The organism is Chroococcidiopsis sp. [FACHB-1243] (assembly GCF_014696895.1).
In the GTDB taxonomy this organism is placed as follows: Bacteria; Cyanobacteriota; Cyanobacteriia; order Cyanobacteriales; family Chroococcidiopsidaceae; genus Chroococcidiopsis.
On sequence record NZ_JACJQX010000004.1, the window covers coordinates 56,765 to 172,107 of the forward strand.

Consider the following 115,343-nt stretch of genomic DNA (forward strand, 5'->3'; position numbering starts at 1 on the left):
CATGTTGTCCCAAATCTACTACATTGCGCGTTCTAAGTCTGATGGCAGCTATTTAGTTGCCCGGGTAAATCGCGATGTAGCTGAGAAAAACACAGGCTATTTGTTACTATTTAGCGAGCATTTTGAGGCATTGACTTATCTGAATACTCATGCTGCTGGTGTAGCCGACCAATTTGCAATTGAGTCGATTCCTGGTACTCAACTAGGAGCATTATTGAAGCGTTGGAATTTTATTGGTGTCGGAATCGTACGCGATCCATTATTACCAAAGATTGAATTTCTCGTCTGCGATTAGTATTAAATATATCTATCCTGATGTAGATGTAACTAAATCAAAGATTAGCGCTAAATAAAGAAGGTTGGTTCCGAATTTTGCTGAATTTCAGCGAAACGTAGCCATAAATTACAAGTTTGTTATTACAATTGTCGATCGCAGGAGAAACCAGTATGCGCTCTGTTCGATTCAATTTATCTGCGTTGCGCCCAGTTCGCATTTTATTTGCTATCTGTGTCAGCGCGTTGCTAGTATTCTCTCAAGCGCTTCCCGCTTTCAGCGCTCCTATCAATCCCAGTGGTAGCCCTACTGCTCCCCAGCAAGGTGAAGCCCAGCTAAGAGGCATTGAGAAAGAAGCTCAAGAAGCAGTCATCAAAGATCCTTACTCCCGTAAAGAAACGCAAACCAAAGCTCAAGAAGGTCTTAATGAAGTTCAAGGAGCTGCTGACTTAAACAAAATGAGTCGTCCAGAAAATGCTAAAGCAACTTCAGTTGAAGACAAGCTAAAGAATGCTTTGGAATCAGTGACTGGTAAAGACTAAAGCTTTTGATGCAGCTTAAGAATTGAAACATTAATATTGCTTGACGTGTGGGGATGATTCTGGCGGTGGTCATCCCTAATTGCTATCTTCTGCTCTCTGCCTTCCCATATTACAAACCAGCAAACTCTGCATCTGTAATCAGGCGGGGATTTTTTGTGTTGGGATAAATCCAACTGCTGTTACGAATGGCTGTTTTGTAGGCAGAATAAGTTTTGTAAGTCTTTGCCACTGAGACCAGGTTTGAGTTTGACCCCAGTTGTAGCCGTCAATTCCTATCCAATCTACATAATTGTGGAGATGTTATAGAGGTGTTGACAAAGATTAAATTGACAAGCCAAACTCGTAGCGGTTAATAAACAGCCCAATCACAATATCATGCATCAGAATCGTCTTGGAAAAACAAATACTTCGCGTCCGCCAAACGTTTAATTCGTGTTCGTAAGTTTAAGTGTTTATTCTCTATCTTTTGTATGTTCTGCTTACCCACTTTATGGTTTAATGCGTCTAAATGCCGTTCGTATGCTCCCCAGTCATCAGTGTAAAAGCGGCTAATTCCAAAGGGCATTAACAGTGCTTTCATCTGAAGAAAAACTTCATCTTTTCGTGTCCCAAACACATAAGCCAAAACTTTTCCACTTTGCCGTTCAATAGCTTACCATAGCCACCTTTGGTTCGCTTTGTTGCCAACAAAACTCCACATCTCGTCTAGCTCCGCTTCTAGTTCTGACGGCATTTTATCTGATTTAGCTAGACAAATATCAACGGCGATTGACTCACAATCCAGTTGCTTTAACGCTGCGAGATTCACTTGTTGCAGTTGCGGTTTTTTTAATTCTTTGATAACAGTGCTAGCACTAACATGCAAAACTCTTGCTGTATCTCGAATTCCACTACCATTAAGTGCCATGTCTACAATTTGCTCTTTTACCTTTTTGGATTGACCTGGGTAAGTATAATCGCGCATTGAATGTTCAACCATCACAGCAGGTTTCTCGACATTGATAGCGTTGCTTCCCTTGAGGAGTCTTCCCATTCTTAACTAGATCTATTCCCTGGTAGTAAGGACAATGCAGTATTTATGTAATCATGGCTACTTTTTGTACAGTTGATGCTGCTATCTTTTTAAGCAAAGGTTAGTACATCAATAATTCTACAACACCTCCATTTTTCGTACTATCTTCCGAGAAGAAAGCATCTACCCAGCGATTTTGACAATTCAAAACCCGCAGCACCGGAGTACTCGAAGCAAGATACTCTCCACCTTTGGCATCAACAGACCACACAGCGCCCGTAGTTGGGGCGGAAATTACTACAACTTTATTCAATCGGGTCTACTGGAGCAGTTTTGCTAGTTCTAGCTCGGTGATTCGCTCTTCTACGCGCATTTGGGCTGCTTGGCGTTGTAAGTCGGCAATTTCGGTATTAATTTCCCTTTGGCGAATCATCGGAATAGTTCAAAGTGCGGGAACCGTCAATTTGCAATCCGGCTTGAGCAGCTCTAAATCGCTGTTGTGCTTGAGCTAGAAGCGCCTGCGCTCCCAGCCTCTAACAACTCCTGGGCGCGCTCGGCATCAACTTTAGCAGTTTGAGTGGCAACAGTGACGCGATCGAGTTCGCTTTGGGCTGCTTCAGCAGGCTCCTCCACAGTAAAAGTATCGATTTCAGTTGCGGGACAAACAGCAACGAACCCGTACTATTACGGTGTGCATATAAGTTAATTCTGATTAGAGCGCTCGATGAGACGTGGTTTCGGCGTGTAGGGAGAAAAACCCACAATTCCCATCATTCCTCAATTAGAGGCTAACTATCGGCTTGGGGATTGCTAAATTCAGCGCGATCTCTAGATGAGGAATTTTTGACACAATCTTGTTCGTTAATTATGTAATCCAAAATACTTAATTGTAAAGAGAAAGAAAAATTCTTAAGTATTTCTTTGAGATTGGTAGTTGGTAATGGGTAATGGGTAATGGGTAATTGGTGGTTGTTGCACCTGAAGCTCACCTGCTCCCCTGCTCCCCTGCTCCCTACTCTCTGCTGCCTAATAACTGTCAACTGAATTTGTGGTTTCATGTCACAATATCTGTTGATGCGTGCTAAGCCTTTTGGTATATGCCGAACTATATAGTAGAATGCTACTCGTTCGATCGATATTGGGCTTGCCAGTGGTTATATGACTACGACACTCGTTCGCGGATCTGAGTACAGGCGATCGCGCCCCAAATAGTAGCTTAATATTTACGATCTGATTTTTTATTTATGATTTTTACGGAGCGACCGATTGAGTCATTGTCGCTTTCGGTGTCTGAAATTTTCGTGTGAGGAAGTGCGGTGAAACAACAGCATTTATTTCTAGTGCGTAACTTCTGTTCGAGTCTAGCTGTAGCACTCTTAGCAACCGAGCTAATTAAGATTGAACCAGCACCAGCGATCGCGAGCGAAACTCCATCTGTTGATAGTGCGATCGCGATGAAATCTGAACCTAGTAAAACTCAGTCAATTAAAGCTACCAAACAAGCTTACCTGCAAGCAAAAAGCTCGTTTCGTCACTCCCAAGCCTCGGTTCTCTTATCAAAACAGGAAATCGGGAGTCGGGAGTCGGTAGGAGCGGGTTTGGACACCCGCCCGTACGAGAGTCGGGATAGGAGCAGCAACCGTCAACCGTCAATAACCAATTACCAATTACCAACCACAGTCAGCCAACAACCAACAACCAAACCTAAACCAGCCCAGCCGCCTGCTAATTCTCAGTTAAACGATCGCAAGGCTCAAATACCTAGTTATCTCAATCCCGATGCCAATCCATTGCGATTTCCCACAAAACCAGAAGAAGTACAGGTTGTAGGCGCTCAACCAATTACTTTCCAGCAGGCGTTAGACCTAGCACAGCGCAATAGCACGCAGCTGCAAGAAGCAAGGCTGAACGTACAGCGGAGTCAAGCACAGCTGCGACAGGCTTTAGCAGCAGAATATCCACGCTTGGATCTGGGTGCGGGTGTCACTAATTCAGGGAACAATCTTTTCAGCGAAGAACCGGAACAAAATGAATTCGAGCAAATCTTTGGTGGAGGTCAAACCGATAACAACGATACTAGTGTGAGCGGCAATCTATCGCTCAGCTACGATTTATTCACTTCTGGTTTACGTCCTGCTAACATTCGCGCTGCTGAAGAACAGTTGCGTTTTAATCGGTTAGATTTAGAACGGACGCAAGAAGAACTGCGCCTCAACGTTGCTAATGATTATTACGAATTGCAACGAGCTGACGAACAAGTACGGATTCAGCGATCTTCTGTCAACAATGCTCAGGCAAGTTTACGCGATGCCCAAGCCTTAGAACAAGCTGGGGTAGGAACTCGCTTTGCCGTCCTCCAAGCTCAAGTACAGTTGGCGCAGGCTACCCAAAGATTAACCGATGCCCTAAGCCAGCAACGAATTGCCCGCCGTCAAATTGCAACGCGAATTAATTTAAACGACTCCATCGTGGTTACGGCTGCCGATCCGGTAGCAGTTGCTGGACAGTGGAACTTCTCTCTAGAAAACAGTATCGTACTGGCTTTTAGAAATCGTGCCGAACTAGAACAACAATTAGCACAGCGTAATATTAGCGAACAACAACGGCGTGCTGCTTTAGCTGAACTAGGACCGCGAATTAGTCTTGCTGCCCGCTACGGTCTCGAAGATACATTTGACGATGAAACGAATTTTGCAGATAGCTATTCTTTGCAGGGAAACTTAAACTTAAGTTTGTTTGATGGTGGAGCGGCAAGAGCAAGAGCTAGGCAGGAAGAGGCAGATATTGCGATCGCTGAAACCAATTTTGCCGGACAGCGTAACCAAATTCGCTTTGAAGTAGAACAAGCTTTCTCTCAGTTGCAGTCTAACTTAGAAAACATTCAAACGACTTCTGTTGCCTTAGAACAATCTCGGGAAGCGCTGCGATTGGCACGCCTCAGATTTCAAGCAGGTGTAGGGACGCAAACAGAAGTGATTGATGCTGAGGATGACTTAACTCAAGCAGAAGGCGATAGAGTCAATGCGATTCTAAACTACAACCGCGCCTTAGCTCAAATTCAACGCTCAATTAGCTCTGGTCAGCAACGCTGAACTAGGGGCGAGGAGTGAGGAGTGAGGGAAAGAGAGTAGTGCATGGTGCGTGAAGTGTGGGAGGTGTAGGAGGTATGGGAGAACACTCGAAGAATCTTCTCCCCGCTCTCCCTCATCTTCCTTGTCCCCCTTATCCTCTCCCTCACTCCTCGCTCCTCATTTAGGCTTTCCTTCTCCAGGGAGAGATTGCGGGTTAGAAAGAATAAACTTTTCTGGGTTTCTTAGGAAGGAATCGCAATTCTTATCGAGAGCAACGCAGATGTTACCTAAAGCGAGTTGATATTCTTCGATATTGCCTTGTTTGAGAAACAGTTTAGCGGCTGTTTGTAAATCTTCTACTGCTTCGCGATCGCTCTGTCCGCTATACTGAGTTAGCTCGTAGCGAACAATTCCCCGCTTGAGATAGGCTTCTGCTTCTTGGGAGTCAATACTAAGCGCTCGGTTAAAATCTGCAATTGCGGCTTTGTAGCCCGTACTCAATTCCCCTTTATACTGTGCTAGTTTGTAGTGAACGATGCCGCGCTTGACCAGTGCTTTGGCAGCACGGGGGTTGAGCCGCAAAGAGCGATCGAAGTCTTGAATTGCTTGCTGATATTCTTTTTCGGGATTTTTACTATACTGAGCAATTTCATAACGTACCATGCCGCGACTGAGATAGGCTTCGGCTTGGTTGGGTTTGAGTCCCAGAGTACGATTGAAGTCTTCAATCGCTTGGCGATAGGTACGGTCGGGGTCGCCGCTATGCTGGGCAACTTCGTAGAGAGCGTTACCTCGGTTTAAATAGACTTGAGCATCCTTGGGATTGAGCTTGATGGCGCGATCGTAATTATCAATAGCCCCTTCATAGTCTCCTACTTTGTAATAAGCATCGCCCTGCTTGTAGTAGGCAACAAAATTATTGCCGCTTTTTGCTGCTACTTTGCCGTTACTTGGTGGTTCGGGGATCGAGGTAACGCTAAAACGACTATCAAAGGGCAGTTGCACGTCACTTAACACCTGCATCAACAGGATCAAGCTCACAGCTCCTAGACTAAACGTGCCCATCATCATCAGGTTGAACTTTCTGCGGCTCAGCCTTCTATGACTTCTTGGCAGTGTTAAAAATAATGGTGCGTGTTTGCTGAGCGTGGCAGATGAATAATAAGCGGCAGAGCGATCGAGCGCTCGATACTGTCGATATACAGGAGGAGTACGCTTAGGTGGCAAAGGTTGGAGGTGTTTTTTCTGTCTGACTGCCTCCAAGGACGGAAACGGGTCGCGCCCGCCTAATTTTACTGCCCGCTCGCACCAAGGACAGCTTTGCAGGTGATCGCTGTAGCGATGCTGATTGTTAGCGCTACAGGTTGTCAAAGCGTTTTCTGCTTCTTTGAGGGCAGCTTGCCAGGTTTGGGCGTTGGGACGGAGATTGGGTTGAGAATGACCTGCATCAAAACACTTGACAAATAACTGCCTCAAACTGGGGTGTAAGATCTCCCAGTTTGGTGCAATCGGCGTAGGCTTGTACGGTACTGGCTTGCTGCCATAAGTGAAATGTCCTGCCGCTATCCGTGCTGCATAGGGTGGGGGATCGCCACTACCTTGATAAATTCCTGAAAAAGGGTGAGTCCCTTCCATCAGCAGTTGGAAGATCAGGACTGCTAGCCCGAATAAGTCGTGTTCTGGGGCGCGATCGATCTGTCCGAAATTCTTTCCTTGCAGTTCTGGCGGCGTAAATTCTGGCTTTCCGACACCGCAGCGATAAATAGCTGCTGTTTGCAGGTCGCGGACTTGAAACGAATCCGTATCTACCAGGGTAACTAGAGCAGTATCGCTGACTAAGATGTTAGATTCGTTCACATCTCCGACACAATACCCGCGTGCGTGCAGCGCTCCCATGGCAGCGGCAATATTACGGGCAGTGCGTTGGAGATAGAGATAATTAAAAAACGGGCATTTTTGTCGGCGCGTTTTGGGATTGTAAAAATCTAGTAGGGAGTGCATCCCTCTGACACGCGGCATCAGAAAGCCAACGACGCGATTGCTACCATCAGTTGACGTGAGCAATTCTTCGGGCCAAGCGATCGAGATATGTCCTTGCCCCGCCATAGGGTTATCTGGCGGGTTAGCAAGCATTGCCGTTAGCTTAGATGCCTGAATCTCTCTAGGCTTGTGATAAACCTTTGCTACTAGTGCCTCGTTGTGCGGTACAGTAAAGACACGGGCTTCTCCCCCATGTCCGAGACTAGAGTTGGGGTCCAACGTGATAATTTGGTTGTTGGAGCTTCGTTGCAACCGCATGGCAAAATTAACTCACAAGCGTCGCCAATAGTAAAGTCAAGTCGTCATCCGTCCGTTCCGTAATTCTTGGCGATCGCAAAAACGCCGCCAGTTGTTCTTTAGCTTCACTCTCATCCTCCACACCTGCCATAAATTGAAACAGGGGAGAAAAAAATGGTTTGTAGGGTGAACCATCGCCCATGTTCACAGCTAGCATCTGCAACCCATCTGAAAACACGGCAATATTTGTCGTCGTTCCCCGCCAAACGTTGACTTGGACTGTCTCCAAGGCTTGGGGGGAAACTAGAAAAGTTGTTTCATTAATATATTCTCCTTTTTGAGCGGCAGTCAGAGCAAAAATCTGACCGTCGCGATCGCTCGCTACTGCCAAGCCATCACCTACCTGCACGGCTGCAACTAATTCTGGGGTAGCAACTGCTAAAATCAATGTCGTCGCCAACTCCCGCGCCTGCTTGCCACAGACGGCTGCTTCTGCTTCTACAGCTGTCTTTGCTGCTGCCAGAGCTTGAGTCAGAATTCGCTGCCATCCCTGCTCGTCGTCAACCAAATGCAGTCTAGAGCCTTCAGCACAAATCGTCTCTACCGCCGTTTGCGCGGCGACAATTGCCCCGACTTTGCCTAAAGCTGCACTTCCTGCCCCGTCAGCTACTGCTGCTACCAAAACCCCCGTGGGCAACTTTTCCCAATGATGAGCGTCTTGACAAAGCTGTCCGACCTTTTCGTGGCTCGTACCTCGAACTGAGGCGGATGCGACTCGCCATTGCCGGATTCCAGCAGGAGCATCTAACTGTCCTGTTGTATATAGCTCATCGTGGGCATCGTTACGCATTCATCGTGATTCCTTACTGATTCCTAGCCTATCTTAGGTGAACGGACAATCAGAGCGATCGCATCGCTCGACAAATCCTCCTTTTGTATACGGTAATGTGTAGGGTTCCGTCAATTTACTCATTCATCTCTTTACACTTTCATTATGTACTTTTGGTAATTAGTCATCTGTCATTTGTCATTGGTTCTTTGTATTTTTTCTCCCTCAGCTCCCTAAGCTCTCTTATGTTCCCCATGTCCCCCATGTCCCCCATGTCTTCCTTGTCTCCCTTGTCCCCCCTGCTCCCTACTCCCTGCTCCCTGCCTAAGTTGCTCCCCACCCCACAGGTGGTAATGCTACTTGTTCGTCGAAACGAGAATGAGAAACGGCTGTGATGCTAGCAGACAACCAGAGAAACATTTCCGTAAACCTCAGCCCTTGAAGTCTGAGTGGAGTGCGGACAGATATGTACTTGAGCCGCTCCAGATTAGCATTTTCTACACCTACAGAGAAAAAAGCTACATGCTTGTTAACTTCATCTGTCTCAATTCGCTGCCTTGCCTGCTCGATTAATTGCTCTGATTCTCCTTGGGGTTCTCCATCTGTAATTAAAAATATCCAGGGACGATAATAAGCTACCCCGTGAGCGCGGTATGTAGCTTTGCGAGACTGGATCATGTCTAGGGCGCGATGAATTCCAGTTCCCATACAGGTTAAGCCTTGCGCTGTCAGTTCTGGTAGATCGAGTTGGTCGGGAGTGACAAAATCCTGTATAACTCTGACATCACTATCAAAAACCACGAGCGCCACCTCAACACGTCGGGAAGCGAGAGAGTTTTGTAATAAATCTGTTTGCAATGCACGCAGCCCTTCATTTAAAGCATCTATTGCTGCTCCTTGCATCGAACCTGAAGTATCTAGAAGTAATACGCAAGGACAGCGAGGTTCTGGATTTTCAGCAAACTCTACCGCTTCATCAAGTCTTAATTGGTCAGACATACTTAACAATTTAGGTGGGAGACTTAGCTACTTGACATATGTGGTAGCTTTTACTCACTAGTGGACTGAGTAGATGGGCTGCTGGCATTGACAACAATTTATCTATGATAGTTCAGCTTTGACTTTACTAGTTTTTTATCTCTGTAGTTTCAACTGCGTCAGTCCGATATTTTACTCACATTTATTTCACCAGGGAAAAATCAGTAGCAAATTCAGACAATTGGTGCAGTTAACTACGCATACAAGACCAAGGCGACAAATTACTTAACTTTCCCATAGATTGTTTTTCTATATGTCCAAATCCTTTGTCATACGCCAATAGCTAAAAACTGTAAACTGGATGGTTAATTTTTATAGATTGCGCTATAGTCAATAGAAACTGTTAGCCTTCCGTCAATTTTTTATGATTTGCAGGGGTTCTAGCGGTGTTAAGAGCAGATACAGCTTACAATATTTTAATAAACTTAACTAGGTTACCTCAATCCTCTTACCTCAATTGATTCAGACAAAAACACTCAAATTGCTCGAAATTAAGGCTTTGCTAAATAGGCATTGTCAGTTAAAGTATTCGCTCGCTTGGAAAAAGGTTTAAGTGCTAAATGGCTAGCTGTGGAACCTTTCAGAAGTTAAGTCCGCTGAGTTTATTAGCGCACTTGTCTAGTTGTTATGATAGTGCCTTGTTAAAGGTGACTAGCAGTGCTGTTACATGGTCGGTATATCTTGAAGAGGGAAAGATTACTTATGCTTCCCATTCAATTGCTGCCTTCGATCGCCTCGACTGTCATTTGCATCGCCTCAGTTATAAAGTACCGACGCTGACAAGTGAAACTAGAGCGCAATTAAGTTTGATTTTTGAAACTGAAGCAGAACAGCGGTCAGATACTAATCCCGAATATCAAGCAATTGGTTGGTTAGTTAACCATCAATATTTAAATGCCGAACAAGCAGCAGAATTAGTTGCAGAATTGGTTGGAGAAACGATCGAGTCGTTTTTATTAGTGAAATCGGGGCAGTACGACTTTAGCAGCAACTCAAACTTAGAGCAAATTTTTTGTCGGCTCGAACTACAGCCGATTGTCGATCTATGTCAAAAGCGCCTGCAAAAGTGGCAAGCTCTAGCACCAGAAATTTTCTCACCCTACCAGCGGCTTTATTTTTCTAACCGTCACAAATTAGAACAGCAAATTCCGTCGGAAATTCAGCAAAAGTTTAGTACGATTCTCAAAGGTTTCAGTTTTCGTCATCTGGCAATTCTATTAAATCAAGACGAACTTGAATTAGCGCAAAACCTACACCAGTATATTGCAGCAGGAACAATTTTGTTGCAAGACCCCTATGCGCCATTTGACCAATTACCAAGAACCTTTGAACAGACTGCATCGCCATCAACAACACCAATTGTCATACCGGAAAAAGTCCCCTTACCGCTAGATGATATCCGCGATCGCCACATTAGCGATCGCCGGCTGGCTGCAACTCCAAAAGCTTTCGAGCGCGAACCAGTCAGAGAGACGCAGTTCCCTACGACAAAGCAAGAATCTCTCCCCATACAGTCTCCGCAGCCACACTCAGAGCCAGTCAAGCATAGCTCTCAGCCACCAGTTAACTTCCCGATTACGCGGACAACACCCCCAGTTCCTCCCACGCATATAGAGACTCCCACATCCCCACCGACTGTTATTCCCGATGCTCCGGCTACGAGAAATAAGTATAAAATTGTTTGTGTGGACGATAGCCCAGCAATGTTACAGGAACTGAAAAAGTTTTTAGAAGACGACTTATTTTCAGTTTTTACAATTGATAATCCTGTTAAAGCTTTAATGCAGATTATTAAAGTCAAGCCAAATCTCATCTTATTAGATGTAAATATGGCAGGAATTGACGGTTATGAATTGTGTCGTTTGCTCCGCAATCATTCTCTATTTAAAGACACGCCGATTATTATGGTGACGGCAAATACAGGAATTATTAACCGAGTCAAAGCTAGAGTTGTCGGTGCTTCAGGTTACTTAACTAAGCCTTTCAGCCAGCCAGATATTCTCAAAATGGTATTTAGGCATTTAACATGAAAGTAAGGTAAGCCTACCAGTTGTAAATTAGTATCGTTGATGCGGAAAGAAAACTGTGTAGTATAGTGAAGGATCGACCCGATCTGTAAACCGAGGATATAAGTTGCGATCGCAAATAGAATTAGATTCCTGCGATTGGGATGAATTGTTCGGCTGTACTTCTTCAGCAGATTCGCCAAGCAAAATTTCTGGATATAGTAGATCTGCTAATTTTGACCAAGTAACAGAAAAAGGATTTTGTAAATATTTCTGTACGAGCGATCGCTTATCTTTTTCGTTTAAGTTGCCCGATCGCCCATCGTTTGTATGCTCTCTCATAAATGCATTCCTCGCGGCTATTTTGTGCGCTTGCTGGAGCGCTAAAGTTTATTAGCCACAATTGAGACGAGTTATGCACGGTTGTATGGTATGGAATGCTATCCATAATCTAATTGAGGAATTGAGCTAGGATAGAAGATAAAGCGATCGAATGAAATCTATACTTCAGTAAACTTCCTATTCATTGCTCAATTAAACAATTTTATCCCTTACCCAAGCTCGAAAAGATTTGAGTAAAGCTACTTCTCCCGGCATGGGAATCTGTTGCATAAAATTACTCATATCTTTAACAGATATAAGAGGAAAAGCAAGACTCACATCACGCTCTCTATACTCCTCTACTTCTAGTCAATAAAATTTTAATTCTTTTCCGTCGTATTTCCAAAGTTCAGGAACACCTAAAGCAGCATAAATACCAAGTTTATTTACAGAACTACTATTAACATCAATTTCAATTGCTAAGTCAGGCGGCAGATCGGTTCCTAAATCTAACTTTAGCTTGCCTCTAAGTGCTAACTCGTTTTGAATATAAAAACAACAATCTGGTTCTATACCGCGATTAGCTATTTAGCGTTTTAGAGTTGTTGAATCAGCACTTTTTATTTCAATCTTTAATTCTTCAGCTAAAACAACTATAAAGCGATCGAGCTGAATTTTATGGCTTTCGTGTTCGAGAAGTGGAGTCATAATCTCTAAAGTGCCACGGTCATAAGCAAAGCGAGAACCTCTGTTTTCACCTGTTTCTTTAAGCAAGGCTTCAAAGGTTTCCCAGCTAATGTTGTGTAGCACTACTCTAGACTCTGCTGGAGTTGAATAAGTAATCATATCCACTGGCTTTAGAGTCAATTGGGTGAGCTAAGCCCACCCTTTTACCTTAACCGAAGATACTATTAAAAAATTCTACCGCTTCCTTCAAAGCAATAATAAATATGTCAATCTCTTCACGGGTATTGTAAAAAGATAAACTTGCCCGTGCGGTAGACTGAGCGTGGATGTAACGATGTAAAGGCTGCGTACAGTGGTGTCCGGCGCGAATAGCAACCCCAGCTTGATCTAGTAGAGTAGATAAATCGTGAGGATGGACATCACCAACCGTAAATGAAGCTAATGCAGCTCTACCCACACCTGCTACTTTAGTTAATGGTCCGTAGGTGCGGACTTCAGAAATTTGAGCGAGTTGCTCAAACAGATATTGCGTTAATTCCGATTCGTAAGCATAAATTTTATCCATGCCGATCGCCCCTAAATAGTCTACAGCTGCACCGAGGGCGATCGCTTCTCCGATTGCTGGCGTACCTGCTTCAAATTTGTGCGGTAAATCGGCGTAGGTAGAACGGTCTAAATACACGTCGGCGATCATCTCACCACCACCCAAAAACGGTGGCATCGATCGCAACAATTCTAGTTTTCCATACAAAAATCCAATTCCCGTAGGAGCGCACATTTTATGACCGGAAGCTACTAACCAGTCGCAGTCCATTTGCTGTACGTTGACAGGCATATGTGGTACGCTTTGGCAAGCATCGATCAAAACTTTCGCACCGTGTTGATGGGCGATCGCAATTATTTCTTGTACTGGGTTAATGCATCCCAAAGTATTAGAGACGTGAACCACAGCCACAAGTTTTGTTTTGTCGGAAATTAAAGACTTATATTGCTCTAAATTAAACTCTTCTTCTGGAGTTAGTTCGACAAACTTCAACACTGCACCCGTTCTTTGTGCTAGGAGTTGCCAAGGTACTAGGTTGCTGTGGTGTTCCATCACGGAAAGGACAATTTCATCGCCCCGTTGAATATTGCTATTACCCCAACTATAAGCAACTAAGTTTATTGCTTCAGTAGCATTGCGGGTAAACACAATTTCTTCTCGCTGCGCCGCATTGACAAACGCAGCTACTTTATCCCGCGCCCCTTCATAAGCCTCGGTTGCTTTAGCCGCTAGGGTATGCACGCCGCGATGGACGTTGGAGTTATATTGCTCGTAATAATCCCGTAAGGTGTTGAGGACGAGTAAAGGTTTTTGAGAGGTGGCGGCGTTGTCGAGGTACACCAATGGTTTGCCATTGACTTCTTGATGCAGGATTGGGAAGTCAGCGCGGACGATATCGGCGAGGGTTCTTGCTTGGGTAAAAGTCATGATTAGATGGAGAGTAGGAATATAAACCCCTGATTTTCATTGTGGGGTACTTACGACTTACGACTTATGACTTAGCATGACGGCTTTGAGCAGAGTTCGTTGTAAAGAGGGAATTGGTAGTTGGTTAATAATCTCAGCAGCAAAGGCGTTAACTAACAAATTTTGAGCGTCAGCAGCGTTAATTCCACGACTTTGCAGGTAGAAAATCTCATCGTCTTCCAACTGGCTGACAGTAGCACCGTGACTGCACTTGACGTTATCAGCGATAATTTCCAGTTGAGGCTTGGTGTCTACTCTAGCTTTGGAAGAGAGGAGTAAGTTGCGGTTCAGTTGTCCTGCATCCGTAAGTTGAGCGGCTTGAGCAACAAACACTCTACCATTAAATACAGTGTGGGCTTTATCGGCAACAATGCATTTATGGAGTTGACGACTCATACCATAAGGATAATTGAGAGCGATCGCGCTATGGGTATCGGCTGTTTGTTGCCCTGCTATTATAGTTAAGCCGTTGAGAATTGTTTCTGTCTGTTCCCCTGTCTGGAAAATTTCTAAATTGTGGCGCGACAGTTTTGCCCCTAAAGTAATCGCATTGCAGGTGTAACGGCTATCTCGTGCTTGAGTAATCGCAGTTTTACCAATATGGAATGCTTCTACGCTTTCCCGTTCAACTCTAGTATGACTAACTTGGGCATTTTCTCCCAGCCAGATTTCCGTAACAGCGTTGGTAAAGTATACCGTCTCTCCAACTTCGGCTTCGCCTTCTTCAGGATCTTCAATATTAAATTGATTTAAGTAGTCTTCCACCAGCGTGACGCTACTACCAGTTTCCGCTACTACCAAGCAGCGCGGCTGCTGAATCGTTGGCGTGCGGAAGGAATTAGCGATAAATAGTAGGTGGATGGGAGTTTCTACGACAACATTCTTAGGAATCCAGACGACAGCAACATCTGTAATTGCAGCCGTGTTGAGGGCGGTAAATACTTCTTGTCCTCCCTCAGATTTTGCCAGGTAGTTGTTCAGGCGATCGCGGTATTCTGCTGGTAATCCTGATAAATTGCTAACTACTACGCCTTTCGGTAAATCACCGATTGCAGAATGTTCTGACGCATACACCCCGTTGATAAATACCAAACGGCTATTTGCTGCTTCTGAGAAAGTAAGTGGTGTCACCAGTGCTGCTGGTAATCCGGTGGGAGCCGCTACTTGAAAGTTAAACTGTTTTAAAGCAGATAAATCAGTAAACCGCCACTCTTCAATTTTGGTAGTAGGGAGAGTAGATTGACGAATTATATCAGAGGCGCGATCGCGAATTTCTTTTAGAGAGGCGATTGAATCTCGCGATTGACACTGTTGCAATAATTCTAACAAGTAGTTATCCCCACCCAACACATGAGCATGACTGCCATTCGTAACTGTCGGAGAAACTTGAATACTCATTACACTCCTACCTCAGTTGCAGCTTCCAACACCCAATCGTAGCCACGGGATTCTAATTCAAGCGCCAATTCCTTACCACCACTCTTAATAATCCGTCCCCCAGCCATAACATGGACGTAATCTGGGACGATGTAGTTGAGCAATCGTTGGTAGTGGGTAATTAGAATTGTGGCATTCTCAGGGCTGGCTAATTGATTCACGCCATTAGCAACAATCTTCAGCGCGTCAATATCCAAACCAGAATCTGTTTCATCCAAAATTGCAATTTTTGGTTCCAACAGTGCCATTTGCAAAATTTCGTTCCGCTTCTTCTCGCCGCCCGAAAACCCTTCATTCACGCTGCGATTTAAGAAAGCCGCATCCATCTTGACAACATCCAATTTTTCTTGGATCAAATCGTCAAAATCAAATGCATCCAATTCTTCTAAACCTTGCTCTTTTCGGCGAGAATTGTAGGCAACTCGTAAAAAATCTAAATTACTTACGCCAGGGATTTCTAAGGGATACTGAAATGCCAGAAAAACTCCAGTTCTAGCTCGTTCTTCCGGTTCCATCTCCAGCAAATCTTTACCTTGAAAAATTGCTTCACCCCCCGTCACTTCATAAGCTGGATGTCCTGCTAAGGCTTTAGAAAAAGTGCTTTTACCAGAGCCATTCGGTCCCATGATCGCATGGATTTCTCCAGCGCGGACTGCTAAATTTACTCCCTTTAAAATTGGATTCCCATCAACTTCAGCTGTCAGGTCTTTCACCGACAGCAAAATTTCACTATTTTCAATAATCATTACTCTCTACGTCCTCTGCGCTCTCTCTATTCACTTGCGAATCGCTTGATTGAGGGTGAGCATTGCCCACCCTACTTTATTAACCCACACTACCTTCCAGTTTCAGACTCAGCAGGCGATCGGCTTCTACAGCAAATTCCATTGGCAGTTGGTTAAATACGTCCTTACAGAAACCGCTAATCATCATCGAGATTGCATCTTCTGAAGAAATACCTCGTTGTGCGAAGTAGAATAACTGATCTTCACCAATCTTAGAAGTCGAAGCTTCATGCTCGATCTTGGCAGTGTTATTCTGTACCTGAATGTAGGGGAATGTATTCGCCCGCGCATTATCTCCAATCAACATTGAATCGCACTGAGAATAATTCCGCGCTCCTTGTGCTTTCGGGTTAACTTTCACCAAACCACGGTAGCTGTTGCTAGAGTTCCCGGCAGAAATTCCCTTGGAAATAATCGTGCTGCGAGTATTCTTACCAACATGGATCATCTTCGTTCCTGTATCGGCTTGCTGCATATTATTCGTCAGCGCCACAGAATAAAACTCACCGACAGAGTTATCGCCGACTAACACGCAACTAGGATACTTCCAAGTAATCGCCGAACCCGTTTCTACCTGCGTCCAAGAAATTTTAGAATTAACTCCTTGGCACAAACCGCGCTTGGTGACGAAGTTGTAAATCCCACCTTTACCCTTCTCGTCGCCAGCGTACCAGTTTTGCACGGTAGAGTATTTAATCTCAGCATTGTCTAAAGCGACAAGTTCCACCACCGCCGCGTGTAGCTGGTTAGTGTCGTACATCGGTGCGGTACAGCCTTCTAGGTATGAAACGTAGCTCCCTTCCTCGGCTACAATCAAAGTCCGCTCGAACTGTCCTGTATCGCCGCTGTTGATGCGGAAGTATGTAGACAGTTCCATCGGGCATTTGGTGTTTTTGGGGATATAAACGAAGGAACCGTCACTAAATACAGCGGAATTGAGTGCCGCGAAGTAATTATCTGCTGTTGGGACGACACTACCCAGATATTTCTGTACCAACTCTGGATATTCCCGTAAAGCTTCGGAAATCGAGCAGAAAATTACACCTTCTTTGGCTAGCTTTTCCTTGAAGGTAGTCGCTACAGAAACGCTGTCAAAAATGGCATCTACTGCGACATTAGATAGACGCTTCTGTTCTGATATGGGAATACCAAGCTTTTCAAAAGTTTCCAACAGCGCCGGATCGACTTCTTCCAAGCTATTCAGTTGCTTTGGTTTCTTTTTCGGCGCGGAATAGTAGATAATATCTTGATAGTTGATAGGAGGATACTGGACACTGTGCCAAGTAGGTTCTGTCATCTTCAGCCATTGACGATAGGCTCTCAGACGAAATTCCAACATGAACTCTGGTTCTTCTTTCTTAGCAGAGATCAGGCGGATAACGTCTTCACTCAGACCGCGAGGAATGATATCTGCCTCGATGTCGGTAATAAAGCCGTACTTGTAAGGCTGGTTGACGATGGTTTTGACAGTTGCACTCATTGGTAGTGTTCTCTCGGTTGGGCTGAAATGCTCGAAGTAGCTCTTTAAGGATGAAAGACGGGTGGTCTAACCCCTTCCCACCTTCCTCGTTGTAAAAATCGTAACTAAAACAACACGCTTGTTGTTTAACCTTTCTCCATTTTACGCTACATTAACAACAGGTATGTTGTCAAAGTAAAATTTTCAGATGAAAACTTTGGAATGACAATGGTGACAACGCAGCAGCCCTCGACCAAGCAGGATATTCTGCAATATTTGATGAAGCAGGGGCAAGCCACGGCACAGGAGCTAGCCACAGAGCTTGATGTCAGTCCACAAGCGATTCGTCGCCATTTAAAGGATCTAGAAGCAGAGGAACTACTCTTATATCAAGCAGTTCACCTGGGAATGGGGCGACCGCAACACGTATATAAACTAAGCGATCGCGGGCGCGATCGCCTGCGTCGTACAATTAATGACGGAGGGGGAGACAGCCACGGACAATTTGCCGTTTCCCTACTCGACACCCTCGCCCAAACAGTGGGGCGAGAACAAATGGGGACGATTTTACGAATGCAATGGGAGCGTAAAGCTCTAGAATACCGCGATCGCGTTGGAGATGGTTCGCTGCAAGAGCGAGTCGCCAACTTGGTAGAATTGAGGAAAGCTGAAGGTTACATGGCAGAATGGTATTTTGTCAACGAAGAGAATTCAGCTAGAGGATTTATCATTACCGAACATAATTGCGCCATTGCCAACGTTGCTGAATCCTTCCCTGTAGTCTGCGGACACGAATTAGAAATGTTTGCCACAGTTTTACCTGATTGTCAAGTTGAGCGTACCCACTGGATTATTGACGGCGAACATCGTTGTGGTTATTTAGTCAGAGCTAGGGGTTAGGGGTTAGAGGTAAGTCGTACGGGCGGGTTTAGCTAAAATCTTCGTCGGCATCAGAGTTGTCTGGTGAATCCGCCCGTACAAAAGTTAAAAGCCAAAAATAGAAATCAACCAACTACCTATGACCAATTACCCATTACCAAACTAGTTTTATGAATCTAGACCAACAACCTTCAATGCAATTTCTTTCGGCGGAAGAGTCAGCCAGGGTTGATGCAGCCTTGCTATCTTCTCCAGAAAAGTTTTTAACTAGGCTAACGGTTTCATCCCTGCGGCTATTGAAACATATAGCTGAAGATTACGGGGTAAAGATGGAAGATTTAACAGCAGAGCAAGTGGTAGCCTGGTTTGAGAAGGATGGCAAGATTAGACGCGAACAAGGACTTGAGGCAGCTTTTCTGAAATGGTAAAGTGGGCATCGCCCACCCTACTACCCTTGAGAAACTGCGATCGCATTGACATCTATGTTGCGATCGAATATGATTCGCGGTCGGAATAGAATTTTCAAAATCAGCAAAATCGATTTAAATTCCCCTGGCGTGTTGTGGCGCTTCCATTGTCCAGGGCGACAAAATAATATTTCTACTAAGCGGCGATGGTGACTGAGACTGAGTTGCTGAAACACAACCCTGACTGTAGGAAATTCATTTTGAAATCCAGTCCGAATCACTTGACCAGTTAATTCTACTCCTTCCTCCATAATTTCTAACGTGACTGGCTGCATTTCTGCTGCTGAAATTATTGCTTTTTGTGTCAAAGCAATTTCCGCTCCAACTTCAGAAATCATCGTCGTGACTCCCCAATAATTTTCCCCTTGAATATTGCACCTTACTGTTCGCCGGAGAGCAAACCAATCGTAAACATCTGGTTTGGGAGCGTCGAGCAGAATTAAAATTGCAATACCCAACATAATTAAGTTGTAGCCACTCCACAGCCAACCCAAACCAATACCTCGAATTTGTTGAGCAATTTCTAATGGTACTGTTGTTGCCCACTCTGCTTTCGCCATAGACATTCCTAAGTTGCGCCACAGACTGATAGCTGTGATCGCAAACACAATAATTAAAGGTGAAGCTAGTTTCCAATTAAATGAAAAGCGATCGCGTTGTTGTCCTTTTGGAGTGACTTTAAATCCTTTGGCAAACGGTCTTAACATGACTTGAATTACTGTCAAAGCCAAGGGAAAACATAGAACTAAAGAGTATATATCTGATAGTAAAGCCGAGCGAGAGCGGTGATTCAACCAAGCAAATACTGAGAGTTGAACTAAATAGTAAGGCAAAAAGAAATATAACAATTCGGTTGCTGTTGCCCTGAGTGGAATTACTCCTAGAAATGAATAGGCAAGCGGCATAAATAAAAATCCAACCCGGGAAATACTAGTGAACCAATGCAATAATCCTTCTAAATGCGCAATTCTTTGTAAAGGTCGCAATCCTTTGATAGTTAAAGGGTTGGCATCGATAAAAAATGCTTGTAACGTCCCTTGCGCCCATCTGATCCTTTGCGTAGCATGAGCGGCGATGTTTTCGGCTGCTAAACCAGCACTGAGTTTTTCATCTAAATAAACTAGTCGATAACCCTGCGCCGATAAACGAATTCCAGTAAAGTAATCTTCGCTCAAAGAATCTGTCACAAAACCGCCAGCAGCTTGTAATGCTTTACGTCTGACAACAAAAGAAGTACCAGCGCAAATGACGCTATCAGCTCCATCTCTAATGGGCTGAATTTGACGATAAAAAACTTCTTCTTCGGGAGTAACTGCATCTTCCAACCCTAAATTACGGGCGATTGGATCGGCGTTATAAAAACTTTGAGGTGTTTGAACTAAAGCAATTTTTTCGTTTTGGAAAAAGCCAACAGTTCGAGTGAGAAAATTTTTAGTTGGGACAAAATCGGCATCAAAGACAACGATTAACTCGCCTTGTGTTTTGGCGATCGCGTGATTTAAGTTACCTGCTTTGGCGTGCTTGTTGTCGGAGCGAGTTAAATATTGACAGCCTAATTCTGTAGCTAGGTCTTTAACTTCTGCTCGGCGCGTGTCGTCAAGCAAGTAAACTTTTTTATGTGGATACTCTAGTGCTTGGCAACCGATAATAGTCCGTTTGAGGATAAAAGTAGGCTCGTTATAAGTAGGAATTAAAATATCAACAGTTGGAGTAAAATTACCATCAAGCACGGCTACAGCAAAGCGGTCGGCTTCGCGGCTGCGGTCTTTGACATTCAACATTAAAAATAGTTGAATCGTACCGCTAGTTAATACAAGGAATTCTAAAAACAATAATCCCAGACTAAATACACCATTGAGGGGAGTAGCAAGATTGAGTGTAGTTAGCGATCGCCAAATAATATAACGAATAGTCAAAAGCAGTAATATTGCTACTACAATTTGCCGCGACCATCGTTTCGGTTTGGGAGAAATTCGCATGACTAGCATCACAATTAGTAGTAAAACAATTGTGGGAGCTAGTAAATATCCTCCTGATAGCATTGGTACTTCTAACCAGAAAGGAGGATTGTTTTGAAAATTTTGTAATTGTAAAAAAATCGAAATAATTCTGCCTTCTCCGGCAAACCATCCCCCAACTATCAGACTAGAAAATGCCACAATACTTAGCATAACTAGCGTAGCGAGACGCGATCGCCTCACGCGCCTGAGTTCTCTCTGCTCTATCCCCTGACTTTTAATCTGAGAAACTGTCATTCCTACTACCCAATAATTTTCCTAACAAATACACTGGATTGTTGTTAGCAATCCATGTTAGGTGACACAATTGTAAAATAATTATAATTTTTATTATCGTTTATTATGTCAACTTTTAGCTAGTAGTTGAAATTTTGTTTGCTCCTAACTGTCCCAATAAAAATCTGCTAGCAATAACGCGATGTATTGCCATAGAAGAAGACTAAAACAGATATTCAGATAGTTCTATGACCGTAGAGCAATAGCTGAAGTTCCCCCATGGGTAGTTTATATTGTCCAATTGCCCCTAGATGCCCTATCGCAACAACAGTAGCAAATTACGCTGTATCAAGAATCATCTCAAACTCGATCGCGATCGAGGATTGGCTGATAGCAGTTTTCAATTGGGTAAAATACACGCTCTCTCTGGAGCGCACAGAGAAAGCGCCCCTACAAATGTCACGCACGCAATTGAGAATTGCTACAAGATTAATTTTCCTACTGGCAACCCCGACTACAAGCTAGTACACGGACGAGGTTGTGGCGATCGATACTGAGAAAATGACTGTCACCTTAAACTTGGTTAACGGTTTCAGTTTCGGTCGTCCGGTTTGGTATGTTTCAATGGATTCCAGCGATCCAACGGTAGCCGCAATCGAAGGTGCAACTTCTGCCCCTGCTTTGCAGAACATAGAAGTAGGTGGCGACGATAGTTTTAGCAGTGCTGTCGAGCGGATTTTTATTGCTATAAATGGACCGCAGCAAAATGGTTGTAAGAATCCACAACGTCAAGGGTTGTATGCAGCTTTAACTGACGGTTATCGCCCTAATAACGTTTTAGGAGGTATCCCGACGATCGCGAATGACTATAGCCCACTTTGGGATATCAACCTTTATGAGTGGACGCAGGATGCAGTAAACAACGGCGATCGCACCCAGCTACGCGAAGAATTTCACATCTTAGGTCTAGTTGAATCTGGTTTCCTCACTGGTCCTAATGGTTCCGAGTTTGGCTCGACAGGCATCATTAGCAACTGCACGATCGTATTTCGCCTATTGTAATCTCTCGACGCACGAACTCAAAGCCGAATTACGAGCAAATTCTTACGTTTTTCTCAGGAAAAACTCATAAATTCATCAGTCGTAACTTAGGTAAGCGATAGATGCTGAAATTGTCGAATTGTTGTTTATTCTCAAATTCTTAGGAGTGAATCAAGTGAAACTTACGTCTGTTTTAGCGGGCTTTGCTTTAGTCGGGTTAGTGACGGTTACAGATGTACCACTGAGAGCGATCGATCCTCAGTCAGGTCAAGCATCTGCCCAAGAGATGCAAACGAAAGGTCCGACTGATATACCGCTACAAAAGAAAATTGAATTGATTACCGCGCACAAGGGTCAGCTAGGTGGTGGTGACGAACTGCGGCGCTATTTCTTTGGCGATCTGCTGCCAGTAGCGGTGCAGCCTGGTGGTGCGGGTATGGTCGTACTGCTGTACAACAAAGCTAACGATTATACATTTGCTTACTGTGCTACCTACGATGTGGTCGTGGCATTGAGAAAAGGCAGAGTGACGAAGTTTGAGTCGAGTGAAGTGAAGTAATAGTCAAGCCATTTTAGTCGCGATCGCATGAGGAAAAGCTTTGTTACAGATTGGGATATGCCGATTATTACCTTTTAAAGTTAAGCCACAGATTTATCTATGGCTAGCTATTTCTATTTTTGGTGCAGCTAACTCAGTCACGCGCAAGCTGACCGAAATTGGTGCGAGACATTTTCAGAACGATCGCAATCCCATTTCTCTGTGCAATGTTTTATTTGTTGGCAATCTCTGCGCTTTGTTGGTACTGCTAATTATTTATCAACGGCAAATACAACCAGCTATGTTAAAGCGACTTTCTCGACGAGAGTGGTTGGGATTGATAGTCGTATCAACTTTAGCAGGAGCGATCGCGCCGAGTTTAATTTTTCAGGCACTAGCTGTTACTAATGTCAATACTGTAGTGTTTTTGGGAAGATTAGAGCCACCCTTAACTTTGCTATTGTCTGTCTGGCTATTGTCTGAAAGAGTTAATTTTTGGGAAATTTTGGGTGCATCTATTGCCTTTACGGGAGTAATTTTGATTATTTTTTTGTTTCCAATTCTACAAGGAGTAAATAATATAAGCTTAATGCTAGGCATGGGTGAAATTTTCACTATTGCTGCTGCCGTAGCTTTAGCAACAGCCACAATTCTTGCTAAGCTAACTCTCTCTCGGGTTTCTTTAGGAATTTACAGCATTTTTCGCACCGCTTGGGGAACAGTTATTTTCTTTGTCGCTGCTTTAATACTCTACGGCAGGGGACATTTTATGGATGTATTTTCTTCTTTCTTGTGGGAATGGATGTTAGTTTATGGTTCTATTATTGTCGTACTCGGTCAGACTTTCTGGATTACTGGTTTAAGAGCTACCTCTATATCTGAAGCTTCTTTAGTTAGCTCTTTTACTCCCATTGCAGGGATTCTCGCAGCTTATTTTATTTTAGGAGAAGTTCCAACACTAGCGCAGTATATGGGTGGCAGTGTCATAGTTATTGGAGTTTTTCTGAGTCAAATCGGCATCCGGCAAAAAGCATCAATTCGTGCTGCTACACGGAACGCTTCGATTCAAAAACAGCAAGCAATCGAAAGTAATATGGGATTTAAAGGGATATAAGTCAATGCTGGCTGAGAACGTCGGAATTCTTGAAGCGATCGCATAATTGAGGGGGTGGTAATTAGCAACCATCTGCGTACTTCTGATTTAGAGAAGGTTGTTGTAAATTTAACTCATTGCCTGTTTGCCACCAGCATCCAGATAAATTGAAATTTACGTAATTTAGTGGACTAGCAGATTAAACCCATTATTGTTGCAGAGGTTATGTATGGTAGACTTACTCGATGCTTGGAGACTTTTGCATCCCGCGATCGCTGTTACCTTCATCTTTCCTTTAATTGGGATCGTGGCTAACTTCGCATGGCAGACGCGCCAGCGCCGATTGCAAGCTAAAGGGGGTGATAAAAGTAAAATTCCCCCGACAGTTGGTGTGGAACATAATAAATTTGGCAAGTGGTTGGCTGGAGGTGTAGTAGGATTAGCACTTGTAGGGCTTGCCCGTCCTCTTTTTTACCACATTGCAACTAACCAAGTCTGGAGTAAAAACTCTTTTCAAGTTATCTTCATCGCCCTGATTTTTGGCGCAACCGTTGCCTCTTTAGTGTTTCTTTACCGCGCTAAACAGAAACTTTGGCGAGGAGTGTTTGCCACTTTGACAGGAATGGGTTTAGTGATTCTGGGTTTCCAAGAAGGTGTCTTCCGTCGCGATAACGAATGGTTTGTATCTCATTTCTATATCGGATTGACGGCAGCAATGCTGATGATTTTTTCCTTAGCGATTATGCAAGATATCTATCAGGATCGCTCCCATCGCTGGCGGCTCGTCCATGCTATTTTAAATTCGATCGCCCTATTACTCTTTATTGGACAGGGGGTGACTGGGGTACGGGACTTACTAGAAATTCCCTTACACTGGCAGGAACCATTCATCTACAAGTGTGATTTTAATCAAAAGACTTGTCCTACCCCAACTTCTATGACTGGTGAGTGGCGGATCGCAAGAGAGTAGAGAATAGGTTGACGTATTATTCAGTTGTAGCGCCATCGAGAGCGTGTTGCCTGAGTTCGCTCAGAGAAACGTATTCTAGTGCCGATGCGTGAGTTGACTGTAAAATTATTGGCGGTGCGACACCAGCGTCTAGAGCTTCTTTCCAACGAGAAGCGCACAAGCACCAGCGATCGCCTGGTTTTAAGCCAGGGAAGTTAAACTCAGGTACGGGCGTGCTGAGATCGTTTCCCCGCGACTTAGTAAAATTCAAGAACTCTGCCGTCAGTTCTGCACAAACGACATGCGCTCCATAATCGCCTGCACCAGTATTACATTTACCGTCGCGGTAATACCCTGTCATAGGAGCGCTGCAACAAGTTTTTAGTTCGCTACCGAGAACATTTCTAGCCTGTGCCACGATTGTCATCTCTCCAAAAGTTTCTCTATATTTACTTTATAAAGATCTTCTATGTTAAGACAAATGCTCGATCGTTCTTTTTCAGAATCTACACGCACGCAACAACTTCTTGATAGCTACCCGATTTCACGACTCGACCTTTTTCAATCGAGTAGACGCGATCGCAATGTTCGAGAGTAGAAAGACGGTGAGCTATAATAATCATGGTTTTAGTACCGCTGAGAGAGCGAATAGCTTCGCTGACAAGACTTTCAGTTTCGTTATCTAAAGCAGCAGTAGCTTCATCTAGCACCAAAATTTCCCGTTCGTGATAGAGAACGCGAGCAATTCCGATTCGCTGGCGTTGTCCTCCCGAGAGGCGTACTCCCCGTTCGCCAACGACTGTATTGATTCCATCGGGAAGTTGCTCGATCAATTCCTCTAACTGAGCTGACTGAATGGCTTTCTCTAATCTTGGCTTGTCAATCAGATCGTCTGGAACACCAAAAGTAATATTTTTCTCAATTGTGTCGTCTATCAGAAAAATAGACTGCGGAATGTAGCCAATTAAATTTTGCCAGGAGCGCAGATCGTTGTAAATTGTTTTACCATCAACTCTAATATTTCCTGTTTCCGGTGCTAAAAGTCCCAAGATGACATCAATTAATGTTGTCTTACCTGCTCCAGATTTACCAATTATCCCAATAGACTGACCTTTCTTGATGTGTAAAGAAATTTCTTTGAGATTGGTTTCTGTGGCGCTAGGATAGCGATAAGTAATTTTGTCTAAAATAATTTCTTGCTCGAATGGCAGACAGCATTTGCTATAGCTTTTTGAATCAAATAACTTACGTAAGCTTCGCTCGTCTAGTATTTTTTGACCCCGCTCGACTTCTAGATTTTCTATTTCTTTTAAATCGTAATAAACTTTATCAACTGAATAAGTACTATTTCTCATGATGCCAAAAGCATAGATTGTATTACTTACTGATGGCAGCAGGCGAATTGAAGCCATTGCAAACACACCCAAAACAGAAGTTAAGTTTTCTGCATTCTGATTAGATAGTAAAAATATAATTGTAAATCCAACTAAAAAAGTTACTAGAATAGCTTCTAGTAAGATGCGCGGTAAAATTGAGAATGCTTGAAAGGAGCTAAGTGCAAAAGCAAATTTATCAATCTGGGCTTTCATTTGATTCTCAAAATAAGATTCACAGCCAATAATGCGTGTCTCTTTCAGTCCTCCTAGTCCATGATTGATAATCCGAATCATTTCTGTATTAGATTCCGAAGCTTCTTGCCCCCATTGCGAAATTTTATATCTGAAAAAGTAAATTAACCCAAAGGCTGGTAAAAGAATTGCTGCTACGCTTAGTGTTGCTATTAAGTTTGTTTTTGATAGCAAAAAAATCAAAGCCAATATCACAGTGATATTGGCTAAAGATGTAAGGAAAGGTAGCATAAAATGAGTGCAGAATTTATCGGTTTCATTAACAACATTCTGAATTAATAATGCTGAATTGCGATTCAAATGAAAAGTGTAGGGTGCTGCTAAATAGGAGTGGAGTAACTTGGCTGAGAGTTCACCTTGCTGCTTGAAGGAAAATTTGAACACATACTTCTGACCGTAAAAGCTTAGGACAGACTTGAAGTATAAAATTCCGATAGTTGCTGCACTCAGTAAATATAAAAATTGTTTGTCGTTTTGAAATCCAGACCGAGTATAAAACCAATGCAGCCAGGAATTTTGATAGATTGCCTGCGGATTACTTGCCAAGGCAATAAATGGTCCAACTAGTCCAATTCCTATTGCTTCCATCAGAGAAGTCAAGAGAAAGAAGAATATTAGGAAAAATAGTTGTCTTCTCTTGCCTGCAAGGATATAAAAAAACTTAGATAAGTAGCCGATCATGTAGAGATAAGTTAGCTATAGTCAGCCACAATCGTAGTTTAAGTAAGTTAAAAAGGCTACTCAACAATTTGTAATTTTACTCAATCTTTAAATTTTGTTTGGTTTATGTAAAAATAGCGTTTTTACGTAAAAACACTTAAATAGATAAACAAGTAAATATACTAAATATACTGAGACTTTAGGCGATCGCCACCTACACTCGACAGCAGTTTGTGGGATAAGACATGAAAGACGCGATCGCTCGACAGTCAACCATTTGCCGTTTCTGCCGCTGGTAATAGCAATTCTCGATTGCATGGGTAACATTTGTAGGGGCGCACAGCTGTGCGCCCCTACAGATCGTGTGTTTTCCTCAATTGAAAACCGCTATAACTCCGGTTGTAGCAAATCTGTCAAGTTGGCATAAGTAGGAAAAACAGACCGCAGAGAGAGGAAATAAAACAGAGAATCCGATAAGTTTATAGCTTTGTGCTTAAATTTTTCTCTAATTCACTATGGCTTTCGATTATGACTTGTTTATTATTGGTGCTGGTCCTGGGGGAGTAGCCGCTGCAAGACAAGCTAAAGCTTACGGTGTCCGCGTTGGAATTGCCGAACGAGAGGCAGTTGGTGGTACCTGTGTCAATCGTGGTTGTATCCCTAAAAAGTTTATCGTCTACGCTGCTGATTTTGCCTTACACGATCGCGCAGCTGCAAGTTACGGCTGGAGTAAATGCGATCGTCAGTTTGACTGGTCGTATTTTATCGCCTCCGTCCATCAACAAATCGAACAGCGTCGCCAGTCTTTTCTAAACAAGTTTCAACAGGCAGGAATTGATGTCATTCGAGGTCAAGCAACTTTTATCGATCCACACACCGTAAAAATCGACGGACGCAAAGTCACGGCTGACAAAATTATCGTTGCCGTGGGTGGCAAATCCATTAAACCATCAAAAATTCTAGGGATCGAATATGCAATTACATCCCGTCAAATGTTTGAACTTCCTCAACTACCACAACGTTTAGCAATTGTTGGTGGCGGCTACATTGGCGTGGAGTTCTCTAGCATGATGAATGCCTTCGGCGTTGAAGTGATATTAATGGATCGCGATGAAACAATTTTATCGGGATTTGATGACGATGTTCGTACTGCCGTACAGCAGGGGTTGAGTCAAAGAGGAATTCAATTTCTCGGCAACACAACGGCAAAAGAAATCAAACAAGATGCTACAGGATTGCAGGTTGTTTTAGAAGGCAACGATCCTCAGATCGTCACAGCCGACACCGTACTCTTTGCCACAGGCAGAAGCCCCAATACTGAAAACCTGGGTTTAGAAAACGCTGGGGTAGAATTGAATGAAAAAGGCGCGATCGCGGTTGATGCTTATAGTCGCACGAACCAAGCGCATATCTTTGCTGTCGGTGATTGTACCAATCGTAAGCAATTGACTCCAGTTGCCCGAACAGAAGGTCGGGCGGTAGCGCGAACGATTTTTGACCAGCAATCGCCACAAATTGATTACACTCTCGTTCCTACCGCTGTCGTTGCCCGTCCTGAAGCTGCTGCTGTAGGATTGACAGAAGCGCAAGCACGGGAAAAATTCGGCGATGCCATGCAATGCTACCGCACCCAATTTGAACCCCTGTTTTACAGCATGACAGATCGCTCCGAGCAGGCGATGATGAAATTAGTAGTAGATCGGCGCAGCGATCGCGTGTTAGGCGCTCATATGGTAGGCGAAAATGCTGCTGAGATTATTCAAAGTCTGGCAGTGGCGATCCAAAAAGGCATTGCTAAACAAGATATTGACGCAAACCTTGGCATCCATCCAACCACCGGAGAAGAATTCTTCTTGTTAGATTAAATTTAAACCCGTACAGTACGCCTGTTAAATCCCCTCCTATTCCAACATATCTCACCACAAACTTGAAGATCGCGACCAAATCAGTTGATAGGTGATAGATAATTTTTCTACCAACTACCAACTACCAACTACCATAGGAACATATTGACTCATGACATTCGACTACGATTTATTTGTTATTGGCGCTGGATCTGGAGGGCTAGCAGCTTCTAAACGGGCAGCTAGCTACGGTGCAAAAGTAGCGATCGCAGAAGAAAGTCTCGTTGGTGGTACTTGTGTCGTCCGAGGCTGTATTCCGAAAAAACTCATGGTTTACGGTTCTCGCTTTCCGACTTTGTTTCACGATGCTGCGGGTTATGGCTGGCACGTTGGCGAGACGAGTTTAGATTGGCAACACTTCATCACTGTTATTGATAACGAAGTGAACCGTCTTTCTCAGTTGCATATCAACTTTTTAGCAAAAGCTGGAGTCGAGTTAATTCCCAGTCGCGCCGCTTTGATAGATCCCCACACTATCGAAGTAGAGGGGCGCAAAGTCACGGCTGAAAAAATCTTAATTGCCGTTGGCGGTCGTCCGATTAAACCAGACATTCCAGGTATGGAACATGTCATTACCTCGAATGAAATGTTTCACCTGCCCGAAAAACCCAAACACATAGCGATTATTGGAGCTGGTTACATTGGGGTGGAGTTTGCCTGTATCATGCGCGGTTTGGGTTGCGAAGTTACCCAAATTATTCGCAAAGATTTAATTTTACGAGGATTCGATCGCGACATCCGTAATGAAATTCAGCAAGGCATGATTCATCACGGAATTCAAGTCATCACTGATAATATTGTCACGGCGATCGATCGCATTCCCGAAGGATTAAAGCTAACGCTCTCTGACCAAGATCGAGAACCAGTTGTTGCCGATGTCGTTTTAGCTGCAACTGGTCGTACTCCTTATGTTGAAGGACTTGGCTTAGAAAATGCCGGCATAGATTTAGTTCCCAGTTCCCTAGAAGGTCCAGGCTACAGTACCACTAAGGCGATCGCGGTGAACGAGTTTAGTCAAACTTCCCAGCCACACATCTTTGCTGTTGGTGACTGTACCGACCGCATCAATCTCACTCCCGTCGCCATTGGTGAAGGTCGTGCTTTTGCGGATACAGAATTTGGCAATCTGCGCCGTGCTTTTAACCACGAAATCGTCGCCTCAGCCGTATTTTCTAGCCCCGAAGCTGCTACTGTTGGGATGACAGAAGATGACGCGATCGCCCAATTCGGTGAAGATGGAGTCAAAATCTATCGCGCTCGTTTTCGTCCCCTCTTTCACAGCTTGACTGGTGCTGCTGATAAGACGCTGATGAAATTAGTTGTCGATGCTCAAACCGAACGAGTCTTAGGAGCGCATATGGTAGGAGAATACTCGGCGGAAATTATTCAAGGAGTGGCGATCGCCGTAACTATGGGCGCAACCAAAAAAGATTTCGATGCTACTGTTGGGATCCATCCCTCTACCGCTGAAGAATTCGTCACTATGCGTTAATGGTAAGACTACTCCCTGTTTCCGTCGAATTCATTTCTACTTTTATTCGTAGCTAGTCACATTACGGCTAGCTTGTTTTTTTTGCCATATTATTGTGGACAATCTGCGTAAGCTTGCCAAGTTCGATTGCAAATATCAATAATTTCACGGATATTTTCGACAACTACAGTTGTTATAAATGGCTTGTACTATTTTTAGATAAAAGTTTTAGCTCTTTTTATCTAGCAGCATTCATAGCAGTGAAGATGTAAGTAACATCACAGGACTTGGCAAGGGTGGGAATCAAATCGAGAATAGCCAATTATGGAAATTACCGGACAATTATTAGAATTTTCCTTACTAAATATTTTTCATTTCATCGAGCAATTTCACCAAACAGGCTTACTTTCGCTTGAGCTTGAACCAAGTGACGACTCTCAACTAGGAAAAAGCTGCTATCTCTGGTTTCAAGCAGGTGGTATTGTTGCAATAGTCGAGCAACTCGATAACCAGCACTTGCTCTCAATGATCGATAAGCGGGGCTGGATCGCGCCAGAATTACTCAATATCTTGTCTGAGCCAAATGGTATAGAACATCCTCTGGGAGTTGAGTTGAAAACCAACAGACAGTTGAATGCCGAACAATTACAGGTTTTGTTTCACGCTCAAGTCATTCAGCCTGTCTGCGCTTTATTTAAATTATCGCGGGGTCATTTTAGCTTTAATTCGCAAGCGACTTTACCGAAAATCGAAATGACTGGTTTGAGCTTGCCAGTGGCGGAGGCAACTTTATTAGGTTTGCGGGTATTACGAGACTGGAAGCCATTTACGGCAAAACTACCAAACCCATCTGACATTTTGAATAAGAATGTTGTTGCTAAGCCGCGATTCCAACTCGATGCCCAAGAAAGGCAAGTATGGGAACTCGTTAATGGTAAAACTTCAATTGAAGCGATCGCCAAGCAGTTGCAACAACCATTAGAATCCATCCAACAAATCGCTTTTCGGATGAAGGTCGTTGGGTTATTAGGCTTTGTCTCTACCTCTCTCATGTCTGGGGAGACAACTGAAGAAATAGTGACTGAGAGCGGTGTAGGAGCGAATGGTGCTGCGGTAGCTAATCCTTCGCTAGTCAAGAATTTAGTCAACTTACTCAATACTAAAATTGTCTGATGCTCGTTCAACATGCATTTGTCAAGATGAATTTGTTAACGTTAAAGCGTTAAATTTATGGGTAAGAAGATTCATGTTTTGTTAGTTATCTGCGAACAGCACAGTAACTGTCAACTGTCAACCGCTTGAACAACAAATTGACACTTGAGCAGCAAATTCATTTATTTACATGGTTTTGCCTCTAGCCCTCAGTCGGCTAAGGCTATCTATCTATGCGATCGCTTTGCTCAAATCGGTCTATCTTTATGCGTTCCCGATCTCAATCAGAGTGATTTTTCACATTTAACAATCACGCGGCAGTTACATCAAGTTGTTACTCTGTTACCACCACTTCCTACGTCTGTCACAGTTATTGGTTCTAGTTTAGGTGGGCTAACCGCAGCTTGGCTGGGGCAAAAATACCCGCAAATTCGACGATTAGTACTACTCGCACCTGCATTTGAATTTCTCACCCACTGGCTGCCGCGATTAGGCACGGCACAGCTTCAGCAATGGCAGACAGATAGGTATCTACAGACCTATCACTACGGCGAAAACTGCCTACTACCTCTAAGTTACAATTTCGTTCTCGATGCCACCCAGTATCGAGAAACAGAAATATCCCGCCCTCTCCCTACTCTCATTCTTCACGGAATTCACGATGAAGTGATTCCAGTTCAATCCAGCCGTGATTTTGCGCGTCACCGTCCTTGGGTACAATTAATTGAGCTAGATAGCGACCACGCTTTAGCTAATGTCCTGCCTGAGATTTGGGATATAATTAAAGCTTTCTGTCAGTTATCAGGCAAGTAATGCTGCCATTCATCCGCTCAGATCTGGCTCGGTTCACAGCTTACAAACCCCATCCCAATAGTCCATCTGGAAAAGCTGTTGAGTCGTCAATTGCGCTTGATCGCTTAGATACAAATGAAAGTCCGTTCGATCTACCCCAGGAGTTGAAAGAAAAGCTTGCCTGGATGTATCAGTACGCACTGGAGAGCAACCGCTATCCTGATGGGGGACACGCTCAGCTCAAAAGCGCGATCGCCCAATATGTCAATGAGTCAGCGGTACTAGCTGATGCTGATTTTACCAGTGCCAACATTTCTGTCGGTAATGGTTCGGACGAACTGATTCGTTCTTTGTTAATTGCGACTTGCTTGCAGGGAGAGGGAGCGATTTTAGTTGCCAATCCCACGTTTTCGATGTATGGAATTTTAGCTCAAACTTTGGGCATCCCCGCGATCGCTGTGGCACGAAACCCCGACAACTTCGAGATCGATCTAGCTGCGGCAAAATTGGCGATCGCGAACGAGCAAAATCCTCCCATCCGCGTTGTGTTTGTCGTCCATCCCAATTCACCTACAGCTAATGCTTTAACTACAGCGGAATTGGCGTGGTTGCGTAGCTTGCCACAGGAGATTTTAGTCGTGATTGACGAAGCTTATTTCGAGTTTAGTCAAACAACTGTTGCTAGCGAATTATTGCACCGCTCGAATTGGATTGTACTGCGGACATTTTCCAAAGCTTTTCGCTTGGCAGCACATCGGGTAGGCTATGCGATCGGGCATCCAGAATTAATTATGACTTTGGAAAAAATTCGTCTCCCTTACAATTTACCTACATATTCTCAAGCAGCAGCCGCGATCGCTCTTCAGTATCGGCACACCTTATTAAGCGCAATTCCCCAAATTTTATCTGAAAGAAGCAAGTTAATGCAGGCTTTAACCGCTTGCCCTCAGTGCAAAGTCTATCCAAGTATGGCTAATTTTATTTTTATTCAGTTACAGCAGGATGCGATCGCCCTAGAAAGCGACTCCCTTCACAAGTTACATCAACAGTTACAAGCTAGCGGTACGTTAGTCAGACAGATTAGCAACGGCTTGCGAATTACTATCGGCACACCAGAGGAAAATGCTCGTACTTTAGAGAGACTTTTATCAGTTCTGAGTGGCTGATGAAACCAGAATTGCTTCCTTGTCCCCCTTGTCTCCCTTGTCCCTTATCTTGTCTCAACCCCTCAACTCCGCATCCTAAATTCGGCGGCGCTCAATGCTACTCGGTCGGCGTACCATAGCAACAGTTTGGGGCAGAATGCCAACTAGCAAGGCAAAAGCCTCGTCTGAAACACGATTTACAGTTTCCGTGTCAAAATACTGTTCAAATTGTTCGAGAATTTTTTGCACTCGTTGCTGGGGAACTGTCTTCTCGGTAATTTGCTTCATTAACCGAATCCACTGTCGTCGAATTAAGTAAGCTTTCTGACAGTCCTCATGAGATTCAGGCGTAACTAAAGAAAGATTCCCGACTGGTATTGCTGCTTGACAATCGCGATCGTAAAAACCCCCCACTGCGGCTCCAGGTCCGGCAAATTCTGCATGAAAGCGCTTGATCACGATCAAGCCATTTCTGCGGCGACTGTTGACCATCAGTACTTGCCCGTTGTGCAGCAGCTGTAGAATTTCTGAAGCATTCTGACTTTCGTTAATATGTGTCATGCTGCTAGAACCACAGGAATCGGAAATGCCGATACTGCTACAAGGGGTTTGGGCTAGTAGTAGAGCAGGTTGGTAATACGATCGGATTCTACTATCCATTTTTCCTACTCAAGATAAGTTTTCTGTGGGTTTGTAAGTATAAAGAGTAGCTAGGAGTCAAATCCAACTGCTTTGCCTTCCCTTCGATCCAAAACATGACGATCGAGCAAACAAAAACGCGATTTTTGTCTTTGGTTACCCATTTTGCTTCATATTCTATTTGATCTAGCAAAGGCTAATATAAAGTAACTATGAGGTAAGTTTAAAGCCTTAATAAAGATTAAATTCATAAATCTTATAGGCTGAGAAGAGGCTAATATCTATTTAAGCAATAATTAATACCGTATTGCTTGAATATTTTAACGTTTACTTAATTATTTGGCAGCAGTTACAATTTGTATCCTTTTTGCTAGCGGTGGGATAGATAAAGCGATCTGAAAGGATAGACAGCTTTGCACCGCTCAATGTCAGAGATCGTCATTCCAGTGTCAAGTTTTCAATCTAGCTGTCAGTACCAAAATTGTATTCAATTACTATTGCTGGATTTGAGGTGCTTGTGTAATAGCATCTGCCGAGGTTGTTTAAATAGCCAATGGCTCCAACTCGTATCAATTCGTTCTAACTGATATCCCAATTTTAGATAGAGTTGTCGTGCTTGATGATTATTTTCTAAGACATGGAGAAATAGATCGTCAAAACCCCAAGATTTAGCAACTTGTTCGCAGCTAAGCAGTAATTTCCCAGCTATTCCTTGGCGGCGACGAGTTGTATGAACCGCTAGATTTGAAAGATAGGGATATTGATAGCCTTGGCGATAGGAAGTAAAGCTACAAGTGGTTCCAAGCGGGATTGTACGTAATGCCAGTTCTACTGTTCCAGCTATACCCAACGTACTGTCATAGGAATACATACCTGTATTTTCGTTTTGTGCAGTTTTTTCCACTGCGACTAGACAGACGTGATGGGGGGCAGTAGCATGAATGCGATGGCGAATGTCTTCATAAATACCCACTCTCAACAACGGGTAAGTCCAACCAAAAAATCCTTCGCGAGAGTGAAAACTGTCTGCTAGAACTTCTGCCACACTCGACACATCTTCCAGTCTGGCAGGACGAACTTGCCAGTGGAAGTTGCGATCGCCAGGATACGGTGTTGGTACTTGAAAATTAGATGGAGTCAAAGAGGAAGATTTTGAAACATATAAGCTGCCCACTGCCAAATATCCTAAACGATCGCTACAGCTAAGACCAGAATAGCTTATGGAAGACCGATCGGCAGCCAGAAGTCAGCACAAAAAGTCGCGATCGCTGAGTAAGTGCGTGCAAATTCGATAAAATCTATGTTATTCTAATTTAGTTGTCTAACAGCAACATTTTAGATTGCCAGCAGCGCGGGCATAGTTTAGTGGTAAAACCATAGCCTTCCAAGCTATTGATGCGAGTTCGATTCTCGCTGCCCGCTTTTTGACTAAAACCTTTGAAACTAAAAGTTTCAGTTAGTAATGCACTCCTATAGGCATAAGTGGTGCGTTACGCCATCATGCTAATGCACCCTACGTAGATTTCAAAAATCAAATATGAGTCCTATATATCCTAAATCAATTTTGATAATTTAACAATTTTAGGCAGTTTTGGGTTTAACACCTCTCACAATTGTCTACAAATATGGTTGAGATTTGCAGATAAGTGATAATACATTTTTTACTATAGCAATCGTTTTCTCAGCAACCAAAATACAAAAGCAAAGAAGACACCAATTACAAGACTAAAAATGAAAGGGTAAGTGCAGACTTGAGCTTCACTAAAAATACCTTTACTAAAAATATCCTTGCAATCTTTTACAGGCTCTTTTAGCAAAGATATAGTTGCTATACCAGTACCCGCAACCGCAACAAACTCTTGAAAATTGCGATCGCGTTCGGATTTTTCAACTTCTACACGACTGCGAATGGCGTTAATTGTATCTTCTGACAGTTGCAACCCAAGTTGCATATTCTCAATATCTTTAGTAACTTGCAGTAGATATTTTTTGGTAGCTAGATCGCTAAAGTTTTCTAAAAAATCTAATTGATCGCTTCGATTAGCTTTTTCTTTAATAAAATTCAAACGAGTTTGATAGTTAGATAAATTAATTTCAATAATTTTTTTTTGAAAAGAAAGTTTGAGTAGATCGATAGTATATTGTTGAAGAATATCACTAATATTGTTTAAAATCTTGCGAGAAATAGCAAAGTTTTGTTTTTTCTGCCAGTAGCCGCTTTGGTTGATGATCTTACGATTTTCTTCAACTTTTTTATAGTGCTTAATTAAAGATTCTTTGACCAAACGGCTTTGCCGATAAGCCCAAACAATTTTATTTTGATAGCAAAATAATCCCATCCAATCTGAATAAAAATCCGCAGCTTTTTCAGCGCTTTCTCGGTTGGAATAAATAGCAATAATGACATGGCGATCGCTACTTTCATTCTGCTCCAGATTTCGCGATCCCCAAAATTCAAAAATACTGCTACCTAAAAAAGTACCGCTACTTTTTTGTCGGTAGTTATTGTCTTCAAATAAAGCATAATAGCAATCTTGGGCAATATCTTCAGGATTTTGAAATAAATCTTTAGATAGGCAACCAGAAAGTAACCAGGTTTGTCCAATGACTGCTAGTTCTTTATTAATTCTGCTATCAATTTCAGTTTTGAGAGTTTTAAAACGTTTAGCTGGTTGAGGATCGATTTGATTTTTAACAGAACAATCAATTTGTAAACCATAAGTGTCATTAAGTCTGACAGGATAGTAGTATCCTTCTAATTTCTCATCAGTTGATTTAAAGTCAATTTGAGCTGGCTTCGTAAGTTTAAAATGCTCAGTTTCACTGTCAGAATCTTCTATTTGAGTACCATCTGGCAATTGAGATAAAAAGGCTATTTTATTTTTTTGAATTTCTTCATGAGTTGCATTGAGTGGAGTGTTTAAAGCGTATATAAATAAATCGAGAGTAGGATAAATTAAATCGCTCATGAGGTGTTCGGAAGATAGACGTTAATTCACTTAGACTATTCAATGCAAAAATTCTTTCACTTTCTCTAAAAAGCTAATGTTTTTAACTGTTTCTTCTGGTGCTTCAGAACTACCAACGACGATAACAACATTATTGATTTGACTTTCATAGCCGCTAGCTTCAGTTTTCGGCTTAAAGCCTTTAGTCATAGCAGTTCTACCCAAAGCATTGAGCTTATTAGTTTCAGCTTCATTAGGAAGTAAATTACTGGGAAGTTGTTTGATGTTCTCCAATCGAGTTTTATAATATTGAAATGAACGATCTAATTCAGAATTAGCAGCAATCATCTCCAGTAAAAGTTTTTTAGTATAGTTTTCCCAAGCTTTTGGTTGAGTGTTTAATTGCTTCGCAACTTCTTTAAGTTTCTGCTTCTCTTGTGCGCTCAGGGAAGTTTTTAAGTCTTGAAACGCCAAGAGAAATGCTATTACAGTACTGTCAGTCTTGTTTTGCATAGGTTTCAACCTTAAACTCACTACTGCTGAATGTAAACAAACCTAAGCTCTGCGATTACTGAAAAATCCTGGTTAAATAAATGTTATCGAATCTATGTTTGCGTAAGAGATTATTTTATGATATTTCGCAAGTATAAAACAGTTCTTTTAATTTAAGCTGTATACTTTATAACTAGTTACAAAATATCTTTCAATTGAATCGGATGTCTGTCTTGTCAATTTCGGATTGGAATTGAAAGATCGATTAGCACAGCAATTGTTGCTATTTTCTCAGTATTTCTATGCTCGCTTGGTGTTAATAATATAACTTTTCTTCAACAAACAATGTTGAAGAAAATTAAGTAAGCCTTACCCGCTCTAGGTGCTAATGTTTACAAATTAAATATAACGGTTAGATCGCTTTATTGTTTTGAATTAGTATAAACGATCGCATAATTTTAACTTTGCAAAGTTTTAACAAATTTTTAATCTAAAAATTGCAGGATTTGCAACCGATTTTTCTGTAAAACTTAAGTTAACTAGTGAAGAATATCTCTAATTTGTGGTGTGTAATATTGTCAGGGGCGATCGCCGCTAGCTTCAACAACTGTTCCAATCATTAGCGAAGTAGGAAAATGGCATCTGAATGGACAGCTCAAGTTATTGGGATTAATTACTATCCAGATTTTAGCAAGCTGAAACCGCTAACAGCAGCAGCAGAGGATGCGAAAAAAATTGCGGAAAAGCTAGAACAATACGGTTATAGAACCTTTCGCGTTCAGCGTTTACCAGAAACCTCAAATCAAAAAGGAGAGAGTCAAAACGATCTTCAAGGAGCTGTCAAGGCGAAAGAACTGCGAGAAGCAATTACAAATCTCTTCAATCCTCCTCCGCCAAATCCACCCGCTGAAACAGCTTTGTTCTTCTTTTCAGGACATGGATGGGATCACACTATTAATGGGAAAAGAGAAGTCTTTTTAGCGACTAGCGACGCATTCCCTGAAGAAAAAATCTATGGTATATCCCTGAGATGGCTGGGAGAGCAATTGCGAAAAAGTCAAGTTAAGCGAGTCATTGTTTGGCTAGATTGTTGTTATAGTGGTGAATTGATCGGATATATTCCCACAGACAAAGATTACTGTTTAATTACTGCCACTCGTTCCTATGAAACTGGAGTAGAAATTCCTCACGAACAGGGATTGTTGACACAAGCATTACTTGAAGGATTGAATCCCGAAAACAATCCAGATGGAATTGTAAATAGCCACAAATTAGCAGATTATATCGAAAAGCGCATGGCGCAAACAAGTCAGCGTCCCTTAATTGCTAATTCTCAACGAGCAATTCTGCTAACGACTGGATTACCTAAAAAAAGCTTTCAGGATAAATGTCCTTATCGTTCTCTGTCGTATTTTAGCGAGAATAAAGAAGATGCAGAGGTGTTTTACGGACGGGAAGCATTGACAAAGCAGTTAATTCAAAAAGTAGGAAATAAACAGCGCTTAATCACTGTATTAGGAGCTTCTGGTAGTGGAAAATCATCTTTACTCCGGGCTGGATTACTCTATGGACTGAGGCTAGGACAGGAAATTCCAGGGAGCGATCGCTGGATATATATTACTCCCTTTACCCCTAAAGAAACTCCGCTTAAAAATTTACTGGCTGCTTTTTCGCGCTCGTTTCCCGATCTTTCTTTGTCTCAAAATGCAACGGTAAATATTTTTTATCTGACGGTAGAGAAGTTAAAAGAACTAAATACACCTACTATCTTGATTATCGATCAATTTGAAGAATGCTTTACCATGTGCAATGAAAGCAAGCAGAAAGAATTCTTTAAATATTTGAGACAATTAATTGATAGTGTAGATACAATTTGTATTTTAATTGGGATGCGATCGGATTTTCGGGCAAGACTGCGAGAATATCCCCAAGTAGCTGAAAAGATCGATAAACATTTCGTTGTCGAACATTTGAACTCCCAAGAAATTGAAGCGGCTATTACTAAACCTGCCGATTTGGTAGGAGTAGGCATAGAAGGAGAGTTAAAACGCAAACTAATTGACGATGTTGAAGATTATCCTGGAAGTTTGCCTCTGCTGCAATATACCCTGACAGAATTATGGCGCGAATCGAGACAGCAAGGAGAAAAGTTTCTTTATCTAAAAACTTATGAGGGTTTAGGTGGGATTGAGGGAACGTTACAAAAACGTGCAGATGAAATCTACAAAAGTCTTTTACCTGAAGAACAAACTGTGGCGCGGCGAATTTTTCTAGAATTGACTCAAATGGGAGAAACGACGGATACACGGCGGCGCGCGCGTTTACACGAGATGGTTAATTCCCATCATTCCCTCGAACTGCTACAACAAGTTAGCGAGAAGTTAGCCGATAAAGATGCACGGTTAATTACAAAAATGGATGATGATGAATCCCATGATGTGATTTTAGATGTTGTCCATGAAGCTTTGCTCCGCCACTGGACGCAGTTAAACGAGTGGAAAAGAGAATATCAAAACGCGATCGCGATCGAACGCAGAATTGAAGCCTCTGCACAGGAATGGCAGGAAAATGAACGTAAACCAGAATACTTGTTACAAGAAACGAGATTAGGGTGGGCAGAAGAGTATTTAGAAAAATATAGTTCATTAGGAATGTTAGATGGGCTAGCAGAAGAGTATATTAAAGAAAGTCAAAAACTGCGCGATCGCCTGCGTCAGCAAGAGGAAGAAAGCAGACGGCGAGAATTAGAAAAAGAACGACAACTAGCACAATTTCAAAAAGAGGCACGTCAACAAGCAGAGCAACGTCTAGAAATAGCACAGCAATTAGCACAATTTCAAGAAGAGGCACGTCAACAAGCAGAACAACGTCTAGAAACAGCACAACAACTAGCACAAGCCGAAGAAAAGGCGCGTCAAGCAGCAGAACAACGCGCGGAAGAACAAGCTAAGACCAACAAAAAGCTTCGGAGTAGGGCAGTTGGTTTGGGAGTTGTATCTGTGTTTGCTGCGGCTGCCGCAGGATTTAGTGTAGTTTCCTGGCAGGATGCTAAGAGACAGAAAACCAATGCCGAATTAGGTGAAAAAGTTGCAAAAATAGACTATTTATTAACGAGAAAGCCTGTAGAGGGGTTAGTACTCGCCGTTCAAGCCACTGGTCAGAGTTTATCAATGCTGAACGAGGTAATAGTTCCTGTTGAGTCTAGCTTATTGCAAGTAATCCAGGCTGATATTAGAGAACGAAATCGGCTGAATTCAGGCTGGGTTGCTGCCGTTAGTCGCGATGGCACAATGATTGTTACGGGTAGTCAAGAGGGAAAATTACAGCTATGGAATCGGCAAGGACAAGCGATTGGCAAACCGTTTAAAGGACATACAGATTATGTCAAATCAGTCGCTTTTAGTCCCGATGGCAAGTCGATTGTCAGTGGTAGCGATGACAACACCGTGCGCTTGTGGGATTTGCAAGGACAACCAATTGGCAAACCGTTTGAAGGACATACAAATTATGTCAACTCAGTCGCCTTTAGTCTCGATGGCAAGTACATTGTCAGTGGTAGTGGAGACAACACCGTGCGCTTGTGGGATTTGCAAGGACAACCAATTGGCAAACCGTTTAAAGGACATACATATTCTGTCCACTCAGTCGCTTTTAGTCCCGATGGCAAATTCATTGTCAGTGGTAGCGATGACAACACCGTGCGCTTGTGGGATTTGCAAGGACAACCGATTGGCAAACCGTTTAAAGGACATACAAATTATGTCAACTCAGTTGCCTTTAGTCCCGATGGCAAGTCGATTGTCAGCGGTAGTGGGGACGACACCGTGCGCTTGTGGGATTTGCAAGGACAACCGATTGGCAAACCGTTTAAAGGACATACAAGTTATGTCAAATCAGTCGCCTTTAGTCGCGATGGCAAGTTGATTGTCAGCGGTAGCAATGACAACACCGTGCGCTTGTGGGATTTGCAAGGACAACCGATTGGCAAACCCTTTGAAGGACATAAGGATTATGTCCGCTCAGTCATCTTTAGTCCCGATGGCAAGTCGATTGTCAGCGGTAGCGATGACAACACCATGCGCTTGTGGGATTTGCAAGGACAACCGATTGGCAAACCCTTTAAAGGACATAAGGATTATGTCCGCTCAGTCATCTTTAGTCCCGATGGCAAGTCGATTGTCAGCGGTAGCGATGACAACACCGTGCGCTTGTGGGATTTGCAAGGACAACCGATTGGCAAACCCTTTGAAGGACATACAAATTATGTCAAATCAGTCACCTTTAGTCCCGATGGCAAGTCGATTGTCAGCGGTAGCAATGACAACACCGTGCGCTTGTGGGATTTGCAAGGACAACCGATTGGCAAACCCTTTGAAGGACATAAGGATTATGTCAACTCAGTTACCTTTAGTCCCGATGGCAAATCTATTGTCAGTGGTAGTGGTGACAACACCGTGCGCTTGTGGGATTTGCAAGGACAACCGATTGTCGAACCGTTTGAAGGACATGAGGATTATGTCAACTCAGTCGCCTTTAGTCCTGATGGCAAATCTATTGTCAGTGGTAGTAAGGACGGCAGCGTGCGCTTATGGGATCTTCAGGGGGAACCCATCAACATTTTTCAAAGTCATGAGGAAATTTTATCAGTTGCCTTTAGTCCTGATGGCAAATCTATTGCTAGTGGTAGTGCTGATAACACCTTGCGTTTGTGGGATCGACGAGAGCTTAAGGCGGACAAGTTATTAAAAATGGCGTGTAACCAACTGCACGAACATCGTCTCCTTATGGAAGATGAAGGTGCTGGCGATACTTGCCTTGAATGGGGCGGCTGGAACGATCGCCAGAAAGAAGAATTTCAGGTGAGGCGAGATCGGGGTTGGTGAATATTGACCTGAATACTCATAAAATTGCGATCGCCCTACCTCCTGCCACTCACTGTTTCAACAACAAATAGTAGAGGTGTCCCCGACTACCCGTTACACCAGCGCGATCGCCTGCAAGTTGCCCCGTACCCATGAAATAATCTACCCTACCTGCTCCCTTGATAGCGCTACCAGTGTCTTGATCTAACACGTAGCGGCTGACGTTTCGATACTCTAACTGTCCGAAATTGCTAGCAAAGGGTAGTGCGGTTTGCATTAGTGCCAATGCACCAGGGGGCATCAGAGATTTATCCGTCGCGATCGAACGTTCTGCTGTCACTGGTACTCCAAGACTACCAGTTGCAGGTGCGCCATGAGTTTCGCGAAAGAAGACGAAACTGCGCACGCGGGGAATGTAGTTATTCAGTTCCTCTGGATGCCTGCGGAAGTAATCAATCAACACGGGCAAGGTTAAACCGTCGAGAGGCAACTTGCCATCTTTTGCAAGTTCCTTACCAAGACTGACGTAAGGGTGGGCTGTCTTGCCAGCATAACCGAGACTCATCATCTTGCCATCTGGAAGCAACAAACGGGCAGATCCTTGAATTTGAACTAGGAGTGCTTCGAGGCGATCGCGCAGCCAGACAATTTCTAGCCCTCGCAACCGATTTTTCGATCCTGACAAACCATCTTTACCTTCTAATTGCCACCGAGTTAAATGTTGCAATTTAGCAAAATTAGGAGGTAAACGATAAAGGGGGTAGCGAAATTCTGCGGTGGGGACGCGACTGGCTAAATATATCGGTTCGTAATATGCCGTAAATAAGACTTCTCCCCTGCCATTGCGCCCAGAAGATTGATAGAAATCAAATTCGCGCCTGACTGCGGCTTGTAGTTCGGCGGGAGTACGAGATTTCATGACTAATTGCCGAAAGCGCACTAAACTGCGCCAAACGCGATCGCGGGTAATCCCTTTAATGGGATACTTGCGATATGCCCTCGCCGCTGCTGGCGATTGAATATACTTCAAACTATGGTTGATCGAGCGTAAAAGCGATCGCCAGTCTCCTGACTGCCCCTTTTCACCCCAAATTTGCTCGTCTAATCCCAAGAGTTCGGGCTGACAACAAGCAAGATTTTTTTGCTGTGTCACGCTCAACAAGCGCGGTACGGCGCGGGCGACGGGTGACACGCTAGTAGCAAGAATTGTAACCCCCACACCAAGGGCGATTGAAGCTATCTTCTTTCTCATGCCTTTGACTTAAAATCTTTCTACACTAGAACTAAACATCGGTTCTACTCGAATCGCCAAGATGCGCGATGGACGCACCACCATGTACTCACCCTGAATGTTTTTAATCGGGACGCTGATAAAGTCATTAGAAGCGGCTTTCGGTGACAGCTCGTTACCAAACCACTTCTGAAAATCTTGCACGTCGGTAAACCGAATTTCTTCTCGGTGTCCGCCTTCCATTAAAATGTGTACCGCATATTCGCTTGGATTTCTAGGCATACTGTCTCAAAATTCTCAAACTCATCCTGTCAATTGTCAACTACTTTTCACCAAAATGAGAATAGTAGAGCATTATAAGTTTTGAGTGTAGTGAAAATATTTATGTGACGAATATTTAACTTTTGTTAAAGTTTTCTTCAAGCGAATTTCAAGCGTAAGGTGGGCATTGCCTACCCTATTAAATCTACTAAATCATCGATTGTTCATGAATGATTTAGGATTGCTATATTTTGCAAAAAATTACAGTTTTCTAGCCGATCTAATAGCGATTTTCAATTGGGTAAAACAGACGATCTGTAGGGGCGCACAGCCGTGCGCCCCTACAAATGTCACGCACGCAATCGCGAATTGCTATAATGTGGCGATCGTAATCTATATCTGTTGTCACAAAAAAAAGACAGACATGATGCCTGTCTTATCAGTTTCAGTTATAGAAAACAAGCAAAATGCCTGTCCTACACAAAAGTAATTCCGGCTCTGCCGGATGATACTTTACTTAAAAATTCATTTCAGCAGCTTGGACTTTTTCTACCTGCTTTTTCTTCAGCACGAGTAGAACTTGGCACAACATAATTGCTGCCAAGAATGCCAACAACCACTGTACTCTGGTAGAACTTTGTAGCACGATTTCTCCGTCATCTTGACCGAAGCCACCTACATTGGGGTTATCGGTCAAAGCATCACCAGCTGCAACTGTTTGTCCTTCAGAGACGATAAAAGCAGGTCCAGCCGGAACGGTATCAACTTTTGTCTCTCCAGATTCAGTCTGGATGCTAACTTCGTATTTAGCATTACCAAATTCATCTTCCACTTTAGCAATTTTGGAAATTGTGCCAGCAGCAGAAGCAGTATAAGCAGCGTTATTGCTCTTTTCACCAGTGGGGTAGACTTGACCGCGCCCTCTGTTACCACCGACGTGAACGGGGTATTTACCAAAATGAACGCTCTTGTCTTTAGCTGGGTCGGGCGAAAGGACTGGGAAGACAATTTCTTGATATTGTTCGCCAGGAAGGGGTCCGACGATGACCACATTTTCCTGGTCTTCGCTGTAGGGTTGGAAATAAAGATCGCCAACTTTTTCCTTCATTTCCTCAGAGATGCGTTCGGGAGGAGCAATTTTGAAACCTTCTGGTAACATCAAAACCGCACCAACCTGAAGCCCACCCTTAGAGCCATCGGCAACAACTTGTTGAACGTTAGTGTCGTAGGGAATTTTTACGACTGCCTCAAACACGCTATCGGGCAATACCGATTGCGGTATTTCTACTTCTGTTGGTTTTGCCGCTAGGTGGCAGTTAGCACAGACAATACGTCCGGTTGCTTCTCTAGGGCTTTCAGGATAAGATTGTTGCGCCCAGAAAGGATAGGCAGCAGCCGCTTGTGGCAGGGCAAAATCGCTAGAGAAGAAAAAGGCTACTGTAGCGATCGCCACCAGCACCATCTTGGCGATCGCTCTTGCACTGCAAAACCATCTTGCTCGGATCGAAACTCTTTTCATCGGCAGACAACTAATTAAAACTAGGAGTAAGGGGTAAAGTCAAAAGTCAAAAGTCAAAAGTCAAAAAATAGGAGACAGGAGACAGGAGACAGAAGTAATTTTTCTCCCTCAGCTCCCGAGCGCGACCTTGCGCTCCCCCAGCTCTCTTCTCCTCGACTCCCGACTCCCTAATCGTCAAGACTCATACGCTACAAATCGCGGCAGATCTAAGCCCACCAGGGTTCTTCCCCAGTGCGGAAGTCAGTTTCCGTCCAAGGCGTTAGTACTGCTTTGTCGTCTTGAACTGTGGTGTGAACCAGAGCCAGCGATAGGGGAGCGGGACCGCGCACGACTTTACCCGTATTATCGTATTGGGAGCCGTGACAAGGACACTTAAACTTGTTCTCTGCTGCGTTCCAAGGCACGACACAGCCCAAGTGGGTACACACGGCATTTAAGCCATATTCGCCGACCGCGCCTTTGCTTTCTACAATCAAGTAGGTGGGGTCGCCCTTCAGTCCTTGAACCAACGAGCGATCGCCTGGATTACGGTTGGCAGTAAACTGACTCACGCTCACGTCATTACCGAGTTCGTCTTTTGCCGTTACACCTCCACCTGCACTACCAGCAGCAGGCGGAATAAAGTACTTGACTACTGGGTACAATGCTCCTAGCGCCGTACCTGTGATTGTCCCAAAAGTCAATAAGTTCATGAATTGCCGTCGCCCCATTCCTGGGACATCCATTGATTCAGAAATCTGAGCCATAACTTTTCTTTTGCGCTTTTACCTTTGTTTACAACCCTCTTCACAGTGACCAGCGACCAGCGACCAGTTATCAGTTTTTAGGTTTTTCTGAGTGGGAGTCAGATTTTTCCACAATCCTAAGCGTAGTACGTTTGAGGCAAATTCTAAATTCCCCTCTGAAACTTTTGGCGATCGATCGCTGTAAAACTGGTAACTGTTCCGATGACTGCTCTGTAACCCACAAACATGATAGAATTCCTCTGCCAAGGATGTTGCCAGCCTTGATGAGAGCGAACATTACATTTCTTTATATTGGTATCATACCTGAGTAGCGTAGCTTTACCCTGTAACGAAATGTGAAGGCGACAGCAATATAGGCAATACATTTTAAGACTTATGACTGGAGAAGATTTACGCCAGCTGTTGCTGAACAAGTGGGGGCGCTCTTATGACGTGCAATTGCGGCGCACTCAGGGCAAGATTTTTCTACAGGTAATGTGGAAATATCTCGAACAAGCCTCGTTTCCGTTGTCAGAGGCTGAGTACAAAGCCCATTTAGACTCGATCGCGAGTTACTTAAACGAGTTTGGCGGGGTGGGACAGGTACGGACATATATTACTCAAACTCGCGATCGTCCTCGATTGGGTAAAGCTGTCAGCATTCCGCTCGATTTGGGCGAACGGGCTTCAGAGTGGCTGTTATGACTGAGAGTGGGGTGTTGGTAGTTGGTAATGGGTAATTGGTTGTGATTCTCCTCTGCTCCCCTACTCCTCTGCCCCTGCTCCCTTTCTTCACTGATAACTGATAACTGATAACTGACTCTTCACAAGATTCTAGAGGGCAACTATAATAGTCGGGTTTAGCTGTTCTGCTGAAATCTGGCGCTGCATGATCCTAAAGGCTGTTGTAGTTAGAGTAAGCCAAGTACTCATCCCTGCTACCTGCGTAGCGATCGCAATGGGAATGAGCGCCGTTGTTGCTGCCCAATGCAGCCAGTGCAAGCTTTATAATCCTATTGCCTTGCCTACCAGTAACCAAATCGACGATACTTTATCGGAAAAAGATATTCCTACGGGTCAGGGAGGATTTGCCCGCGATTACGTGATGGAATTTAAAGAGGGTGAAAGTGTGGCGATCGATCTCGCCTCTGAGAGTTTTGACGCAATCTTGACGCTACTTGCCGAAGATGGTTCTACAGTAGCAGAAAACGATGATGGTCCCGATGGCAGTAACAATGCTCTATTGTTCACGCGAATTGCCAAAACGGGGAGATACATTGTTCGCGTGCGAGCGTTTGGCGAAACTGGGGTCGGTAACTTTCGTCTCAAAGTGACGCGGCTGCAACCAGTATCGTCCGATCGGAGCAATCCACTTATACCAAAGTTACGTCAATTTCTGAAGTAACAGTTATCAGTGTAGAGACGTTACGTGTAACGTCTCTACAAAGTAGTCAGTTATAAGAAATTGGTAGTACTGTTAAAATGTAATTCCGAATCTAATTCTGAACTGAAGCCGATTTTTTAGCAACCTGGGAACGCGATCGCATTTGTTCTCCTACCGTTACGTTGAGTTGATCTCCTACTAATAATACTAGCCCGCTCATGTAGAGCCAGAGCATTAAAACAATGACTGCTCCAATTGCGCCGTAAGCTTGATTGTAATTTCCAAAATTAGCTACATAAAGTCGGAAACCGGCAGAAACCAACGCCCAAGAAACAGCAGCTAATACGGCTCCTGGCATCAGCGGCATTCCAGGGTTCCAAATACTCGGTCCATAGCGGTAGACAAAACCAAAAGCTGCTGCTACGGTCGCCAGGGCAATGGGCCAGCTTAAAAGTTGCCAAACAACTAATAAGAACCACAGTCGATTTTGACTTTTCAATACAAAAAAATCTAACAGCCAGTCGCTAATAAACACTAAAAAAGAAGCGACAACTAATAGTAAAATTGTTCCAATTGTCAATCCTAAAGAGATGAGTTTTGCTTTCCAAAATGGACGCATTTGTTCTGGGGGAATTTCATGAATGCGATCGAGTGCCGTCATTGCTGCGCTTAAAGCCCCAGAAGCAGCCCAAATTGCTACGATAAAACTAATCGAAAACAAACCTGTATTTCTCGTTTGAGTAATTTGTTTGGAGAAATCTCGAATTAGTACCATCGCCTCATCTGGTGCGACTTGACTCAATTGATTTGCTAATTCCTTAAAGGTAGATTGCAGAGATTCTTCAAATAAACCAATCGCGGTAATGACAGCAAGAATCGCTGGAAACAAAGACAGCATCGCATTATAAGCAATTTCTGATGAAAGTCCAAACAGACGACGTTGCCCAACGCGAGCCACTGTTTTTGTCAAAGTCTTCCAGTTGAGATAGCGGAAGAAGCGGAAAAAACGAGTTGATAGCATCTAATGTAGTCTTGGCAGCTACGATTCACTCCACCATCTGCCAAAACTGATAGATCCGTCTAGCGACGGAAGATAGATTTACTATTGGTAATTGGTAATTGGTAATTGGTAGTTGGTAGTTGTTGGTTGACAGTTTACTGATAACTCTTAACTGTTAAAATCCCATGACCTTTGCTACCGATTCCAGCGTCGGCTCAATTCCTTGCTTAAAGCTATTTTGACTGTGGTTGATGGCTGTATCTGGGTCTTTCAAGCCGTTTCCGGTTAAAACGCAAACAACGGTTGCACCACTAGGAACTCGATCTTTCACCTTGAACAATCCAGCGACAGAAGCAGCGCTGGCGGGTTCGCAGAAAATGCCTTCTTCGGCAGCGAGAAAACGGTATGCGTCTAAAATTTCGGCATCGCTGACAGCATTGAATTCTCCCGCACTAGCTGTTTGTACCGCGATCGCTTTTTGCCAGCTGGCGGGGTTGCCAATGCGGATAGCTGTAGCAATTGTCTCAGGGTGAGTTACGGCTTGTCCCGTGACTAAAGGAGCAGCGCCAGTTGCTTGAAATCCCATCATTTTAGGTAAGCGATCGCACTTCCCTAGACTATGATATTGACAAAATCCCATCCAATATGCAGTGATGTTCCCTGCGTTGCCTACGGGAATGCACAACCAGTCGGGGGCGTTGCCTAAATTGTCAACAATCTCAAATGCTGCGGTTTTCTGCCCTTCTAAACGATAGGGATTGACCGAATTCACCAAATTCACTGGATAAGTCTCTGCCATCTCGCGCACAATTTCTAGGGCGCGATCGAAGTTACCTTTGATTGCTAGTATTTCTGCTCCATACAGCAAAGCTTGTGCTAGTTTTCCTAGAGCGACGTAGCCATCGGGGATTAAAACGAAAGCTCGCATTCCACCACGCCGCGCGTAAGCTGCTGCTGATGCTGAGGTATTGCCCGTACTGGCACAAATGACAGCTTTGGCTCCGGCTTCTTTTGCCTTGGAGATTGCCATCGTCATGCCTCGGTCTTTGAAGCTACCCGTGGGGTTCAATCCATCATACTTAACGAGTACGCGCACCTGTCTGCCAATTTGAGCCGCGATCGCAGGGGCGGGAATTAAGGGGGTGTTTCCCTCTAATAAAGTTACAACTGGAGTCTGGTCGGTAACAGGCAAATATTGCCGATATGTTTCTATCAGTCCAGACCACATTTGGCAATTTGATGATGTATGAGCAGACAGGCTTAGAGTCACGGTTCGGAATGCAACAGATTTAGAGTGCAAAGAAGGTAGTTTTTAGAACCAAAAAGCTATCCTGCACAAGGCAGAGGTAAAGCTTCTTACCTCTAGTCTACCCTGACGGTAGCTGCTTCACATCATCGACTGCCAATTGCCAGTTCTAAAACCGCCACAGTTTAATTTTGTGGTCGCCCCCAGATCGGTATAGAATATTGAAATCGGTGTGAGTAGGCAAATATAACTACTGAGTTTCAGATGTCAACCAGTCCATCAAGTGTAACCCGCGCTCAAGTAACAATTGGCTCTTATCAGGCTGCGATCGAAAGCTCGGATGCATCGACTCACAGCACCCAAGCAAGAGAGATAAAAAAACCACCTTATCAGCAAGAGCGGCTGGTCGAGTTTCTCCAGCTCAAGGCAGAAATTGAGTCGCTGTTGGAACATTTACAAAGTATGAAGCAGCAGAACTTGGAATTGTCAGAAGAGTTAGCAGTTACAGAACGCCTGTAGTTTCAAACCTGTAGTTTCAAGATTGCGTATTTGCCATTTGGCGAACGGACGAGAAATCACTATTTCTCGTTCTTTCGTCATATACGTGCTTGTTCAGTATGCTGTTAGGGTAATTTGCGTTAGATTCATAGAAAAGGTGGATGTGGTTGAACGAAGTTCCTCCGCTCATATTATTGCTAGGTAGCGCGATCGTTTTTTCTGGCGTAGTCTTGATAAATCTAAAGATGTAAGAGTTCTTAGTTGTTGATTGTTAGTTAACTGTTCACTGGTAACAGGTCACTGGTCACTGTCAAATGCGATCGCTTGCTGAAATTAATGATAAAATTAGCCGCAAACATGCTGTTGTCTTAACGGTAGAAGAATTAAAAGCACGGGTGGTAGAGGTAGGCATTACCCAAACAGCCAAAGAAGTTGATGTCGTCACCACTGGCACATTTGAGCCAATGGAGTCTTCTGGAGCAATCATCAATCTGGGGCATACCGATCCACCAATTAAAATTCGGCGCTGCTGGTTGGATGGCGTACCAGCTTACTCTGGTTTCGGGGCGGTGGATTTGTATTTAGGCGCAACGCAGGCAGCTGAAGCCGCAGACGGGGAAGAATCTCGCCTGAGTGTCAGTGAACCTAAAACGCAGATAGTTAAAGGTGGCGGACACGTTATTGCTGACTTAATTGCTGGTAAAACAGTCCAGTTGCGTGCTGTAGGACAGGTAACGGATTGCTACCCCAGAGCTAACTTTGAAACAACAATTAGCCGCGAGACGATCAATCAGTTTTATTTATTTAATCCCCGCAATCTCTATCAAAATTTTATCGTTGGAGTCAATGGTGGCGATCGCCCCTTGTTTACCTATCTCGGTCCTTTGCAACCTCGCTTAGGCAATGCGGTTTATTCCAACCCTGGCGCTATTTCCCCTTTATTCAACGACCCAGACTTGCAGATGATTGGCATCGGTACACGCATATTTTTAGGTGGCGGTGTTGGTTACATCGCCTGGGAAGGGACGCAGCATTTTCCCCTCCAAAAACGCTTACCAAATCAAACCCCCATCGGTCCCGCCGCCACTTTAGCTCTGATCGGCGATGCCAAGCAAATGAATCCTCAATGGGTGCGCGGTTGTTATTTCAAAAGCTACGGTCCTTCTTTGATGTTGGGTGTGGGCGTACCTCTACCAGTTTTAACTGAAGCAGTCGTCGCCAACTGTACTGTGCAAGACAAAGATCTGGTTGCACCGATTGTAGACTTTTCCATCCCCCGCCGCGTGCGTCCAACTTTTGGGCTAGTTAGCTACGCTCAACTCAAATCTGGACGGATGGCGATCGATGGTAAGTCTGTCAGAGTTGCTCCCTTGGCAAGCATAGCCTTATCGCGGCAAGTTGCCAGGGAGCTGAAACAATGGATTGAGGCTGGAACATTTACCCTCACCGAACCAGTTGCACCGATTCCTAAAGAGCGTTCCTTCCTCCCTCAAGATCGGTGGACGGAGTTTTAGTAGGGGGATTTAGCAAATCGCCAAATTTCAAAGTGCTATGCCGTTAGTACAAAATCGACATCATTTGTACCGTTGGTTTCCGACTGTCCCGATTTAATTTGTTTGCCATTGACTTCAATCGCAAAAGGCGTGTTCGCTAATTCGAGATTGTAGTCAGTTTTCTGAGCAGTGTATCCCACACTGGCAATCATGTCACGACCTTGACCCGTGTAGATAAAAGCCAGCATTTGATTTTTTTGCTGTTTGTTATCGTAAGCCCAAATCACCATGTATTGCTTACCCTGATAATCAAATACTTTTGGCGGGCGATTAGGCGTGTAACGACCAGGAGTACCAAAACTTTTATCGAGAAATGCTTGAACGGAACTGGGTTCTACAGTCGCGTAAGCCACTTCCTCAGCCGAGGTTGCCTCAGCATCACCTTGGTTGGCATCTACGACTTCTTCTTGACCGCGATTCTTGAAATAGTCAACCGCTACTTTAGTGCCAATTGCGCCAACAGCAGCGACTCCAGCGCCGATTAGTAGGTTACGAAGTTGATTGCTCATGATTTCTTTGATAATCTACTGCGATCGCGATAAATACTATCAGACTGTTGGTAAATTACAAAACCGTGGCATCTATCTTAGGATGTATCTTACTAATTTGTAATTGGTAATTGGTAGTTGGTAGTTGGTGTGGCGCTGTTTCTAGTGTGGACTAATTCCGTAGCAAGTTGAATTGCGGCTTTCATGCTAGTTGCATCAGCAATACCTTTGCCAGCAATATCAAAAGCCGTGCCGTGATCGGGAGAAGTGCGGATGAAGGGAAGACCAATGGAAGTATTAACAGCGCGATCGAACGCCATCAGCTTAACTGGTATGAGTCCTTGGTCGTGATAAAGTGCCAAGTACGCATCAGCAGGATGGTAATTGGTAATTGGTAGTTGCTCCTCTGCCCCTCTGCCCCTAGTCTCCCTTGCTCCCTGCTCCCTGCTCCCTACTCCCTTCCCATACCACGCCATCCCTGGCTTAACCCACATAGTATCGGGTGGTAGCAAGCCTTCTAATTGAAGATAGGGGCGATTTTGACGTTCTGCTTCCAGCCAAGAATTTAACCAGTCAACTTCTTCTCGTCCCAGTTGTCCCTGCTCGCCACTGTGGGGGTTTAAACCCGCGATCGCAATTCTTGGTTGTTCTACGCCAAAATCCCGTTGCAAGCATTCCACTAGCAGATCTAGCTTGCGAGTCAATAATTGTGGTGTGAGTACCTCTGAGACTTGGCGCAAGGGGATATGAGTGGTTGCCAGGAGAGCGCGCAGCGTCCAGCCAGTATGAGGCGATCGCGCGACGAATAACATCCCAAATCGTTCGACTCCAGCTTTTTCAGCAAGTAATTCTGTTTGCCCTGGATAATCGTATCCTGCGGCTTTCCATGCTGACTTGGCAATCGGTGCTGTCACGATACCGTGAAAATCTCCTACCACAGTTCGGGCGATCGCGGTTTCTAAATAAGCAAAACTCATCGCTCCGCTAGCCGCATTATCCGTACCCTGCTTGACTGCGCCTACCATTTCCCTCACAGTTTCCACCTCAAGAATTTCTAATCGATCTGGGTGGATATAACTATCTAAGGGAGAATAAGGACTTTGACGTAATCGAGCGTGAGTATCTAGCAGAACTTGCTTGTTACCAACTACCGTAACTTGGCAAGCTGCCCATAATTGTCGGTCTGCCAAGGCTTTCAAAATTACCTCCGCACCAATTCCCGCCGGATCTCCCATGGCAATTGCAATACGGGGGCGATCGCTTGTTTTGTAGGTTGTCGTTGAGATATCCATACTAGCGGTGCATTGTCATTTGTGAGTGGTCAGCAGCTAGTGATTAGCAGCTAATAGGCTAGCATCTGAATTCTTCATCTAGTTACTAGTCACTAGCCACTGAGAGCTGATAACTGATGAGTGTCCAAGCCGAGCGCGAAATTGTTTTAAAATACTTTACACTAGGCTCACTGTAATCTTGAGCAAGCAACACGTTAGGAGAATTGTCGCCATGAGCGAAATGTTTACTGCTGCTATCTTATCCTTCAGCTTAATCTTCGTCGGTATAGCTCTAGGTTATCTCCTACTCAAGATTCAAGGAGATGAAGAAGAAGCTCTGTAGTCGGGAGTTGGGAGTCGGGAGTCGGGAGTCGGAGGACAAGAAAGACAAGTAGACAAGTGACAACTTACCAACTCTCGCCTCTCACCACTTCTTTTCACGACTCACTAATTTTCGTAACCTTTCTTAATAAACCGATTTTTGTTACCATTCTTTTAATAAAGCTTAAGAATCGTTACTAATCCCTCATGAATATCTTGATTGTCGGTGCTACTGGCACCTTGGGAAGACAGGTAGCTCGTCGTGCTCTCGATGAGGGGTATAAGGTGCGCTGTCTCGTCCGCAGTCAAAAAAAAGCTACCTTTTTAAAAGAATGGGGTGCTGAACTGGTCTCTGGCAGCCTCAGTCAACCGGACACTCTACCAGCCGCTCTGGAAGGGATGGATGTGGTGATTGACGCTGCTACAGCAAGAGCAACAGATAGCTTGAGTATCAAGCAGATAGACTGGGACGGTAAGGTAGCGCTGATTCAGGCAGCAAAAGCTGCTGGTGTCGATCGCTACATTTTCTTCTCTATTTTAGAAGCAGAGAAATATCCCCAAGTGCCTCTGATGGAAATCAAGCGCTGTACGGAGCTATTTTTGAGTGAAGCGGGGATGAATTATACTATCCTGCGGCTTTGTGGCTTCATGCAAGGCTTGATCGGTCAGTACGCAATTCCGATTTTAGAGGGACAAGCAATTTGGGTGACGGGTGAATCTTCTCCCGTTGCCTATATGGACACCCAAGACATTGCCAGATTTGCCGTTCGCGCTCTCTCCGTACCAGCAACAGAAAAACAAACTTTTCCTGTAGTTGGTTCCCGCGCCTGGAGTGCAGAAGAGATAACGAGTTTGTGCGAGCGATTGACTGGAAAACCAGCCAAAGTGTCTCGTTTGCCAGTCAACTTTTTGCGTACTATGCGGCACGTCACGCGGTTCTTCCAATGGGGATGGAATGTTGCAGATCGTTTAGCATTTGCTGAAGTACTTGCAACTGGCGTACCCCTGACAGCTCCTATGGATGAAGTCTATCAGACCTTTGGGTTAGACCCCCAGGAGACGACGACTTTAGAAAGCTACTTGCAAGAATACTTCGGACGGATGCTGAAAAAACTCAAGGAATTGGAATACGAAAAAAACAAAACTAAGAAAAAAACAGCCAAAATCCCCGTTAAAAAGAGTAACTAGTACCATTTGGTCATCAGTCATCTGTCATAGCTCATGAGTGTTAAACAATTGACGAATGACAAATGACGTAGGGCGTAGACACCCGAAGGGTGGCTTCTCGAAGAATAGCCCTTCCCGAAGGGTATGACAAGTAACGAAAAAATGTGCAACGATCTAGCTAAAGTGCTGCAACCTTGACTACAAACGTGCCGAAAGCAGGCATTATTTATAACGACGTTAAACCCATAGCACAGCGGGTTGCTATTGAGCTGAGTGATAAACTCATCGCTGCTGGCTGGGATGTTTGTATGACAACTGGCGTGGGAGGAATGTTAGGGTATTCTAATCCCGAAAGTCCTGTCTGTCACACCCCTATTGAAGGACTGACACCACCTGGTTTTGATTCTGAGATGAAGTTGGCGTTCGTGCTGGGTGGAGATGGTACGGTGCTTGCGGCAGCGCGTTTGGTCGCTCCGAGTGGCATTCCCATGCTGTCTCTCAATACGGGTCACATGGGATTTTTAACCGAAGCTTACTTGAATCAATTGCCCCAAGCATTGGAAAAAGTTTTAGCAGGCGAGTACGAAGTTGAAGAACGAGCCATGCTAGTCGTAAAAGTTTTGCGTGGCGAAGGCGTACTATGGGAAGCTCTATGCTTAAACGAAATGGTGCTACACCGAGAACCATTGACGTGTATGTGCCATTTTGAAATCGCTGTAGGTCGTCATGCGCCAGTCGATATCGCAGCTGACGGAGTCATCGTCTCTACGCCAACTGGTTCGACCGCCTATTCGCTGAGTGCCGGAGGTCCCGTTGTCACCCCAGGAGTACCAGTACTGCAACTCGTACCCATTTGTCCTCATTCTCTGGCTTCGCGAGCACTAGTGTTTCCCGATAGCGAACCCGTGACAGTCTATCCCGCTGGCGCGACGCGGTTAGTTATGGTGGTAGATGGCAATGGCGGCTGCTATGTCTTTCCAGAAGACAAAGTATACTTGGAACGATCGCCCTACTTGGCTAAGTTCATTCGCCTGCAACCACCAGAGTTTTTCCGCATCTTACGAGAAAAATTGGGCTGGGGTCTGCCTCACATTGCTAAACCAACTTCGGTAGAATTACCTTAAATGGTTAATGGTTAATAGTTAATGGTTAATTGCCGACGGCAATTAACCATTAACCAATGACAAACTATGAACGAACATCGCCCCTGTGTATTAGCAATCGTGCCAGATGAAAGCTTGGCGGCGCAGTTAAATTTAGATCTGCGGGAATCTGGCTATGAACCAGTTGTAGTTCACGACGCTGCAACGGGAATCGATCGCAGCCGCGATCGCCATCCAGATTTAATTGCGATCGATCGAATGCTAGGGGTAGAATCGGGGTTGACAGTCTGTACTAGTTTGAGAAAGATGGGTACGCACGTACCAATACTAGTATTAATGGCGCGAGATACGGTTGACGATCGCGTTGCTTGTTTGGAAGCAGGAGCAGATGATTACTTTCTCAAACCCTACCGCACAGAAGATTTTTTACGGCTCGTTCGACTCTATTTGCATCCCGATCCGGCTGGTACAGAACAGTTGAGATTTGGAGATTTAGTTTTGGATCTGGCAACTCGTCGCGCCTTGCGCCACGGGCGTGCTATTGATTTAACTATGAAAGAATTTGAACTGCTTAAGTATCTCATCGAACATCCTAGAGAAATCTTAACTCGCGAGCAAATTCTAGAAAATGTTTGGGGTTACGATTTTATGGGCGAATCTAATGTGATTGAAGTTTACATTCGCTACTTGCGTCTCAAGCTCGAAGATGAAGGACAAAAGCGATTAATTCAAACCGTGCGCGGTGTGGGATACGTGTTGCGAGAAGCTTAATGAGAAGTCGTAAGTCGTAAGTAACTGATATATGAGTCAATGGCTGGGAATAGTAGTAAGTTTTCTGTTGCTAGGATGTACGCCGATAATCGCCACAGAACCAATGCATGTAGTTCAAGCGCCAGCAAAAGAGGTGAGAGGGCAGAACTTACCAATTTTAGCTTATGCCACGATCGCGGGGCGAAAGTTTGAGTTAGAAGTTGCTAAAACGCCCCAACAACAGCAGATCGGGTTAATGTATCGTACTAGTTTGGCAGATAACCGAGGGATGTTGTTTGTCTTTGAGTCGCCGCAACCAACTCGATTTTGGATGAAGAATACGCTAATTCCCCTCGATATGATTTTTTTACGGGAAGGACGAGTCATAGAGATCGCGGCTGATGTTCCTCCGTGTAAAACAACGACTTGTCCAACCTACGGCACTGATACCGAAATCGACAAAGTTCTCGAACTCCGCAGTGGAATGACGGCTCAAATTGGCTTGAAAGTCGGCGATCGCGTTGAAATTCAGTATCTCAATTGAGCATAACTCAAACTATGCCAACGCTGGCTTTGCTGTTAAGAGCAACCACAGACAAGCTAGAACTAAAATAAGAATTCCACTAACTAAGCGCAAAAGCAGTTTTGCAGCTATTTTTGTGTTAGGCGATCGCATGGCAAAATTCAGTTATTTAAACACATTCGAGCTTAAGTATAAATTCAATTCAGAAGCGAATTTATTGTCGATCGTTGTGCTGGCAAGCAGTAAGAATGCGGCGATCGTTGTCAGTAATATTTTGTAATTGATAATAGTTTTGCAACCCCACTGCATAGGGAGATGATATTTGACTATAATCATCTTCTATTTGTGAATTACCTACCGCAGCTACTTGTGCCGCATCAGCTTCAGAATTAGCATCTGCGGCAACTGTTACAGATAGTCGATCTGATTTTAGAGAACCTTCAAAACAGCTAAACTCTGACTGTGGTAAATACAATGCTCCAGTCACTTTACCCTGTCGCATTTCAAAGATCATATACTCTTGCCCAAGCTGATTTGTTCGGGGTGATTGACCGTATAAATATATTCCGTCTGCTGTTGGTAGCTTTCCTTTGGGATTGACGACGCTATCTTGTTTAGCAATTTTAACCGGAGTGGCTGTCACTCTTGAAGCGAGGGGATCGAGCTGGCGATCGCTACTGGTAGCTGCTGTAGGATCGAACGCCATAAACGTTACTGAAGCAGATAGCACAAATTTTAGCTGCCCGAGTTTATGATTGAAGCGATCGCAAATATAACAAATAGAATTCTTCACTGTGCCTCCTTTAAGGGGCTTCTATATATAATATTGGCAGCAGCTATTAAAGAAAATATAGATAATTACTAACCGTCACTGGTTCTTTCAAAAGTCTGAAATTTCTTTCCTGCTAGGTATAACTAGCAAACAAGGGAATTCAATTCAAAACCTTTGCCAGTATGAGTTTGACTTACGTTTCTACTTTCTTCATGCAGACAAAAATGCCTCCTGAATCCGGGAGGCGTTCTTGCTATGTGTCGAATATTTGGTTGTAACGTCAAGGTTATACCAGCACGTACAACCTTGACATTAGATGAATACTGTTAACTATACTAGCGCCACCTAAATAGATTGTAATCTAAATTACAAACAAAAGCACTAGTATGTGGAGACAGAGATAGGGGCGGGTTTAGTCAATCAATCAACCACCAAAGCCGTCAATTTTTGCTCAAAACCCGCCCGTACAGAAGTCAAAAGTCAGCAGGCTAAATTTAGTAAAGGCGCAGTATATCCCGCCTCTACTAAATTTAGCTGGCGATGTATTCTTGCACGTTGGCACGACGACGACGCAGGTGCGCTAAAGCTTGATGTTCGAGTTGTCTAACTCGTTCGCGGGAGAGATTGAGTCTTTCTCCAACTTTAGCTAAAGAAAGTTCATTGCCATCCTGCAAGCCAAAGCGTAGATTCAACACTTCTCGCTGTTGTGGAGTTAACTCTGACAGCAGGGTATCCAAGTCTTGACGCAAAGATTCCTGAGTCATGTAGTTTTCCGGCGATATGCCGTCATCTTCCAGTAAGTCTTGCAACTCTGTATCTTGGTTGTCGCCGACCCGGACATCCAATGAAACTGGTTGACGGGCAAGGTTAAGATACTCCCGAATCTGGGCTGGTTCTAACTCCAGTGCTTCGGCAATCTCAACCGCATTCGGGCTGCGTCCTAAAGTTTGTGCTAGTTCGCGCTGCACTTTCTTAATCTTGTTGAGTTTTTCGGTGATATGGATGGGCAAACGAATCGTCCGTGCTTGTTGGGCAATGGCGCGAGTAATCGCTTGACGAATCCACCAGTAGGCGTAAGTGGAGAACTTGTAACCGCGAATGGGATCGAATTTTTCGACTCCGCGTTCCAGTCCCATTGTTCCTTCTTGGATCAAGTCCAAGAATTCCATGTTACGCTTCTGGTACTTTTTGGCGATCGCGACAACTAACCGCAGGTTAGCTTCAATCATCTTTTGCTTAGCCCGCTGTCCCTTACGCATGAGGTCGTTGAGTTCGGCTTCTGACGTGTTGACTTTAGCCGTCCATTCTTCCATAGTTGGTTCGCGGCGTAGCTTCTTGACTAAAGCTTCCTTAGTATCCAGCAGCGCCATCATTTGCTGTACCTGTTTGCCGTAGACAATCTCTTGTTCCCTAGTCAGCAATGGCACACGCCCGATCTCGCGCAGATAGGTACGTACCATATCAGCCGTGAATCTGGTATTGTTATTTTCGGTGGTGGTTGTGGTGGTGTTTTCGGTGGGCATTTGTGCGTTGTCTACTCCGTAAACAAAACGAATGCTTAATGGTTGGACGGCTGCAAGAAGTAATCAGTTATCCCTACCTGGAGGTTATCCGAGTAGATTGGGATTAACATCTGACGGAAGATGTAGAGACGTGGATTGATTTTAGAAAGTTTCTCCTACCGCCGAGATCGATCAGTTCAGAATTGATAAGTGGTTAGCAAACCCTTAGTCTCTATCTGGGCTTGGCTCCATTTGCCTATCTCTGCTAGTAACTTAAAGTCAGTATGAGTTTACTCTTACTCTCATCTTAGAATAGATTCCAGGTTACGTAAAGCCTTATTTGGGGCTTACACTAGAACCATTTCGGCAATCTCGTGCAGTGTTTTGCTTATCCACTTCGACCAAAAGCATTTTTATTGGGTATGTTATATATGATGACATCACTCCCCCTGTCGTAGGTTCCGGATATCCGAACTGCAACAGATGAAGTTTTGGTGTAGATTCCGAATACATTTTTTTTCGTAGAGACTTTGCAGGTAACGTCTCTACAAATTAAAAACCTAGATCGGCTTTCGCTAGTTCGGCGGCAGCGAAAACCTCATCATCAGGCTTTTCTTCCCAAGCAACATCGCCAATTTCCATATAAAATTTCTCGTCATAGGGACGGGTACGCACTACAACAGGCATGGGGACAGCGTGACCGATAATGAGAGCTTGTTGCTTAGAATCAAGTTTAGCCAAAACCGATCGCAAGCTTTGCCCTCCAGAAACCCCCGTGAAGATGGCATCGATGTCTTTTTCGTCGTTGAGTAAAGCTGTGATCCGCGTACCGATCTGAGACATCACCTCATTATCAATTCCAGAGGGGCGCTGGTCAACCACTAACAGCGTAACGAAGTACTTACGCATCTCTCTGGCGATGATCCCAAAAATAGTTTGGCGGACGGTGGCAGAGTCGAGAAAGCGATGTGCCTCTTCGATTGTAATCACTAATTGCCGGGGGCGATCGCAAGGATTTTTGGTCTGCAAAAATTTCTCGGCTTGGTGGACGTAATGCTGGTGAATCCGGCGTGAGATCAAATTTGTTGCCAGCATGTACGACAGCATATTCGATTGCGCACCAAACTCGATCACAACATGTTTGCCAGCCGTTAAGGAATCTAAAATTTGTTTAATATAATTTTGCGGGCAGACGGGGCGCATATATTTCATGTCTTCTAGGCGGTTCAGCTTACGCTGTAACGCCATAATTGACGATTTGTTACCCCGCTTTTCTTCGCAGAAAAACTGAATTTCCTCGTTTGTCATGCTTAAGAGTTGGCTAATCCAAGCATTACCAAACTCGTTACGTAAAATAATTGCATTTTCTAAACTGGCTTCAGACAGATTTAATTCTTCTCGCACCAGCATCAAATCTTCAACTTCAATTTGGTCGTAGCTGAGGTAAAGTTCTTGGGCATCCCGCACACCTCGCCGCCTAGTAGATGCGGGGTCAAGCGTGTAGATTTGTACTTGTCCTGGGAATAGCTGTCTTAAGCCTTTAACGGTGCTAAATTGCTTGCCTTCGCGCACTGCTTCCCAGCCATATTCCGAGTGCATATCGAAGATCAAATTGACTGCTGCTTGCTTGCGAATGATGCCACACAGCAGCAAACGGGTGAGAAATGATTTTCCTGTCCCGGACTTACCAAATACACCGTTGCTGCGCTCTACAAAGCGGTCTAAATCGATGCAGATGGGAACATCCATATCTAACGGTTGACCGATGGCAAAATTGCGGCGGTGGGGGTCATCTTCCCAGCCAAAGACAGCGCGGAAATCTCGTTCGCTAGCATCGTACACTTGGCTGAAGTGGCGGGGAATTGTTTTGACTGGCATCAGTTCGATATTGCTGCTACTTTGCGGCTGATAAGATGCCAATCCATTTTGCCCGTTCGAGTCGTTTTTTCTCCCTTGTAGAGATACGCCGTTGCTTGTCTCTACATACTCTTCGGGAGTAAACATCAGCATGGGAGCAAGTTCGAGCGTCCCATACGTCCCACTACCAGCTAACACTTCCCGCAAAAAATCATCGTCGGGATGGGGGGGATTGGCAACAATTCTGTTACTAGAAGTACCGAGCGATACATCTGTCAGCATACAGAAAAAACGCGATCGCGCCCCTTCAACAACTAGAAATTTTCCTACCCGCATGTCTTCCACCGAGACATCTGGATGGAGTCTTACTTCTAAGCCTTGACTGAGAGAACCTTGGATAACGGAACCCAAGGGTGGTTGCGCCGAATTCATAGTATTAATGACGGCAAAATTTGCAATTTCCCTTGGCTTATCTTATGTCGAATTTTCGATCGTGGCTACAAAATCTTTGTCGATCGTTTTTTGCCAGACAAAAAACGATCGACAAAACTAATCAATACTAATCGAAGTGGGTGCTGAGGGTGCAGTGTTGTAGCTGAAGGTAGATTTGCGGTATTGAGCGTAGAGGCGATCGCGCCAAGTGAAAAATGGTTCGTATACAATGCTGTCAGCTAATCCTGGGATACCTTTTCCTTTTACGGCTGGCGGGAGGTCGAGGTAAGGTCCATCAGGGAATTTAATCAGCATGGACAAGCCTGCAACGGCTAAATCGGCTAAGCAAGGTTCGTCACCCAGCAAGTAGGGACGTTCTACCAGCAACAAACACAGTGCTTCTAGGTCTTGTTTCAAGTCTCTCATGGCAGATTTAACGCTATCGGGACCAGAACCCACGCCAATTCCCAAAACTTTCAGCACTTCACTAGGCATGAATTCGACTAGACTTTTGACAATATCAGGAGTTGTTTCTGGTAGGAGAGATTTACGGAAACCTTGGTCTTGGCTAATTGCACCAAATAGAGCTTGACGGCTTTTAATTCCAATCGATGAGTCTGCCCATTCCTCCATTATTAGGCATAATGCTCGTTGAACTGGATCGCTAGGGAATAGGGGTCTATCTGGATATTGGAGATCGAGATACTTAGCAATTTCGGTAGAATCGGCTACAAATTTACTGCCATCTTTCAGTACTGGGACTTGTCGCTGTCCCGACATGCGGAATAGCTCTACCTGTCCTATACCTGGCGTGATTTCAACTTTACGGTACTCTAATCCTTTGTAATCTAGAATTAGACGCACCTTTTCTGAGTACTGCGATAGCTCGAATTGATACAGTTCTATCATTTGCCTACTCCTTGAAACAGTTATCAGTTATCGGCGACCAGTTACCAGGAGAATTTTACTATTCACTACTCCTCACTCTCCACTCACCCACAAAATAATCCTTCCCCAGCAGAGATTTTGGGGAAGGAAAGTTTAGGTATTTCAAAACTCACAACTTCTTATCGAGTTTTTACGCAGTTCGACGAGTTACCAAGCCCCAAATGAACAGTAAGATAATTGCACCAAGAACGGCAAAAATGATGCTAGGTATGGTTAATGCACCAACTCCAGCCGCCGCACCCGCAGTACCTGGGAAGATGACAGATCCTAGCCAGCCTCCTACTAATGCACCTAGAATCCCGAGAATAATTGTTGCTAGGATACCACCACCCTGATGACCGGGATAGATGGCTTTAGCGATCGCTCCCGCTATCAGCCCTAAAACAATCCAAGCAATGATGTTCCACATATCATTAACTCCTGTTTCTACTCATCCATCATTTATTCAAGTGCAATCTATCACTTTCAAACTTGTAATTCCCTCTACCTCAGGTAATAACCTAAAGAAATATGAACGCAACAATTAAACTATATAAACTTTTGAGTCTGCATTAATATCTTCACTTTTAAGAAATCTAAATCAATCTGTCAAGTGTAATGATTAAAAATGAAACGAAACACATTAGATTTTAATATTTTGAAATTATTCCTTTGGAATAATAGTATACCTTTTGATATAGTCCCGATTATTCTAGCGATTTTCTAGAAAATGGTAGCGATCGCGAGTGACAAATCGGCGAAATCGGTATTTTTGTTGTAATAAATCGATTCAATCTAGCTTTATATAAGTGACACTCATGCACGAACGTAATTGAACGAATGCAATGCAAGCTCGAATATCTTTTTTCCACTTTTTATTAGAGGTACACTAGCGAGCTGACTCAAAATGCCTGTTAATAGCAAAGTCTCTATAACAAGCCGTTCTTAAAAATCTCCGCTGACCAAAGCCTTTCGCAGAGTGGCTGTTTGTACAGTTTGTCAAAAAGATCGGAGAATGTTATAAAACTTAAGATTCTCGGAACACGACAAAGAAACGATAGTCTAACAATTCTTGGAGCAATAGAGGAACGCAACAGTGAGAAAAATTCCAAGTCACAATATTAGTCACAATAGCTTAATGTGCAATAAGCCGCTCAAGCTACTAGCAAGCCTGATAGGAGTTGTAGGAGCTAGTATCCTCATCGGACTTCCTGTGGAAGCGCAACAGTCGAGTGGAGGAGCAACTAATCCCAGACCTAGTATTTTCAACGAACCCCCTTACAACCGTCGTACTGGTACGCCACCCACAACACCGACTACACCACCATCGGAAACTCAGCCACCAGAAACAGCGCCTAGTCCTGTGACTCCTGCACCAGGAGCCACTGAGCCTTCAACGGAGAACGTAGTGGCTCTAGCCGCCGCTAACGACTCCTTTAAAACCTTGACAGCTGCTCTCAAAGCAGCAGGTTTGACAGAAACTCTTTCTGGACAGGGACCATTCACTGTGTTTGCGCCGACAGATGCAGCTTTTGCTCAATTACCTCAAGATGCCTTGCAAGAGCTGTTGAAACCTGAAAATAAAGATATTCTGGTCAAAATCTTGACCTACCACGTAGTACCCGGTAATGTCACATCTAGCGACTTAAAATCTGGGGAAGTCAAGACAGTAGAAGGGGGTGCTGTAAACGTACAAGCCGATCCCAGCAAGGGTGTGTCTGTAAACGATGCTAGTGTAGTGCAACCCGATATTAAAGCGAGTAATGGTGTCATCCACGCGATTGATAAAGTGATGCTACCTCCTGACTTATAAGAAGTCAAAAGTTAAAAGTCAAAAGTCAAAATGGGAAAGCATTAAACTGATGGCTTCTGGTTGCTCTTTTCTTTTGAGTCAACCGAGTAACAACTGATAAGATAATCTTGTAATTCCGTTCAATTTCAAATTGAACGGAATTTTATTACCATTTATTATTTATGGCGATCGCACTTAATTTATAGACAATCTCTAGTTAAGAAAATTGAGATCGTAGATGGACGCGATCGATAAAAATGACAAATGACAAATGACAAATGACAACCAGCCTTTGTATTATTGTTAAAAATGAAGAAATAGCGCTGCCTCAGTGTCTCAATAGTGTTAAAGATTTTGTAGAGGAAATAGTTGTTTTAGATACTGGATCTAGCGATCGCACGGTAGAAGTAGCTCGGCAATTTGGGGCGAAAATATATCATTTTAACTGGTGTAATGATTTTAGTGCAGCGCGAAATGAGGCACTTAAGTACGTGACTGGCGACTGGATTTTAGTGCTAGACGCAGATGAGATTTTAGTACCAGAAATTATACCGAACTTGCAACAGGCAATGGACGGCGATCGCTTCTTGGTAATTAATTTACTAAGGCAAGAAGTTGGTGCGGTACAATCACCCTACTCTTTGGTCTCGCGTTTGTTTCGCCGCCATCAAGATATCTATTTTGCGCGTCCCTATCACGCCATGATTGATGATAGCGTTACGGAAATTCTTCGTCGCGAACCCCATTGGCAAATTGCCAACTTAGATAAGGTTGCGATCTTACACTATGGATATCAACAACAGCAAATTGCACAAAAAGATAAGTTTGTTCAAGCTGAGAAGATCATGTCAGGCTTTTTGGCTAGTCATCCTGACGATCCTTATGTTTGTAGTAAATTGGGAGCTTTATACGTACAAACAGGAAAAGTTGTGTCAGGAATTGAATTATTAGAACGAGGACTGAAATCTGCGGCAAACAATGAGGAAATTTTGTACGAACTACACTATCATTTAGGACTTGCTTATAGCTACGAGCGCCAAATATCGCTAGCCATTACATCGTATCAAACAGCAGTTCAGCTAAATGTTTCTTCTTTTTTAAAAATTGGTGCTTATAATAATTTAGGGAACTTATGGCAAAAAATAGGAAACTTACCTCAAGCCAAGTCTAATTATTTGAAAATCTTACAAATCGACCCTAATTTTGCTTTAGGTTACTACAATTTAGGTATTACTTTAAAGGCAATGGGACAATTTGTAGAAGCGATAGCAGCTTACGAACGCGCCATTCAACTCAATCCTGAATATGCCCAAGCTTATCAGAATTTAGGAGTCGTATTGCTGAAACTAGGGCAGGTAAGAGAAAGTTTAGCAGCATTTCAACAGGCGATCGCACTTTACGAATCGAGCAATCCTGCTGTGGCGAGGCAATTGTCCCAAAACTTGCAGGAAATGGGATTTTAGTCAATAGTGAGTCGTGGTAAGAGAAGAAGTCGTAAGTCGTAAGCCAAAAACGAGAGCGCCTGACTCACCGAGCGCTGTCAATCAACAAATGATAACTCTACCCTAAGATCCTACCCAAGTACTAGAGAAATTATCTAGCGTGATTGTATTGTTCCAGTACGGAAAATTGAGATGACAACAGATATTTCTTCTAACAGTAACAAAGGTATCGATCGCTCTCTGCTCGTCGGCATACTACTCACTATTTTCGGAGTTATTGCGATCGCTTTACCTGCTGTCTCGACCATATTTTTTGAAACTTGGGTAGCTCTGATTTTAATTAGCTCTGGAGCTGCTAAGCTATTTTATGCGTTTCAGACTCGCAATGATGGGGGTTTTGCTTGGAAGCTTGTATTGAGCATTCTGTATATTGCTACAGGCATCATGCTGTTTGTTTATCCCTTAACAGGTGTATTAACGCTGACTTTGCTGCTAGGTAGTTTCCTGCTTGCGGAAGGTGTATTTGAAACAATTCTGGCTTTCCGTTTGCGTCCGCAACAGAATTGGACTTGGGTACTCGGTGACGGTATTATCACCTTAATCTTAGGTGGGATGATTTGGTTTCAGTATCCCTTCAATGCACCGTGGATAATTGGTACTTTAGTTGGTGCTAGCATTTTGTTTACAGGAATTTCGCGGGTAATGCTTTCGTTAAGCGGACGTTCGAGCTTAGACAAAACTAACCAACCAACTTCAGCATAAATTGTTGCATTTTCAAGAGTGTCGTCCGCACTACAAAAGCTGAGGCTGATGAAACTTCTAATTTCTTCTCGCAGAGCAGCTGCTATCTTAATCCTTATTGCAGCTGCTATTTTTTCTGGCTGTAATAACCAATCTGGTGAGTTAACGAATAATACTCAAAGCTCACCAAATAATACGAATACTGCACCTACATCTACTCCATTAGCTCGAAAGGATACAGCACAACAAACAAGTTGTGCTGATGGTAATCCAATCAAAGGAATTGATAGCAAAAGATTAGGAAAAATTGCTCTCACTCCTCAATCTCCGGTATACAATAAGGTCGAGCCGTTAAGGTGTTTTCCTAACACATCAGCAGCACGAGAAGCAGGTTATACAGTTCCCAAATAGATGATATATGCTAAACAGTTTGGAACTGCGTTGGTTTATTTCAGGAGAGTTACCTTTAGAGGTTTCTTCTTGGTTTGAGCGAGATAAATTAGGCGGACAATTGCAAGCAATAGAAGCAAGAGAAGACGTATATCTCTACGTACCTGAATGCGAATATATGGGATTAAAATTGCGCCAGGGACGTTTGGAAATTAAGTGGCGACAAGCAGAATTAGAGAGTTTGCGTTTTGAACGGGTGGAGGGTAAGTTAGAAAAATGGGGCAAATGGTTGTGTGAAGATCCAACCACTGAAAGTTTTCAACCAAAGCATGTATTGCGCCAAAAATCTTGGGTGAGAATCGGCAAAGTGCGATCGCAACGTCTGTATGACGGTTGTGCCTTAGAACTCACTCAGTTAACTATCCAAAATAATGCCTGGTGGAGTCTAGCTTTAGAAACCTTTGGCACAGAACCACAGAAAATGGATAAACTACAAAGTATATTCGAGTTGATAGGTACAACTTATATTGGATCGCAATTACAAGTTCAAAACTCTTATGCTTATCCTAAATGGATAGAAATAGCAATGACGCATTAGATAAATAAAGTTAAAAGTCAAAAGTTAAAAGTCAAAAGTCAAAAGTTAAAATTGAGGAGACAGTTAATGGTTATCGATCGCTGCTCGCGTACTCCCTTGCATCACTGACAACGTTTAGAGACGTTACACGTAACGTCTTTACACTGATAATTGATAATCGGTTACGTCTTTTCTACGAAAGTAATATCTAATAAATCTTCTTGAAACGCGATTTGACTGTTATATTGTTCGATCAGGCTACTAAAAGAAACTTGAGTCCGATCGCGAATAATGACAGCATCATTTTCATTGCGCGATCGCTGGAGAGAAACACCTTCTAGCCAATCGGCAAGATTACCGCTATAACCGTCAGCGACAGCTTTAAGATAATCCGTACAGCGCCGAAATAACTTTGGTAGAATTAATTGACCGTTGGGAGGAGTAATAGAATCGAAGTCTACTAATCTGAAAATACTAGTACTATCTGCTGCCCATACTCCTAAATCTTTTTCCCGCGCTGCTAAAGCTGCTTCCCGCAAGACTTGACGATGCGATCGCGGTGTAGAAGTATAAACAGTATAATAAGCTCTGCCCTCAGCCATCATTAGAAAGTTAAGAGTTTGGCGCAAAAGTTCTGGTTCAACTTGCGTCCAGTCCCCATTTTCTAGCTGTGCGGCATTCTTGCCGATTAGTGCATAAGATATAGGTCGTCCGTTGACATCAGCAGCCTGAGTTAAAATTACCCCAGATATAGTATCGGGATCGGCAGATTGGACGCGATCGCCTTGAAATTTGATTTTGGCAAAACCCATCTTTTTCAGGAGGAAATCGCGGGTTTCGTCCCCTAGAGGTTGGGCATACCTGCCATAATGTACTTCCGGAGCATCTATACCTTCAAATCGCAATTGAACGCTGCGATCGCGAGAAGGTTTAATTCGATAGTTGCGCTGGAGTTCTTGATATAAATCTAGATCGTCAGCAATGAAGCGTACAGAATCTCCATCTGGTTCTTTGTCTACTATGACAAATTTACCTTTGATAGTTAGATAAAAAGGTGATGCCATGCAGACTATCCTCCATATGAATACTGCTAGCCAATTAGTGTCTCAGACTAGCAGCAATAGATTATGGATAGATTATCAATAGCTTATTTTTGGTAATTCTATTGAGTTTTGCCAGAGCGAGAATTCTCTTGTCTACCTATTTAGAATTATCTGGAAACTCACCCATCCACAGCATTGCCTCAGAACTACTAGCATCTTTAGCAACAGCAGGACGGATTCTTTCGTGCAGTTCGGGATACTTCTCTGCCAATTGGGTTTCATTCAAATTTGCATCCAACACCGTGCCATCTTGGGAAAAAACGGAGTAGTTTAATCCTTGAGAACCAGAAATAATTTTGACGGTGCGATCGCGCAATTCTAGCTGGATAATTATTTGCCGATTCTCTGCCCGTGCTGTAGTAGAAAGCACGCTAATGATGAGGAGAGCCATAGTTATAAATGAGACTGGGCGCATCATCTCGTCTCCAAAAAAAAATTCTGTGAGGCTCTGCCTACAAAAATAGCATAGTACCGAAACGAATTAGGAAGCCGAACAGTTGAGGCGATCTCTATCCGAACCTTCAAATAACTTCAAGAAGACGTTGTTAGCTGCTAGTTGTACATAAAGTCTACCTAGACGAACAGCATATCGCCTCTGCCAAAAACTAGCTCGTTCGCGGTTGAATTGTCCGTCATTCACTGTATTCTCGATAACCATCATAAGTATTTTGTGTGCGAAATTTTTTGTCTTCGAGCGAGAGTTAGTAACTGTTGTTTGTTGTTGCCTAACTTAAATTCTAAGTATGACACCTCTGAGAAGTCTTCCTACTACGGTTACAGTTTTGGAAACAGGGTGTGTCATTCGTCACTAGTTCCTCGTCATTCGCTGAGTCACAAATGACCAAAGACCGACGATCGATGACATTCATCTAAAACTGTCGCAAAAACCGCAGATCGCTACTGTAAAAGCGACGAATATCGTCGATTTGGTGGAGTACCATTGCCAGCCGTTCCACACCCATACCAGCGGCAAAACCGGTGTATACCTCTGGGTCGTATCCTACAGCTTTCAACACGTTCGGATCGATCGCGCCGCAGCCCATAACTTCCAGCCAACGTCCCTTCCACTGTACGTCTACTTCAGCTGACGGTTCGGTGAAGGGAAAATAACTAGCACGGAAGCGGATCGGCACGTCACCAAACATTTCTTGTAAAAATACTTGGATCGTACCTTTGAGATCGGTGAAAGTTATACCCTCATCTACCGCGAAAAATTCTATCTGATGGAAAACTGCGGCATGGGTAGCATCTACAGTATCTCGCCGATAGCAGCGACCTGGAACCACAATTCGCACGGGCGGCTCGTTGTCTTCCATATAGTGAATTTGCCCGTTTGATGTATGAGTCCGCAGCAAATTTCCGTCAGGGAGATATAATGTATCCTGCATATCCCGTGCTGGATGGTCGGGTAAGAAATTCAGTGCCTCGAAATTGTAGTAATCCGATTCGATTTCTGGTCCCGTTGCTACGGTGTAACCCAGACCGACGAAAATATCAATAATTCTGTCAGTAGTACTGTTGAGGGGATGGGCGTGACCGAGGGGACGAAAAACCCCAGGCATAGTAACATCTATAGTTTCAGATTCTAATTTTGCCTGGAGTCGGGCTGCTTGAAGCTTAGTACGTCGATCGTCTAAACCTGCTTGTACTGCCTCTTTAACAGTGTTGGCGATCGCGCCAAATTGCGGACGTTCTTCAGCTGAGAGCTGACCCATTTGCCGCATAATTGCAGACAACTGACCTTTTTTGCCCAAGTACGCTACTCTAAGTTCTTCCAATCGCTCCAAATTATCAACAGCAGCGATCGCAGTTTGCGCTTCCTGTCGTAGCGTTTCTAGTTGAGTTACTAAGTTACTAGGCTGGTCGGTCATTCTCTTTTAGCTGCTAACAATAATAAAATGTCTAACTGCGTCTATCTTATCAATGAAGAAGGAGACAGGAGACAGAAGATAGGAAACAGGAGAACAATTTAGCCTTTCTCCCGACTCCCGACTCCCGACTCCTGTACGGGCGGGTTTAACCGCAGAATAATTTGTTCTAGTACAGGTATCCTTAAAAAACCCGCCCCTATGACTCCCCACATATCTAATGAAACTACTGATCAGCAATGACGATGGCATTTACGCTTTTGGTGTCCGCACCCTTGCCAATACTTTAGCTGAGGCGGGACACGATGTATTTGTCGTCTGCCCCGATCGCGAACGATCGGCGACTGGACACGGTTTGACCCTGCATCAGCCGATCCGCGCCGAACCGATCGAATCGATTTTTCATCCCAAAATTAAAGCTTGGGCGTGTTCTGGCACTCCTTCTGATTGCGTGAAGTTGGCTTTGTGGGCTTTACTCGACACCCCCCCCGATCTAGTTCTGTCTGGCATCAATCAAGGGGCGAATCTAGGTACTGATATTTTGTATTCCGGTACGGTTTCTGCCGCAATGGAAGGGATCATTGAGCGCATCCCTAGTATTGCTTTTAGCCTTACTAGTTTTACCCATCAAGATTTTCAAGTCGCAGCTAACTTTGCTCGGTCTTTGGTTGCGCAGTTGGAACGGGAACCGCTACCACAATTGATTTTACTCAACGTTAACGTTCCTCCCGTGCCACAAGCAGACATTACTGGAGTCACGTTCACTCGTCAGGGCATACGACGATATGTAGATGTCTTTGAAAAACGAGTCGATCCCCGTGGCAAAACTTATTACTGGCTGGCAGGGGAACTATTAGAAGAAGTGGAACCAGAACCGGATCTGCATTTGCCTCAAAACATTCCTACCGACGTGGATGCGATTCGCCAAAATTACATTACCGTCACGCCGTTGCAATATAACCTGACTTGTGCATCGGGTTTACAACAATTAAGTCAACGGCAAATACATTTTCCATCTGGGTAGCGATCGCGATTGATAAGCCAACAACACAAGAATAATTCACACCAGGCAAATAGTTTGTGCCAAAGTGTAGTTTGTGTCAAGATGTAAAGCGTGTGGATAACTGAATCTACTACTAACGCTCTAACTCCAACTGCTGTTGCCCTGGGAAATTTTGACGGTTTGCATCGCGGGCATCAGCAAGTGATTCAGCCTGTCGTGAAGAATTTGGGAGTCGGGAGTCGGGAGTCGGGAGTCGGAAATCGTGAATTCCAACCTCTAACTCCCTGTCCAACAGTAGTGACGTTTAATCCTCATCCGCAGGAGTTTTTTAGCGGACAGTCTCGCCAACTGCTGACACCACTACCAGAGAAAGTCAAGCAGTTATCCAGTTGGGGGATCGAGCAGTTGGTATTGCTGCCTTTCAACCGAGAGCTAGCAGCGTTAAGTCCTGAAGATTTTGTCGAGCAAATATTAGTACAACAACTGCAAGCGAAAACGATTAGCATCGGACAAGATTTTCGCTTTGGCAAGCAGCGCCGCGGTACGGCAACAGATTTACAGGCGATCGCAGCTCGATTTGGTATTCCCGTGGCGATTTTGCCAAACTACAACTGTGAAGGCGAGAGGATTAGCAGTTCTGCGATTCGACAAGCATTAACTGAAGGCAATGTCAAACGTGCTGAGTTGTTATTGGCTCGTCCTTATACTCTTCAAGGTAAGGTCGTCAAAGGACAGCAATTAGGAAGAACCATAGGCTTTCCCACGGCTAACGTTGAATTACCCAAAAATAAGTTTTTACCCCGCCTCGGTGTTTATGCCGTGAAAGTCTGTCTAGAAGGCGAGAGGTTGGATTGTCAATCTTGCTTGCTACCTTTGGCATCTGGAGTGATGAATCTTGGCTATCGTCCTACTGTTGAAGGAATTGGGCTAACGGTAGAAGTACATTTGTTTGATTGGTCGGGCGATCTTTATGGTAAAGCGATCGCCGTTCAATTAGAGGAATTTATCCGACCGGAAAAAAAGTTTGCTTCCCTAGATGAACTGAAAGCACAAATTGCAACTGATTCCGCCAAGGCAAGAAATTTGCTATCACCAGATATCACACATGAAAAAGTAGATTGATTTACGGATGTGCTGTGTATTGTTGCTTAAGCTAGAAACTGGGAAAACAACCAAGGAGCAATAGCAACCCAGATGAGGACTACGAGCCAGATTCGTCCTGCCAAAATGTTGTAGTCGCTCAGCAGCTTGCTCCACGAATGTCCAGCAACGAAGTGACCAAAAGTAAATTCAAAGATAACAGTAAGCCCCAGCCAGAGCAATCCAACGGCGATCGCCTGCTTGGGTGAATCAAAACCCCACAGATGTGCGATCGTCCATATGTAAAGACCTAATAGGAAGACTCCAGTAGCAGTTGAAACTTGATGGGCGCGTAGCTCACTGAAATATTTCCCGTATGTGACCTGCCTAATCACACCATTGATAATACCAATAAATACCATGGGAATCCATGCCAGAATGTAGCGTAAAATCATGGCTTATTCCTCAAATGTGGCTCTTCCATTATAAAACTGAAGGATGGCGCTACATTGTCGGCGAGTGATATGGAAAGACAAGGGGGAGAAGGGGGACAAGGGAGAGCGCACGAGAAAATTCTCCCTTGTGTCCTCCCACGCTTTCCACACTTCACGCACCACGCACTACTCTCTACTGATAACTGGTCACTATAAAAGCCTGTGGTACAATGAAAAATCGCGGCATTTTATGACTAAAGAGTAAATCATGGCACTGACACAACAGCGCAAGCAAGAGCTTATTTCCGAATATCAAGTTCACGATACCGATACGGGATCGACTGAAGTACAAATAGCAATGCTAACAGAGCGGATTAGCCGTCTCAGCGAGCATCTACGCAGCAATCAGAAAGACCACTCTTCACGACGGGGCTTGTTAAAATTAATCGGACAGCGCAAGCGGCTGTTAAGCTTCTTGCAAAGTGAAGACAAACAAAAATATCAGAATTTATTAGCTCGTCTCGGTATCCGAGGTTAGAAAGGGTTGGAAACTATGGCAGCTGAAGAACCGCAAAAGCAAAGCGATCGCCTCCCGTTTGAACCTGCTAGGAAGCGCCAAAAATCTCCCAAGGCACAAGCCTCTGCGACTCAAGAAACCAAAGCACAACCGAACCGCAAGTTAACGAAGCGGGAAAAGGAAGAAATCGCTATTCCTAAAGTTGTTAGCAGTCGGATGGCACGGCGGATGGCAGCGTTTGCTGGGATACCAACATTTTTCGGGGTATCTACCTTTTTTGTCAGCTACATAGTTGCGAGCAACGGCTGGTTGAGATTGCCTCCCATAGCCGTGTTGATGGTGAGCATGGGATGTTTTGGCTTAGGCGTGTTAGGAATTACCTACGGTATTCTCTCTGCTTCTTGGGATGAAGATAGAATCGGAGGCATCTGGGGCAGACAAGAGTTCCAGACTAACTGGGGGCGTATGGTAGAAGCTTGGCGAGCAAATCGGCAAAAGAATGTTTAACTAAAATGTCAGCCACCAACTTTTAGTACTTAACCTTAACTTGAACGAGGCGAGTGGGTGAAAAGGAGACGAACAGGGCTTTTGCATGGCGATCGCACAATCCTTAACTTTTCATCCCTTCGTTATATAAAAATTTCAACTGAGTATTTATTTAGCGAGCAGTGAGTCGTGAGTAGTCGATAGTAACTGGTCACTGATAACTGACAACTGATAACTGAATAAGGAATTTAGCATGATTATTGTGATGAAAGTTGGTTCGCCACAAGCAGAGATCGATCGCATTAGTGAAGAAATGAGCGGTCGAGGGTTAACACCTGAGAGGATTGTGGGGAAACATAAAGTTGTAATCGGATTAGTCGGCGAAACAGCCGCCCTCGATCCTCTACAAATGCAAGAAATTAGTCCTTGGATCGAACAAGTTTTGCGAGTAGAACAACCATTCAAACGTGCGAGTTTAGAGTTTCGTCACGGACAACCTACAGACGTAGCGATCGAAACACCAGACGGAGTAGTTCACATCGGTCAAAATCACCCAGTGGTGACAATTGCGGGTCCCTGCTCGGTTGAAAATGAAGAGATGATCGTGGCTACGGCGCAGAATGTCAAAGCGTCAGGAGCTAAACTGTTGCGTGGTGGAGCGTACAAACCTCGGACATCTCCTTATGCTTTCCAAGGACATGGTGAAAGTGCTTTAGGCTTGTTAGCTGCTGCACGGGAAGCTACGGGTTTGGGCATCATTACTGAAGTGATGGACGCGGAAGATTTGGACAAGATTGTAGAAGTCGCCGATGTCGTCCAAGTCGGGGCGCGGAATATGCAAAATTTCTCGCTGTTGAAAAAAGTGGGAGCGCAACCCAAACCAGTGTTCTTAAAACGAGGGATGTCAGCCACAATTGAAGAATGGTTGATGGCAGCTGAATATATCATGGCTGCGGGGAATCCTAACGTGATTTTGTGCGAACGGGGTATTCGTACCTTCGATCGCCAGTATGCGCGAAATACTCTAGATTTATCAGTTATTCCCGTATTGCGATCGCTGACTCACCTACCAATCGCGATCGACCCCAGCCACGGCACGGGAAGGGCAGAATACGTACCATCAATGGCAATGGCGGCGATCGCGGCGGGTGCAGATTCGCTGATGATAGAAGTCCATCCAAACCCTGCTAAAGCCCTATCTGATGGACCCCAATCCCTCACACCGCAAAGATTCGATCGCTTAATGCAGGAACTCAGCGTTATTGGCAGAGCAGTAGGGCGCTGGCAGCAGCCAGTTGTTGCTTTGACATAACTTAGGGCAGGTAACGCTCATCCCCAAAATTCGTAAGGGCGCACAGATGTGCGCCCTTACCGCAGATAAATTTAACGTCTAGCGTCTTCTACTACCGAAAGAACTCCGGCTGCGGCTACCACTACCGAAAGAACCCCGGCTGCGACTACCACTACCAAAACTACCAGAAGATGGTCTTCTGTAGGTGGAGTTACGATTACCCGACGGGCGCAGAATGTTAGTACCGTAGCCCGACCCGGTAGGACGGTTAGTCGTGCGTGCGGGTGTGCGTACCGTGCTACCCGAAGGAGTTCTAATTCTACCTGTGGTACGGAAGGTTTGTCTGTTTCTAACTGCTGCTGGAGCCGCATTGTAGCGCGTGCGATAGCTGCTTACGGCGCGATCGTAACTATTACCATAACCGCCATAGCCTCTGAGAACGCTTACCCCTGGTTGATAGACGGGTGGAACGTAGTACTGTGGTCTAAATAACAGACTACCGATCGCCTGACCTGCTAGATTACCCGCTAAGGCTCCAGCAAATGGTGTCCAGAAACTCGTTTCTTGTCGTACAACTACAGCTTCTTGCTGCCCGGTTTGCGGATTTGTCTGCGTTTCCGTGACGTTATGAACGTACTGAATCCGAAAATCTTCAGTTAGATATAAAGCTGGCTGTCCGTTTTCTACTTTCAAATAGCTTTTTTGACCTGCTTTAATTTGTTCGTCGGTCAGCCGTGCCATCTGTAAATTTTGAGTGTTGTAAACTGGGGGCGTACCAGCAGGAGTATTGAGTAAGACTAAACTATATGTCCCATCAACATCATTATATTCAGCTTGCTGTACGGGATATTCACCATCGGCGAGCTGGCTAGAAACGCTTTCTCGCGTAGCTACATTTCTAGTAGCTTGGGGATTATTCGCTTCATTGGGTCCTCCACAAGCTACAGTTGTCCAGCATAAAGTTAAGGTTAAAAACAAGATTGTGAATTTACGCAACATGGAGCAATCCACTTAAATTGAGCTTTCATCATAACTCTAGCAAGTTCAGATGCAAGGGAATTCCTCCGTTAGCTAGGAACTTTTTGCCCCTTGAAGCATCGCACCTATCTCTTTTTACTCAAGTAGAGTAGGCTAGAAACTGTTGTAGATAATACTTTCACGCACTGGCGATCGCCTTTCTAGCCATAAGTTACAACCTACTCAATCAAGCCATGTTCTAGGGCAAACCGAACTAATTCAGTACGGCTATTTGTACCAGTTTTGCTAAAAAGGCGGCTGACGTATTTCTCTACGTTACGGACGCTCGTTTGCAGGCGGCGAGCGATTTCTTTGTTCATCAATCCTTCTGTCACCAAATTCAAGACGCTTTGTTCTCGCGGTGTTAGATCGATTTTTATTGGGGCGGGAGTCGTATTAATTGCACTACGCTGAGTTAGCATTGCCTTAATTTGAGCGATTTGATTGGCTAATTCAGCGATGTCGGGGGCTTCACCTTCTGCCAAAGGTTGACTGACGGGGCGACGGTCTAATAAGTTTTCAACAATTGCCACCAACTCATCGGGATCGAAAGGTTTGGGAATATAGGCATCTACACCAGAGTTGTAGCCCTGAATGCGATCGGTTGTCATCCCTTTAGCAGTCAAAAATACCACTGGTAGGCGTTTGAAGCGAGGATCTTCGCGCATTTGCTTCAGAAATTGATAGCCGTCTACCTGGGGCATCATGATATCTGAAATCACCAAGTCGGGAGTACTTTGCTGCAATAAATCCCAACCTTCGCGGGCATTACTTGCAACTTGCACGGCGAAGCCGCTTTCTTCTAAGTAGTCCTTGACGGCTTCCCGCAATCCAGGTTCATCATCGACTAGTAAAAGACGTGGTGACATTCCAATTCTTACATTTGATATTTAGTACCACTTTAGCGGATTTTAGACTACTCCCTCAAATGTTCTCTAGCCCTCAGTTTCTGCTAAATATCGCTCTAAGTCTTCGCTGATGCGAGTGAGTTCGGCTTCGCTAGTTATGCGAATGTTACTATCCTTGATGGTTAGCAGAACCTTTGCCGCAAAAGGACTCGCCCAAATATTAGGATTACAAAATACTTCGAGAAAAACTTCTCCCACGTGGCGATATTCCATCGGGGGTTGAGGCGTGGCTTTGCCAATCGGTGTAGTTTTGACTGCAACTGCTTTGAGACGATCCATCAACTGAGCGATCGCCGCCTGTAATTCCCGTGCTGCCGTTGGCGAAAAGCTGAAGGAAACCGAGCCTTCAACTAAATTTAAGGTTAATTGTGTAGGAGTCACGATCGGGTAATTAAAATTTGATTCTATCAGTTAACAGTTATCAGTTATCTGTGGATAGCGGCTAGTGGCTGGTAGCTAGATGCTTCTGACTTGCAACTTGCGACTGCAAAGGAGCAACTTACGACTTGATAGCTGCTCCGCAATTCTTTCGTCCTTCCTTCGTCTCTCGGTAGCTATTTTGATTTATCCCTAATAAGAACATTTTTCAAAACAATCCGAAAGAATCTAGAATTAACTGCTAATTTTATTCATTAAGTATGCAGTTTACCAATTTTTTTATTGTCTCAATTCTATATAAAAACCACAAACTAAAAGATTATTTCCTATAATTCAATTGGTTGTGATTCCGAATTTGATATTTAAAATTCAGCATTTTTAGATATGATTTTAGACAATCGTTCTGTAGTTCGTAAGGTTTTATTGATAACTTTATTGCTCAACTTATTTGTGATGGCGTTGAAAGCCACAATAGGTTGGTGGACGGGTTCGCTCAGTTTATTAGCCGATGCTTTGCATAGCATCACAGATAGCGCTAATAATGTTTTGGGATTAATTACCAGCCGCTTTTCTTCTCCCCGACCAGATCGAGATCATCCCTACGGGCATCAAAAATTTGAAGCTGTAGGAGCTTTAGGTATAGCTGCCTTTTTGGGCATTGCTTGCTTTGAAATTTTACAAGGAGCGATCGAGCGAATTTTTAGTGGGATTCAGCCAGTAAAAATTACTGAATCAGAGTTGTGGTTGCTACTAATTGTCCTGGGAGTGAATATTTTCGTGACTTTTTACGAACGTCGCGAGGGTCAAAGGGTAGGCAGTCCAATTTTGATTGCCGATGCCAAACACACTATGAGCGATGTCTGGGTGACGATTACCGTGTTATTAGGATTGATTGGTATTTGGCAGGGACGAGTTTTAAATCTGCCTCAACTTCAATGGCTAGACATCATTTTAGCGTTTCCCGTTGCCTTATTAGTGTTTTGGAGTGGTTGGCAGGTGATTAAAGAAAATTTACCTTGGTTGGTCGATGAAATCGCGATCGCCCCCGAAGCAATTCACGCGATCGCCATGTCCGTACCAGGAGTCATCAACTGTCACGATATCGCCTCCCGTGGTTTATTAGGGCGACAAGTCTTTATTGAAATGCATCTAATTGTCGATGCTGTTGATGTGGATACTGCCCATCGGATTACTGAAACCGTAGAAGCCAAACTGGAAGAGAAATTTAGCCCCGTACGGATTCTAATTCACGTTGAGCCACCTGAATACAAGTCAAACAGTATTAGCTTTGATGAGGAAAGGGAGCGCACGAGCAGGGAGCAGTGACTAGCCACTCACAAAAATTGAATTTAATTCACGATTCTGAAAAGCTCTACTTATTAAAGCGGTGCGATCGCCGTTAGATTTAGCCTTACAATCGGAGCTAAACAATAATCTTTTTCAATAAGCCAGACTGATTGTTGTAATAGTATGTAAAACTTGACTTTACCCTAAGAGAATTTAAACCATATGATTCAATTTATGGAATCACAACGTATCGTAGGTTAACAACAGATGATTTGAGCTAATAAGTGAAACTAGACAATATCAGTCTTTTATTATCTAGTAATTTTGTATACTCTTGTGTCAATTACGACCAAAAACAACAACTACTTAAGAGCAAATAACATGAAATTATATGGGAAACGATAACCGTGTAGCAGTACGGAAGGTATTGCTCGTTACCCTACTGCTGAATTTGAGCGTGACAATACTCAAAGCAATCCTGGCTTGGTGGACTGGTTCTCTCAGCTTGTTTTCGGATGCTTTACATAGCGTGACAGATAGTAGTAATAACATTTTGGGGCTAGTTGCCAATAACATGTCTTCCCCAGAACCAGATCGCGATCATCCTTACGGACATCAAAAATTTGAAGCGATAGGAGCTTTGGGAATCGCGGGTTTTATTAGCATTGCGGGTTTTGAAATTATGCAAACAGCTATAGAGCGAATGCTCAAGGGTACAGAGCTAGTTAAGGTTTCTGCACCGGAGTTGTGGTTGTTGCTGATCGTATTGGGCGTGAATATTTTTCTTGCCTATTACGAGGATGGTGAAGGACAGCGATTGGGCAGTCCGATTTTAATTGCTGATGCCAGACATACGATGAGCGATGGGTGGATTACGCTCACGGTATTGACGGGATTAATTGGCGTTTGGCAGGGACAGGAATCGGGTATTCCTTTACTACCGTGGCTTGATGTAATTTTGGCTTTTCCCGTCGCTTTTTTAGTATTTAGCAGTAGCTGGGAAGTCTTGAAAGACAATTTACCTTGGTTAGTCGATGAAATCGCGATCGCGCCTGAAGAAATTCACGCGATCGCCATGTCCGTACCAGGAGTCATCAACTGTCACGATATCGCCTCCCGTGGCGTAGTTGGTCGGCAAGTTTTTGTTGAAATGCATTTAGTCATCTACTCTTCTGACATTGAAACCGCCCACTACATAGCCGAAGAAGTAGAAGCACGGTTGCGAGAAAGATACGGTTCAGTCAGAGTCGCCATCCGCGTCGAACCGCACAATTGCCAATCTGACCAAATTAGCTACGAGTCAGCAACAGAGTGATTTACAGTTCCTCCTAACTCTTGTACGAGCGGGTTTAGCCAACGATTCAGCGCTGGCGAGCCGAAATTTTTCCTCAAAACCCGCCCCGACGACAACTGACAACCGCTCACTCCCAAGTAGCAACCGGACGTAGGATCTCAGGAATTTTTTCTTGAGTCGGGGGAAATTCGAGGATGGTTTCTCGCAAAGCGAGATAACCCGATTCACTGAAGGATAGTAGCATTCGCGCCAGAGCAAACCAAACTTCTGATTCATATTCCCAATCGCGATCGCGCACCGATCTACCAGCAATGGAACGCAGCGCCCAAAAATAGCTGTTACGAACCACAGAACCACCTTTTTTATAAGTCGGTACGTCCTCGCGGTGAAGAAACAGAATTGTATCCTCAATTTTTGCTCTCATAGTACAAAGTAGGGTGGGCAATGCCCACCCTACATTTATGGTTTATTCAAAAACATTCTAGCTAGCAGAAGACAACATCAACTCTTTTGCTTCTACTTTACTGACTTGGACTTGACTGTCAGCATCAACATCAACTAAAGCTGTGTCGCCATCGTTAATGCGACCGGATAACATAGCTTCGGCTAAAGAATCTTCCAACAGCCGCATCATTGCTCTGCGTAACGGTCTAGCACCGTAGCTAGGATTGTAGCCTTCATCGACCACTTTATCTTTAAAACGCTCTGTCACTTTCAAGGTAATAGAACGCTCGGTCAAGCGGCTAGAAATCTCTTGAAGCATGATGTCAGCAATTTGCTTGACTTCATTCTTGTTGAGTTGACGGAAGACAATGACCTCATCAAGGCGGTTGAGAAACTCAGGACGGAAATGTTGCTTGAGTTCTTCTTGGACTAAGTTGCGAACGCGATCGTATTGTGCATCAGCGCGATCGCCACCTAATTCAAATCCAATCCCACCGCCACCTTTTTCAATTACTCTCGAACCAATATTAGAGGTGAGGATAATCAGCGTGTTTTTAAAATCTACCGTGCGTCCCTTGGCATCGGTCAAACGACCGTCATCCATGATTTGCAACAGCATATTAAACACGTCGGGGTGTGCTTTCTCGATCTCGTCGAATAGCAACACGGTGTATGGTTTGCGCCGCACGGCTTCCGTTAGCTGTCCGCCTTCGTCAAAGCCTACGTAGCCAGGAGGCGAACCGATGAGCTTAGAAACAGTGTGCCGTTCCATGAATTCCGACATATCCAAGCGAATCATCGCTTCTTCAGAGCCGAAGAAGTATGCAGCAAGGGATTTGGCTAACTCCGTCTTACCTACACCAGTAGGACCAGAAAAGATAAAACTAGCGACCGGACGGTCGGGATTCTTCAATCCAACTCGCGCCCTGCGGATAGCTTTAGAAACAGCGGTAACGGCTTCTTCTTGTCCGATTAGACGCTGGTGCAGAGTATCTTCTAAGTGCAACAGCAACTCTGATTCGGATTCCGTCAGCTTGCTGACTGGTACGCCCGTCCAAGAAGCGACAATTTGAGCAATGTCTTCTTCGTCTACTACAGGAACGCTAGCGTTTTCGATTTCTTGCTTTCTATTTTCAGCGATCGCCTTTAACTGTTGCTCGATTTCCAACTCGCGATCGCGCAGTTTACCAGCATTATCGAAATCCTGTGCCGAGACTGCGGCTTCTTTCTCTTTCGTGACCTGCACCAATTCTTGCTTGAGTGCTTGGGTTTCGGGAGACTGCTTCGAGTTGCGGAAGCGGACGCGAGAACCTGCTTCATCGATCAAATCGATCGCCTTATCGGGCAAAAAGCGATCGCTAATGTAGCGATCGGACAATTTAGCAGCAGCAGCCAAAGCTAGATCTGACATCTTAACTTTATGGTGTTGCTCGTAGCGATCGCGCAATCCAAACAAAATCTCGATTGTCTCGACAACACTAGGTTCATCTACCATCACTGGCTGAAAACGCCTTTCTAGTGCTGCATCCCGTTCGATGTGCTTGCGGTACTCATCTAGGGTAGTAGCTCCCATGCACTGCAACTCGCCTCTAGCTAAGGCAGGTTTGAGCATATTTGCCGCATCGATTCCGCCTTCGACACCACCTACGCCAATTAAAGTATGGATTTCGTCGATAAATAGGATAACACTGCTATTCGATCGCACTTCATCCAAAACAGATTTGATCCGCTCTTCAAAGTCACCGCGATAGCGAGTTCCGGCAACTAACGAACCCATGTCAAGACTGTATAGCTGCTTGTCTATGAGAGTATCGGGTACGTCGTTGTTAGCAATTCGCTGCGCTAAGCCTTCGGCGATCGCGGTTTTACCAACACCAGGTTCGCCAATCAATACGGGGTTATTCTTCGTGCGCCGACCTAAAATTTGCACGGCACGTTGAACTTCTTTTTCACGACCGACAACAGGATCTAGCTTACCTTCCGCCGCTAGCTTCGTTAAATTCGTCCCAAACTCATCCAGTGTCGAAGTTTTGTTGGGAGCTGTGCCAAAACCCTTGCGTCCTTGTCTACCAGCACTAGCAACAGTTGCAACTTCACCCAACTTGCGAATCGTGTTACCACGGGCTTCGTCTAAATCGACCCCCAAGTTTTGTAGGACTTTTCCAGCAACACCTTCTCCCTCTTGGAGCAAACCTAACAACACGTGTTCTGGACCGATATAATTATGCCCCAAAGTGCGTGCTTCTGTGAAAGCTTGCTCGAATACGCGCTTGACTTTTGGTGTAAAGGGAATTTCAGCCATCGCTGGACGATTTCCTCTACCGATAATTTTTTCCACTTCGGCGCGGGCTGCTTGAAGGGTCACTCCCAGCTCGGTTAATACTTTCGCTGCAATTCCCGTGCCTTCTCCAATCAAGCCTAATAAAATTTGCTCGGTTCCTACCAAATTGTGACCCAGGCGACGTGCTTCTTCCTGGGCAAGCATAACTGCTTTAATTGCTTTATCAGTGAAATGCTCAAACATAACGGACTTCCTCTACCGAGCTGTTTGAAAAGGTGAGAATCCAACTCTTTTTACTTCTGGTGAAATTAAAATTTCTTCACCTTTGGTGAAAGAGTAATTTCTTCACCTTTGGTGAAAGAGTAATTTCTTCACCCTCTCTACATAAACTTTTATGTAGTTTCTTCCGTTAATGTATCCTTCCCAAGTACAACTCTGCATTGGTAATAGCCGTAATGCCAAAGGCGTAGTAGCCACCCTGATGACAGTTATCAGTTATCAGTGGATAGCGGCTAGTGGCTGGTGGCTGGTGGCTAGATGCTTCTGACTTGCGATCTTGATAGCTGCTCCGCGACTCTCTGTTTCCCCTACTCCCGACTCCCGACTCCCGACTCCCTGCTCTCTGCTCCCTCACACAGCGGTATTTTCACCATAAAGATCGTGCCGACTCCGACTTCGCTTTTTACGTGGATTTGACCGCCGTGGGCATCGACAGATTTTTTGACAATAGCAAGTCCCAATCCCGTACCGGAGATATTACCGACATTGCTAGCTCTGTGGAAGGAATGGAAGAGTCGATCGCGATCGCCCATCGGAATGCCGATGCCTTCGTCTTGAATTCGGAAGATTGCTACTCCTTCCTTGGAAACGATGTCAAAATAAATACTTCCACCCTTGGGTGAATACTTAATTGCGTTAGAGAGTAAATTTCCTAGTACCTGTCGCAAAAGCTTTTCATCCATACCAGCATTGATACTATCTCCCTGCGTGCGCAGAAGAATTTTATGAGCAGTGGTTGTGATTTGCATCCCTTCAACCAGTTCGCGGCAGAATTCGATCAGATCTATGGGTGATGGATTGAATTCCAGCTTACCTGCGTCTGCTTTGCCAATTAAGAGGACATCATCCAGCAAACCAGTCATGTGTTTGACAGCAGTAATGATGCGCTGGAAATGATGGCGTTTTTTCTCCTCTGTCCACTTGGAACTGTAATCTTCTAATAACTCTGCTGAAGATAAAATTGTTGTCAATGGCGTGCGGAATTCGTGGGATGCCATCGTGACGAAGCGAGATTTTAGTTCGTTCAGTTCTTTTTCTCGCGCTAGAGCTTGTCTAATTTCTGCTTCTGCTCCTTTTCGATCGGTGATGTCGCGCACGATCGCCATTACTTCGTCTTCTTCGCTTAAAGCAATTCGTGCTTCGTAATCTCGCGATTGCTCTGCGATTGTCAATCTATATTCATATATTTGAATTTCACCAGTAGCGATCGCTTGCTCGACACATTCTACTAATGGTCGAGCGATCTCTGGTACAAATAGGTCAGAGAGTTTTTTACCAACTGGCTCAGTGTGAGAAGCAATCAGCCAATCATCCTTTGCTGCTTTGTAGTTGAGGAGAGTGCCATCTTGACTGAGGCGAAACATGGAGTCGGGAATTGCATTCAGCAGGGCGCGATTGGTAGCGACGCTGGAACGCAAAGCCTCTTCTACCCTCTGGCGTTCGGTAATTTCTCTGCGTAGTTGCTCGTTTGCTAATCTTAATTCTGCCGTGCGCTGTTCTACTCTCAGCTCTAATTCGTCGTATGCTTGTTGTAATAAAGTTTCTACCCGCTTGCGCTCTGTAATATCTCGGATAATAGCCAACACTTCGCGATCGCCGCTAACAACGATGCGTGCTTCTTCCACGCGAATTTTATCGTTAACCTGTAGTTGGTACTCAAAAAGCTGAGGTTTACCTGTCTCTAAAGCAGCATGGACGTAGCGCATTCTTTGTTGAGCGACTTCCGTTGGTAACACCTCGTACTCGTTCTTACCAATCATTTGACTGCTGGTGGCAGAAAACTCGCTGTCTTTAGCTGGTATGTAGTCCAGATACGTCCCATCCGCACCGATCCGCAAGATCAAGTCGGGGATTGCCTTGAGCAAAGCCCGGTTTTTAGTTTCGCTTTCTCGCAGTGCTAGCTCGGTGTGCTTGCGCGCGGTAATATCGACGATATAGCTTCTGACCAGCTCGTTTTCTGGTAAGTAGTGGACGGATTGCTCGAAAATTTTGTCAAGAACTTCTATTTCACGAACAAAAAACGTTTCGCGATCGTCTAGCACTCTTTCTACAATTCCAGCCATAATCGGATGCTGGAGTTTAACTTCCCGCAGATCGGGAAATTGAGCGACAGCAGCGGGGTTAATGTAAGTAATATCGCCCGTGAGATCGAATTCTAGTATCGGATTTGAGATTAATTCGGGAAAGGAAGCCAAGCGAACGAGTACTGACTCTTTAGAGTTAGCAAACTCGATATTTTCAATAATTTGCGTGGGTGGGCTGTGATGGGAGCTAGAATTTAGCCCACTAGAATCAGATTCGCGATCGCTATTGCAGTAGTAAGTGGCATTTACATCTCCAGCAAATTCAATTTCATCGCCATGTTTGAGATCGTGCGAGAAACAAGATTTTTTATTGATGCGAATGCCATTCGTGCTGGGCTTGCCTTGTAAATTACCGTCAATGATGCGAAAAAAATGGTTGGCAGTACCAGGAGTTGTGACGCGCAACAAGATCGCGTGCTGGCGAGAGACAAGCTTAGACTGCAACACAATTGAGTTAGAAGAGTCACGCCCTAGAGTACAGGTCGCAGCCTCCAATACGACTACGCGCTTACCTGCGTTATCTTCGATCTCCAGCCAATGCTGAGTTTGCTGTGGTTCTTTCTCTGGCACTGTTTTAAGGCAGCATATCTATAAATTGTTATTCATAGTCTGCCCATTTTCAGCCAGAAAAACACAAACTTATGGGTAAGGGAAGGACAAGTCACAAGTTACAAGGCACAAGTCATAAGTCATTTTTCCTATTCCCTGCTCCCTGCCGCCCGTTCGCAAAGCTTTCCGCCGTCGCAGGCGGAAAAGCTAGCGGGCGCTGCTCCCTGCTCCCTAAAAACTGTTATCGTTTCGTAGGGGGTTCTTCACCCTCTACATACATTGGTGGTTCGATCGCGAAGTTATCAAGCCTTCCAGACTCATCAACAACATAACCATCTGTGGTTGTAAAGCCCTCGCCCTCTTCCTCTTCCTGTTGCTTAAAGGCTTCGAGTTGTTGTTTGCTTTGTTCGGTTGGGGTATTAGCTGGAATTTTAGCATCAGGTGGATTAACCGCTGTAGTTTGAGCGGTTTGTACGCCAATGTGTTCGTTTCCTGGCGCACCTCTACCGGGTTCGGCTGCTCTCGGATCTTCTTGCTGTGTCGGACTCACAGCAGTTTCGGGTTCTCGCGAGTCTTCTCTTGGTGGTCTGGCTGGATCGTTAATCATATTTTTTCCCCTCCAATTTTCGTTGCGATCGCGGTAGAGACGTTACATGTAACGTCTCTACTATTGTTCGCGTTTTTATGAAGATATCTGAATTTGCTTTGGCTTTGTCTCTTTCGCGAGAATTAAAGTGCCAAAGCACAGGGTAGAAATTACGTTGTAGAGATGTTAAATGTAGAGACGTTACATGTAACGTCTCTACATTTAAGGCAAAATTTTCTCTAGCCACTCGGTAAAACTGGGAATTGTCCAGTGGCGGAAATCGCCTTCAACTTTGTCGTAGCCTGTAATTGGCGCAAAGACGTTGTTAGGTGCATCTTCTGACTTAACCTCCTTAGTACGCTGTCCCTGAAAACCTACCAGTACCAGAAGAGTGTCTACTAGAGATGGTGATAGCCGTTGCAGCAAATCTAGGACTCTACCTACATCTCCTACAATGTAGTCACGGGTAGGATGTTCGGCAGCGTAGAGGATGGCATCGGCAACCAGACTCGGCTGGTAGTAAGGAGGTATACCTGTGGGTTTTACTCCCAGTTTGGTTTTGACTTTGTTGTAGTAGGGAGTATTGATTACAGCAGGTAGAATACTGGTGACGCTAATGGGGATGTTTTCGTGTTGTAATTCGACGCGCAAAGATTCGAGAAAGCCTTCTAAGCCGTGCTTAGCTGACGAATAAGGACTTTGCAAAGGGAGCGATCGCCTGCCTTCTAATGAAGAAATATGAATCAGCGCTCCTCGTCCTTCTTGCTTCAAATATGGTAAAGCCGCCATTGCGCCATACACTTGTCCCATCAATACAACGTCAATGACACGTTTGAATTCTTCTGGCGTAATTTGTTCAAACGGTGCGAGAATACCAGTAGCAGCCGCATGAACCCAAGTATCGAGTCTGCCGTAGGTTGCTACTGTTTTGTCGGCGATCGCTTTGACTTGTTGAAAGTCGCTAACATCCGCCAGAATATAGGTTGCTTCTCCATTTGCTGCTTTAATTTCTTCTACCAAGGAAACTAACCCTGGTTCGCTGCGAGCAGCAACTACAACTTTTGCGCCTTTAGCGGCAAACTTTAACGCTGTTTCTCTGCCAATTCCACTAGATGCACCAACAATTGCCACAACTTGTTGCGCGATCGGCTTAAGTTTTGTCACTGTGTCTCCTTTAGATCGCTCGTTTTTCCGCTCCAAGCCATCGAAGCTAGAAAAAATATCGAGTTTAAATTATTAATCTTGAACTTTTATTAATTAATGTAATTAAGTTCGAGAAGTGAGACATCAGCCGAAAGATTGGTTGCGATCGACCGTTATTCAAACTCTTGAGAATGCATTAACTTTCTGACATCACTCTAAGGGAGTAAAGATCGTATTTTATATTTAATAAATATATTTAAAGAACGACTTCTAACTTTTTATTTAACCTTTCGCTCTAATGAGAACTCTGTCATTTTCGTATTAAATAGTTTTGCTTTGTTTATCGTTTTGTATTTTACTATTTTCAAGCAGCATGTAATAGGGTATTACGCTATTAACATTGCATAAGCTCCCGCTCAAAATTTACTTTCTTTTAATAAACTTTTTCTTGTAGATGCCCAGATAGGGCATTGTATTCACTCAATAAAAAAAGTTTACTGAAACTATCTACTAATTACTGATTTTTACTCGATACTTGTGCAAACGTTCAAGTATTTCTAGAGTAAGAAATAGTAATTCATAAATTACTAAATGAGGAAGCGATCGTGAGGAAACAACTAAGCACATTGATGCTAGCTCTGACAATTTTACCATTAATTAGTCAGCCAGTTTTCGCCCACGTTATCTGGGTAATCAAGGGCGAAAAGCAAGGGGAATACGAAGTTTTATACGGACATCCAGAGGAGGATAAACCAGAAGCATACGATTCAATCAAATTTCAAGAAGCTACGGCTTACAATAGTTATGGATTTCCTCAACCGCTAGAAGTTAAAAGAAAATATGAAGGCGTAACCCTAGTTTCCCCAGGAGATATTGCTGTCATTACTGCTGTCAATAACAACGGTTACTTTATTGTTTCCAACGACAATGAATACACAAATGTTTTCCGACCAGATGCTTTAGCAGCTAACAACGAAGCGACTGAAGTTACTCACACATACAAATACACCAAATCTTTTTTCCAGCCTACGGGTTTAATTACCCAACCATTCGGAATGAAAATGGAAATTGTACCTTTACAAGATCCGTTTGATGTTGGTGCAGGCGGCTCGTTGCGCGTGCAAGTCTTGTTTGAAGGTAAACCCGTACCGAAGGCAATTTTAGAATATGAAGGTCAAGAAATACCGATAAGCGATCGCGGTATTGCGACAATTACTCTGACACAGAAAGACGTACAAATTGTGGAAGCAGAGTATAGAGTTCCTTCTACCGACGATCCAGCTACCGATGAAATTGCCTACGCTGCCTCGCTAGCAATTCAGAAATAAGTAGTAGAGTGGTGGGCAATGCCCACCCTGCGTTTGAAGTTTTTTTGATAATAACTTATTTACTGAAACGCGAAATTGTGCCTCTACATAGTGTAAAAAAGTAAATACCACAGTCTTATTTTATACATTAAATTCGAGCTTGAGAATTCTCACACACCACGCATCACTTTTTCACTGTTCTATGCGAGCAATGATACTAGAGACACAGGGTAAACCGCTACGAGTAGCAGAACTACCAATACCACAGCCTAATTCGCAACAAGTGCTGATTCGGGTTCGGGCTTGCGGTGTCTGTCGCACTGACTTGCATATCGTTGATGGAGAATTAACCCAACCCAAACTTCCCCTCATACTGGGACATCAAATTGTTGGTACTGTCGCTGCTGTAGGGGAACAGGTGCAGCAATTTCAAATCGGTAATCGCGTCGGCGTTCCGTGGCTAGGGCATACTTGCAATTGCTGTCGTTATTGCCTGAGTGGACGCGAAAACTTATGCGACTACGCCCAGTTTACGGGATATCAAATCGATGGCGGTTATGCTGAATATGCTGTAGCCGATGCCCAATTCTGCTTTCCCATTCCTGAAGGCTATCCCGACTTGCAAGCTGCACCGCTGTTGTGTGCCGGACTCATCGGTTATCGCTCCTATAGAATGGCAGAGGACGCAGAAAAAATTGGTTTTTATGGTTTTGGTGCAGCCGCCCATATTTTGATTCAACTCGCTCGCTACCAAGGGCGAGAAGTGTACGCTTTTACCCGTGCGGGAGACGTAAAAGGGCAGGAATTTGCTTTAGAGTTAGGAGCAGTCTGGGCTGGGAGTTCGGAGGAGTTGCCCCCAGCACCCTTAGATGCAGCAATTATTTTTGCCCCCATTGGTTCTCTCGTTCCAGCTGCTTTGCGTGCGGTGGTAAAGGGTGGGGCAGTTATCTGTGCGGGAATACACATGAGTCATATTCCTTCTTTTCCCTATGAAATTTTATGGGAAGAAAGAGTATTGCGATCTGTTGCTAATTTGACGCGCCGTGATGGGGAAGAATTTCTAGCTTTAGCTCCTCAAGTTCCGATTCGGACTGAAGTCCAGTCTTTTCCCTTAGTGCAAGCAAATGAAGCCTTAGATGCGCTGCGTAGCGGCAAAATTAACGGAGCTGCTGTAATTGTAGTGGAATAACAGTTTTGACGGCAAACACACCCAACCGATTACGGTTCACCCTATAACCACCAAGCCTTGAGTTCACTACATTAGACACAGTGAAAGCATACAGCAGCTATGTTAGGGGTTGAACAGTGGCAAACGGCATCACAAGCTACAAGCGCAAGCGACAAGCTCAAACAGATACCAACCGTCCTTACACTTGTTCGGCAAACCACCCTTCATCAAGTAGCTACCCACAATCAGTATATAGATCAGTACAAAAAGACAAAAACATTGTATTGAAGCTGGAGCGCTGCTAGTTCAACTTTTAGCTGTAGTGTATTCAATCGTTTTTAGTAGTTAGTGTTAGGGAGCCAGAACCTCCGATGGCAAAAGTAGTTGGAATTGACTTAGGTACGACAAACTCTTGCGTGGCAGTGATGGAAGGTGGTAAGCCGACTGTAATTGCCAATGCTGAGGGATTTCGCACAACGCCTTCTGTAGTAGCTTATGCCAAGAATGGCGATCGCTTGGTGGGTCAAATCGCTAAGCGTCAAGCGGTGATGAACCCAGAGAATACTTTTTACTCTGTCAAGCGTTTCATCGGACGCAAACATGAGGAAGTCACCCACGAAACCACTGAAGTGTCCTACAAAGTCTTGCGGGATAGCAGTGGTAATGTCAAACTCGATTGTCCTGCGGCTGGCAAGCAGTTTGCTCCAGAAGAAATTTCCGCTCAAGTTCTGCGCAAGCTGGTAGAAGATGCTAGCAAGTATCTTGGCGAAACGGTGACTCAAGCAGTTATTACCGTTCCTGCTTACTTCAACGACTCTCAACGTCAAGCCACCAAAGACGCTGGTAAAATCGCTGGGGTTGAAGTCTTGCGGATTATCAACGAGCCTACCGCTGCTTCGCTTGCCTACGGATTTGACAAAAAGAGCAACGAAACTATCCTCGTATTTGACTTAGGTGGTGGTACGTTTGACGTATCCATTCTAGAAGTAGGCGACGGCGTATTTGAGGTACTAGCCACTTCTGGAGACACGCACTTGGGTGGTGACGACTTCGATAAGAAAATCGTTGACTACCTAGCAGAAGAATTTAGAAGAACTGAAGGCATCGACCTGCGTAAAGACAGACAAGCACTACAACGCTTAACAGAAGCCGCAGAAAAAGCCAAGATCGAGCTATCTAGCGTCACTCAAGCAGAAATCAACCTGCCATTTATTACCGCAACCCAGGATGGTCCAAAACACCTGGATACGACGCTGACCCGTGCTAAGTTTGAAGAACTCTGTTCGGACTTGATCGATCGCTGTCGCGTTCCTGTAGAAAATGCGATGCGCGATGCCAAGCTAGATAAGAGTGGGATCGATGAAGTTGTCTTAGTTGGTGGTTCTACCCGTATTCCTGCCGTACAAGAAGTTGTCAAGCGGGTTTTGGGTAGAGATCCTAACCAAAGCGTCAACCCTGATGAAGTGGTAGCAGTTGGTGCAGCAATCCAAGCTGGCGTACTAGCTGGCGACGTTACAGGCATTCTGTTGCTCGACGTATCGCCGCTGTCGCTGGGTGTAGAAACCCTTGGTGGTGTAATGACAAGGATTATTCCTCGCAACACCACGATTCCTACCAAAAAATCAGAAGTCTTCTCTACGGCTGTAGACGGTCAAACGAATGTAGAAATTCACGTTCTACAAGGCGAACGGGAGATGTCCAACGATAACAAGAGCTTGGGAACCTTCCGCTTAGATGGCATTCCCCCCGCACCCCGTGGCGTACCCCAAATCGAAGTTACTTTCGATATCGACGCTAACGGTATCCTCAACGTGACTGCAAAGGATAAGGGTAGCGGTAAGGAGCAGTCAATCAGCATCACTGGCGCTTCTACTCTCGATAAGAATGAAGTCGATCGCATGGTGACGGAAGCTGAAAGAAATGCTTCTACTGACAAAGACCGTCGCGAGAAAGTAGACCGCAAGAACCAAGCTGACTCTTTGTCATACCAAGCAGAAAAGCAGTTGAAAGACTTGGGTGATAAAGTTCCAGCGAGCGATCGCACTAAGGTTGAAGGTTTAATTAAAGACCTGCGGGAAGCCGTCAACAAAGAAGATGACGAAGCGATCCAACGGGTAATGCCAGAACTGCAACAAACCCTCTACGCAATCGGTACTAACCTCTATCAACAAGCTGGTGGTGCTGCGCCTGGTGGAGCCGATCCTGGTGCTGGCGACGGTGGTTCTACCTCCGCGCCTAGTGGCGACGACGTAATCGACGCTGACTTCACCGAAAGCAAGTAAACAAGTCAAAAGTCGTAGGGGCGGGTTTTGACCAAAAATCTCAAGTTTTGACTGTTTAATCTATTTGCTAAACCCGCCCGTACAAAAGTCAAAAGTCAAAATAATCAATCATCCCCATACCAGTATTCCTCTGGGTGGGGATTTTTTATATGTTGGTAAATGGTAAATGGTAATTGATAATAGCCAATCAACAACCAACAACAAATACCATGTCTTACCCTCAAGCACCCTGGACGCTTCAAGGCTACGCTTATCAAACTCTGCAACTTTTGGAGTGCGATCGCGTGCGTCCCATAATTCCTTCAGAATTAAATCTCGTTTCTGTCTTTCCTAGGAAAACCGTTGGTGGTGTCTATTTATCTAATTATGGTGCTGGTTCCGTCCTGGAATACAGTGAATTAATCGTTGTTGCTGGTTTAGTCAGCTATGGCGGAAAAATTGGCGGCTGGATTTCCCACATTTATGTAGATAACCCTGATTCTGTGGCGGGTGGTCGCGAGATTTGGGGACTACCGAAGGAAATGGCTGAATTTACCTGGACAGACCGTAACGTGACTGTTAGACAAGGCGATCGCATTCTTTGCTGTCTGAAGTACCATCAGCAGAACTTTGGTCTGCCAATACCCTTGGGTGCATCTAGCTTTAGTCGTCTAAACTCTAATCTACTCCTGTTTCCCGCTCAATTAAAGGCTCGTTTAGGATTAGTGAGTTCCCAATTAGAAATTCCCCCAGAAAGTCCTTTTGGGGGATTAGATCTCGGTCAACCTTGGTTGACAGTTCATGCTGACCAACTGGAATTGACAGTCGGTCAGCCTTCTATTGTGGGGCAAAGAGATTTAGAATTTAACGTAGTGTGATGAGAGGTAACATGTAAAGATGCGAGATTTTACGTCTTTACATAGAGTATTAATAATCGTATCGGCTGAAACTCTTCCTGTCTACTGCTTCATTTTTCTTGAGCAGTATTCTTTTATCAGTTCGGGAATAAATCGGAATTATCTTTGTGAAATTTTTTGTTTTTGCCCCCCCTTGTTTGGTTGCCAAAAGTGTTTCAACTTTTAGCAAAACTTCATCTAAATCTATTGGCTTGCGAATGAAGCCGTCAATTTTGACCTTGCTTGGGTCTAATTGGGGCAAAGTGTCATAAGCCGTAACTAGCACGATCGAGACTGAAGGTTGATTTTGCGAGATCCACTGTGCAACTTCATATCCATCGATGTTTGGCATCATTACATCTAATAAAACCAAATCTGGTGGATTTGCTTCGATTTTTGCAATGGCTTTATATCCGCAATCTGTGGTGTCAACCTCATACCCCTCTGCATCTAATATTGTTGCCAAAAGCAAAGAGTTGTCGAGCAGGTCGTCAACAACAAGAATTTGCTTTTTCCTAAAATCCATCTGGCAGAATAGGTCTTTCATAATTTTAATGATGTGCAATTTATGCTTTCACTGCACTGTCTTCTCTATTTTGCCTGCCCAAGCAAACTGTTCGCCTCCCGCTAGGGAAATACTCTAGATTGCTAGCAAGAATTTTTTGATAAAATATAAAAAATATAAAAAATATAAAAACACATAGACGCGATCGCTCTACAACTCAATTCTTATACGACAGGTAGCTAGGCTATAGACAGAAGGTTGAAGGTTTTAGCGATGAGAAAAATTGCGATCGGGGTTATGGGAGCTGGAGAAAATGCCACAGTTATAGACTGTACCTCTGCCTATGAATTAGGTAAAGCGATCGCCCAACAAGGATGGGTATTGCTTACTGGTGGTAGAAGCGTAGGCGTGATGGACGCGGCTAGTCGGGGAGCAAAATCTGCAAATGGCTTAACAGTTGGAATCTTGCCTGGTAGCCATCGCCATGATGCTTCTGAAGCGGTAGATATCGCGATCGCAACGGGGATGGGAAATGCTCGTAATAATATTAACGTTCTTTCTAGTGATGTTATTATCACCTGCGGTACGGGTGCAGGTACGATATCAGAAATTGCTTTAGCTTTGAAAGCAAATAAGCCTGTTATTTTATTAAATGCTGAAATAGAAAGTCAAAATTTCTGGCAAAAATTACCAGTAGATAATATTTATTTTGTTAGTAGTGTTGCAGCAGCGATCGCTACTGTCAAGACCCTAATTTTATAGAAAAGGTCAGTTCGAGCGTCGGGTGGGCAAAGCCCACCTTACTGTTTCAATTCGCAGCCACAGCCTCAGAATAAGACACTTCTTGAAACTGAATCATATCTTGACGCGGATCGACGTAGGCAACTTTAATTAAAATTTGCTCGCCTAAACTTACTCCGCGTTTAAATGTCATTGGTAGCTGAAGCCCCAAATCTTCAATTAAGATCAGCGCCAAGCGCGAATCTTCCCGCAGCCACATTAAAACTATTGCCTGCCACACATCCTGAGAGTGGCGGCGCAGATATTCTAAACCCCAATAACGATTGGTTTGCCTTTCTACTAACGACATCTCTTGAGTCATGGCAAACACAGATTGCATCACTTCACGGAGTGCTTCCGCTGAAAACGGTGGAGTTTCACCCCGTAAGTGCGCCTTGAGTTGAAAATGGGTCAGCAAATCGCTATAGCGACGAATCGGAGAAGTTGCCTGAGTATACATCTCCAAGCCCAAACCAGCATGGCGGGTAGGAGTAATACTCATTTCGCTTTTAGGCATACAACGGCGCATAGCACAGGCACGCACGAAGCCAGCCGGCAGTTGTAATAACTCTTCTTCTGGGGGTAACTCGGGCTGCGGCTGACCGCGAAATGGCAGGGCAAGATTATGTGCTTGACCGTAGCGTCCTGCAACTTCTCCAGCCAAAATCATCATTTCCGCCACCAGTTGGCGGGAGGAAGAATCGTTTAAGACTTCAATTGTAATTTCGTCGTCTTTAACTTTAATCGCGGTTTCTGGCAAGCTAATGCTAATTGCCCCCTGAGACTGTCGCCACGCTTGACGACAACGCGCCCAATTAGCGATCGCAGCGATTTCCGGCTCGGCTTGTACGCCCAGATCCAACATCTCATCGACATCTTCATAGGTCAGCCGATAGGTCGGTTTGATTAAACTGGCATGGATGGTATATTCTTGGACTGCTCCTGCTGCATCCAAAATGACACCAAAACTAAGAGCGCAGCAAACCTGACCCTGTATTAAGCTCATGGGTCCCGTCGCCAGTGCCACTGGAAACATGGAACTCATACCTGTCGGTAAGTACATGGTCGTACCGCGCCGCCGCGCTTCTAGATCTAATTCATCCTCTGGTAATAGCCAACGAGTCGGGTCGGCAATATGTATCCACAAGCGTTCTCGTCCATCAGCTAAGACTTCCCAGCTTACACCGTCGTCAATTTCGCTCGTACTCTGGTCGTCGATCGTGTAAACTTTCAAATGAGTTAAGTCCAGCCGTTGAGTGTCTGGGTCGGGGGGTGGAAATTCTAACCGCTGCTGCGCCACTGATATAACCTCGGTTGAGAATTCTACGGGGATTTGACTGCGACGCAAGTGAAGGTTTTCATGCGGACTCCACAGACCCAAATCTACCAAAAGTTGAAATGCTGTTACGGGAGTCGCGTTACGCCCCAAAGTACTCATAGTCTCCGTCACGATCGCTGGTGGCGGATAAGCTCGTACGAGGGCATCTGGATTTAATCCCTGACGAGTCCCTTCAACTAAAAGTATTGCATACTTGGCGATCGCATCCAGGCGCTGGCGATCGTATCGCTGCCATTCTACGGCTTCTCCCTTCAGCGCTCGTTCGGTACGCAACAGAAATTCCTGCTGTTCTCGCGCTCTTGTTACTTCTACTTCAAGCTGGTGTTTCCGTTCTGCTACCTGGCTAGCAGAACGAGGCTCGTAAGCATCTCCCTTTTGCTTGAAATATATCTTATCTTCAGAAAGCAAATAGTGAGCGGCATAACACAGAGCTTGGCTCTGGTCGGAGAATAATAAGTTTGCCATCTGTGCTGGAGTGGCGCTTTCTCCTGCTTCTATCAGCAACTCCCACGCTACCTCTAGGCTAGATGGGTCGAGATAAGGCTGTACTTCTGCTAAAAAATTGGCAATATCTGAGGGTTTGTAAGACTGACCTGGGATTTCGTAGGTAAATTGGCGCGGGGCAAGGCTGTGGGATTGACCGCGATCGTCTATGACAAACCAACGAGTTTTACCATCTGGACGGTCTACCACTCCCAAACGGCGATCGCCTTGCACCCTAAATTCGACTAGCATTCCTTTGTCAATTGTCATTTGTCATTAGCGACTGACATTTCTACTACTCATTTTCTTTAGTCATTTGTCTTGTGTACAAATAAACTAACTATTTGCAAAAATACTCGATTTGTCAATTTAAACGCAGATGAATTACCCGCAGCTACAAACTCTACCAGCAATCTATCTCTCTACAAATGACAAATGACGAATGACAAGAATTTACCCTTCTGGATTGATGAAAGGTAACAAAGCCAATAGTCGCGCCCGCTTGATAGCTACAGTTAAATCTCTCTGTTGCTTAGCGGTTAAGCCCGTAAGCCGACGGGGAAGAATTTTGCCCCGTTCGGTAATAAACTTCCGTAGCAAATCGACATCTTTGTAGTCTATGGGGTCTTGAGGCTTAATCGGAGATAAACGACGACGGTAGAAACTCATGCTTACTTAATTTCCTTATGGACGGTGTGACGGTTGCAGTGGGTACAGAATTTTTTCAGTTCTAGCCGCGCTGTAGTATTGCGGCGGTTTTTCATTGTCGTATATCGAGACACACCTGCCGAGCGCTTGTCTGGATTCGTGCGACATTCGGTGCATTCCAGTGTCACAATAATACGGACACCCTTACCTTTAGCCATAGCTTTTCTAACTCTGGGGTCTTACCAAAATTTAACACAAACGTTTATTATCATATATTTCATCAGGTTTGTGCAAGTCAGTTATCAGTGACTAGTGGCTGGTGACTAGAGAGGAGTTAAGCCACTAACTACTAGCCGCTAGTCACTCACCAATTACCCATAAACCTTGAATAAAAAGAGGAGTTAAGAACCATGCTGCCAGTCAGCCAAGCAGAGGCAACAATTTTAGACTTGGTGAAACCCCTGGACAAACAACGAGATGCAGAGTTTGTTTCTCTGTTAATTGCCATCGAGCGGATATTGGCAGCACCAGCGATCGGTCATTTAGATTTTCCCCACTGGGATAATTCGGCAATGGATGGCTATGCAGTGCGTTATGAGGACGTACAATATGCTAGTTCACAACAGCCAGTGGTTTTGGAGATAGTTGAAGAAATTTCCGCGGGGCGATCGCCACAGCAGTTGATTAAGGCAGGGCAAGCAGCACGAATTTTCACGGGTGCAGTGATGCCAGAAGGGGCTGATACCGTAGTAATGCAGGAACAAACGCAGCGAGAGGGCGATCGCATCACTATTTTGACAGCTCCCCAACCTCAAGCCTTTGTTCGCCACCAGGCATCCTACTATCAAGCGGGAAAAACCTTATTAGCCCCAGGAACTATGCTTCGGGCGGCTCAAATTGCCGTGCTAGCAGCCGCACAATGCAATCAATTGAAAGTATATCGCCGTCCCCGAGTGGCAATCATCTCGACGGGAGATGAACTAGTTCACCCTGAAACTCCATTGGAAATCGGACAACTTGTCGATTCAAATCAGTATGCGTTGACGGCATTAGTGACGCAAACAGGGGCAGAACCAATCCCAATGGGTATTGTTCCCGATCGCCCTTTATTGCTGCAAAAAGCATTTTCTAAAGCGATCGCGACTGCTGATGTGGTGTTATCTTCTGGCGGCGTTTCTGTGGGCGATTACGACTATGTAGAGGAGATCTTAACGGCTTTGGGGGCGGAAATGCACGTTCGAGCTGTGGCGATGAAACCCGGAAAGCCGCTGACAGTGGCGAAGTTTTCTCCTGCTCATGCTACCGAACGGAAGCCAGTTCTATATTTTGGGCTACCAGGTAATCCCGTTTCGGCTTTGGTATGTTTTTGGCGATTCGTTCAACCTGCTTTACGGAAGTTGTCGGGACTGGCTGACAATTGGGGACCGGTTTACGTCAAAGCGCGATCGCGTCAAGATTTGAGTTCTGATGGCAAGCGAGAAACTTATATTTGGGGACAATTGCATTTGATCGATGGTTATTTTGAGTTTCAGCCCGCTAGCGGTAGTCTCAACTCTGGCAATTTGATTAATTTTGCTCAAGCTAATGGGTTGGCAATAATTCCTGTGGGGCAAACTGCGGTTGCATCTGGGAATGAAGTAAAAGTTTTACAGTTTGGTTTTCCGATAATGAGTTAGGGTGGAAATTGAATGTCGCGCAAAGTCGCAAAGACGCGAAGAGAAGAGCGCGAAGTAGATTGTAGCGGTTGTGAGGCTATGCTTTGTCTGGTAGGGATGGGCGATCTGCGAGATGGCTTTTAAAGCGACTGTAGACGATTTGGGTTGGTTGCCAGGTAGAAAACCAATATATGTCTTGGATGGCTGTGTAGGAATGGCTCGTTTCTGCGAGTTGAAATTGTACTAAAGCTAAATTGTTTCTGCCGATCGCTTCTCGTCCTTCTTGAACTAAGCGAGATCGCCAAAAATAGAGAAACTGAAGCCACTGACGCTTGCTGCTAACTTGTTTTCTCGGTGAAATTAGCCATGTTACGTCTTTGCCAAAGCTAGGCGTGCGAGCGTTTTGTCGTGATATCCATTCCAGCGTACAGTTCCAGTCAGGAGGATGTGACGGGCGGGAGTCGGAATGGAGGCGGGATTGTGGCGCTGAAAGTTCGACCATATTTGGTGGGTTGCTCCAACCGTTCCAATGGCGCATTCGTTCTGGAAGCAACCAATCTTTTAAGCGGGTGTGAACGATCCGCGTCAGAGTTTCTTCATTCTTCAACGCACTGCAAGTGAGCTGTGCCAACACAGAGTTAGATTCGCCTAAGTTAGATTCACGAGTGAGGCGAACCATCGAGCTGTAGTGAATGTCTCCAGATAAGACGACAACTTGTCGGCGTTGCTCGAATAGGACGATTAAAAGTTGTGCGAGAGCTTCTAAATTGATGTTCCAGGCATCGCCAACATCTGTGGCGAATACTTTGTTGCGGCGCAATTGCCAATGATGAATCCAATCGATCGCTTGGAGATGAAATATGTTAGTCGGTGCGATCGCGAAAGTGAGTTGAATTTGGGTTTCAGATGCCGATTGTTGCAGTGGTAGGCGCAGTTGTTGCTCGAAGGCAGTCGGACACAGTAGCATGGGTGGCGCGCTCGATTTTTCATCGATTGGATAGCCTCGCCACGTCCGCGTATCTAAGACGATCGTTTCATGACAATGGCTCCTGACAGTATAGTGCCACGCGATCGCTTCTGGATGTCGTTTGAGGATTAATACCGTACCATCCTCTATAAAAGTTGGTAGATTCGTTTGCGCGTCGATGAGGGGCATTCCGACATAACGAGCAATGCGATCGTAGGCAACAGTGTCAGTCCCGCTCGATGACGACCAGTCGGCAGCAGCAGTCAGGAGTTCTGCACCCGCTTGTCCTGCGGTAAATTGTTCGGGTGTGTTGCCCCACGCTTGAAACATTGCATAGGCTAGCAGCGCATTTTGTACTGTCCTTCGTCCTAAAGGTCGTCCCAAAACGCGCAAGCACCAAGCGCGGTTGAGGTTCCAGTCGTCGCTGACATCATGATCGTCGAAAATTGTGTATGTAGGAATATTGGCAAGAGCGCGTCGGACTTTCCATAATGTATGGATAAATTGCCGCAATGCCCGTGTTTCTCGATCCCAACGACGGCTAATTTGGCGGCGATCGCTAATTTGTTTTCCTGGGGGAATCTGCATCAGCCAGCATGTCGGCGACCAAGCGAGCAAATAGCAAGCATAATACTCGCCTAAACTCAGTAAATGACTGTTGACCTTAGCGCGTTTATTGCGGAGTCCAGCTGTAAAACCCGCGTGAGTGGTAGCAACTTCAGCTCGTCGTCCAAAAGGTAGCTGCTGCGGTGTATAGTACTCTACATCATCGGGTTCTCGCCAACCCACAGGTAACTTTTCGTCCCAACCCAAGAGAGCATCACCCAGAGGACTAGCAACCCACAAAAAAGGTTCGGCAACGTCATCGCCATAGATTTGATCGCCAGTGAGAAACAGTTGATGGGGACGGTGTTGAGGTTGAGCTGCTCTATCCTCAATTAAGCTGTCAAGAATTGGTAAGGCATCATATCCACCCCCGTGCGGTTTGCGACAGGAACCTTGGACGATGCGTAAATCTTCTAAACGATGCGGTGGCAGAACAAAGGTAGGCTTTTGATGGGCGAAGTAGCTAATGCTGACTGTAGGAAAGTCGAGCGATTGTAAAGCTTGTTGTAGGGTTTTTGGGCTTTGCTGTGGGTCGTCGAACGAAAATCGAAGGTCGTAGGCATAGAGGCGATCGCTATTCAGATTGTTTCCAATAGACTTAGCAGTCACCGCCACCACATGCAGAAACTTGCCCAACGCTACGGTCGGGCATCTCCCTTGCACTACACTCGTTTCTAGCACCGTACCCTGATTTGCCGTTTCGTAAATCGTCAGCTCTACCTCAGCAGGTTGTTTGAGTGCTATCCAAACTGTGACGGATTCGGGAGTTACGTGTCGTAGGATGGGACCTGCCAAGACAATTGGTAATCCTTGGATTAACTTATCCCAAGCTCGATCTGTCATAGCAAATTATCCGCTCGTCAATAGCGGTTTTCAATTGGGTAAAACACGCGATCTGTAGGGGCGCACAGCTGTGCGCCCCTGCAAATGTTACGCACTCAAAAGTTTCGTTCTAGGTTTACCAAATATACAGACATACTAGATATATTTGATACTTGCGACCAATAGTATATGTCAAACGTTCTACTTCCTGTCCTCTGCCTCTTGGCTTATCGATCGCTTTTTATCAGGTTTTCGGCGATCGGGTGATAGAATAAAAGGCTGCCACGATCGCAAGACTCAAATAAATGCTGCAAGAATTCGTGATTCAACTTATGAATCGTTAAATTTATTCATACAAAAAACAAGATTCCTCAATTGCGATCGCGGGATTCGTCTATAAAATCGATTTACAAGTTACAAACTACAGATCGCAAACCACAAGTCACGAAATAGAGATTGCGCTTGGATTGACGTGTAGCCAATGGATTTACCTCGATAGATAGTAGGACAAACTAATGATGAATGACAAATTAATGCTGATGATTCCTGGTCCCACGCCTGTACCGGAAGCAGCGTTACTCGCCCTCGCTAAACATCCGATCGGACACCGCACTAGTGAATTTAGCAACATCTTGGCAGAAGTGACAGCAAATCTAAAATGGCTGCACCAAACCGAGAGTGATGTTTTGATGCTAACAGCTAGCGGCACTGGGGCAGTAGAAGCAGGAATCATTAATTTTCTCAGCCCAGGCGATCGCGTTTTGGTAGGATGCAATGGTAAGTTTGGCGATCGCTGGGGAGAAGTTGCCGAGGCTTATGGTCTTCAAGTCGAGAAAATTACTGCCGAATGGGGACAACCCCTCGACCCCGCAGTATTTGCCGAAAAACTAGCAGCAGACAAGGACAAGCAAATTAAAGCCGTCATTCTCACCCACAGCGAAACTTCTACAGGCGTACTTAACGACTTAGAAGCGATCGTCAGTCACGTTAAGGAACACGGCGAAGCCTTAATGATTCTCGATGCTGTCACCAGCTTGGGTGCGTATAACGTCCCGATGGATACTTTGGGTATAGATGTCATTGCGTCGGGTTCGCAAAAAGGTTACATGATTCCTCCCGGTTTAGGATTTGTTGCTGTTAGTCCCAAAGCTTGGGAAGCTTACAAAACCGCTAAACTACCCAAGTACTATTTAGACTTGGGTAAATATCGGAAATCGACAGCGAAAAATACGACTCCCTTCACGCCGCCAGTGAATTTAATTGTGGCGCTGCACGCGACGTTAAAGATGATGAGAGAAGAGGGTTTAGAATCAATTTTTGCTCGTCATCAACGCCTGACTCAAGCGACTCGCGAAGCCGTAAAAGCTTTAAATTTACCTTTGTTTGCAGCGGATGGTTGCGCGAGTCCGGCAATTACATCTGTAGCACCAGATCGAGTCGATGCCGAACAAATTCGCTCGATTTTGAAGAAGAAATTTGACATCGCTCTAGCAGGCGGACAAGACCACTTGAAGGGGAAAATCTTCCGCATCGGACATTTAGGTTTCGTGAGCGATCGCGATATTCTCAGTGCAATTGGTGCTTTAGAAGTCGCTTTACACGAATTGGGGTATGAAGGTTTCACCCCTGGAGCTGGCATAGCAGCAGCAGTTCGCGTGTTTGCTTCTTAAACAGGGAGCAGGGAGCGCTTCGGTGCAGGGAGCAGGGAAGAACTTATTGCTTTTGCTTGTCTCTTCACACCCACTACTCACTACTCACTACCCCACTACTCGCTAATAATCAAAAGAGCGGGTTGATAATTCATCCCGCTCTCGTTGTGTAAGTATAAATTTATGAGTAAAATTTCTACAACTTCGCCAAAAAAGAAATTTTAGTTTGTGCATTGCTATTTAAAATTTCTACTGTGACACGCTTGAATTTGACTAAATCGTTCATGGCACTGCTACGCTCTTTCCAACCAGTCATAAATTCGATCTAGTTGTTCGAGCGTGACTAAGCCATATTGCCATAGGATCATTGGCAAAGGACCAGGATCTTGTTCTCGATGGCGGGTAGCCATATCGATCGATGCTGCCGAAATTGATAAGTCTTCTTGTAGAAATTGCAGAAACTGCATGTACTTTGCTGGTGACATTTGGACTTCACCTTTTTGTTCCAACTGATTATTAAGCATCAAAGACTAATTAATGAGCAAGTAGTAGCCAGTCTTTTATCTGTCACTTTTCCCAGACTGTCATGAGTATTCTTACTTAGATAGCAAGCTCTTAGTCTAGGATTTACATTATTGTTGCACAGTTACAAATCAGGGGTGGAATAGAATTGTAGCGCAACTTAAATGATTTTCACTTAACTTAGTTCAATGATTAAAAATAATTTAAACCTCTTCACATTTTAGTTATATTTCTAGAGAAAAAAATTCGTACCTACGCAGACCAGTTATCAGTGAAGAAAGGGTGTGGGGTTTGGTGCGCGGGGAGAATTCGGAATTCGGAATTCATTACGACTTACGACTTACGACTTGCTTCCTCAGCTCCCTCAGCTTCCTCAGCTCTCTTCACTCCCTCAGCTCCCTCATCTGAAGTTGAATGATTGTTCTTGTTCTGTGGGGAATCGTGCAACCCGCACAATGAATCGAGTCCAGTAGTATCTTGGTTTCCACCCCACTGCCAGCGGTCTAGTACATCTTCTAACAAGACTTCGCGAAACCAAATTTTGCCTACTACAGTTAGAGGTAGCGCCAGTAATAAACCTAAAAAGCCGAAGAACGTGGCAAAAAATACTTGAGCTAGCAAAGTCACGGCTGGTAGTAAAGATACCTGCTGCGCCATGATATATGGTGTCAAAAAATTACTCTCAATTTGTTGAATCACAAAATAGAGAACGAATACGAGTACGGATTTGATCGGCGTATCTAACAGCGCGATCGCCATAGGTGGAATTACACTGATAGTGGGACCGACATTGGGAATTAAATTGAGAAATCCTGCTAAAACTCCCAATGCCAAAGCTGCTGGTATTCGCAACACCGATAGTCCCACCATGCTCATCAGTGCAACTACGCTCGTGCTAATTAAAGCACCAGTCAGCCATTTGCCTAACGACTCCTCGCATTCGTGTAAAATTCCATCTACCCTACGGCGATAAAATGAAGGAAATAATCTAACAAAGCCCTGACGGTAAGCATGGGGATTAGCTAACATCATCCCCGTTAATACTAATACAAGTAAAAACTTGATAATAAATTCTAAAGAGCTAGTTACGAAAGCAAAAGAACCGCCCAAGACGCGCTCAAAAAATGGCTGTGCTTGTTTGCTAAGACTATCTACATTTGGTAAGTATGGAGCTACTTGCTGAGGAACGCGAGTTCCTAATTGTTCTATCCAAATGTTAAATCGATCTAAACCTCTAGGAACTCTGACTGTAAGCTCTTGGAACTGCTCGATAAATGGTGGAACAATTAACCAGAAAAAACCAATAACTCCAGCTAGAAATATACCAACTGATAAGACAACAGCAAGCGATCGCCGCATTCCCGATCGCTGAAATCTTCTGGCTAACCGATTCAAGGCAGTTGATAGAATAACTGCAGCAAATAATAATAAGAGAATTTGGCGAATTTGCCACAGAATATAAATAGAAGCAATGATGGCTAATAAACCGAGCCACTGACCGAGTTTCATTGGTAATAGGTAATAGGTAATGGGTAGTTAGTAGTTGGTAGTTGCTCTCGCTGTTTACCCCTGCTTTTTATGAAATAGATATCGCAAATAGAGAGCGATCGCCATAACGACGGTAGGTAATAATACTATAAATAGTGCTTGGCTTGATGTACCACTCAAAGGTAAGTAAGCACCACCATATTTAATCAGATATGACAGAGCAGCAGAGATAATCATCAGCTCTGCGATAAACCATAACTGTTGTTTCCATCCCTCAAAAGCATTCATAGTATTTGCCATTTGTCATTGGTCATTGGTCATTTGTTGCAAGAGGCGAGAAGTGGTTTCTTCATCTTCCCCTACTCCCTACTCTCTCTAAAAAGTTCGGCTGTTGCGATAGATATATGGAGTAGTCACCGAACCAGTTAGAGTGTAGAAAATCTTTACAATACGTATAAAATGATGCATAAAAATTAATCAAAATGCCTGTTGAAACCAATAATAATCGCCAGTTCAAACCGCCTAGAGTCCGGCAGTTTGGCGGCAGTTTACTCATTTTGTTGACTGTACTATTACTGCTCAACTTTATTGTTCCCAGTTTTGGAGCTAGACAGCCACAAGTTGCTTATAGTGACTTTATTGCACAAGTAGAAGCAAATCGGGTAGATAGAGCTATTGTAGGGGGCGATCGCATTGAGTTTACTCTCAAAGCAGATCCTAACCAACCGGAAAGTAGCCTTCCGGCGAACCAAGTTCTCACGACTACGCCAGTCGCAATTGACTTAGATTTACCTAAGATCCTGCGCGACCACAACGTTAAGTTTACTGCTCCAGCACCAAGTAATAGTGGTTGGATCGGCACTCTTCTCAGTTGGGTCGTACCTCCATTAATTTTCTTTGGGATCTGGGGTTTTCTACTCAACCGTCAAGGTGGTGGCGGTCCCGCAGCTTTAACTGTTGGTAAAAGTAAAGCGCGGATCTACTCTGAAGGTAGTACTGGCGTGAAATTTACCGATGTAGCCGGGGTTGATGAAGCCAAGGCAGAACTACAAGAAATCGTAGATTTCCTGAAAAATGCTACTAAATACACTCGCTTGGGCGCAAAAATTCCCAAAGGCGTGCTTTTGGTGGGTCCTCCTGGAACAGGTAAAACTCTTCTAGCAAAAGCGATCGCGGGTGAAGCTGGTGTCCCCTTCTTCAGTATCTCCGGTTCGGAATTTATCGAGCTATTCGTCGGTGTCGGTGCGGCGCGAGTACGCGACATGTTCGTCCAGGCGAAGCAACAATCACCCTGTATCGTCTTTATTGACGAGTTAGATGCTTTAGGTAAGTCTCGCGGTGGTGCGAATGGTTTCCCTGGTGGTAATGACGAACGGGAACAAACCCTGAACCAGTTACTTACCGAAATGGATGGTTTTGATGCCAACACGGGTGTCATTATCATTGCTGCAACGAACCGTCCTGAAGTCTTAGACCCTGCATTACGTCGTCCTGGTCGTTTTGACCGTCAAGTAGTGGTAGACCGTCCTGATAAAATCGGTCGAGAATCGATTCTTAAAGTTCACGCGAGAAGCGTCAAATTAGCAGAGGATGTCGATCTAGGTACGATCGCTACGCGGACTCCCGGTTTTGCTGGTGCTGATTTAGCTAACTTAGTCAACGAGGCGGCGCTGTTAGCGGCGCGACAAAATCGCGATGCTGTTACTCAAGCGGACTTTAACGAAGCAATCGAACGAGTTATTGGTGGTTTAGAAAAGCGATCGCGGGTACTCAATGAAACCGAGAAAAAGACGGTTGCTTATCACGAAGTCGGTCACGCGATTATCGCCGCTTTGATGCCAGGTGCGGGTAGAGTCGAGAAAATCTCTGTCGTGCCTCGCGGTGTTGGTGCTTTGGGTTACACTCTCCAGTTACCGGAAGAAGACCGCTTTTTGATGATAGAGGATGAAATTCGCGGTCGAATTGCGACGCTATTAGGCGGGCGATCGGCAGAAGAGTTAATCTTTGGTAAAGTCTCGACTGGTGCAAGTGACGACATTCAAAAAGCTACTGATTTGGCAGAGCGTACTGTTACCCTGTATGGTATGAGCGATGAATTGGGACCTGTAGCGTTTGAAAAGACTCAGCAAGAGTTTCTCGGTGGATATGGCAATCCTCGCCGTTCTGTCAGTCCGAGAGTCGCCGAGGAGATCGATCGCGAGGTGAAAGAAATAGTTGATGGAGCGCATCACATCGCGCTGGCTACCTTGTCCAATAATAAGGAGTTATTGGAAGAAACAGCTCAGTTGTTATTACAGAAAGAAATTCTTGAAGGTGCAGAACTGCGGGAACGACTCAACCGCGCTCAAGCTCCATCTGATATGGAAGAGTGGTTGCGATCGGGTAAACTACCTCAAGATCAGCCTTTGATGCAATCTGTTTTGGTGTAGATAACAATGTAGAGACGTTACATGTAACGTCTCTACATTGTTATCAGTTAGCGATCGCTCTTTTGGGGGCGATCGTTTTTTAGTTGCCTTTGAATGAAATTTAATTCATAGCAATTCTCGATTGCGTGCATGACATTTGTAGGGGCGCACGGCTGTGCGCCCCTACAGATCGTCTGTTTTACCTAATTACAAACCACTATCAATGAAAGTTTACTGCGATCGCACGGCTTTAACCAACGCCTGACAAGCACGCAAGAAAACTCCTACATCCACGCCCACAGCAACAAACTGCACGCCAGTTGCAATCCATTGCTGGGCAATTTCTGGAGTGTCGGCAAATGTCCCCGCTGCTTTGCCAGCCTGACGGATAGTTTCTACTCCAGTCCGCATCAACTCAACAACACGGGGATCTCGTACTTGTCCGGCAATTCCTAAAGATTGCGATAGATCGTAGGGACCGAGAAAGATAACATCAATGTGGGGAACGCTGGCAATTTCTGCTAAGTTATCAATACCTTGTTTGCCTTCGACCTGAACGACAACCAAAGATGTTTCATTTAACTGCTCGATTCTTTGCGTTCCGGCGGCTGTGTACACCCCGGCACGGGTATAAAGTGACAACCCTCGCGCCCCCAATGGACTGAACTTTGCTCCCCTTACTACTGCTTCCGCGTCGGCTTTCGTCTCGATTTGCGGCACTTGTACCCCTGCACTACCAACATCAAGCGCTCTTTGGATCTGGGCTGGATTGTTCTGACTGACACGGATAATTGGTGCTAACCCCACGCAGTCAGCAGCGCGACATAAATCTTCCGCTATTAGAGTATTAAGAGAACCGTGTTCTAAATCGATAACAACAAAATCCAAACCTGCATGTCCGCAAATTTCGATAAATGCCGGATAAGCGCAGTTGGTAAATAATCCCAAGACAACCTCGCCCTGGTGTAATTTGTGTTTGAGTTGGTTTTGATACATAGTGGGTAGTGGTCATTGGTCATTGGTCATTGGTCACTGCTCACTGCTCACTGTTCCCTGCTCCCTGATTATGCTTTATACCTATCCACCTCTTCATGCTGGAATTTTACTCAAACGCTATAAGCGCTTTCTGGCTGATATTGAGCTGGAAACGGGGGAAGTGGTAACGGCACACTGTGCAAATACTGGTCCCATGACGGGGATTTGTACGCCTGGAAGTCGGGTACTAGTGTCGTATAGCTCAGTTACCACGCGCAAATTACCTTATACTTGGGAGGCGATTGAAGTCAACGACAACGAGCCTACCTGGGTAATTGTGAATACTGCTTTACCCAATCGTATTGTCAAGCTGGCGCTGGCACAAAAACTATTTCCCGAACTCGGTAGCTATAGCCAAATTCGCTGTGAAGTCCCCTATGGTGCAGATCGTAAAAGTCGCGTAGACTTTTTATTGACTGGCGATCGCCCGATTTATATTGAAGTTAAAAGCACGACATGGGCGCAGCAAAGATTAGCTATGTTCCCTGATACCGAAACGATACGAGGACAAAAGCATTTACGAGAGTTGAGCGCGCTTTTGCCTCACGCAAGGGCAGTCATGTTTTATGCTATTAACCGGGGTGACTGTACGCAGTTTGCTCCTGGTGATGCTGCCGATCCAGTCTACGGTCAACTGTTGCGTGAAGCTATGCAACTAGGTTTGGAGGTTTTGCCTTGCCGCTTTGAGGTAACTCCGGTTGGAGTGCGCTATTTGGGTTTGGCAGATCTAAAAATATGAATGTATCGATAATTTGCAGTTAACTCTAACTTGATTGAAATCTATGACTTCATCTTTACAATCTTTCATGGTAATTGATAAATAATAACTACCGAGAACTAATTTTTTGCCTGCATTTTTTTTGACTCGCGATCGATAATCAAAATCATCCAAAATTTAAATATTAAAACAGCAAGATTATATGTTTAATTTTTAAATTTATTTGTGAATAGTAAAAAGATATATGTATCTAACTGCTGTACGTTCAATTTCAGTTATAGGATACACTTCTAACTTCTAACTTATGACTTCCGAGTTCCTCATGACCGCTACTACTCTAAAACAGACGATCTTACAGCACATGAATCAGCAATCTAGCAGTGCCACCAAGACATTAAATTTATTGAGTATTGGTCAAAGAGGAGTTGGCAAAACAGTGTTTTTGGCTGGCAGCTACATCGAACTGCATTCGGGTTTTACAGCAGAACGCCCGCAAAAATTATGGTTTGATAGCCACAACAGTCAAGAGCAAGAAAAGATTGAAAAAGTTCTTAACTATATTACGCAAACAGGTCAATATCCGCCCCCCACAATGAAAATTGCCAATTTTAACTTTAGTTTGAAGCGTCATGGCTGGTGGAAAACCAAGACTCTCTGCGATTTTAGTTGGTGGGATTTACCAGGGGAATCTTGCGACTTTAATAACCCTAAATATCAAAAACTCGTGTTGAGTTCTCATGGTTGTTGTGCGTTTGTTAATGCAGAAGCGTTAGTAAATAATGCTGCTTACCTACCACAACTAACGCAAACGATCGATCAAGTAGCAGCGATCGCCTCTTTAGTCAACCAACATAATATCAAATACGCGATCGCCCTAGTTTTTACCAAATGCGATTTACTCGCCCCAGAACCGTTAAGCTTGCTACAAATCGAGGAAAAAATTCAACCTCTCCTATCTCGTCTAGATGCAGCCAAAGCGAACTATCAAAAATTTTACTCTGCCATCCCGCTAGTCACGTTTGCAGGCGTACCCCAACTTAAACCAACTGGTGCAGCTACACCGATTCTATGGCTTGTATCAGAGTTGAAAAGACTACACCAAACGCAACCCAAACAAGATCTGGGCAGTGGTTTAAAGCAACAGCTACTTTCTCCCGTTCAGCAAACGTTTATTTTCAAACAGATGCTCGGTAGCAAAAGCCTACCCCTAATCCTATCAGGTATAGGTATCTTAGGAGTTGTAGGAATTGCTGTCACCTCATTGTGGGGCGGAAAACCACTAGCGATCGCACCCAAAGCTGCTTCAGACACAGACAGCAAAATTCAAGCCTACGAGCAACTTCTACAAAACGATCCCGGCAATTTTGATGCCTTAGTCGAGCTAGCAAACCTACGTATCCAACAAGGACAACCAAATTTAGCCATTCCGTTAATGGAAAAACTCGTCAGGCAAGAGCCAGAAAGACTGGAACTCCAATTGAATTTAGCTCAGCTTTACAAACTAACCGAACAACTGCCAAAAGCAGAATCCACTTACGATCGCGTCCTCTTACAAGAAAAAGACAATGTTGCAGCTTTGGTAAATAAAGCCCTAATCCGCATCGAACAAGGCGATCGACAAACTGCCAATCGCCTCTTTTCACAAGCAGAAAAAGCTGCCCCACCCAGTTTGAAAGCCAAAGTGCGCGACATTGCTAAAAATAGCCTTTCTAGCAGGGAGTAGGGAGCAGGGAGTAGGGAGCAGAGGGGTAGAGGGGCAATTACCAATTACCCATTACCCATTACCCATTACCAACTACTACAAACTCGTCAGTAATCTTGCCTTTCTGAGTAAAAATTTCAGCACGGTTTCTTCTTGGGCAACAATATCTGCATTAACTTCCATTCCAGGTTTGAGCGAGTAGGTGCGATCGCCTTTGACTAGATAAGGTTTTTCTGGCTGAATCGTGACTTCGTAGTATGGTGAGGCAGTATTGGGTGATTGAGTTTGGGGGACGATCGCGTCGGCAGAAATCGCCCTTACCGCACCTCGTAGAATACCGTAATCGGGATAAGGATAGGCAGAAATCCGCAACTGCACTCTTCCGGTTTTACAGTCTGCAACTGCCGCTTTCTGGCAGATTTGAATACTACTGATGTCTTGAGCAGCTACTCGCGCTTTAATTGTTAGCGCCGCTTGACTGGGAGCGATCTGCGCGATCGATTGCCCTACATTTACGACTTGTCCGGGGTTGCGTAACTCCAGTTTCAAGACTTTACCAGCGTCAGGAGTTAAGAGAACGGCTTTTTTCAGCTCGTGCTGGACTTGCTGTAGTTCTCTAGCGGCGCGCTCGATCTCATTTTCTAGGGCAAGACGACGTTGACGCAACACCTCTCGGTCTTTGTTTAAATTAGCGAGGGAGATCTCGCCCTTGGCTCGCTCTTGGGCAACTTGTTCTGTTGCCATGGCGATCGCTGCACTTGTAGGATTTAGCGCGGCTTTGGCTCCTTTGAGTTTAGCTTCAGCGGCAGCAAATGCTTGTTCTTTTTCTTTGATTTGTAACTGCGTCACTGCTCCTGTATTTGCCAATTGCTTAAATTGTTCCATCTCAACTTTCGATAACTCTAGTGCTGCTGTTGCTTCTTGCACTTGAGCTTGGGATGTGATTTGTCGATCCTGATATTCCCGCTGATGGCTTTGCAGTTGGGCAGTAGCCGCCGCAACATTGCGCCCGATTAAGCCTGACTCAAAGTCACGCTGTCTTTTGAGGGATAGTAATTGAGCATCAATTTGAGCCAGTTGCAGTTCGTTATTTTGGATGCTGCCCGTCACCTGTTGCTGTTTTGTCAAGAGTTGAGCGTTATCAATAATTGCGATCGCCTGTCCTTTTTTGACTGATTGGTTTTCTTTAACCAAAATCTGTTGTATGGAACCAGCGATCGCGGCTTGGACTATTCTCGTCTCTCCTGCCGGACGGATAGTAGCAGCAGACTTTACCATTGCTTTGTAATGAATCGTAGCCGCCAGAGCCAGCCCTATAGCTACTGTACCGAGCAGCAACAACCCGCCTAAAGTCGTCCACAGGCTAATAGGCGGGAGAAACTCATTACTCTGCACTGGACGTAAGAAAGCAGGATTTGCTTCAGTTGGTGGGTTCTTGGGTGTGTCCTGGCGGACTAAACGCAAGACACTGTTTTTACTTTGTTCCGACTGCATTAGCTAGTACTTAATAGTTTTCCATCGGGCAGGAAACAGGGAATAGGAGTGGGTGACAGCTATTTTCTTCACTTCAAATATTGCCAACTTGAAAGTTCATAATTCTTGATTTTTAGCTTTGGTTTTTCGGTTTAATTTTCCTGACAAAAAGAATTTTTATTTGTGTAATTTGATGCCAAAATTGCTATTGGCAGCAAAATCATAAAGAATTTTGGTTTAAATTGCAACATATTTTTTGTAAGTCTAGAATTTTAAGTATCGCTACTGTACAGCAACTTTATTTGAGTTGTAAATCAATCGAAGATCGATCGGACAATTGGAGAGCATTGCCTGCAATCAAGGCAAACAATTAAGCAGTATTGCATTTGTTCTCAAGACATTAAGGTTTATTAATTTGCGATCGCGGCTTTGTGCAGTTGATTACACTATCTGAGTCTCGAGCAAACAAAGTCTTGAGCAAATTCAGACAAATTTTTGATTCTTCTAGACATTTCAACAGAAACGCTTCCATCTGTTTGTCTGAGAAATAGTCAGATTAATTGTAGAACCAAAAAACGTGAAACAACAGCTTGTTCTCCAACACAGTGAAGAAGATTGCGGCGCTGCTTGTCTTGCCGCTATTGCTAAATTCTACGGACGACTGCTGAAAATTAATAGTGTTAGAGAAGCGGTGGGTACGGGACCGCAAGGGACAACGCTGCTAGGTTTGCGTAGAGGTGCAGAAGCTCTAGGCTTTAATGCTCGTTCTGTTAGAGCATCTCCAGAAATTTTGTGGAAGCTGCAACAACTCCCCTTACCAGCCATTATTCACTGGAAAGGCAATCACTGGGTAGTTTTGTATGGTAAGCAGGGGAAAAAATACACGATCGCCGATCCAGCGATTGGAATGCGTTATCTGTCGCGCATGGAGTTGCTAGAAGGCTGGACAGATTGGATTTTGCTGCTACTAGAACCCGATCCCGTCCGCTTTTACGCTCAAGCCGGAGAACAAGACAATCGATTTGAACAGTGGATACAACGACTTTGGGTATATCGCGCCATTCTTGCCGAAGCTGTTGGGTGCGCGATCGCCGTTGGTTTACTATCTTTAGCGACTCCGTTTCTACTCCAAATCTTGACAGATGACGTGCTGATTCGGGGCGATCTTCAACTACTAACATCTGTAGTACTGGCAGTCATTGTACTGAGTTTCATCAGGCGTGGTTTGGCACTGGTGCAAAGCAATTTGATCGCTCATTTCGCTCAGAGAATAGAACTAGGTTTAATTCTAGAATTTGGACGGCAAATTTTACGATTGCCCCTACTTTACTATGAGTCACGGCGCAGTGGAGAAATTGTTAGTAGGCTGCGAGATATTCAAGAAATAAATTTATTGCTTTCGCGAGCTATTATCAGTTTACCAGGAGAGTTATTTGTCGCTATAGTTTCTTTTATTTTCATGCTAATTTACAGTCAAAAACTGACTTTGTTTGCTGTATTTTTAGCAGGCGCGATGACTTTATCGACAATTTTATTTTTGCCAAGCTTGCAGCAAAAAACTCGTAAACTATTAGTAACAGAAGCAGAAAATCAAGGAATTTTAGTAGAAACATTCAAGGGAGCGCTAACACTCAAAACAACTGCTGCAGCTCCCCAGTTTTGGGAGGAATTTCAAAGTCGTTTCGGTCAACTAGCGAATCTCGCATTTGGGACAATGCAAATCGGTATTGTCAATAATACCTTTTCTGGGCTAGTTGCAGACGTGGGTGGAGTAGCTCTACTCTGGTTTGGTAGTACTTTGGTTATAGGTAAAGAACTCAGTCTCGGTCAGCTCTTAGCTTTTACTACCTTAAATCGCAACGTAGCTACATTTGTCATATCCTCACTCGATTTTGTCGATGAGTTCGCTCGGATTGAAACTGCTAATTCTCGCTTGCAAGAAGTGATTACCCATCCACCAGAAATCAAAGATGAAAAGCAAAAACCTTGGGTAGATATTTCCGATACAGCCGATATTGCCTGTTCTAAAATTGAGTTTCATTATCCTGGTAGAACAGATGTCGTGCAAGATTTTTCGCTGACTATTCCTGGAGGTCAAGTTGTAGCACTGATTGGTAAGTCAGGTTGCGGTAAAAGCACGGTAGCTAAACTGATTGCAGGTTTGTATACGCCACAGTCGGGTAACATTCGGATTGGAAGATATAACATTCAAGATATTTCGTTAGACTGCCTGCGACAACAAACAATTTTAGTACCTCAAGAACCGCATTTTTGGAGTCGTTCGATTATTGAAAACTTTCGGTTAGGAATGCCCCACGTTCGCTTCGATCAAATTGTCAGAGCGTGCGAAATTGCCCAAGCAGATGAGTTTATTGCCAAGTTATCTGATAAGTATCAAACAGTTTTAGGTGAATTTGGCGCGAGTCTCTCTGGCGGACAAAGACAAAGATTGGCGATCGCCCGTGCTATTGTTAACAATCCGCCCATTTTAATTCTTGACGAATCCACGGCAGGGTTAGATCCGGCGAGTGAATCGCAGGTGTTAAATCAGTTGCTTCACCATCGTCGCGGCAAAACCACAATTTTGATCAGCCATCGTCCTCGCGTAATTAATTTAGCTGACTGGGTTATCTTCCTGCGTCAGGGGAGAATGTATGCTCAGGGAACGATCGCAGAATTGCAAGCGCACCCTGGGGAGCATATAGAATTTTTGCATCCGTAAACAATCCATAACAATCTATGTAGATCCCCCAACCCCCTTATAAAGGGGCATTAATCTCCATCAGCAACAGCCAGAAATTCAACTATATTTGCACCCAAGCAAAACCTTTTGCTGTATCTTTAAAACGCAACCGCCGATCGCGAAGTAGCATAGATCCTGTAGATATGTGTCGGAAGAGAGGAATGCGATCGCTATGGGGATGACCCTGACAGAAAAAATCTTAGCTAAAGCCTCCGGTCGAAACGCGGTCGAACCAGGGGAAAATATCTGGGTGGATGTTGACTTGTTGATGACACACGATGTTTGTGGACCTGGAACTATCGGTGTCTTCAAGCGCGAGTTTGGTGCAGATACAAAAGTATGGAACCCTGAAAAGATCGTTCTCATCCCAGACCACTACATCTTTACCGCCGACGAACGCGCCAATCGCAACGTAGATATTCTACGCGATTTCGCCCACGAACAAGGAATTAAATACTTCTACGACATCACCGATCGCAGCAACTTTAAAGCTAACCCAGATTATAAAGGGGTCTGTCACAT

Annotated in this window: 110 protein-coding genes, 1 tRNA gene and 1 pseudogene (1 of these 112 cut by a window edge); 51 read left to right on the forward strand and 61 right to left on the reverse strand. The window is 44.4% G+C overall.

The window, feature by feature from the left end; translation table 11 throughout:
• Window position 1: 1 nt before the first annotated feature.
• Window positions 2-295, forward strand: a complete 294-nt coding sequence (locus H6G17_RS04070) for a hypothetical protein (RefSeq protein ID WP_192154397.1) — start codon at window positions 2-4, stop codon at window positions 293-295.
• Between the two features lie 152 nt (window positions 296-447).
• On the forward strand, window positions 448-816 hold the full coding sequence (locus H6G17_RS04075; RefSeq protein WP_192154399.1) for a low temperature-induced protein: 369 nt from the start codon (window positions 448-450) through the stop codon (window positions 814-816).
• A 373-nt stretch (window positions 817-1,189) separates the two neighbouring features.
• On the opposite strand, the gene H6G17_RS34510 is transcribed toward H6G17_RS04075, so the two are convergent.
• From H6G17_RS34510 to H6G17_RS04095, 6 genes are all read right to left on the reverse strand, one after another.
• Window positions 1,190-1,432, reverse strand: a complete 243-nt coding sequence (locus H6G17_RS34510; RefSeq protein WP_347276409.1) for an IS1 family transposase — start codon at window positions 1,430-1,432, stop codon at window positions 1,190-1,192.
• 36 nt (window positions 1,433-1,468) lie between these two features.
• A complete protein-coding gene (locus tag H6G17_RS32425; protein WP_199316487.1) occupies window positions 1,469-1,795 on the reverse strand; it encodes an IS1-like element transposase in 327 nt (108 codons plus the stop codon).
• On the reverse strand, window positions 1,788-1,892 hold the full coding sequence (locus H6G17_RS34515) for an IS1 family transposase (protein WP_347276410.1): 105 nt from the start codon (window positions 1,890-1,892) through the stop codon (window positions 1,788-1,790). The genes H6G17_RS32425 and H6G17_RS34515 overlap by 8 nt, the downstream gene beginning before the upstream one ends.
• A gap of 57 nt (window positions 1,893-1,949) precedes the next feature.
• On the reverse strand, window positions 1,950-2,141 hold the full coding sequence (locus H6G17_RS04085; RefSeq protein WP_192154401.1) for an HlyD family efflux transporter periplasmic adaptor subunit: 192 nt from the start codon (window positions 2,139-2,141) through the stop codon (window positions 1,950-1,952).
• A 173-nt stretch (window positions 2,142-2,314) separates the two neighbouring features.
• A complete protein-coding gene (locus H6G17_RS04090; protein WP_192154403.1) occupies window positions 2,315-2,461 on the reverse strand; it encodes a hypothetical protein in 147 nt (48 codons plus the stop codon).
• Window positions 2,462-2,616: 155 nt separating this feature from the next.
• The gene (locus tag H6G17_RS04095; protein ID WP_192154405.1) at window positions 2,617-2,886 is read right to left on the reverse strand and encodes a hypothetical protein; all 270 of its coding nucleotides are present in this window, start codon (window positions 2,884-2,886) and stop codon (window positions 2,617-2,619) included.
• Window positions 2,887-3,144: 258 nt separating this feature from the next.
• Between H6G17_RS04095 and H6G17_RS04100 the strand changes: the two genes are divergently transcribed.
• Window positions 3,145-4,920, forward strand: coding sequence for a TolC family protein (locus tag H6G17_RS04100; protein ID WP_192154407.1), 1,776 nt, complete (start codon window positions 3,145-3,147; stop codon window positions 4,918-4,920).
• Between the two features lie 156 nt (window positions 4,921-5,076).
• Here H6G17_RS04100 and H6G17_RS04105 read toward each other — a convergent pair whose 3' ends face one another.
• The 3 genes from H6G17_RS04105 to H6G17_RS04115 form a co-directional block, all read right to left on the reverse strand.
• On the reverse strand, window positions 5,077-7,197 hold the full coding sequence (locus H6G17_RS04105; RefSeq protein ID WP_192154409.1) for a tetratricopeptide repeat protein: 2,121 nt from the start codon (window positions 7,195-7,197) through the stop codon (window positions 5,077-5,079).
• Between the two features lie 7 nt (window positions 7,198-7,204).
• Complete coding sequence (locus H6G17_RS04110; protein WP_192154411.1) at window positions 7,205-8,026, reverse strand: PP2C family serine/threonine-protein phosphatase; 822 nt, start codon at window positions 8,024-8,026, stop codon at window positions 7,205-7,207.
• Window positions 8,027-8,329: 303 nt separating this feature from the next.
• A complete protein-coding gene (locus H6G17_RS04115) occupies window positions 8,330-9,004 on the reverse strand; it encodes a VWA domain-containing protein (RefSeq protein ID WP_192154413.1) in 675 nt (224 codons plus the stop codon).
• Window positions 9,005-9,603: 599 nt separating this feature from the next.
• Between H6G17_RS04115 and H6G17_RS04120 the strand changes: the two genes are divergently transcribed.
• Entirely contained in the window at window positions 9,604-11,073 is a 1,470-nt protein-coding gene (locus tag H6G17_RS04120; protein WP_192154415.1) for a response regulator, read from the forward strand.
• Window positions 11,074-11,100: 27 nt separating this feature from the next.
• Here the strand turns inward: H6G17_RS04120 and H6G17_RS04125 are convergent, their stop codons facing one another.
• The 6 genes and pseudogenes from H6G17_RS04125 to sufB form a co-directional block, all read right to left on the reverse strand.
• Entirely contained in the window at window positions 11,101-11,391 is a 291-nt protein-coding gene (locus H6G17_RS04125) for a hypothetical protein (RefSeq protein WP_192154417.1), read from the reverse strand.
• A 192-nt stretch (window positions 11,392-11,583) separates the two neighbouring features.
• Window positions 11,584-12,216, reverse strand: a pseudogene (locus H6G17_RS34520) (Uma2 family endonuclease).
• Between the two features lie 49 nt (window positions 12,217-12,265).
• On the reverse strand, window positions 12,266-13,528 hold the full coding sequence (locus H6G17_RS04135) for a SufS family cysteine desulfurase (RefSeq protein ID WP_192154419.1): 1,263 nt from the start codon (window positions 13,526-13,528) through the stop codon (window positions 12,266-12,268).
• Window positions 13,529-13,585: 57 nt separating this feature from the next.
• Window positions 13,586-14,965: a Fe-S cluster assembly protein SufD gene (sufD, locus tag H6G17_RS04140; RefSeq protein ID WP_192154421.1), complete on the reverse strand. Its 1,380-nt coding sequence runs from the start codon at window positions 14,963-14,965 to the stop codon at window positions 13,586-13,588.
• Window positions 14,965-15,750, reverse strand: coding sequence for a Fe-S cluster assembly ATPase SufC (gene sufC / locus H6G17_RS04145; protein ID WP_192154423.1), 786 nt, complete (start codon window positions 15,748-15,750; stop codon window positions 14,965-14,967). Before sufC ends, sufD begins: the two co-directional genes overlap by 1 nt.
• 79 nt (window positions 15,751-15,829) lie before the next feature.
• Complete coding sequence (sufB, locus tag H6G17_RS04150) at window positions 15,830-17,269, reverse strand: Fe-S cluster assembly protein SufB (protein WP_015154063.1); 1,440 nt, start codon at window positions 17,267-17,269, stop codon at window positions 15,830-15,832.
• A gap of 207 nt (window positions 17,270-17,476) precedes the next feature.
• Here sufB and sufR point away from each other — a divergent pair, with 207 nt between their 5' ends.
• Window positions 17,477-18,148, forward strand: a complete 672-nt coding sequence (gene sufR / locus H6G17_RS04155; protein WP_192154663.1) for an iron-sulfur cluster biosynthesis transcriptional regulator SufR — start codon at window positions 17,477-17,479, stop codon at window positions 18,146-18,148.
• A gap of 149 nt (window positions 18,149-18,297) precedes the next feature.
• Window positions 18,298-18,555 (forward strand): hypothetical protein, encoded by a 258-nt coding sequence (locus tag H6G17_RS04160; protein WP_192154425.1) that lies wholly within the window; start codon window positions 18,298-18,300, stop codon window positions 18,553-18,555.
• A gap of 20 nt (window positions 18,556-18,575) precedes the next feature.
• On the opposite strand, the gene H6G17_RS04165 is transcribed toward H6G17_RS04160, so the two are convergent.
• Window positions 18,576-20,849, reverse strand: a complete 2,274-nt coding sequence (locus H6G17_RS04165) for a cellulose synthase catalytic subunit (protein ID WP_192154427.1) — start codon at window positions 20,847-20,849, stop codon at window positions 18,576-18,578.
• A 290-nt stretch (window positions 20,850-21,139) separates the two neighbouring features.
• Here H6G17_RS04165 and H6G17_RS04170 point away from each other — a divergent pair, with 290 nt between their 5' ends.
• The 5 genes from H6G17_RS04170 (at window position 21,140) to H6G17_RS04190 (ending at window position 24,470) form a co-directional block, all read left to right on the forward strand.
• A complete protein-coding gene (locus H6G17_RS04170; protein ID WP_192154429.1) occupies window positions 21,140-21,385 on the forward strand; it encodes a hypothetical protein in 246 nt (81 codons plus the stop codon).
• The gene (locus H6G17_RS04175) at window positions 21,369-21,890 is read left to right on the forward strand and encodes a hypothetical protein (RefSeq protein WP_192154431.1); all 522 of its coding nucleotides are present in this window, start codon (window positions 21,369-21,371) and stop codon (window positions 21,888-21,890) included. The genes H6G17_RS04170 and H6G17_RS04175 overlap by 17 nt, the downstream gene beginning before the upstream one ends.
• Before the next feature lie 154 nt (window positions 21,891-22,044).
• A complete protein-coding gene (locus H6G17_RS04180) occupies window positions 22,045-22,428 on the forward strand; it encodes a hypothetical protein (RefSeq protein WP_192154433.1) in 384 nt (127 codons plus the stop codon).
• A gap of 40 nt (window positions 22,429-22,468) precedes the next feature.
• A complete protein-coding gene (locus tag H6G17_RS04185; RefSeq protein WP_192154435.1) occupies window positions 22,469-23,521 on the forward strand; it encodes a DMT family transporter in 1,053 nt (350 codons plus the stop codon).
• Between the two features lie 208 nt (window positions 23,522-23,729).
• Entirely contained in the window at window positions 23,730-24,470 is a 741-nt protein-coding gene (locus H6G17_RS04190; protein ID WP_192154437.1) for a DUF4079 domain-containing protein, read from the forward strand.
• Between the two features lie 16 nt (window positions 24,471-24,486).
• Here the strand turns inward: H6G17_RS04190 and H6G17_RS04195 are convergent, their stop codons facing one another.
• Entirely contained in the window at window positions 24,487-24,867 is a 381-nt protein-coding gene (locus tag H6G17_RS04195) for a DUF2237 family protein (protein ID WP_192154665.1), read from the reverse strand.
• An 88-nt stretch (window positions 24,868-24,955) separates the two neighbouring features.
• Window positions 24,956-26,758: an ABC transporter ATP-binding protein gene (locus H6G17_RS04200; RefSeq protein WP_192154439.1), complete on the reverse strand. Its 1,803-nt coding sequence runs from the start codon at window positions 26,756-26,758 to the stop codon at window positions 24,956-24,958.
• 494 nt (window positions 26,759-27,252) lie between these two features.
• On the opposite strand from H6G17_RS04200, the gene gorA reads away from it, so the two are divergent.
• The 5 genes from gorA (at window position 27,253) to H6G17_RS04225 (ending at window position 33,222) form a co-directional block, all read left to right on the forward strand.
• Window positions 27,253-28,602 (forward strand): glutathione-disulfide reductase, encoded by a 1,350-nt coding sequence (gene gorA / locus H6G17_RS04205; RefSeq protein ID WP_192154441.1) that lies wholly within the window; start codon window positions 27,253-27,255, stop codon window positions 28,600-28,602.
• Between the two features lie 151 nt (window positions 28,603-28,753).
• Window positions 28,754-30,133: a glutathione-disulfide reductase gene (gor, locus tag H6G17_RS04210; protein WP_192154444.1), complete on the forward strand. Its 1,380-nt coding sequence runs from the start codon at window positions 28,754-28,756 to the stop codon at window positions 30,131-30,133.
• 303 nt (window positions 30,134-30,436) lie between these two features.
• Window positions 30,437-31,285 (forward strand): DUF4388 domain-containing protein, encoded by an 849-nt coding sequence (locus tag H6G17_RS04215; RefSeq protein ID WP_192154445.1) that lies wholly within the window; start codon window positions 30,437-30,439, stop codon window positions 31,283-31,285.
• A 144-nt stretch (window positions 31,286-31,429) separates the two neighbouring features.
• The gene (locus H6G17_RS04220; protein WP_192154451.1) at window positions 31,430-32,077 is read left to right on the forward strand and encodes a YqiA/YcfP family alpha/beta fold hydrolase; all 648 of its coding nucleotides are present in this window, start codon (window positions 31,430-31,432) and stop codon (window positions 32,075-32,077) included.
• On the forward strand, window positions 32,077-33,222 hold the full coding sequence (locus tag H6G17_RS04225; RefSeq protein ID WP_192154453.1) for a histidinol-phosphate transaminase: 1,146 nt from the start codon (window positions 32,077-32,079) through the stop codon (window positions 33,220-33,222). Before H6G17_RS04220 ends, H6G17_RS04225 begins: the two co-directional genes overlap by 1 nt.
• Window positions 33,223-33,297: 75 nt before the next feature.
• Here H6G17_RS04225 and H6G17_RS04230 read toward each other — a convergent pair whose 3' ends face one another.
• Together H6G17_RS04230 and H6G17_RS04235 are read right to left on the reverse strand one after the other, a co-directional pair.
• Window positions 33,298-33,861, reverse strand: a complete 564-nt coding sequence (locus H6G17_RS04230) for a hypothetical protein (protein WP_192154455.1) — start codon at window positions 33,859-33,861, stop codon at window positions 33,298-33,300.
• A 466-nt stretch (window positions 33,862-34,327) separates the two neighbouring features.
• On the reverse strand, window positions 34,328-35,014 hold the full coding sequence (locus H6G17_RS04235; RefSeq protein WP_192154457.1) for a GNAT family N-acetyltransferase: 687 nt from the start codon (window positions 35,012-35,014) through the stop codon (window positions 34,328-34,330).
• 177 nt (window positions 35,015-35,191) lie between these two features.
• Between H6G17_RS04235 and H6G17_RS04240 the strand changes: the two genes are divergently transcribed.
• A tRNA-Gly gene (locus H6G17_RS04240) sits at window positions 35,192-35,262 on the forward strand.
• A 242-nt stretch (window positions 35,263-35,504) separates the two neighbouring features.
• On the opposite strand, the gene H6G17_RS04245 is transcribed toward H6G17_RS04240, so the two are convergent.
• Entirely contained in the window at window positions 35,505-36,809 is a 1,305-nt protein-coding gene (locus tag H6G17_RS04245; protein ID WP_192154459.1) for a hypothetical protein, read from the reverse strand.
• 39 nt (window positions 36,810-36,848) lie between these two features.
• Complete coding sequence (locus H6G17_RS04250; protein ID WP_192154461.1) at window positions 36,849-37,301, reverse strand: hypothetical protein; 453 nt, start codon at window positions 37,299-37,301, stop codon at window positions 36,849-36,851.
• A 614-nt stretch (window positions 37,302-37,915) separates the two neighbouring features.
• On the opposite strand from H6G17_RS04250, the gene H6G17_RS04255 reads away from it, so the two are divergent.
• Window positions 37,916-42,163, forward strand: a complete 4,248-nt coding sequence (locus tag H6G17_RS04255; protein ID WP_192154464.1) for a caspase family protein — start codon at window positions 37,916-37,918, stop codon at window positions 42,161-42,163.
• Window positions 42,164-42,212: 49 nt separating this feature from the next.
• On the opposite strand, the gene H6G17_RS04260 is transcribed toward H6G17_RS04255, so the two are convergent.
• The 6 genes from H6G17_RS04260 to H6G17_RS04280 all read right to left on the reverse strand — a co-directional run bounded on the left by H6G17_RS04260 (window position 42,213) and on the right by H6G17_RS04280 (window position 46,176).
• Entirely contained in the window at window positions 42,213-43,394 is a 1,182-nt protein-coding gene (locus H6G17_RS04260; protein ID WP_192154470.1) for an MltA domain-containing protein, read from the reverse strand.
• A 9-nt stretch (window positions 43,395-43,403) separates the two neighbouring features.
• Entirely contained in the window at window positions 43,404-43,655 is a 252-nt protein-coding gene (locus H6G17_RS04265) for a hypothetical protein (RefSeq protein ID WP_015154090.1), read from the reverse strand.
• Between the two features lie 259 nt (window positions 43,656-43,914).
• Window positions 43,915-44,043, reverse strand: coding sequence for a hypothetical protein (locus H6G17_RS33890; protein WP_277875927.1), 129 nt, complete (start codon window positions 44,041-44,043; stop codon window positions 43,915-43,917).
• A gap of 108 nt (window positions 44,044-44,151) precedes the next feature.
• The gene (gene petA, locus H6G17_RS04270; RefSeq protein WP_192154472.1) at window positions 44,152-45,153 is read right to left on the reverse strand and encodes a cytochrome f; all 1,002 of its coding nucleotides are present in this window, start codon (window positions 45,151-45,153) and stop codon (window positions 44,152-44,154) included.
• Between the two features lie 206 nt (window positions 45,154-45,359).
• On the reverse strand, window positions 45,360-45,899 hold the full coding sequence (petC, locus tag H6G17_RS04275; RefSeq protein WP_192154474.1) for a cytochrome b6-f complex iron-sulfur subunit: 540 nt from the start codon (window positions 45,897-45,899) through the stop codon (window positions 45,360-45,362).
• Window positions 45,900-45,969: 70 nt separating this feature from the next.
• Complete coding sequence (locus H6G17_RS04280) at window positions 45,970-46,176, reverse strand: hypothetical protein (RefSeq protein WP_192154476.1); 207 nt, start codon at window positions 46,174-46,176, stop codon at window positions 45,970-45,972.
• A gap of 98 nt (window positions 46,177-46,274) precedes the next feature.
• Between H6G17_RS04280 and H6G17_RS04285 the strand changes: the two genes are divergently transcribed.
• The gene (locus H6G17_RS04285) at window positions 46,275-46,583 is read left to right on the forward strand and encodes a DUF3067 family protein (RefSeq protein ID WP_015154093.1); all 309 of its coding nucleotides are present in this window, start codon (window positions 46,275-46,277) and stop codon (window positions 46,581-46,583) included.
• Window positions 46,584-46,767: 184 nt separating this feature from the next.
• Window positions 46,768-47,283: a PPC domain-containing protein gene (locus H6G17_RS04290; protein ID WP_015154094.1), complete on the forward strand. Its 516-nt coding sequence runs from the start codon at window positions 46,768-46,770 to the stop codon at window positions 47,281-47,283.
• A 91-nt stretch (window positions 47,284-47,374) separates the two neighbouring features.
• Here H6G17_RS04290 and H6G17_RS04295 read toward each other — a convergent pair whose 3' ends face one another.
• Both H6G17_RS04295 and thrC read right to left on the reverse strand, forming a co-directional pair.
• The gene (locus tag H6G17_RS04295; RefSeq protein WP_192154478.1) at window positions 47,375-48,283 is read right to left on the reverse strand and encodes a YihY/virulence factor BrkB family protein; all 909 of its coding nucleotides are present in this window, start codon (window positions 48,281-48,283) and stop codon (window positions 47,375-47,377) included.
• Window positions 48,284-48,437: 154 nt separating this feature from the next.
• Complete coding sequence (thrC, locus tag H6G17_RS04300) at window positions 48,438-49,532, reverse strand: threonine synthase (RefSeq protein WP_192154480.1); 1,095 nt, start codon at window positions 49,530-49,532, stop codon at window positions 48,438-48,440.
• A 240-nt stretch (window positions 49,533-49,772) separates the two neighbouring features.
• Between thrC and H6G17_RS04305 the strand changes: the two genes are divergently transcribed.
• The gene (locus H6G17_RS04305; protein ID WP_199316491.1) at window positions 49,773-50,027 is read left to right on the forward strand and encodes a hypothetical protein; all 255 of its coding nucleotides are present in this window, start codon (window positions 49,773-49,775) and stop codon (window positions 50,025-50,027) included.
• A 293-nt stretch (window positions 50,028-50,320) separates the two neighbouring features.
• On the forward strand, window positions 50,321-51,520 hold the full coding sequence (locus tag H6G17_RS04310; RefSeq protein WP_192154481.1) for a homocysteine biosynthesis protein: 1,200 nt from the start codon (window positions 50,321-50,323) through the stop codon (window positions 51,518-51,520).
• Window positions 51,521-51,555: 35 nt separating this feature from the next.
• On the opposite strand, the gene H6G17_RS04315 is transcribed toward H6G17_RS04310, so the two are convergent.
• Window positions 51,556-52,068, reverse strand: coding sequence for a hypothetical protein (locus H6G17_RS04315; protein WP_192154482.1), 513 nt, complete (start codon window positions 52,066-52,068; stop codon window positions 51,556-51,558).
• Between the two features lie 92 nt (window positions 52,069-52,160).
• Window positions 52,161-53,339 carry a 4-hydroxythreonine-4-phosphate dehydrogenase PdxA gene (gene pdxA, locus H6G17_RS04320; protein WP_192154484.1) on the reverse strand — a complete coding sequence of 393 codons (1,179 nt, stop codon included), beginning with the start codon at window positions 53,337-53,339 and terminating at the stop codon, window positions 52,161-52,163.
• Between the two features lie 211 nt (window positions 53,340-53,550).
• On the opposite strand from pdxA, the gene H6G17_RS04325 reads away from it, so the two are divergent.
• The 5 genes from H6G17_RS04325 (at window position 53,551) to H6G17_RS04345 (ending at window position 57,203) form a co-directional block, all read left to right on the forward strand.
• Window positions 53,551-53,661 (forward strand): PetM family cytochrome b6-f complex subunit 7, encoded by a 111-nt coding sequence (locus H6G17_RS04325; RefSeq protein ID WP_015154101.1) that lies wholly within the window; start codon window positions 53,551-53,553, stop codon window positions 53,659-53,661.
• Window positions 53,662-53,846: 185 nt separating this feature from the next.
• Window positions 53,847-54,827, forward strand: coding sequence for an SDR family oxidoreductase (locus H6G17_RS04330; RefSeq protein ID WP_192154486.1), 981 nt, complete (start codon window positions 53,847-53,849; stop codon window positions 54,825-54,827).
• 185 nt (window positions 54,828-55,012) lie between these two features.
• Window positions 55,013-55,930 carry an NAD(+) kinase gene (locus H6G17_RS04335; protein ID WP_192154669.1) on the forward strand — a complete coding sequence of 306 codons (918 nt, stop codon included), beginning with the start codon at window positions 55,013-55,015 and terminating at the stop codon, window positions 55,928-55,930.
• 66 nt (window positions 55,931-55,996) lie between these two features.
• Window positions 55,997-56,680 carry a response regulator transcription factor NblR gene (nblR, locus tag H6G17_RS04340; protein WP_192154488.1) on the forward strand — a complete coding sequence of 228 codons (684 nt, stop codon included), beginning with the start codon at window positions 55,997-55,999 and terminating at the stop codon, window positions 56,678-56,680.
• 31 nt (window positions 56,681-56,711) lie between these two features.
• The gene (locus H6G17_RS04345) at window positions 56,712-57,203 is read left to right on the forward strand and encodes a DUF192 domain-containing protein (protein ID WP_192154490.1); all 492 of its coding nucleotides are present in this window, start codon (window positions 56,712-56,714) and stop codon (window positions 57,201-57,203) included.
• 193 nt (window positions 57,204-57,396) lie between these two features.
• On the opposite strand, the gene H6G17_RS04350 is transcribed toward H6G17_RS04345, so the two are convergent.
• The 5 genes from H6G17_RS04350 to H6G17_RS04370 all read right to left on the reverse strand — a co-directional run bounded on the left by H6G17_RS04350 (window position 57,397) and on the right by H6G17_RS04370 (window position 63,102).
• Window positions 57,397-57,975 (reverse strand): hypothetical protein, encoded by a 579-nt coding sequence (locus H6G17_RS04350; protein WP_192154492.1) that lies wholly within the window; start codon window positions 57,973-57,975, stop codon window positions 57,397-57,399.
• 509 nt (window positions 57,976-58,484) lie between these two features.
• Window positions 58,485-59,477: an RNA polymerase sigma factor, RpoD/SigA family gene (locus H6G17_RS04355; RefSeq protein WP_192154494.1), complete on the reverse strand. Its 993-nt coding sequence runs from the start codon at window positions 59,475-59,477 to the stop codon at window positions 58,485-58,487.
• A gap of 531 nt (window positions 59,478-60,008) precedes the next feature.
• A complete protein-coding gene (locus tag H6G17_RS04360; protein WP_192154496.1) occupies window positions 60,009-61,745 on the reverse strand; it encodes an ATP-binding protein in 1,737 nt (578 codons plus the stop codon).
• 117 nt (window positions 61,746-61,862) lie between these two features.
• On the reverse strand, window positions 61,863-62,654 hold the full coding sequence (locus tag H6G17_RS04365; protein ID WP_192154498.1) for a glutathione S-transferase family protein: 792 nt from the start codon (window positions 62,652-62,654) through the stop codon (window positions 61,863-61,865).
• 169 nt (window positions 62,655-62,823) lie between these two features.
• On the reverse strand, window positions 62,824-63,102 hold the full coding sequence (locus H6G17_RS04370) for a GlsB/YeaQ/YmgE family stress response membrane protein (protein ID WP_192154500.1): 279 nt from the start codon (window positions 63,100-63,102) through the stop codon (window positions 62,824-62,826).
• Window positions 63,103-63,810: 708 nt separating this feature from the next.
• Between H6G17_RS04370 and H6G17_RS33300 the strand changes: the two genes are divergently transcribed.
• From H6G17_RS33300 to H6G17_RS04395, 5 genes are all read left to right on the forward strand, one after another.
• Window positions 63,811-64,485, forward strand: a complete 675-nt coding sequence (locus tag H6G17_RS33300; RefSeq protein WP_192154671.1) for a fasciclin domain-containing protein — start codon at window positions 63,811-63,813, stop codon at window positions 64,483-64,485.
• 257 nt (window positions 64,486-64,742) lie between these two features.
• Window positions 64,743-65,927 (forward strand): tetratricopeptide repeat protein, encoded by a 1,185-nt coding sequence (locus H6G17_RS04380; protein ID WP_192154505.1) that lies wholly within the window; start codon window positions 64,743-64,745, stop codon window positions 65,925-65,927.
• Window positions 65,928-66,098: 171 nt separating this feature from the next.
• Window positions 66,099-66,668, forward strand: coding sequence for an HdeD family acid-resistance protein (locus H6G17_RS04385; protein WP_192154507.1), 570 nt, complete (start codon window positions 66,099-66,101; stop codon window positions 66,666-66,668).
• Between the two features lie 48 nt (window positions 66,669-66,716).
• On the forward strand, window positions 66,717-67,058 hold the full coding sequence (locus H6G17_RS04390; protein ID WP_192154509.1) for a hypothetical protein: 342 nt from the start codon (window positions 66,717-66,719) through the stop codon (window positions 67,056-67,058).
• Between the two features lie 7 nt (window positions 67,059-67,065).
• On the forward strand, window positions 67,066-67,635 hold the full coding sequence (locus tag H6G17_RS04395; RefSeq protein WP_192154511.1) for a hypothetical protein: 570 nt from the start codon (window positions 67,066-67,068) through the stop codon (window positions 67,633-67,635).
• 161 nt (window positions 67,636-67,796) lie between these two features.
• Here the strand turns inward: H6G17_RS04395 and H6G17_RS04400 are convergent, their stop codons facing one another.
• The 4 genes from H6G17_RS04400 to pheS form a co-directional block, all read right to left on the reverse strand.
• Window positions 67,797-68,678, reverse strand: a complete 882-nt coding sequence (locus H6G17_RS04400) for a thermonuclease family protein (protein ID WP_192154514.1) — start codon at window positions 68,676-68,678, stop codon at window positions 67,797-67,799.
• A 136-nt stretch (window positions 68,679-68,814) separates the two neighbouring features.
• Window positions 68,815-69,108 carry a hypothetical protein gene (locus H6G17_RS04405; RefSeq protein WP_192154516.1) on the reverse strand — a complete coding sequence of 98 codons (294 nt, stop codon included), beginning with the start codon at window positions 69,106-69,108 and terminating at the stop codon, window positions 68,815-68,817.
• Window positions 69,109-69,198: 90 nt separating this feature from the next.
• Window positions 69,199-69,378 carry a hypothetical protein gene (locus H6G17_RS04410; protein WP_192154518.1) on the reverse strand — a complete coding sequence of 60 codons (180 nt, stop codon included), beginning with the start codon at window positions 69,376-69,378 and terminating at the stop codon, window positions 69,199-69,201.
• A gap of 208 nt (window positions 69,379-69,586) precedes the next feature.
• Window positions 69,587-70,588 carry a phenylalanine--tRNA ligase subunit alpha gene (gene pheS, locus H6G17_RS04415; RefSeq protein WP_192154520.1) on the reverse strand — a complete coding sequence of 334 codons (1,002 nt, stop codon included), beginning with the start codon at window positions 70,586-70,588 and terminating at the stop codon, window positions 69,587-69,589.
• A 217-nt stretch (window positions 70,589-70,805) separates the two neighbouring features.
• Between pheS and surE the strand changes: the two genes are divergently transcribed.
• The gene (gene surE, locus H6G17_RS04420) at window positions 70,806-71,609 is read left to right on the forward strand and encodes a 5'/3'-nucleotidase SurE (RefSeq protein WP_192154522.1); all 804 of its coding nucleotides are present in this window, start codon (window positions 70,806-70,808) and stop codon (window positions 71,607-71,609) included.
• Window positions 71,610-71,699: 90 nt separating this feature from the next.
• Window positions 71,700-72,710: a bifunctional riboflavin kinase/FAD synthetase gene (locus H6G17_RS04425; RefSeq protein ID WP_192154524.1), complete on the forward strand. Its 1,011-nt coding sequence runs from the start codon at window positions 71,700-71,702 to the stop codon at window positions 72,708-72,710.
• Between the two features lie 26 nt (window positions 72,711-72,736).
• Here the strand turns inward: H6G17_RS04425 and H6G17_RS04430 are convergent, their stop codons facing one another.
• A complete protein-coding gene (locus H6G17_RS04430) occupies window positions 72,737-73,123 on the reverse strand; it encodes a hypothetical protein (protein WP_192154526.1) in 387 nt (128 codons plus the stop codon).
• A gap of 247 nt (window positions 73,124-73,370) precedes the next feature.
• Between H6G17_RS04430 and rpsO the strand changes: the two genes are divergently transcribed.
• From rpsO to aroF, 3 genes are all read left to right on the forward strand, one after another.
• Window positions 73,371-73,640: a 30S ribosomal protein S15 gene (gene rpsO, locus H6G17_RS04435; protein WP_015154123.1), complete on the forward strand. Its 270-nt coding sequence runs from the start codon at window positions 73,371-73,373 to the stop codon at window positions 73,638-73,640.
• Window positions 73,641-73,655: 15 nt separating this feature from the next.
• Complete coding sequence (locus tag H6G17_RS04440; RefSeq protein ID WP_192154528.1) at window positions 73,656-74,126, forward strand: PAM68 family protein; 471 nt, start codon at window positions 73,656-73,658, stop codon at window positions 74,124-74,126.
• A gap of 232 nt (window positions 74,127-74,358) precedes the next feature.
• Complete coding sequence (gene aroF / locus H6G17_RS04445) at window positions 74,359-75,417, forward strand: 3-deoxy-7-phosphoheptulonate synthase (protein ID WP_192154530.1); 1,059 nt, start codon at window positions 74,359-74,361, stop codon at window positions 75,415-75,417.
• Window positions 75,418-75,495: 78 nt separating this feature from the next.
• On the opposite strand, the gene H6G17_RS04450 is transcribed toward aroF, so the two are convergent.
• The 3 genes from H6G17_RS04450 to H6G17_RS04460 form a co-directional block, all read right to left on the reverse strand.
• Entirely contained in the window at window positions 75,496-76,395 is a 900-nt protein-coding gene (locus H6G17_RS04450; protein ID WP_199316493.1) for a hypothetical protein, read from the reverse strand.
• A 197-nt stretch (window positions 76,396-76,592) separates the two neighbouring features.
• Window positions 76,593-77,282: a response regulator transcription factor gene (locus H6G17_RS04455; protein ID WP_192154534.1), complete on the reverse strand. Its 690-nt coding sequence runs from the start codon at window positions 77,280-77,282 to the stop codon at window positions 76,593-76,595.
• A 66-nt stretch (window positions 77,283-77,348) separates the two neighbouring features.
• Window positions 77,349-77,702 (reverse strand): hypothetical protein, encoded by a 354-nt coding sequence (locus tag H6G17_RS04460; protein ID WP_192154536.1) that lies wholly within the window; start codon window positions 77,700-77,702, stop codon window positions 77,349-77,351.
• A gap of 381 nt (window positions 77,703-78,083) precedes the next feature.
• On the opposite strand from H6G17_RS04460, the gene H6G17_RS04465 reads away from it, so the two are divergent.
• Window positions 78,084-79,025 (forward strand): cation diffusion facilitator family transporter, encoded by a 942-nt coding sequence (locus H6G17_RS04465; RefSeq protein ID WP_192154538.1) that lies wholly within the window; start codon window positions 78,084-78,086, stop codon window positions 79,023-79,025.
• Window positions 79,026-79,377: 352 nt separating this feature from the next.
• Window positions 79,378-80,301: a cation diffusion facilitator family transporter gene (locus H6G17_RS04470; protein WP_192154540.1), complete on the forward strand. Its 924-nt coding sequence runs from the start codon at window positions 79,378-79,380 to the stop codon at window positions 80,299-80,301.
• A 106-nt stretch (window positions 80,302-80,407) separates the two neighbouring features.
• Here the strand turns inward: H6G17_RS04470 and H6G17_RS04475 are convergent, their stop codons facing one another.
• The 6 genes from H6G17_RS04475 to H6G17_RS04500 all read right to left on the reverse strand — a co-directional run bounded on the left by H6G17_RS04475 (window position 80,408) and on the right by H6G17_RS04500 (window position 87,667).
• Window positions 80,408-80,704, reverse strand: coding sequence for a hypothetical protein (locus H6G17_RS04475; RefSeq protein WP_192154542.1), 297 nt, complete (start codon window positions 80,702-80,704; stop codon window positions 80,408-80,410).
• Between the two features lie 57 nt (window positions 80,705-80,761).
• On the reverse strand, window positions 80,762-83,248 hold the full coding sequence (locus tag H6G17_RS04480; RefSeq protein WP_192154544.1) for an ATP-dependent Clp protease ATP-binding subunit: 2,487 nt from the start codon (window positions 83,246-83,248) through the stop codon (window positions 80,762-80,764).
• A gap of 166 nt (window positions 83,249-83,414) precedes the next feature.
• Complete coding sequence (locus H6G17_RS04485; RefSeq protein WP_192154546.1) at window positions 83,415-83,639, reverse strand: hypothetical protein; 225 nt, start codon at window positions 83,637-83,639, stop codon at window positions 83,415-83,417.
• Window positions 83,593-85,938 carry an ATP-binding protein gene (locus H6G17_RS04490; protein ID WP_199316495.1) on the reverse strand — a complete coding sequence of 782 codons (2,346 nt, stop codon included), beginning with the start codon at window positions 85,936-85,938 and terminating at the stop codon, window positions 83,593-83,595. The genes H6G17_RS04485 and H6G17_RS04490 overlap by 47 nt, the downstream gene beginning before the upstream one ends.
• Window positions 85,939-86,158: 220 nt before the next feature.
• Window positions 86,159-86,524, reverse strand: a complete 366-nt coding sequence (locus H6G17_RS04495; RefSeq protein ID WP_199316496.1) for a hypothetical protein — start codon at window positions 86,522-86,524, stop codon at window positions 86,159-86,161.
• A gap of 201 nt (window positions 86,525-86,725) precedes the next feature.
• Window positions 86,726-87,667, reverse strand: coding sequence for an SDR family oxidoreductase (locus H6G17_RS04500; protein ID WP_192154548.1), 942 nt, complete (start codon window positions 87,665-87,667; stop codon window positions 86,726-86,728).
• Between the two features lie 584 nt (window positions 87,668-88,251).
• On the opposite strand from H6G17_RS04500, the gene H6G17_RS04505 reads away from it, so the two are divergent.
• The 4 genes from H6G17_RS04505 (at window position 88,252) to H6G17_RS04520 (ending at window position 93,260) form a co-directional block, all read left to right on the forward strand.
• Entirely contained in the window at window positions 88,252-88,974 is a 723-nt protein-coding gene (locus tag H6G17_RS04505; protein WP_192154550.1) for a DUF4198 domain-containing protein, read from the forward strand.
• A gap of 181 nt (window positions 88,975-89,155) precedes the next feature.
• Entirely contained in the window at window positions 89,156-90,142 is a 987-nt protein-coding gene (locus H6G17_RS04510; protein ID WP_192154552.1) for a zinc-dependent alcohol dehydrogenase family protein, read from the forward strand.
• Between the two features lie 350 nt (window positions 90,143-90,492).
• Complete coding sequence (gene dnaK, locus H6G17_RS04515; RefSeq protein ID WP_192154556.1) at window positions 90,493-92,403, forward strand: molecular chaperone DnaK; 1,911 nt, start codon at window positions 90,493-90,495, stop codon at window positions 92,401-92,403.
• Window positions 92,404-92,612: 209 nt separating this feature from the next.
• Window positions 92,613-93,260: an acetoacetate decarboxylase family protein gene (locus H6G17_RS04520; RefSeq protein WP_192154558.1), complete on the forward strand. Its 648-nt coding sequence runs from the start codon at window positions 92,613-92,615 to the stop codon at window positions 93,258-93,260.
• A gap of 49 nt (window positions 93,261-93,309) precedes the next feature.
• Here H6G17_RS04520 and H6G17_RS04525 read toward each other — a convergent pair whose 3' ends face one another.
• Window positions 93,310-93,843: a response regulator gene (locus tag H6G17_RS04525; protein WP_242038232.1), complete on the reverse strand. Its 534-nt coding sequence runs from the start codon at window positions 93,841-93,843 to the stop codon at window positions 93,310-93,312.
• A gap of 213 nt (window positions 93,844-94,056) precedes the next feature.
• Between H6G17_RS04525 and H6G17_RS04530 the strand changes: the two genes are divergently transcribed.
• Window positions 94,057-94,545: a TIGR00725 family protein gene (locus H6G17_RS04530; RefSeq protein ID WP_192154560.1), complete on the forward strand. Its 489-nt coding sequence runs from the start codon at window positions 94,057-94,059 to the stop codon at window positions 94,543-94,545.
• A 46-nt stretch (window positions 94,546-94,591) separates the two neighbouring features.
• Here H6G17_RS04530 and H6G17_RS04535 read toward each other — a convergent pair whose 3' ends face one another.
• The 3 genes from H6G17_RS04535 to rpmG form a co-directional block, all read right to left on the reverse strand.
• Window positions 94,592-96,649 (reverse strand): RNB domain-containing ribonuclease, encoded by a 2,058-nt coding sequence (locus tag H6G17_RS04535; RefSeq protein ID WP_192154680.1) that lies wholly within the window; start codon window positions 96,647-96,649, stop codon window positions 94,592-94,594.
• 189 nt (window positions 96,650-96,838) lie between these two features.
• Window positions 96,839-97,054, reverse strand: coding sequence for a 30S ribosomal protein S18 (rpsR, locus tag H6G17_RS04540; protein ID WP_015154143.1), 216 nt, complete (start codon window positions 97,052-97,054; stop codon window positions 96,839-96,841).
• Window positions 97,055-97,056: 2 nt separating this feature from the next.
• Window positions 97,057-97,251 (reverse strand): 50S ribosomal protein L33, encoded by a 195-nt coding sequence (gene rpmG, locus H6G17_RS04545; protein WP_015154144.1) that lies wholly within the window; start codon window positions 97,249-97,251, stop codon window positions 97,057-97,059.
• 192 nt (window positions 97,252-97,443) lie between these two features.
• Between rpmG and glp the strand changes: the two genes are divergently transcribed.
• A complete protein-coding gene (glp, locus tag H6G17_RS04550; RefSeq protein ID WP_192154562.1) occupies window positions 97,444-98,709 on the forward strand; it encodes a gephyrin-like molybdotransferase Glp in 1,266 nt (421 codons plus the stop codon).
• A gap of 76 nt (window positions 98,710-98,785) precedes the next feature.
• Here glp and H6G17_RS04555 read toward each other — a convergent pair whose 3' ends face one another.
• Entirely contained in the window at window positions 98,786-101,104 is a 2,319-nt protein-coding gene (locus H6G17_RS04555; RefSeq protein WP_192154564.1) for a PhoD-like phosphatase, read from the reverse strand.
• 497 nt (window positions 101,105-101,601) lie between these two features.
• Between H6G17_RS04555 and H6G17_RS04560 the strand changes: the two genes are divergently transcribed.
• Window positions 101,602-102,753 carry an aminotransferase class V-fold PLP-dependent enzyme gene (locus tag H6G17_RS04560; protein WP_192154682.1) on the forward strand — a complete coding sequence of 384 codons (1,152 nt, stop codon included), beginning with the start codon at window positions 101,602-101,604 and terminating at the stop codon, window positions 102,751-102,753.
• Window positions 102,754-103,025: 272 nt separating this feature from the next.
• On the opposite strand, the gene H6G17_RS04565 is transcribed toward H6G17_RS04560, so the two are convergent.
• From H6G17_RS04565 to H6G17_RS04575, 3 genes are all read right to left on the reverse strand, one after another.
• Window positions 103,026-103,217, reverse strand: a complete 192-nt coding sequence (locus H6G17_RS04565) for a DUF2949 domain-containing protein (RefSeq protein ID WP_106167012.1) — start codon at window positions 103,215-103,217, stop codon at window positions 103,026-103,028.
• Window positions 103,218-103,587: 370 nt separating this feature from the next.
• Window positions 103,588-104,763, reverse strand: a complete 1,176-nt coding sequence (locus tag H6G17_RS04570; RefSeq protein WP_192154566.1) for an AI-2E family transporter — start codon at window positions 104,761-104,763, stop codon at window positions 103,588-103,590.
• Between the two features lie 54 nt (window positions 104,764-104,817).
• Window positions 104,818-105,042 (reverse strand): hypothetical protein, encoded by a 225-nt coding sequence (locus H6G17_RS04575; protein ID WP_199316500.1) that lies wholly within the window; start codon window positions 105,040-105,042, stop codon window positions 104,818-104,820.
• 182 nt (window positions 105,043-105,224) lie between these two features.
• Here H6G17_RS04575 and ftsH point away from each other — a divergent pair, with 182 nt between their 5' ends.
• Window positions 105,225-107,171 (forward strand): ATP-dependent zinc metalloprotease FtsH, encoded by a 1,947-nt coding sequence (ftsH, locus tag H6G17_RS04580; protein WP_192154570.1) that lies wholly within the window; start codon window positions 105,225-105,227, stop codon window positions 107,169-107,171.
• Window positions 107,172-107,381: 210 nt separating this feature from the next.
• Here the strand turns inward: ftsH and H6G17_RS04585 are convergent, their stop codons facing one another.
• Window positions 107,382-108,146, reverse strand: coding sequence for an aldolase/citrate lyase family protein (locus H6G17_RS04585; protein ID WP_192154572.1), 765 nt, complete (start codon window positions 108,144-108,146; stop codon window positions 107,382-107,384).
• A 70-nt stretch (window positions 108,147-108,216) separates the two neighbouring features.
• On the opposite strand from H6G17_RS04585, the gene sfsA reads away from it, so the two are divergent.
• A complete protein-coding gene (gene sfsA / locus H6G17_RS04590; RefSeq protein WP_192154574.1) occupies window positions 108,217-108,924 on the forward strand; it encodes a DNA/RNA nuclease SfsA in 708 nt (235 codons plus the stop codon).
• A 283-nt stretch (window positions 108,925-109,207) separates the two neighbouring features.
• On the forward strand, window positions 109,208-110,626 hold the full coding sequence (locus tag H6G17_RS04595; RefSeq protein ID WP_192154576.1) for a tetratricopeptide repeat protein: 1,419 nt from the start codon (window positions 109,208-109,210) through the stop codon (window positions 110,624-110,626).
• Between the two features lie 75 nt (window positions 110,627-110,701).
• Here H6G17_RS04595 and H6G17_RS04600 read toward each other — a convergent pair whose 3' ends face one another.
• The gene (locus tag H6G17_RS04600) at window positions 110,702-112,099 is read right to left on the reverse strand and encodes an HlyD family efflux transporter periplasmic adaptor subunit (protein WP_192154578.1); all 1,398 of its coding nucleotides are present in this window, start codon (window positions 112,097-112,099) and stop codon (window positions 110,702-110,704) included.
• 556 nt (window positions 112,100-112,655) lie between these two features.
• Here H6G17_RS04600 and H6G17_RS34525 point away from each other — a divergent pair.
• A complete protein-coding gene (locus tag H6G17_RS34525) occupies window positions 112,656-114,800 on the forward strand; it encodes a cysteine peptidase family C39 domain-containing protein (RefSeq protein WP_192154580.1) in 2,145 nt (714 codons plus the stop codon).
• Window positions 114,801-114,993: 193 nt separating this feature from the next.
• A protein-coding gene (locus H6G17_RS04610; RefSeq protein WP_192154684.1) for a 3-isopropylmalate dehydratase large subunit crosses the window boundary here: on the forward strand, window positions 114,994-115,343 show its 5' end (the start). 970 nt of this gene lie beyond the right edge of the window; 350 of the gene's 1,320 nt are visible here — the first part of the coding sequence; its start codon is at window positions 114,994-114,996; its stop codon lies off the right edge, out of view.

Excerpts from the sequence above, each read along its gene's own strand:
- H6G17_RS33300 (WP_192154671.1), top strand. The coding sequence starts at position 63,811 with ATGTGCAATAAGCCGCTCAAGCTACTAGCAAGCCTGATAGGAGTTGTA.
- gor (WP_192154444.1), top strand. The coding sequence starts at position 28,754 with ATGACATTCGACTACGATTTATTTGTTATTGGCGCTGGATCTGGAGGG.
- sufD (WP_192154421.1), bottom strand. The coding sequence starts at position 14,965 with ATGAGTATTCAAGTTTCTCCGACAGTTACGAATGGCAGTCATGCTCAT.
- H6G17_RS04310 (WP_192154481.1), top strand. The coding sequence starts at position 50,321 with ATGCGATCGCTTGCTGAAATTAATGATAAAATTAGCCGCAAACATGCT.
- H6G17_RS04330 (WP_192154486.1), top strand. The coding sequence starts at position 53,847 with ATGAATATCTTGATTGTCGGTGCTACTGGCACCTTGGGAAGACAGGTA.
- H6G17_RS04565 (WP_106167012.1), bottom strand. The coding sequence starts at position 103,217 with ATGTCACCAGCAAAGTACATGCAGTTTCTGCAATTTCTACAAGAAGAC.
- H6G17_RS04405 (WP_192154516.1), bottom strand. The coding sequence starts at position 69,108 with ATGGCTCTCCTCATCATTAGCGTGCTTTCTACTACAGCACGGGCAGAG.
- H6G17_RS04115 (WP_192154413.1), bottom strand. The coding sequence starts at position 9,004 with ATGTCTGACCAATTAAGACTTGATGAAGCGGTAGAGTTTGCTGAAAAT.
- pheS (WP_192154520.1), bottom strand. The coding sequence starts at position 70,588 with ATGACCGACCAGCCTAGTAACTTAGTAACTCAACTAGAAACGCTACGA.
- glp (WP_192154562.1), top strand. The coding sequence starts at position 97,444 with ATGCTGCCAGTCAGCCAAGCAGAGGCAACAATTTTAGACTTGGTGAAA.
- H6G17_RS04105 (WP_192154409.1), bottom strand. The coding sequence starts at position 7,197 with ATGCGGTTGCAACGAAGCTCCAACAACCAAATTATCACGTTGGACCCC.
- H6G17_RS04530 (WP_192154560.1), top strand. The coding sequence starts at position 94,057 with ATGAGAAAAATTGCGATCGGGGTTATGGGAGCTGGAGAAAATGCCACA.
- H6G17_RS04250 (WP_192154461.1), bottom strand. The coding sequence starts at position 37,301 with ATGCAAAACAAGACTGACAGTACTGTAATAGCATTTCTCTTGGCGTTT.
- pdxA (WP_192154484.1), bottom strand. The coding sequence starts at position 53,339 with ATGGATATCTCAACGACAACCTACAAAACAAGCGATCGCCCCCGTATT.
- H6G17_RS04570 (WP_192154566.1), bottom strand. The coding sequence starts at position 104,763 with ATGAAACTCGGTCAGTGGCTCGGTTTATTAGCCATCATTGCTTCTATT.
- H6G17_RS04190 (WP_192154437.1), top strand. The coding sequence starts at position 23,730 with ATGGTAGACTTACTCGATGCTTGGAGACTTTTGCATCCCGCGATCGCT.
- H6G17_RS04325 (WP_015154101.1), top strand. The coding sequence starts at position 53,551 with ATGAGCGAAATGTTTACTGCTGCTATCTTATCCTTCAGCTTAATCTTC.
- surE (WP_192154522.1), top strand. The coding sequence starts at position 70,806 with ATGAAACTACTGATCAGCAATGACGATGGCATTTACGCTTTTGGTGTC.
- H6G17_RS04160 (WP_192154425.1), top strand. The coding sequence starts at position 18,298 with ATGAATCTAGACCAACAACCTTCAATGCAATTTCTTTCGGCGGAAGAG.
- gorA (WP_192154441.1), top strand. The coding sequence starts at position 27,253 with ATGGCTTTCGATTATGACTTGTTTATTATTGGTGCTGGTCCTGGGGGA.
- H6G17_RS04385 (WP_192154507.1), top strand. The coding sequence starts at position 66,099 with ATGACAACAGATATTTCTTCTAACAGTAACAAAGGTATCGATCGCTCT.
- rpsR (WP_015154143.1), bottom strand. The coding sequence starts at position 97,054 with ATGAGTTTCTACCGTCGTCGTTTATCTCCGATTAAGCCTCAAGACCCC.
- H6G17_RS04510 (WP_192154552.1), top strand. The coding sequence starts at position 89,156 with ATGCGAGCAATGATACTAGAGACACAGGGTAAACCGCTACGAGTAGCA.
- H6G17_RS04430 (WP_192154526.1), bottom strand. The coding sequence starts at position 73,123 with ATGATTTTACGCTACATTCTGGCATGGATTCCCATGGTATTTATTGGT.
- H6G17_RS04280 (WP_192154476.1), bottom strand. The coding sequence starts at position 46,176 with ATGTTCGCTCTCATCAAGGCTGGCAACATCCTTGGCAGAGGAATTCTA.
- H6G17_RS04470 (WP_192154540.1), top strand. The coding sequence starts at position 79,378 with ATGGGAAACGATAACCGTGTAGCAGTACGGAAGGTATTGCTCGTTACC.
- H6G17_RS04365 (WP_192154498.1), bottom strand. The coding sequence starts at position 62,654 with ATGATAGAACTGTATCAATTCGAGCTATCGCAGTACTCAGAAAAGGTG.
- H6G17_RS04495 (WP_199316496.1), bottom strand. The coding sequence starts at position 86,524 with ATGATTAACGATCCAGCCAGACCACCAAGAGAAGACTCGCGAGAACCC.
- H6G17_RS04225 (WP_192154453.1), top strand. The coding sequence starts at position 32,077 with ATGCTGCCATTCATCCGCTCAGATCTGGCTCGGTTCACAGCTTACAAA.
- H6G17_RS04295 (WP_192154478.1), bottom strand. The coding sequence starts at position 48,283 with ATGCTATCAACTCGTTTTTTCCGCTTCTTCCGCTATCTCAACTGGAAG.
- H6G17_RS32425 (WP_199316487.1), bottom strand. The coding sequence starts at position 1,795 with ATGGTTGAACATTCAATGCGCGATTATACTTACCCAGGTCAATCCAAA.
- H6G17_RS04555 (WP_192154564.1), bottom strand. The coding sequence starts at position 101,104 with ATGACAGATCGAGCTTGGGATAAGTTAATCCAAGGATTACCAATTGTC.
- H6G17_RS04095 (WP_192154405.1), bottom strand. The coding sequence starts at position 2,886 with ATGAAACCACAAATTCAGTTGACAGTTATTAGGCAGCAGAGAGTAGGG.
- petA (WP_192154472.1), bottom strand. The coding sequence starts at position 45,153 with ATGAAAAGAGTTTCGATCCGAGCAAGATGGTTTTGCAGTGCAAGAGCG.
- H6G17_RS04200 (WP_192154439.1), bottom strand. The coding sequence starts at position 26,758 with ATGATCGGCTACTTATCTAAGTTTTTTTATATCCTTGCAGGCAAGAGA.
- H6G17_RS04245 (WP_192154459.1), bottom strand. The coding sequence starts at position 36,809 with ATGAGCGATTTAATTTATCCTACTCTCGATTTATTTATATACGCTTTA.
- H6G17_RS04355 (WP_192154494.1), bottom strand. The coding sequence starts at position 59,477 with ATGCCCACCGAAAACACCACCACAACCACCACCGAAAATAACAATACC.
- H6G17_RS04255 (WP_192154464.1), top strand. The coding sequence starts at position 37,916 with ATGGCATCTGAATGGACAGCTCAAGTTATTGGGATTAATTACTATCCA.
- H6G17_RS04440 (WP_192154528.1), top strand. The coding sequence starts at position 73,656 with ATGGCAGCTGAAGAACCGCAAAAGCAAAGCGATCGCCTCCCGTTTGAA.
- sfsA (WP_192154574.1), top strand. The coding sequence starts at position 108,217 with ATGCTTTATACCTATCCACCTCTTCATGCTGGAATTTTACTCAAACGC.
- H6G17_RS04395 (WP_192154511.1), top strand. The coding sequence starts at position 67,066 with ATGCTAAACAGTTTGGAACTGCGTTGGTTTATTTCAGGAGAGTTACCT.
- H6G17_RS04410 (WP_192154518.1), bottom strand. The coding sequence starts at position 69,378 with ATGATGGTTATCGAGAATACAGTGAATGACGGACAATTCAACCGCGAA.
- H6G17_RS04070 (WP_192154397.1), top strand. The coding sequence starts at position 2 with ATGTTGTCCCAAATCTACTACATTGCGCGTTCTAAGTCTGATGGCAGC.
- H6G17_RS04125 (WP_192154417.1), bottom strand. The coding sequence starts at position 11,391 with ATGAGAGAGCATACAAACGATGGGCGATCGGGCAACTTAAACGAAAAA.
- H6G17_RS04400 (WP_192154514.1), bottom strand. The coding sequence starts at position 68,678 with ATGGCATCACCTTTTTATCTAACTATCAAAGGTAAATTTGTCATAGTA.
- H6G17_RS04600 (WP_192154578.1), bottom strand. The coding sequence starts at position 112,099 with ATGCAGTCGGAACAAAGTAAAAACAGTGTCTTGCGTTTAGTCCGCCAG.
- H6G17_RS04585 (WP_192154572.1), bottom strand. The coding sequence starts at position 108,146 with ATGTATCAAAACCAACTCAAACACAAATTACACCAGGGCGAGGTTGTC.
- H6G17_RS04390 (WP_192154509.1), top strand. The coding sequence starts at position 66,717 with ATGAAACTTCTAATTTCTTCTCGCAGAGCAGCTGCTATCTTAATCCTT.
- rpsO (WP_015154123.1), top strand. The coding sequence starts at position 73,371 with ATGGCACTGACACAACAGCGCAAGCAAGAGCTTATTTCCGAATATCAA.
- rpmG (WP_015154144.1), bottom strand. The coding sequence starts at position 97,251 with ATGGCTAAAGGTAAGGGTGTCCGTATTATTGTGACACTGGAATGCACC.
- H6G17_RS04265 (WP_015154090.1), bottom strand. The coding sequence starts at position 43,655 with ATGCCTAGAAATCCAAGCGAATATGCGGTACACATTTTAATGGAAGGC.
- H6G17_RS04215 (WP_192154445.1), top strand. The coding sequence starts at position 30,437 with ATGGAAATTACCGGACAATTATTAGAATTTTCCTTACTAAATATTTTT.
- H6G17_RS04170 (WP_192154429.1), top strand. The coding sequence starts at position 21,140 with ATGCCCTATCGCAACAACAGTAGCAAATTACGCTGTATCAAGAATCAT.
- nblR (WP_192154488.1), top strand. The coding sequence starts at position 55,997 with ATGAACGAACATCGCCCCTGTGTATTAGCAATCGTGCCAGATGAAAGC.
- H6G17_RS04450 (WP_199316493.1), bottom strand. The coding sequence starts at position 76,395 with ATGTTGCGTAAATTCACAATCTTGTTTTTAACCTTAACTTTATGCTGG.
- H6G17_RS04370 (WP_192154500.1), bottom strand. The coding sequence starts at position 63,102 with ATGTGGAACATCATTGCTTGGATTGTTTTAGGGCTGATAGCGGGAGCG.
- H6G17_RS04285 (WP_015154093.1), top strand. The coding sequence starts at position 46,275 with ATGACTGGAGAAGATTTACGCCAGCTGTTGCTGAACAAGTGGGGGCGC.
- H6G17_RS04110 (WP_192154411.1), bottom strand. The coding sequence starts at position 8,026 with ATGCGTAACGATGCCCACGATGAGCTATATACAACAGGACAGTTAGAT.
- H6G17_RS04475 (WP_192154542.1), bottom strand. The coding sequence starts at position 80,704 with ATGAGAGCAAAAATTGAGGATACAATTCTGTTTCTTCACCGCGAGGAC.
- H6G17_RS04455 (WP_192154534.1), bottom strand. The coding sequence starts at position 77,282 with ATGTCACCACGTCTTTTACTAGTCGATGATGAACCTGGATTGCGGGAA.
- H6G17_RS04360 (WP_192154496.1), bottom strand. The coding sequence starts at position 61,745 with ATGAATTCGGCGCAACCACCCTTGGGTTCCGTTATCCAAGGTTCTCTC.
- sufB (WP_015154063.1), bottom strand. The coding sequence starts at position 17,269 with ATGAGTGCAACTGTCAAAACCATCGTCAACCAGCCTTACAAGTACGGC.
- H6G17_RS04230 (WP_192154455.1), bottom strand. The coding sequence starts at position 33,861 with ATGGATAGTAGAATCCGATCGTATTACCAACCTGCTCTACTACTAGCC.
- H6G17_RS04465 (WP_192154538.1), top strand. The coding sequence starts at position 78,084 with ATGATTTTAGACAATCGTTCTGTAGTTCGTAAGGTTTTATTGATAACT.
- H6G17_RS04560 (WP_192154682.1), top strand. The coding sequence starts at position 101,602 with ATGAATGACAAATTAATGCTGATGATTCCTGGTCCCACGCCTGTACCG.
- aroF (WP_192154530.1), top strand. The coding sequence starts at position 74,359 with ATGATTATTGTGATGAAAGTTGGTTCGCCACAAGCAGAGATCGATCGC.
- dnaK (WP_192154556.1), top strand. The coding sequence starts at position 90,493 with ATGGCAAAAGTAGTTGGAATTGACTTAGGTACGACAAACTCTTGCGTG.
- H6G17_RS04520 (WP_192154558.1), top strand. The coding sequence starts at position 92,613 with ATGTCTTACCCTCAAGCACCCTGGACGCTTCAAGGCTACGCTTATCAA.
- H6G17_RS04120 (WP_192154415.1), top strand. The coding sequence starts at position 9,604 with ATGGCTAGCTGTGGAACCTTTCAGAAGTTAAGTCCGCTGAGTTTATTA.
- H6G17_RS04165 (WP_192154427.1), bottom strand. The coding sequence starts at position 20,849 with ATGACAGTTTCTCAGATTAAAAGTCAGGGGATAGAGCAGAGAGAACTC.
- H6G17_RS04595 (WP_192154576.1), top strand. The coding sequence starts at position 109,208 with ATGACTTCCGAGTTCCTCATGACCGCTACTACTCTAAAACAGACGATC.
- petC (WP_192154474.1), bottom strand. The coding sequence starts at position 45,899 with ATGGCTCAGATTTCTGAATCAATGGATGTCCCAGGAATGGGGCGACGG.
- ftsH (WP_192154570.1), top strand. The coding sequence starts at position 105,225 with ATGCCTGTTGAAACCAATAATAATCGCCAGTTCAAACCGCCTAGAGTC.
- H6G17_RS04345 (WP_192154490.1), top strand. The coding sequence starts at position 56,712 with ATGAGTCAATGGCTGGGAATAGTAGTAAGTTTTCTGTTGCTAGGATGT.
- H6G17_RS04315 (WP_192154482.1), bottom strand. The coding sequence starts at position 52,068 with ATGAGCAATCAACTTCGTAACCTACTAATCGGCGCTGGAGTCGCTGCT.
- H6G17_RS04305 (WP_199316491.1), top strand. The coding sequence starts at position 49,773 with ATGTCAACCAGTCCATCAAGTGTAACCCGCGCTCAAGTAACAATTGGC.
- H6G17_RS04075 (WP_192154399.1), top strand. The coding sequence starts at position 448 with ATGCGCTCTGTTCGATTCAATTTATCTGCGTTGCGCCCAGTTCGCATT.
- H6G17_RS04290 (WP_015154094.1), top strand. The coding sequence starts at position 46,768 with ATGATCCTAAAGGCTGTTGTAGTTAGAGTAAGCCAAGTACTCATCCCT.
- H6G17_RS04380 (WP_192154505.1), top strand. The coding sequence starts at position 64,743 with ATGACAACCAGCCTTTGTATTATTGTTAAAAATGAAGAAATAGCGCTG.
- H6G17_RS04260 (WP_192154470.1), bottom strand. The coding sequence starts at position 43,394 with ATGAGAAAGAAGATAGCTTCAATCGCCCTTGGTGTGGGGGTTACAATT.
- H6G17_RS04575 (WP_199316500.1), bottom strand. The coding sequence starts at position 105,042 with ATGGCAAATACTATGAATGCTTTTGAGGGATGGAAACAACAGTTATGG.
- sufR (WP_192154663.1), top strand. The coding sequence starts at position 17,477 with ATGGTGACAACGCAGCAGCCCTCGACCAAGCAGGATATTCTGCAATAT.
- H6G17_RS04135 (WP_192154419.1), bottom strand. The coding sequence starts at position 13,528 with ATGACTTTTACCCAAGCAAGAACCCTCGCCGATATCGTCCGCGCTGAC.
- sufC (WP_192154423.1), bottom strand. The coding sequence starts at position 15,750 with ATGATTATTGAAAATAGTGAAATTTTGCTGTCGGTGAAAGACCTGACA.
- H6G17_RS04480 (WP_192154544.1), bottom strand. The coding sequence starts at position 83,248 with ATGTTTGAGCATTTCACTGATAAAGCAATTAAAGCAGTTATGCTTGCC.